At 59.2% G+C, this 115,343-nt stretch carries 95 protein-coding genes (1 of these 95 cut by a window edge); 42 read left to right on the top strand and 53 right to left on the bottom strand.

Annotated elements, in window-relative coordinates; translation table 11 throughout:
- Window positions 1-67 precede the first annotated feature (67 nt).
- Window positions 68-559 carry a DinB family protein gene (locus IEW09_RS02020; protein ID WP_188552480.1) on the top strand — a complete coding sequence of 164 codons (492 nt, stop codon included), beginning with the start codon at window positions 68-70 and terminating at the stop codon, window positions 557-559.
- 90 nt (window positions 560-649) lie between these two features.
- A complete protein-coding gene (locus IEW09_RS02015; RefSeq protein WP_188552479.1) occupies window positions 650-1,528 on the top strand; it encodes a VOC family protein in 879 nt (292 codons plus the stop codon).
- An 82-nt stretch (window positions 1,529-1,610) separates the two neighbouring features.
- On the opposite strand, the gene purF is transcribed toward IEW09_RS02015, so the two are convergent.
- The 4 genes from purF to dut form a co-directional block, all read right to left on the bottom strand.
- Window positions 1,611-3,098, bottom strand: coding sequence for an amidophosphoribosyltransferase (gene purF / locus IEW09_RS02010; RefSeq protein WP_373282783.1), 1,488 nt, complete (start codon window positions 3,096-3,098; stop codon window positions 1,611-1,613).
- Window positions 3,098-5,419: a phosphoribosylformylglycinamidine synthase subunit PurL gene (gene purL / locus IEW09_RS02005; protein ID WP_188552478.1), complete on the bottom strand. Its 2,322-nt coding sequence runs from the start codon at window positions 5,417-5,419 to the stop codon at window positions 3,098-3,100. The genes purF and purL overlap by 1 nt, the downstream gene beginning before the upstream one ends.
- 77 nt (window positions 5,420-5,496) lie before the next feature.
- Window positions 5,497-6,399: a DUF5996 family protein gene (locus tag IEW09_RS02000; protein ID WP_188552477.1), complete on the bottom strand. Its 903-nt coding sequence runs from the start codon at window positions 6,397-6,399 to the stop codon at window positions 5,497-5,499.
- 57 nt (window positions 6,400-6,456) lie between these two features.
- Window positions 6,457-6,942, bottom strand: coding sequence for a dUTP diphosphatase (dut, locus tag IEW09_RS01995; protein WP_188552476.1), 486 nt, complete (start codon window positions 6,940-6,942; stop codon window positions 6,457-6,459).
- 85 nt (window positions 6,943-7,027) lie between these two features.
- Here dut and IEW09_RS01990 point away from each other — a divergent pair, with 85 nt between their 5' ends.
- A complete protein-coding gene (locus IEW09_RS01990) occupies window positions 7,028-7,993 on the top strand; it encodes a glycosyltransferase (protein ID WP_188552475.1) in 966 nt (321 codons plus the stop codon).
- Here IEW09_RS01990 and IEW09_RS01985 read toward each other — a convergent pair.
- Window positions 7,990-8,820 carry a class I SAM-dependent methyltransferase gene (locus tag IEW09_RS01985; protein WP_188552474.1) on the bottom strand — a complete coding sequence of 277 codons (831 nt, stop codon included), beginning with the start codon at window positions 8,818-8,820 and terminating at the stop codon, window positions 7,990-7,992. The two genes, IEW09_RS01990 and IEW09_RS01985, sit on opposite strands and share 4 nt — an antisense overlap.
- A gap of 112 nt (window positions 8,821-8,932) precedes the next feature.
- Between IEW09_RS01985 and IEW09_RS01980 the strand changes: the two genes are divergently transcribed.
- A complete protein-coding gene (locus IEW09_RS01980; RefSeq protein WP_188552473.1) occupies window positions 8,933-9,109 on the top strand; it encodes a hypothetical protein in 177 nt (58 codons plus the stop codon).
- A gap of 207 nt (window positions 9,110-9,316) precedes the next feature.
- On the top strand, window positions 9,317-9,715 hold the full coding sequence (locus tag IEW09_RS01975) for a hypothetical protein (protein ID WP_188552472.1): 399 nt from the start codon (window positions 9,317-9,319) through the stop codon (window positions 9,713-9,715).
- 111 nt (window positions 9,716-9,826) lie between these two features.
- Here the strand turns inward: IEW09_RS01975 and IEW09_RS01970 are convergent, their stop codons facing one another.
- Together IEW09_RS01970 and IEW09_RS01965 are read right to left on the bottom strand one after the other, a co-directional pair.
- Complete coding sequence (locus IEW09_RS01970; RefSeq protein WP_229739020.1) at window positions 9,827-11,500, bottom strand: M28 family peptidase; 1,674 nt, start codon at window positions 11,498-11,500, stop codon at window positions 9,827-9,829.
- Between the two features lie 7 nt (window positions 11,501-11,507).
- Entirely contained in the window at window positions 11,508-12,674 is a 1,167-nt protein-coding gene (locus IEW09_RS01965) for an A/G-specific adenine glycosylase (RefSeq protein ID WP_188552471.1), read from the bottom strand.
- A 59-nt stretch (window positions 12,675-12,733) separates the two neighbouring features.
- Here IEW09_RS01965 and IEW09_RS01960 point away from each other — a divergent pair, with 59 nt between their 5' ends.
- The 3 genes from IEW09_RS01960 (at window position 12,734) to IEW09_RS01950 (ending at window position 18,194) form a co-directional block, all read left to right on the top strand.
- Window positions 12,734-14,104 carry an MGH1-like glycoside hydrolase domain-containing protein gene (locus IEW09_RS01960; protein WP_229739019.1) on the top strand — a complete coding sequence of 457 codons (1,371 nt, stop codon included), beginning with the start codon at window positions 12,734-12,736 and terminating at the stop codon, window positions 14,102-14,104.
- A gap of 28 nt (window positions 14,105-14,132) precedes the next feature.
- On the top strand, window positions 14,133-14,558 hold the full coding sequence (locus tag IEW09_RS01955; RefSeq protein ID WP_229739018.1) for a helix-turn-helix transcriptional regulator: 426 nt from the start codon (window positions 14,133-14,135) through the stop codon (window positions 14,556-14,558).
- 297 nt (window positions 14,559-14,855) lie between these two features.
- Window positions 14,856-18,194, top strand: a complete 3,339-nt coding sequence (locus IEW09_RS01950; protein ID WP_188552470.1) for a TonB-dependent receptor — start codon at window positions 14,856-14,858, stop codon at window positions 18,192-18,194.
- Between the two features lie 12 nt (window positions 18,195-18,206).
- Here IEW09_RS01950 and IEW09_RS01945 read toward each other — a convergent pair whose 3' ends face one another.
- Window positions 18,207-20,000: a L,D-transpeptidase family protein gene (locus IEW09_RS01945; RefSeq protein ID WP_188552469.1), complete on the bottom strand. Its 1,794-nt coding sequence runs from the start codon at window positions 19,998-20,000 to the stop codon at window positions 18,207-18,209.
- A gap of 116 nt (window positions 20,001-20,116) precedes the next feature.
- Window positions 20,117-21,319, bottom strand: a complete 1,203-nt coding sequence (locus IEW09_RS01940) for a hypothetical protein (protein WP_188552468.1) — start codon at window positions 21,317-21,319, stop codon at window positions 20,117-20,119.
- Window positions 21,320-21,419: 100 nt separating this feature from the next.
- Here IEW09_RS01940 and IEW09_RS01935 point away from each other — a divergent pair, with 100 nt between their 5' ends.
- Window positions 21,420-21,857 carry a DUF2251 domain-containing protein gene (locus tag IEW09_RS01935; protein WP_188552467.1) on the top strand — a complete coding sequence of 146 codons (438 nt, stop codon included), beginning with the start codon at window positions 21,420-21,422 and terminating at the stop codon, window positions 21,855-21,857.
- 201 nt (window positions 21,858-22,058) lie between these two features.
- Here the strand turns inward: IEW09_RS01935 and IEW09_RS01930 are convergent, their stop codons facing one another.
- Window positions 22,059-22,601 carry a GNAT family N-acetyltransferase gene (locus tag IEW09_RS01930; protein WP_229739017.1) on the bottom strand — a complete coding sequence of 181 codons (543 nt, stop codon included), beginning with the start codon at window positions 22,599-22,601 and terminating at the stop codon, window positions 22,059-22,061.
- A gap of 106 nt (window positions 22,602-22,707) precedes the next feature.
- Here IEW09_RS01930 and IEW09_RS01925 point away from each other — a divergent pair, with 106 nt between their 5' ends.
- The gene (locus tag IEW09_RS01925) at window positions 22,708-23,661 is read left to right on the top strand and encodes a LysR substrate-binding domain-containing protein (RefSeq protein ID WP_188552466.1); all 954 of its coding nucleotides are present in this window, start codon (window positions 22,708-22,710) and stop codon (window positions 23,659-23,661) included.
- Between the two features lie 54 nt (window positions 23,662-23,715).
- On the opposite strand, the gene IEW09_RS01920 is transcribed toward IEW09_RS01925, so the two are convergent.
- The gene (locus tag IEW09_RS01920) at window positions 23,716-24,243 is read right to left on the bottom strand and encodes a 5' nucleotidase, NT5C type (RefSeq protein WP_308420520.1); all 528 of its coding nucleotides are present in this window, start codon (window positions 24,241-24,243) and stop codon (window positions 23,716-23,718) included.
- 29 nt (window positions 24,244-24,272) lie between these two features.
- Window positions 24,273-25,052: a zinc ribbon domain-containing protein gene (locus tag IEW09_RS01915; protein WP_188552465.1), complete on the bottom strand. Its 780-nt coding sequence runs from the start codon at window positions 25,050-25,052 to the stop codon at window positions 24,273-24,275.
- Between the two features lie 318 nt (window positions 25,053-25,370).
- Between IEW09_RS01915 and IEW09_RS01910 the strand changes: the two genes are divergently transcribed.
- Together IEW09_RS01910 and IEW09_RS01905 are read left to right on the top strand one after the other, a co-directional pair.
- Window positions 25,371-26,681 carry a protein kinase family protein gene (locus tag IEW09_RS01910; protein WP_188552464.1) on the top strand — a complete coding sequence of 437 codons (1,311 nt, stop codon included), beginning with the start codon at window positions 25,371-25,373 and terminating at the stop codon, window positions 26,679-26,681.
- A gap of 185 nt (window positions 26,682-26,866) precedes the next feature.
- Window positions 26,867-28,510, top strand: a complete 1,644-nt coding sequence (locus IEW09_RS01905; protein ID WP_188552463.1) for a DHA2 family efflux MFS transporter permease subunit — start codon at window positions 26,867-26,869, stop codon at window positions 28,508-28,510.
- 80 nt (window positions 28,511-28,590) lie between these two features.
- Here IEW09_RS01905 and IEW09_RS01900 read toward each other — a convergent pair whose 3' ends face one another.
- The 7 genes from IEW09_RS01900 to prfA form a co-directional block, all read right to left on the bottom strand.
- Window positions 28,591-30,447: a glycoside hydrolase family 35 protein gene (locus IEW09_RS01900; protein ID WP_229739016.1), complete on the bottom strand. Its 1,857-nt coding sequence runs from the start codon at window positions 30,445-30,447 to the stop codon at window positions 28,591-28,593.
- Between the two features lie 210 nt (window positions 30,448-30,657).
- Complete coding sequence (locus tag IEW09_RS01895; protein WP_229739015.1) at window positions 30,658-34,041, bottom strand: TonB-dependent receptor; 3,384 nt, start codon at window positions 34,039-34,041, stop codon at window positions 30,658-30,660.
- A 224-nt stretch (window positions 34,042-34,265) separates the two neighbouring features.
- Window positions 34,266-35,120: a peptide chain release factor N(5)-glutamine methyltransferase gene (prmC, locus tag IEW09_RS01890; RefSeq protein WP_188552461.1), complete on the bottom strand. Its 855-nt coding sequence runs from the start codon at window positions 35,118-35,120 to the stop codon at window positions 34,266-34,268.
- 57 nt (window positions 35,121-35,177) lie between these two features.
- Window positions 35,178-35,387, bottom strand: coding sequence for a hypothetical protein (locus IEW09_RS01885; protein ID WP_188552460.1), 210 nt, complete (start codon window positions 35,385-35,387; stop codon window positions 35,178-35,180).
- A 75-nt stretch (window positions 35,388-35,462) separates the two neighbouring features.
- Window positions 35,463-36,329 carry a VOC family protein gene (locus tag IEW09_RS01880; protein WP_188552459.1) on the bottom strand — a complete coding sequence of 289 codons (867 nt, stop codon included), beginning with the start codon at window positions 36,327-36,329 and terminating at the stop codon, window positions 35,463-35,465.
- Window positions 36,330-36,458: 129 nt separating this feature from the next.
- Window positions 36,459-37,607 carry an alpha/beta hydrolase gene (locus IEW09_RS01875; protein ID WP_229739014.1) on the bottom strand — a complete coding sequence of 383 codons (1,149 nt, stop codon included), beginning with the start codon at window positions 37,605-37,607 and terminating at the stop codon, window positions 36,459-36,461.
- Between the two features lie 96 nt (window positions 37,608-37,703).
- Window positions 37,704-38,780, bottom strand: coding sequence for a peptide chain release factor 1 (gene prfA / locus IEW09_RS01870; RefSeq protein ID WP_188552458.1), 1,077 nt, complete (start codon window positions 38,778-38,780; stop codon window positions 37,704-37,706).
- Between the two features lie 250 nt (window positions 38,781-39,030).
- Here prfA and IEW09_RS01865 point away from each other — a divergent pair, with 250 nt between their 5' ends.
- Window positions 39,031-40,833 (top strand): ATP-dependent DNA ligase, encoded by a 1,803-nt coding sequence (locus tag IEW09_RS01865; protein ID WP_188552457.1) that lies wholly within the window; start codon window positions 39,031-39,033, stop codon window positions 40,831-40,833.
- A 91-nt stretch (window positions 40,834-40,924) separates the two neighbouring features.
- Here the strand turns inward: IEW09_RS01865 and IEW09_RS01860 are convergent, their stop codons facing one another.
- Window positions 40,925-41,446: a PEP-CTERM sorting domain-containing protein gene (locus tag IEW09_RS01860; RefSeq protein WP_188552456.1), complete on the bottom strand. Its 522-nt coding sequence runs from the start codon at window positions 41,444-41,446 to the stop codon at window positions 40,925-40,927.
- 219 nt (window positions 41,447-41,665) lie between these two features.
- Between IEW09_RS01860 and IEW09_RS01855 the strand changes: the two genes are divergently transcribed.
- Entirely contained in the window at window positions 41,666-42,700 is a 1,035-nt protein-coding gene (locus IEW09_RS01855; protein WP_188552455.1) for an aldo/keto reductase, read from the top strand.
- A 231-nt stretch (window positions 42,701-42,931) separates the two neighbouring features.
- Window positions 42,932-43,282: a nuclear transport factor 2 family protein gene (locus tag IEW09_RS01850; protein ID WP_188552454.1), complete on the top strand. Its 351-nt coding sequence runs from the start codon at window positions 42,932-42,934 to the stop codon at window positions 43,280-43,282.
- Here IEW09_RS01850 and IEW09_RS01845 read toward each other — a convergent pair.
- From IEW09_RS01845 to IEW09_RS01820, 6 genes are all read right to left on the bottom strand, one after another.
- Window positions 43,261-44,961, bottom strand: coding sequence for an NAD(P)/FAD-dependent oxidoreductase (locus tag IEW09_RS01845; protein WP_188552453.1), 1,701 nt, complete (start codon window positions 44,959-44,961; stop codon window positions 43,261-43,263). The two genes, IEW09_RS01850 and IEW09_RS01845, sit on opposite strands and share 22 nt — an antisense overlap.
- 180 nt (window positions 44,962-45,141) lie before the next feature.
- Window positions 45,142-47,763 carry an ATP-dependent chaperone ClpB gene (gene clpB / locus IEW09_RS01840; RefSeq protein WP_188552452.1) on the bottom strand — a complete coding sequence of 874 codons (2,622 nt, stop codon included), beginning with the start codon at window positions 47,761-47,763 and terminating at the stop codon, window positions 45,142-45,144.
- 356 nt (window positions 47,764-48,119) lie between these two features.
- Entirely contained in the window at window positions 48,120-51,443 is a 3,324-nt protein-coding gene (locus tag IEW09_RS01835) for a TonB-dependent receptor (RefSeq protein WP_188552451.1), read from the bottom strand.
- Window positions 51,444-51,944: 501 nt separating this feature from the next.
- Entirely contained in the window at window positions 51,945-52,937 is a 993-nt protein-coding gene (locus IEW09_RS01830) for a transaldolase (RefSeq protein ID WP_188552450.1), read from the bottom strand.
- Between the two features lie 130 nt (window positions 52,938-53,067).
- The gene (locus IEW09_RS01825; protein WP_188552449.1) at window positions 53,068-53,871 is read right to left on the bottom strand and encodes a fumarylacetoacetate hydrolase family protein; all 804 of its coding nucleotides are present in this window, start codon (window positions 53,869-53,871) and stop codon (window positions 53,068-53,070) included.
- A 3-nt stretch (window positions 53,872-53,874) separates the two neighbouring features.
- Window positions 53,875-55,035 carry a fibronectin type III domain-containing protein gene (locus tag IEW09_RS01820; RefSeq protein ID WP_188552448.1) on the bottom strand — a complete coding sequence of 387 codons (1,161 nt, stop codon included), beginning with the start codon at window positions 55,033-55,035 and terminating at the stop codon, window positions 53,875-53,877.
- Window positions 55,036-55,257: 222 nt separating this feature from the next.
- On the opposite strand from IEW09_RS01820, the gene IEW09_RS01815 reads away from it, so the two are divergent.
- From IEW09_RS01815 to ruvB, 3 genes are all read left to right on the top strand, one after another.
- Window positions 55,258-56,058, top strand: coding sequence for a helix-turn-helix domain-containing protein (locus IEW09_RS01815; protein ID WP_373282781.1), 801 nt, complete (start codon window positions 55,258-55,260; stop codon window positions 56,056-56,058).
- A gap of 218 nt (window positions 56,059-56,276) precedes the next feature.
- Window positions 56,277-57,623, top strand: coding sequence for a glycoside hydrolase family 27 protein (locus IEW09_RS01810; protein WP_229739013.1), 1,347 nt, complete (start codon window positions 56,277-56,279; stop codon window positions 57,621-57,623).
- 53 nt (window positions 57,624-57,676) lie between these two features.
- A complete protein-coding gene (ruvB, locus tag IEW09_RS01805) occupies window positions 57,677-58,744 on the top strand; it encodes a Holliday junction branch migration DNA helicase RuvB (RefSeq protein ID WP_229739112.1) in 1,068 nt (355 codons plus the stop codon).
- A 205-nt stretch (window positions 58,745-58,949) separates the two neighbouring features.
- On the opposite strand, the gene IEW09_RS01800 is transcribed toward ruvB, so the two are convergent.
- From IEW09_RS01800 to murQ, 4 genes are all read right to left on the bottom strand, one after another.
- Window positions 58,950-59,852: a DNA adenine methylase gene (locus tag IEW09_RS01800; RefSeq protein WP_188552447.1), complete on the bottom strand. Its 903-nt coding sequence runs from the start codon at window positions 59,850-59,852 to the stop codon at window positions 58,950-58,952.
- 14 nt (window positions 59,853-59,866) lie between these two features.
- Window positions 59,867-60,790, bottom strand: coding sequence for a NotI family restriction endonuclease (locus IEW09_RS01795; protein WP_188552446.1), 924 nt, complete (start codon window positions 60,788-60,790; stop codon window positions 59,867-59,869).
- 133 nt (window positions 60,791-60,923) lie between these two features.
- Entirely contained in the window at window positions 60,924-62,111 is a 1,188-nt protein-coding gene (locus IEW09_RS01790; RefSeq protein WP_188552445.1) for a glycerophosphodiester phosphodiesterase family protein, read from the bottom strand.
- 47 nt (window positions 62,112-62,158) lie between these two features.
- The gene (gene murQ / locus IEW09_RS01785; protein ID WP_188552444.1) at window positions 62,159-63,046 is read right to left on the bottom strand and encodes an N-acetylmuramic acid 6-phosphate etherase; all 888 of its coding nucleotides are present in this window, start codon (window positions 63,044-63,046) and stop codon (window positions 62,159-62,161) included.
- Between the two features lie 182 nt (window positions 63,047-63,228).
- Between murQ and bamA the strand changes: the two genes are divergently transcribed.
- Both bamA and IEW09_RS01775 read left to right on the top strand, forming a co-directional pair.
- Window positions 63,229-66,189 (top strand): outer membrane protein assembly factor BamA, encoded by a 2,961-nt coding sequence (bamA, locus tag IEW09_RS01780; RefSeq protein ID WP_188552443.1) that lies wholly within the window; start codon window positions 63,229-63,231, stop codon window positions 66,187-66,189.
- 175 nt (window positions 66,190-66,364) lie between these two features.
- Window positions 66,365-66,790 carry an OsmC family protein gene (locus IEW09_RS01775; protein WP_188552442.1) on the top strand — a complete coding sequence of 142 codons (426 nt, stop codon included), beginning with the start codon at window positions 66,365-66,367 and terminating at the stop codon, window positions 66,788-66,790.
- A gap of 74 nt (window positions 66,791-66,864) precedes the next feature.
- On the opposite strand, the gene IEW09_RS01770 is transcribed toward IEW09_RS01775, so the two are convergent.
- The 3 genes from IEW09_RS01770 to IEW09_RS01760 form a co-directional block, all read right to left on the bottom strand.
- On the bottom strand, window positions 66,865-67,821 hold the full coding sequence (locus IEW09_RS01770; RefSeq protein ID WP_188552441.1) for a cation diffusion facilitator family transporter: 957 nt from the start codon (window positions 67,819-67,821) through the stop codon (window positions 66,865-66,867).
- 55 nt (window positions 67,822-67,876) lie between these two features.
- On the bottom strand, window positions 67,877-70,417 hold the full coding sequence (locus tag IEW09_RS01765) for an ABC transporter permease (protein ID WP_188552440.1): 2,541 nt from the start codon (window positions 70,415-70,417) through the stop codon (window positions 67,877-67,879).
- Between the two features lie 210 nt (window positions 70,418-70,627).
- Window positions 70,628-71,089, bottom strand: a complete 462-nt coding sequence (locus tag IEW09_RS01760) for a DUF3592 domain-containing protein (RefSeq protein ID WP_188552439.1) — start codon at window positions 71,087-71,089, stop codon at window positions 70,628-70,630.
- Between the two features lie 280 nt (window positions 71,090-71,369).
- Here IEW09_RS01760 and frr point away from each other — a divergent pair, with 280 nt between their 5' ends.
- Window positions 71,370-71,954, top strand: a complete 585-nt coding sequence (gene frr, locus IEW09_RS01755) for a ribosome recycling factor (RefSeq protein WP_188552438.1) — start codon at window positions 71,370-71,372, stop codon at window positions 71,952-71,954.
- A 59-nt stretch (window positions 71,955-72,013) separates the two neighbouring features.
- Here frr and IEW09_RS01750 read toward each other — a convergent pair whose 3' ends face one another.
- Entirely contained in the window at window positions 72,014-72,925 is a 912-nt protein-coding gene (locus IEW09_RS01750) for a LysR family transcriptional regulator (RefSeq protein ID WP_188552437.1), read from the bottom strand.
- Between the two features lie 118 nt (window positions 72,926-73,043).
- Between IEW09_RS01750 and IEW09_RS01745 the strand changes: the two genes are divergently transcribed.
- Both IEW09_RS01745 and IEW09_RS01740 read left to right on the top strand, forming a co-directional pair.
- Window positions 73,044-73,886 carry an NmrA family NAD(P)-binding protein gene (locus IEW09_RS01745; RefSeq protein ID WP_188552436.1) on the top strand — a complete coding sequence of 281 codons (843 nt, stop codon included), beginning with the start codon at window positions 73,044-73,046 and terminating at the stop codon, window positions 73,884-73,886.
- A gap of 196 nt (window positions 73,887-74,082) precedes the next feature.
- Complete coding sequence (locus IEW09_RS01740) at window positions 74,083-75,111, top strand: cytochrome D1 domain-containing protein (RefSeq protein WP_229739012.1); 1,029 nt, start codon at window positions 74,083-74,085, stop codon at window positions 75,109-75,111.
- Window positions 75,112-75,117: 6 nt separating this feature from the next.
- Here the strand turns inward: IEW09_RS01740 and IEW09_RS01735 are convergent, their stop codons facing one another.
- The 3 genes from IEW09_RS01735 to IEW09_RS01725 form a co-directional block, all read right to left on the bottom strand.
- Window positions 75,118-75,456: a YciI family protein gene (locus IEW09_RS01735; protein ID WP_188552435.1), complete on the bottom strand. Its 339-nt coding sequence runs from the start codon at window positions 75,454-75,456 to the stop codon at window positions 75,118-75,120.
- 33 nt (window positions 75,457-75,489) lie between these two features.
- On the bottom strand, window positions 75,490-75,960 hold the full coding sequence (locus tag IEW09_RS01730; RefSeq protein ID WP_188552434.1) for a YybH family protein: 471 nt from the start codon (window positions 75,958-75,960) through the stop codon (window positions 75,490-75,492).
- A gap of 110 nt (window positions 75,961-76,070) precedes the next feature.
- Window positions 76,071-76,670 (bottom strand): TMEM175 family protein, encoded by a 600-nt coding sequence (locus tag IEW09_RS01725; protein ID WP_188552433.1) that lies wholly within the window; start codon window positions 76,668-76,670, stop codon window positions 76,071-76,073.
- 394 nt (window positions 76,671-77,064) lie between these two features.
- On the opposite strand from IEW09_RS01725, the gene IEW09_RS01720 reads away from it, so the two are divergent.
- Window positions 77,065-77,997 carry a hypothetical protein gene (locus tag IEW09_RS01720; RefSeq protein WP_188552432.1) on the top strand — a complete coding sequence of 311 codons (933 nt, stop codon included), beginning with the start codon at window positions 77,065-77,067 and terminating at the stop codon, window positions 77,995-77,997.
- A 109-nt stretch (window positions 77,998-78,106) separates the two neighbouring features.
- On the opposite strand, the gene IEW09_RS01715 is transcribed toward IEW09_RS01720, so the two are convergent.
- The 6 genes from IEW09_RS01715 to dnaG form a co-directional block, all read right to left on the bottom strand.
- Window positions 78,107-78,529, bottom strand: a complete 423-nt coding sequence (locus IEW09_RS01715) for an NINE protein (RefSeq protein WP_229739011.1) — start codon at window positions 78,527-78,529, stop codon at window positions 78,107-78,109.
- A gap of 112 nt (window positions 78,530-78,641) precedes the next feature.
- Complete coding sequence (locus IEW09_RS01710) at window positions 78,642-79,700, bottom strand: acyltransferase family protein (protein WP_263369071.1); 1,059 nt, start codon at window positions 79,698-79,700, stop codon at window positions 78,642-78,644.
- A 395-nt stretch (window positions 79,701-80,095) separates the two neighbouring features.
- The gene (rpoD, locus tag IEW09_RS01705; RefSeq protein ID WP_188552430.1) at window positions 80,096-81,808 is read right to left on the bottom strand and encodes an RNA polymerase sigma factor RpoD; all 1,713 of its coding nucleotides are present in this window, start codon (window positions 81,806-81,808) and stop codon (window positions 80,096-80,098) included.
- Between the two features lie 224 nt (window positions 81,809-82,032).
- Window positions 82,033-82,287 (bottom strand): hypothetical protein, encoded by a 255-nt coding sequence (locus tag IEW09_RS01700; protein ID WP_188552429.1) that lies wholly within the window; start codon window positions 82,285-82,287, stop codon window positions 82,033-82,035.
- Window positions 82,288-82,337: 50 nt separating this feature from the next.
- Complete coding sequence (locus IEW09_RS01695; protein WP_188552428.1) at window positions 82,338-83,732, bottom strand: lipopolysaccharide biosynthesis protein; 1,395 nt, start codon at window positions 83,730-83,732, stop codon at window positions 82,338-82,340.
- 118 nt (window positions 83,733-83,850) lie between these two features.
- The gene (gene dnaG, locus IEW09_RS01690; protein ID WP_188552427.1) at window positions 83,851-85,647 is read right to left on the bottom strand and encodes a DNA primase; all 1,797 of its coding nucleotides are present in this window, start codon (window positions 85,645-85,647) and stop codon (window positions 83,851-83,853) included.
- Between the two features lie 95 nt (window positions 85,648-85,742).
- On the opposite strand from dnaG, the gene IEW09_RS01685 reads away from it, so the two are divergent.
- The 5 genes from IEW09_RS01685 (at window position 85,743) to IEW09_RS01665 (ending at window position 92,733) form a co-directional block, all read left to right on the top strand.
- The gene (locus IEW09_RS01685) at window positions 85,743-86,582 is read left to right on the top strand and encodes an FG-GAP repeat domain-containing protein (RefSeq protein WP_188552426.1); all 840 of its coding nucleotides are present in this window, start codon (window positions 85,743-85,745) and stop codon (window positions 86,580-86,582) included.
- Between the two features lie 139 nt (window positions 86,583-86,721).
- Window positions 86,722-88,137 (top strand): DUF2252 domain-containing protein, encoded by a 1,416-nt coding sequence (locus tag IEW09_RS01680; protein ID WP_188552425.1) that lies wholly within the window; start codon window positions 86,722-86,724, stop codon window positions 88,135-88,137.
- Between the two features lie 377 nt (window positions 88,138-88,514).
- Complete coding sequence (locus tag IEW09_RS01675) at window positions 88,515-89,468, top strand: YXWGXW repeat-containing protein (RefSeq protein WP_229739010.1); 954 nt, start codon at window positions 88,515-88,517, stop codon at window positions 89,466-89,468.
- Window positions 89,469-89,570: 102 nt separating this feature from the next.
- The gene (locus tag IEW09_RS01670) at window positions 89,571-90,329 is read left to right on the top strand and encodes an RNA methyltransferase (protein ID WP_229739009.1); all 759 of its coding nucleotides are present in this window, start codon (window positions 89,571-89,573) and stop codon (window positions 90,327-90,329) included.
- 16 nt (window positions 90,330-90,345) lie between these two features.
- Window positions 90,346-92,733: a S9 family peptidase gene (locus tag IEW09_RS01665; protein WP_373282779.1), complete on the top strand. Its 2,388-nt coding sequence runs from the start codon at window positions 90,346-90,348 to the stop codon at window positions 92,731-92,733.
- 92 nt (window positions 92,734-92,825) lie between these two features.
- Here IEW09_RS01665 and IEW09_RS01660 read toward each other — a convergent pair whose 3' ends face one another.
- Window positions 92,826-93,479, bottom strand: coding sequence for an SEN1982 family lipoprotein (locus tag IEW09_RS01660; RefSeq protein ID WP_229739008.1), 654 nt, complete (start codon window positions 93,477-93,479; stop codon window positions 92,826-92,828).
- A gap of 115 nt (window positions 93,480-93,594) precedes the next feature.
- Entirely contained in the window at window positions 93,595-94,914 is a 1,320-nt protein-coding gene (locus IEW09_RS01655) for a Y-family DNA polymerase (protein WP_188552422.1), read from the bottom strand.
- Between the two features lie 140 nt (window positions 94,915-95,054).
- Here IEW09_RS01655 and IEW09_RS01650 point away from each other — a divergent pair, with 140 nt between their 5' ends.
- Both IEW09_RS01650 and IEW09_RS01645 read left to right on the top strand, forming a co-directional pair.
- Entirely contained in the window at window positions 95,055-96,710 is a 1,656-nt protein-coding gene (locus IEW09_RS01650) for an acyl-CoA carboxylase subunit beta (protein ID WP_188552421.1), read from the top strand.
- A complete protein-coding gene (locus IEW09_RS01645) occupies window positions 96,707-97,054 on the top strand; it encodes a cupin domain-containing protein (protein WP_229739007.1) in 348 nt (115 codons plus the stop codon). Before IEW09_RS01650 ends, IEW09_RS01645 begins: the two co-directional genes overlap by 4 nt.
- A gap of 74 nt (window positions 97,055-97,128) precedes the next feature.
- Here the strand turns inward: IEW09_RS01645 and IEW09_RS01640 are convergent, their stop codons facing one another.
- Together IEW09_RS01640 and IEW09_RS01635 are read right to left on the bottom strand one after the other, a co-directional pair.
- A complete protein-coding gene (locus tag IEW09_RS01640) occupies window positions 97,129-97,509 on the bottom strand; it encodes a carboxypeptidase-like regulatory domain-containing protein (protein WP_188552420.1) in 381 nt (126 codons plus the stop codon).
- 39 nt (window positions 97,510-97,548) lie between these two features.
- Window positions 97,549-97,749 carry a hypothetical protein gene (locus IEW09_RS01635; protein WP_188552419.1) on the bottom strand — a complete coding sequence of 67 codons (201 nt, stop codon included), beginning with the start codon at window positions 97,747-97,749 and terminating at the stop codon, window positions 97,549-97,551.
- 247 nt (window positions 97,750-97,996) lie between these two features.
- On the opposite strand from IEW09_RS01635, the gene IEW09_RS01630 reads away from it, so the two are divergent.
- The gene (locus tag IEW09_RS01630) at window positions 97,997-98,824 is read left to right on the top strand and encodes a rhomboid family intramembrane serine protease (protein WP_188552418.1); all 828 of its coding nucleotides are present in this window, start codon (window positions 97,997-97,999) and stop codon (window positions 98,822-98,824) included.
- Window positions 98,825-98,886: 62 nt separating this feature from the next.
- Here the strand turns inward: IEW09_RS01630 and aspS are convergent, their stop codons facing one another.
- Together aspS and hisS are read right to left on the bottom strand one after the other, a co-directional pair.
- A complete protein-coding gene (gene aspS, locus IEW09_RS01625; protein WP_188552417.1) occupies window positions 98,887-100,707 on the bottom strand; it encodes an aspartate--tRNA ligase in 1,821 nt (606 codons plus the stop codon).
- A gap of 82 nt (window positions 100,708-100,789) precedes the next feature.
- Entirely contained in the window at window positions 100,790-102,082 is a 1,293-nt protein-coding gene (gene hisS / locus IEW09_RS01620) for a histidine--tRNA ligase (protein WP_188552416.1), read from the bottom strand.
- Window positions 102,083-102,381: 299 nt separating this feature from the next.
- On the opposite strand from hisS, the gene IEW09_RS01615 reads away from it, so the two are divergent.
- The gene (locus IEW09_RS01615; protein WP_188552415.1) at window positions 102,382-103,134 is read left to right on the top strand and encodes a DUF899 domain-containing protein; all 753 of its coding nucleotides are present in this window, start codon (window positions 102,382-102,384) and stop codon (window positions 103,132-103,134) included.
- A 72-nt stretch (window positions 103,135-103,206) separates the two neighbouring features.
- On the opposite strand, the gene IEW09_RS01610 is transcribed toward IEW09_RS01615, so the two are convergent.
- From IEW09_RS01610 to IEW09_RS01600, 3 genes are read right to left on the bottom strand one after another with little or no spacing between them, the layout of a single operon-like run.
- Window positions 103,207-103,719, bottom strand: coding sequence for a gamma carbonic anhydrase family protein (locus tag IEW09_RS01610; RefSeq protein WP_188552414.1), 513 nt, complete (start codon window positions 103,717-103,719; stop codon window positions 103,207-103,209).
- A 16-nt stretch (window positions 103,720-103,735) separates the two neighbouring features.
- On the bottom strand, window positions 103,736-104,515 hold the full coding sequence (locus tag IEW09_RS01605) for an SGNH/GDSL hydrolase family protein (RefSeq protein ID WP_188552413.1): 780 nt from the start codon (window positions 104,513-104,515) through the stop codon (window positions 103,736-103,738).
- A 56-nt stretch (window positions 104,516-104,571) separates the two neighbouring features.
- Window positions 104,572-105,327 carry a GDSL-type esterase/lipase family protein gene (locus IEW09_RS01600; protein ID WP_188552412.1) on the bottom strand — a complete coding sequence of 252 codons (756 nt, stop codon included), beginning with the start codon at window positions 105,325-105,327 and terminating at the stop codon, window positions 104,572-104,574.
- A gap of 327 nt (window positions 105,328-105,654) precedes the next feature.
- Between IEW09_RS01600 and IEW09_RS01595 the strand changes: the two genes are divergently transcribed.
- The 9 genes from IEW09_RS01595 (at window position 105,655) to IEW09_RS01555 (ending at window position 115,032) form a co-directional block, all read left to right on the top strand.
- Complete coding sequence (locus IEW09_RS01595) at window positions 105,655-106,347, top strand: PEP-CTERM sorting domain-containing protein (protein ID WP_188552411.1); 693 nt, start codon at window positions 105,655-105,657, stop codon at window positions 106,345-106,347.
- Between the two features lie 181 nt (window positions 106,348-106,528).
- Window positions 106,529-107,350, top strand: coding sequence for a sugar phosphate isomerase/epimerase family protein (locus IEW09_RS01590; RefSeq protein WP_188552410.1), 822 nt, complete (start codon window positions 106,529-106,531; stop codon window positions 107,348-107,350).
- A gap of 77 nt (window positions 107,351-107,427) precedes the next feature.
- A complete protein-coding gene (locus IEW09_RS01585; RefSeq protein WP_188552409.1) occupies window positions 107,428-108,315 on the top strand; it encodes a TIM barrel protein in 888 nt (295 codons plus the stop codon).
- Window position 108,316: 1 nt separating this feature from the next.
- Entirely contained in the window at window positions 108,317-109,363 is a 1,047-nt protein-coding gene (locus IEW09_RS01580) for a dipeptidase (protein ID WP_188552408.1), read from the top strand.
- A gap of 39 nt (window positions 109,364-109,402) precedes the next feature.
- Window positions 109,403-110,818, top strand: coding sequence for an asparagine--tRNA ligase (gene asnS, locus IEW09_RS01575; protein WP_188552407.1), 1,416 nt, complete (start codon window positions 109,403-109,405; stop codon window positions 110,816-110,818).
- Window positions 110,819-111,180: 362 nt separating this feature from the next.
- Window positions 111,181-111,501 (top strand): hypothetical protein, encoded by a 321-nt coding sequence (locus IEW09_RS01570; protein WP_188552406.1) that lies wholly within the window; start codon window positions 111,181-111,183, stop codon window positions 111,499-111,501.
- Between the two features lie 155 nt (window positions 111,502-111,656).
- Window positions 111,657-112,328, top strand: a complete 672-nt coding sequence (locus tag IEW09_RS01565) for a Bax inhibitor-1/YccA family protein (RefSeq protein ID WP_188552405.1) — start codon at window positions 111,657-111,659, stop codon at window positions 112,326-112,328.
- 143 nt (window positions 112,329-112,471) lie between these two features.
- The gene (locus tag IEW09_RS01560) at window positions 112,472-113,740 is read left to right on the top strand and encodes a metallophosphoesterase family protein (protein ID WP_188552404.1); all 1,269 of its coding nucleotides are present in this window, start codon (window positions 112,472-112,474) and stop codon (window positions 113,738-113,740) included.
- A gap of 149 nt (window positions 113,741-113,889) precedes the next feature.
- Complete coding sequence (locus IEW09_RS01555) at window positions 113,890-115,032, top strand: TIGR03435 family protein (RefSeq protein ID WP_229739006.1); 1,143 nt, start codon at window positions 113,890-113,892, stop codon at window positions 115,030-115,032.
- 64 nt (window positions 115,033-115,096) lie between these two features.
- Here IEW09_RS01555 and IEW09_RS01550 read toward each other — a convergent pair whose 3' ends face one another.
- Window positions 115,097-115,343, bottom strand: the 3' end of a protein-coding gene (locus IEW09_RS01550; protein WP_188552403.1) for a YbhB/YbcL family Raf kinase inhibitor-like protein. 320 nt of this gene lie beyond the right edge of the window; 247 of the gene's 567 nt are visible here — the last part of the coding sequence; its start codon lies beyond the right edge, outside the window; its stop codon occupies window positions 115,097-115,099.

Raw genomic sequence — 115,343 nt, 5'->3', positions numbered from 1 at the left:
AGAGCAAAAGCTAAAACCCGGAATCAAAAGATCAAGCCAGACGAAAGATCAAAGCCGAGGTACGAAGATGGTTGCGCTGACAGGCGAAGAACTGGTGGCATGGAACGATAAGACCGCCGAGCAGTGGCGAAATCTATTGGAGACGCATCCCCACCTGCTGGCGCTGCCCTGCGATGTGGCTGGGGTCAAGACCGTTGGCGAGTTGATGCAGCATATCGTCGCGGCGCAGCTTCGCTATGCGGAGCGACTCTGCGGATTGCCCGCCACGCCATACGAAGAGATTCGGTATGGCACCGCAGCCGAGGTGTTTGCAACGCATGTACAGGGAATGGATCTCTTCCGAAGACTCATCGCGGACTCTGCTTATAACTGGGAAGAGGAGGTGGAGTTTGTCACTCGTCGCGCAGGCTCGCTGATGGCCACGCGCAAGACCTTCTTCATCCACGCCATGACGCATGGCATCCGCCACTATGCACAGTTGGCAACGTTGGTGCGGCAGCATGGAGTCGCGCCTGACTGGCCCATGGACTATCTGTTCATGGGTGCGCGTTGGGCTTAGCTCCTGCCCCGTCCCCGAAGATTCACGTTCAGTGAAAAGGTACAACCTTTCATTGACTTTCCTTCGGGGCGCCAATAAAGTGGCGCTGACATGAAAAAAGCCGCCGCCCTGCTCTGCTTTCTCGCCTCCTTCGCCTATGCGCAAAAGCGTCCCGCCATCACCGGCATTGCGTTTGTTCGCATATACACGGCAGACCCGGCGGCCTCTACCGCCTTCTACAAGGACAAACTGGGCTTCGACCGAAGCGAAAAAGACGGCCTCGCCCGCTACGCCGTCAGCGATTCTCAGTGGCTCGAGGTCACAGCGTTGCCCACGCCCGCGCCGCAGTCGAGGATCGCTGCCATCGCTTTTACGACTCGCAACGCCACCGGACTGGCGCAGTATCTCAAGGCTCATAATGTTGCCATTGACCAGCCACTCCGCAACGGCAGCTTCGGCGTCCACGACCCGGAGGGTCACCTGGTCATCTTCGTCCAACAGCGTCCTGCATCGTCCAAGACGATCTCGCCACGTGCGACCTCCCACCGGATTATCCACACCGGCTTCTGGGTTCATGACCGCGCCAGGGAAGACCAATTTTGGCACGATATTCTCGGCTTCCGCCCGCTCTGGTTCGGCGGCCAGCACGACGGCGAGATCAACTACGTCAGCAGCCAGGTCCCCGAAGGTACCGACTGGATCGAGTACATGCTCAACCGCGGCGAGTCGCCGAACGCTCACTCGCTGGGCAGTATGAACCACTTTTCGCTGGGGGTCGCCCATATGAGCGATGCTGTCGCGGCGCTCGCCCGCAACGGCTGCACCGGCCCGGAGTGCCGCAAGACCCAGATGGGCCGCGACGGAAAGATACAGCTTAACCTCTTCGATCCTGACCTGACGCGGGTGGAGTTCATGGAGTTCAAGCCCTCCGGCACCACCTGCTGCTCGCCCTTTACCGGACCGCCGCCTAGTGAGACAGAGAACCGCTAAAAACTTGGAGCCACATACTCGTAACGAATATGTGGCCCAACGGTAGATCCTTCAACACTTAATCGACTGGTCGTTAGCTAAATCAGACACTCACCGTTGCCGGAAGAATCTCCGAGACATCCACCCACTGCGTCGGGTAGTTGCCTGTGTAGCAGGCCGTGCAGTAGCTGTTCGGATGCTCGTCGCCCTCGGTGCAGCAGTGAATCAGCCCCTCAAGCGAGAGATAGGCGAGCGAATCCGCCTCGATGAACTTGCAGATCTCTTCGATCGATTGATTAGCCGCGATCAGGTCCTTCTTGCTGGGCGTGTCTACTCCATAGAAGCAGGGCGAGATCGTCGGCGGGCAGGAGATGCGAAGGTGTACTTCCTTTGCACCTGCAGCACGGACCATGCGCACGATCTTTCGCGAGGTCGTTCCCCGAATGATCGAATCATCAATCAAAATAACCCGTTTGCCTTCCAGCAGCGAGCGCACCGGGTTCAGCTTCATCCTTACACCGAAGTCTCGCGTGCGCTGTTCAGGCTGAATGAAGGTGCGGCCCACGTAATGGTTGCGGATCAAGCCAAGGTTGAAGGGAATCCCCGACTCCTCCGCGTAGCCGATCGCCGCGGTTACACCGGAGTCCGGTACGGGAACGATCAGGTCGGCGGGAACACCGGACTCACGCGACAACTGCCGCCCCATCTCCGCTCGCGATTGCTGTACCCAGCGACCAAAGATCTTCGAGTCGGGTCGCGCAAAGTAAACATGCTCGAAGACGCAGCTTGCTTGCTTCGTCGTCGTGTCGAAGTAGCGGCTGGTCACGCCATCCTCGGACACCATTACCAGCTCACCCGGCTGTACATCGCGCTCATACTTGGCATGCAGCAGATCGAAGGCGCACGTCTCTGAGGCAAAGACAAATGTATCGGGAGCGCCGTTCTCGCCCGGGATTCTTCCCATCGATAGCGGCCGGAAGCCATGCGGATCGCGGGCCGCAAAGATGCGGTTACGCGTCATCATCACAATCGAAAACGCGCCCTCAACCTGCGACAGCGAATCGGCGATGCAGTCCACCAGCGTCGAATGCTTCGAGTGCGCGATCAACTGGATGATGATCTCTGAGTCCGAGGTCGTCTGGAAGAGCGCGCCATCGCGCTCCAGCCGCTCCCGCGCCGTGCCCAGGTTCACCAGATTGCCGTTGTGCGCAATCGCGATCAAGCCCTTCGTGCTCTCAACCGAGATGGGCTGCGCGTTCAGCAGCGCCGAATCACCGGTGGTGGAGTAGCGAGTGTGTCCGATGGCGATGTGGCCGGGTAGTTTGGCCAGCACATCATCGGTAAAGATCTCCGACACCAGGCCCATGCCCTTGATGTCGTTCACATTCTGCCCGTCGGCGGAGGCGATGCCGCCAGACTCCTGTCCGCGATGCTGCAGCGAGTAGAGGCCCCAGTAGGTCATGCGCGCCGCGTCGGGATGGTTGTAGATCGCCATCACGCCGCACTCTTCGCGCAGCTTATCGAACGGGGTAGCGTCCTCTTCATCCATCTCTTCTATCGGATTGTTCTGGAGTGCAAGCAAGGTATCCATTATGCCGTCACCACCTCATCTGCAAGCTGCGCATCCAGCGCGCCAGCCCACTCGGCCTTCAATGCAGAGACAGAACTCGAAACAGCAGAGCCTTTGGCCGTAAAGATATCCAGCATAGGGCCGCCGGTAGTGCCGATATCGCGGACTGTGACCGACCCGAACTGTCCACAGACCTCGGTCAACCGCGCAAAAGCTGCATCCGTGCAAGTTACGATGATCGCACTGGCCTCTTCGCCGAAGAGGTTTGCCGCCACGTCATCTCCAGCAACGTCATCGAGGCTGACCGCCGCGCCAACTCCCTTGACGAAACTGGCCTTGGCCAGAGTAACCGCAATACCGCCGTCAGAGATATCGCTGGCCGACGTGATCAGGCGTTCATCTGCCAGAGCGGCGAGGCATTTATGAAGCTCAGCCTCCTTCGCGACCTCAAGTTGAGGAGGCGTGCCCCAGAAAGAATTCAGAACAGTTTTCGCATAATCAGAGGAGCCAAACGCCTGAAGCCTATTCTGTGATCCTTTGGCCGAAAGCAGAATAATCCGCTCGCCACCCTTGCGAAATCCGCTCGGTACGCTCTTCGTCACATCCTCAATAATTCCGACGATCCCAAGCACCGGCGTCGGATAAATTCCCTCGCCCTTGGTCTCGTTGTAGAGCGAAACGTTACCACCCGTAATCGGTGTGCCCAGTGCAACACAAGCCTCGGCGATGCCATCAATCGCGTTTGAAAGCTGCGCCATAATCTCCGGCTTCTCCGGATTGCCGAAGTTCAAACAGTTCGTCGCCGCTACCGGAGTAGCGCCGGTACAAGCCACCTTGCGCGCGGCCTCAGCCACGGCATGCATCGCGCCTACCTTCGGATCGAGATACGTCCAGCGACCGTTACCAGCCAGCGCCATCGCCAGCCCGCGCTCGGTGCCCTTAATGCGCATTACGCCAGCCTCGCCGCCCGGTCCCTGCACGGTGTTGGTCTGCACCATCGAGTCATACTGCTCATAGACCCAGCGCTTGTCGCAGATGTTCGCGCTCGCCAGCAACTTCTTCAGATCGGCGGTATAGTCGCGGGGCTTTTTCAACTCTTCCAACGCGGCAGCCGGAGGATCGACCGGTACCGGTGCCTTCCACGTGCCTACCGGGCGGTGATACAGCGGAGCGTCATCGGTGAGGCTCTTATTGGGAATATCGGCCATCAGCTCGCCGTGCTGCGTGATGACCATGTTCGGCTTTGCGGTCACGGTGCCGACGATCGAGGCATCGAGCCCCCACTTCTTGAAGACGTCAAGAACCTCTTGCGCGCGCGGCTTGTCGGCCACCAGAAGCATCCGCTCCTGCGACTCCGACAACATGATCTCGTAGCTGGTCATGCCCGTCTCGCGCTGCGGCACCAGGTCAAGCTCGACTGTCAGCCCCAACTCGCCACGACCACCCATCTCGCAGGTTGAGCAGGTCAGACCCGCTGCGCCCATGTCCTGAATGCCAAGCACCGCGCCCGTCGCCATCGCCTCGAGGCAGGCCTCGAGCAGCAGCTTCTCCATAAACGGATCGCCCATCTGCACGTTGGGACGCTTCTGCTCGCTACCTTCGGTGAACTCTTCGGACGCCATCGTGGCCCCGTGAATACCGTCGCGGCCAGTCTTCGCGCCGACATAGATCACCGGATTACCGACGCCGGTCGCCTTGGCGTAGAAGATCTCGTCGCGCTTCACCAGTCCCAGCGCAAAGGCATTCAGCAGCGGATTGCCCGAGTAGCAGGTCTCAAACCGGGTCTCACCGCCAAGGTTCGGAACGCCGAAACAGTTGCCGTACCCGGCCACGCCATGCACAATGCCGGTAGCAACCTGATGATTTTTGCGTCGCAGCGCTTCGTCCGGCTCGGCTTCGTCGAGAGGCCCAAAGCGTAGCGAATCCATCACCGCCAGTGGCCTTGCATTCATGGTGAAGATGTCGCGCAGAATGCCGCCCACACCGGTGGCCGCGCCCTGATAGGGCTCGATGTAGCTGGGGTGGTTGTGCGACTCAATCTTGAAGGCGCAGGCCCATCCATCGCCCACGTCGATGATGCCAGCGTTCTCGCCCGGCCCCTGCACCACAAGCTTGCTCTCCGTCGGCAGCCGTCTCAGGTGTACCCGCGACGATTTGTAGGAGCAATGCTCCGACCACATCACGGAAAATATCCCCAGCTCGGTCAGGCTGGGCGTGCGTCCAAGCGCGGCTTCGATGCGCGTGTACTCGTCCGGCGTAATACTGTGCTGCTTGAGCAGCTCAGGGGTAATGGTGGCTGGGGTGGGAGGCTGAACTGGGTGCTGAACTTGCGTATTGGGCATGGCTCGCTATTAAGATTGTCGCACGTACGGCAATCTACCGTTGCCCAGCAGTTCTCGTTCAGGTCCCAGACTTGTCTTTATTGCCGTTCCAGCGCCTCCCGGTCCCACTTCGCCGCATTCGCTCCGGCCTCGTAGGAGCTCGCTAAAAACTCCAGCAGCGACGCTTCCGGCGAAGCCTCTGCTCGTACGTCCTCATACCGGAAGATGAACTCCCCTAAGGTCTTATCCCATCCTGCTGCCGTCGGCCGAATCTTCGCTTCTGCCAGTCCCTCCGGTACCGGAGCAGCATAACAATAGAACGCCGCCGCTCCATAGCCGCCATTTCCCGGCCAGAATCCGGCAGAGATCACTTCGTGTGAGTAGGCCTCCCGCTGAATCGCATCCGCTCCCGGACGAGGAGGCGCAAGCCGCCCGGAGAACCGTGTCACCGCAAGATCGAAGCTCCCCCAGAAGAAATGAATTGGGCTGACCTTACCGAGAAAATCAGTCCCAAACTGCCGGAAGACTTTTTCCGTTTCGACCAGCACCTGCCAGAACCGCTGCACGTATTCCTTGTCATAGGATTGGTGTTCCGTATCCAGATCGAACCGGATCGGATGCGCCAACTCGCACGGCATCGGGTCGATCTTCACGGTCACGCCAAGCGAAGCCAGACAGCCGAGATATTCCTTATAGAAATCAGCCACCGTCTGGGCTCGCAGTTTCATAGCCAGCGCCTGCCCCGACCCAAGCCGAAGGTGCAGCTCGTGCGCCACAAAATCGAACTCGATATCGAGCACATCATCGCCGTACGGCATCGCCGATGTGCCCAGCCCTCGTGCCGTCACGTACAACGGCACATTCCACCAGTGGTTCTGCAGCGGAGTCAGCGCCAGCCGCGTCTTGCCGACGATCTGTGTCCATATATGCAGCGTGTCCGCCGTCGCTGCCCACTCATCCCACACCAGCGACGGCCACGCCGTCTTGATCGCCTCAGCCATGGCACCCTCCGTGAAAATTCAATGGGCACAGCATACTCCGGAATCATGCCAGCGGTACTAAGCGCCCGTACTACCAAACCCCGCAGCTCCTCTTGCGGCCTCGGCCAGCTCTGCTACCTCTTCAAACTGTGCTTCGATCCGTTGCACAATTCTGAGTTGGGCAATGCGCTCTCCGGCCTTCACCTCTACCGTCGCCGTGCTCAGATTGGTGACGATTATTTTCAACTCTCCGCGATAGCCCGGATCGATCACACCGGCCAGCGTCGTCACGCCGCGCACCGCCAGGCCCGAACGATCTTCGACCAGCGCTCCATGCGTCGAAGGAAACTCCATCGCAATCCCTGTCGGTACAGGGACGGTCGCTCCAGCAGCAATCGCCACGCCTTCGACGGCATAGACGTCGGCGGCGAGATCGCCATAGGCCCCGGTATGCGCATACTTCGGCAGCTGCGCCGCCGGATGCAGCTTCAAGACCTTGATCTTCGGAGAGACGCTCTCACCGTGCTGCAAACCCTCAACCTCAACTACCGCGATAGAACCCATTCAGAAAAGCCCTCTCAAAAACGAAGATGTTATGTATCTTCCCATTCTCCCGCAACCCGCGGCCTGTGTGCGTTAATAGTGAAATATGGCAGTCAGCGTCATCGCAACCGTCCTCAACGAAGTGGACGAGATTCCCAACCTCGTGGCGAGCCTCACCGACCAGACCCTCATCGCGGCCGAGATCGTTATCGTCGATGGGGGCTCCACTGACGGCACATGGGAGTGGCTGCAGAACGCCAAATCGCAATACCCCGCGCTGATCGCTATTCGCGATGAGAGTTGCAACCTCAAGCAGTCGCCAGGGCCCATCGCTCGCGGTCGCAACGTCGCTATCGCCTCGGCGAGCTCCGACATCATCGCCTGCGCCGATGCGGGCTGCACCTATCGGCCCGATTGGCTCGCCAATCTCACTGCGGCCATCCGCTCCGGCGCGGCAGAGTACGCTCTCGGCGGCTCCTGCATCGATCCCGCTTCGCCCACCGTATGGGACATCGCCTCGGCTCCGTTCTTCGGCGTCAAGCTCAACCCCAACGAGTTCACCAAGTCCTGCACCGCCCGCTCCATGGCCTTCCGCAAATCTCTGTGGCAGAGCGTCGGCGGCTTTCCCGAGACGGTCCTTCTCGGCGAAGACACGCTCTTCGACGCAAAGGTGCGCAAGCGCGTCACGCCCAACTTTGCCGAGTGTGCCAAGGCGTTCTACCGTCCTCGCCACGCGCTCCGGTCGGCTCTGCAGCAGCTTGCCAGTTATGCACTCGCCGATGGAGCTCTGGGCATTCGGCCTGCGCGGCTTTTCCGCAATGTGGCCCGCTGCGTGGTCGAGGTGCTGGCGCTGATCGCGCTACACTGGAGTCCTATCCCGCTGTTCGTTATTCTCGCGCTTGAAAACTACTTCGCCTTCCACTTCGACTGGCGCAGCCTGCAACGAGCCAGCTTCCGTACCCTGGCAGCACGGCTTGTTTTCTCGATACTCGTTCCATGGGTCGTTGCCTGGAACCAGGTCAAAGGCAGCATTACCAAAGCCAACCTTCCCAACCGCCAGAACGCTGTCTAAGAAGTCAGCGGTTTGCGCAGCGTAAAGATCACAAAGGTGTAGTCCAGGTCGAACTTATCCCACCGCACCGGACGCTCGCTGCACTCGAGGTCTACCTCACCTGTGCTCTCGAATCCCACTGACTGTGCCAGCCGCAGAATCTCCTGGATCTCCGCCTTAGTAAAGATCTTGATTGCAGCACCATGCGCCATCCTGCCCGTGGTGTCGATCGCCGTCGGGTAGTAGTCGGTTGAGGTGATCAACAATCCTCCCGGCTTCAGCACACGGTACATCTCGCGCAGGTAACCCTCCAGCGGAACGCCATGCTCGATCACGCTCATGCACGCGACGGCGTCGAAGTAGCCGTCAGGAAAGATAGTGCGGGTAATATCGCCCGGCAGGTATCGAATCGGTCCTCTGCGCGCTTCTTCGGTAAACGAGAGGTTGATGCCATAAAGATTGCGATACCCGTAAGCAAACAGGGCTGGCAGCACGTTGCTGTAAAACTCCGCACCGGCGTCCAGCACCCGTGCCGAGTCGGTTGTCGAGCGGAGAATGGCAAAGACCGCAGCAAGATGGTCCCAATTTTTTTCTGCGCCGCGGTGTAGTGGAAGCCGTGCTGCCTTCGCCGCATTAAGCATCTGTTGCCACTCTGCGCGGTTCTTCAATACACCGTTCGGCAGTGGCGGCTTCGGTGCTGCCGCAGGACGCCCGGTTCCAAACTTCAACCTGAGATAGAGCCGATAGGCCGGTTCGGGCCGCAGGGCGCTGCTCTTAATTCGTCGAAATAATCTCCGCGACCATGGCGTTCGCGAGACCGGCTGGGATGAAGAAATCGGCTCGGGCATCAACTCTTACTATAAGTGGAACGAGCTGCACCCATTCCAGATACAGTATGCGATTGGTTCGCTCTGCACAGCGATAGTGGAGAGAATGGAGCATCTGCGCTAATCTCTCTTCATGCAGAACCCTTCTTCTTTGCAGGCGGCGAATGAACAACCCTCCGAGGTGTGCCCGCTCGAAACCGAGCATCACAGCCGGTTCTGTCCTAACTGCAGCTCACGCCTCGAAGACAGCCGCTGCAAGCTCGTCTGCCGGACCTGCGGCTTCTTTCTGAGCTGCGCCGACTTCTACTAGCTCCTTGGAATTCGAGGCCCAATCGGGAAGAAAAAGCCTGTTTTGAAGAAGTTTTTACCCGGTCGAGATGGCCATGCGTGCCATGCCGAGTGCAGGGACGCAGCAGCTCAAACTAATCCGTGTTTTGCCCCCCAGCATGGGATATCTCGGCGTCGCGTTTGCACATCCTACGCAGCCAGCAGTTGCTTTAAAAGGAGAACACCCCCCATGAATCGTAAACAAGCACTCGCAACCCAACTGGCTCTGCTCGCCATGCTTTCACCGGGAGCCATCCTGGCGCAGGAACCGGCAACGGCTCCTCCCGCCGCGCAGGAGCCAGCACAGCCTACGGCTCCAACACCGCCAACAGCACCAGCGACCCCAGCTGAACCAGCTACACCAACTGAACCGGCTACCGCACCGACACCACCGGCCATGCCGCCTGAGACCGCACCTGAGACTCCGGCTACAACCGCACCTGAGACGCCAAAGACAACAGACCCGGCAAGCTCAACCACACCAAGCGACAGCACGACCACCACAACCACGAAGAAGACCCACAAGCACCACAAGAGCTCCACACAGCCGAGCCAGACGACGCCTGATCAAACGGCCCCCCAGCAATAATGCAGCCTTGTAGGTCGATCTGCCAAAGTTCTTAAAGAGAAGACGCTGTGCGCGTGAATGTCCGCGCACAGCGTCTTTGTTTCTGGCAGCTTTCTTCGGCGATCATTTCCATTACTTCGCTGAGAGGCTGGCCTTTCGTGCGGCTTCGAACTCGTCGCCAGCATTCCAGTGAATCGTCGAAGGAGCAGATACGGCCTCCCAGCCCAGCTCCATACCGAATCGCGCGAGCTTCGCGTTGCCGCGGAAGTCCATACTCGGCGAGTAGTTGTCGCTGAAGTTGTGATAGCGATTCTCGTTATAGTCCTTCTCCTGGGCCTCTCCCCAAGCGCGGTCGTGGCCTTCGTACAGGCTTCCCGTATCGACTGAGAATGCCGGAATGCCAACGCGCGAAAGACTGAAGTGGTCGGAGCGATAATAGCTGCCGGCTTCGGGCCGCGGATCAGGAACAATCGTCAGACCAAAGCGTTTCGCCGTCGCTTGTACTACAGGATAGAAGCTCGTCCGCTGCGCTCCGTTTACGTCGATCTCTTGCGGAATGCCGACCGGAAGAATCATGTCGTAGTTCAAGTCCAGTGCAATCTGTCCTGAGGGAATCGGTGGGTGCTGCCCCAGATATTCGCTGCCGAGCAGGCCCTGTTCTTCCGCCGTCACCGCCGCAAAGATGACATCGTGCGGCGGATGCATCGGCATCGAAGACCACGCACGCGCCATCTCCAACAGAATGCCGCAGCCGGTGCCGTTATCTGCTGCGCCGTTGTAGATATTGTCGCCCTTCATTCCCGGCACAAAGCCCAAATGATCGTAATGAGCGGTGTACAGCACCGCCTGATCTGGCTTCGTCTTCGTCCCCGGCAGAATACCGACAACATTCGGTGACTGGAAGCGCCGCACCGTGCTCTCGATATGCGCCTTGAGTCGTATCGGCAACTCCACCGCTTTGAAGCCGCGCTTACCTGCTGCCGTCATTTCCGTGTCCAGATTCAGACCGCTGGCGGCGAAGAGCTTTCGTGCCACATCAAGCTGAATCCAACTCGCTGCTTCAAGCTGCGGCATCTTGTCGTCGCGCAGATATGTCTTCTCGCTGGCGTTCGAGTTGCGCACGACATCCCAGCCGTAACTGGCAAGATCGGTGCGATGAATAATCAGTGCGCCCACAGCGCCCATTCGCGCTGCCTGCTCGAACTTGTATGTCCAGCGGCCATAATAGGTAAGTGCCCTTCCGCCGAAGAACTTCGGATCATTCGAGGGAGGATCGCCCACGATGCAAAGGATCACCTTTCCTTTTACATCGATGCCTGCATAGTCATTCCAGTTAAACTCCGGTGCGGTCACGCCATAGCCGACAAAGACAATCGGAGCATCGACGTCAACGCTTGGCGTCAGCTTTCCATTTTGCACGGTGTAATCATCGGCAAATTTCAGGTCAATCGCACTGCCCTTCTGCGGAACCAGTGCAAACTTCGTCTGCTCGGGAATCACCTTCATGCCGACGAAGTTAATCCACTGCAGATAGGTGCCGTTATCGCCGCCCGGCTTCAGCCCATCGAGGGCGAACTCGGTCGCAATATACTTTGCTGCGAGATCGCCGCCGCGAAGCCCGGGGTAGCGTCCCTCCAGCAGATCGTCGGACAAAAACTTTACATGCGCGCGAATCTTCTCTGCATCGATGGATGCCTCGGCCTTTTTTACGGCTGGTGGAACAGCCTGCGCGAAAGCTCCCGCCGATAGAACGAGCAAAAATAAACCGACCGCCAAACTTCTATCGATCTTCCCAGCCTTCATCATGGCCTCCTTAAAATCTTGCCTGCGAGCTCTCCGCAATCGACTCGTCCGGCATCTGCAGCGGCTGCACCGCCATCACATCCAGCCGTTGTAGCACCTTACGTGCTAGACCGGTCAGCGGCACAGAATTTAATTTACTTGTCCTGGTCCAATGCAGGTCGGCTTTTGCCGCTGGAACCGCCTTGCGCAGACCACGGTCCTGCGGACCGCGCGCGGCAAACACCTGGACATAGTAGTTCGTATTCGTAATCGAGTGACGCAGGCGCAATATAGGCTCGCGTCCTTCCAGCGCGTCCTGCGGCAGCGGAGGCAGTTCGTACATTCCTGCCATCAGGCTCGCCTTTGCGTCACGCTGTTCCAGAAGAACCTCAGTTGCCGTGCCGCTCTTTCGCAGGCTCAACAGATAAGCCGCCGGTTGGCTGCGCTGCACGACACGCGGCTGGGTCAGATGTTCGCCGCGAGTCTTGCACATCGAATAGACGGGGCAGTGCAGGCAAAGCGGCGACCGTGGCAGGCATATCGTCGCGCCAAGCTCCATCATGGCTTGGTTGTGATCTCCCGCTGCATTGTGCTGCGGAGCGACACGACGCCGGGGCACCAGCATCGCGGCCTGCTCGCGCACAAACGCTCGCGCCGTGGCGGAGTTTTCCTCGGGCAATCCGGTCAGACGCAACAGTACGCGCTCTACATTACCGTCGACGACGGCGATGCTCTCGCCAAACGCGATGCTCGCAATCGCCGCGGCGGTATATTCGCCGATGCCGGGCAGCGTGCGCAGCGCGGTCGAAGTATCAGGCAATACACCGCCCAGCTCCGAGGTCACAAACTTTGCCGCCCGATGCAGCATACGTGCACGGCGATAGTAGCCCAACCCCGACCACGCAGCCAGCACCTCCGGCTCCGGCGCCAGCGCCAGCGCCAGCATGGAGGGAAACCGCTGCAGAAATCTCTCGTAGTGTTCGATTACCGCAGCGACTCGTGTCTGTTGCAGCATCACCTCCGACACCCAAGTGCGATACGGATCGTTGACGCCGCGCCAGGGCAGCTCACGAGCGTGGCTGCGATACCACGTCATCAACTTGCGCCGAAAGAGGGAAGCATCCAGCTCCGGCTCTTCGATGATCTTCGGTGCCGGCACGGGATCGTTCGCGTGCTCGGCCTTTCCATGTTCACGCATGGCTGTCAGTCTATCGTCTGTGGTGACCAATCGACACACTTAGGCTCTACACTTAAGTCATGATGCAGCCGACCAAGCGCTCACTCCCTCGCAGAGACTTTCTTAAACTGACCGCGCTTACCACCGGGGCAAGCCTTGTTCCGTCTCTCGCTCTTGCCGAAGCTGCCAAACCTGCAGCTTCTCCCGCGCCTCCAGCCTTCCCCAGTAACGATCCACGTTGGCAACGCACCTGGGACGCCGCAATCGCCGCGCTTACCGGCAATATTCACACCATGCCTCGCTATCCGCACCCCGTGCTCGTTGAAGGCAGCGTCTATCCCGGCATCTGGCAGGAGTGCGCTCCGCAGGAGGGTCTTGTCTACGGCACGCTGAGTCAATACATCACTCCGGCCTCCAAAGACGAAGAGCCGCTGAAGGTGGCCCGCAACAACCATATGGCCTTCTTCGCGCTGCAGCGTCCCGACGGCCAACTGCCTGCCTCGGTCAAGTTGGCCGATCCCATTCAGAACCCAGGTGGCTACGGTCAGCTTCAGATGGTCGTCCCTATCGCCGCGACTGCGTGGGAACTGTCGCAACTCACCGGCGACGACGAGCTGCTAGTCGCCGCCTACATGGCGTGCAGCCGCTGGGATGCATGGCTGCGTCAGTATCGCGACACCCGCAAGACCGGCCTGGTCGAAGGCTTCTGCACCTACGACACCGGCCATGACAACAGCCCGCGTTGGAAGGGCATTCCCAATCGTTGTCCCGATGCTGATGCGCGCAAGTGCCCCGATCTGCCGACGATGCCGCGGCTATGCCCAGACCTTTCGGCTACCGTTTACGGTGGGCGCGTTGCACTCGCGCAGATGGCCAAAGCCCTTGCCAAACACAATGAAGCCGACCGTTGGGAGCAAGACGCGGAGACGATCCGCCGCCTCATCATCGACAAGCTCTACGATCCCAAGGATGCAGCCTTCTATGACCTCGACGCGCAGAATAACTTTGTCCGCGTACGCGGCGACGTCATCACCCGCGTGCTCGGCGAGCATGTGCTCAAGCCCTCCGATCCCAAAGACGCCGCTATCTTCGAAGCCGTCTGGACGCGCCAGATCCACAACCCCAAGGCCTTCTGGGCGCCGTATCCGCTGCCGTCCATCGCGATGGACGATCCCAGCTTCGTCCGTCCTATTCCGCGCAACAGTTGGGGAGGAGCAACGCAGGCGCTCACCGCTCTGCGTGCGCCGCGCTGGATGACTTACTACGGCAAGCAGGCCGAGCTGAATCACCTGATGATGCAGTGGTGCGAGGCCATCAGCTGCCACACAGAGTTTCGTCAGCAGATGGACCCGCTCACCGGAGACTTCACTCAAGCCGATCCCAGCGGCTACTCGCCCGCAGCGCTCGCCTACCTCGACTTCATCCATCGGCTCAGCAAATCTGCCGTATGACGAAATAAAAGTGGTAGAACTATAGGCCATGGCAACGACGAGCCACATGTTGACCCCGCGCGAGGCCGCACGGCTGCTGGGCATCAGCTATCCGACGATCAAGCAATGGATCCTCGGTGGCAAGCTGAAGACCGTCCAGACTCCGGGCGGCCATCATCGTATCGCCGAGGCCACGCTACGACCCTTCCTTGCTAAAGACAGCGCAAAGCCGGAGCTGAAGTCGCGCGAGCGCTACCGGCGCGTCAGTGGAAGAAACCAGCTTCCGGGCAAGGTCGTCAGTATCCGCATCGAGGGCCTGCTTGCCGAGGTCGTCCTTGCCGTGGGCGACTCGCACGTAACGGCCATCATTACGGCAAACGCCGTGCGGGAGCTTCAATTGAAAAAGGGCGACACCGCAGCGGCTCTCATCAAGTCCACCGACGTAATGATCGAGCGGCTCGACGAACTTCCATAGAATCTGAGCTCTTGCCACCAAAGCACGTCATCTCGACCGGAGCCGCGCAGTTTTACCGCGCGGCGTAGTGGAGAGATCCCTGTATTTTTCTGTCGTTTCCTCGCAGCTGTGCAAGTTCCTCAAGCCCACAACGCAGGCACGCAGACGAATCGTTTGACGATACGTTTTTATTTGAATAAATTCATTACAGCGCCATGATGCGTTTATGGCTGAACGCCCGTTCCTTCGGCCGCCCTGCTCCTATAACTCCCTGATCTCTATTCGCTTCCATACAACCTTCCTTCAGGAGTGGCTTTCATGAAGCTTCATCGTGCTTTTTCTTTTTTTGCCATCTTGGTTCTATTCAGCGCATCGGCGTTCGCTCAGATTGCCGCCGATCTTCGCGGCCGTGTACTCGACTCTTCGGGCGCGGCCGTGGCCCATGCACAGGTCGAGTTAACCGAGTCCTCGACCAATCTGCACCAGACCGCCGTTAGCTCCAACGAAGGCGATTACGTCTTTACCCACCTCAACCCCGGCTCCTATCGCCTCGAGGTCACTGCCCCCGGCTTCAAGCATCTCAGCCGAACTGGCGTCACCATGATCGTGGGCCAGACTGTAAGCGTCGATCTCGCCTTGACTCCTGGCGGCGATCAGCAGACCGTGACCGTCAATAGCGACGCTCCCGTGCTGCAGGCCGAGACAAGCAATATTCAGACCAATATCGCGGGCAAGACCGTCGTTGCCATGCCTCTGAACACACGTAACTTTGTCCAACTTTCGACGCTCGCCCCCGGCGTCGAGCTGCCGCCGGGCACGCTGCTGCCGCGCATCAACGGCGGACGCCCCCGTACCAATGAGTATCTCTTCGACGGCATCTCCGCGTTGCAGCCCGAGCCCGGCCAGGTCGCCTTCTTTCCTATCCTCGACGATATTCAGGAATTCACGGTCGAGACCGACAATGTCCCGGCAGAGTTCGGCCGCTTCAATGGCGGCGTCGTCAACGTAGCCACGCGAGCCGGCTCCAATGCCTTTCACGGCAGCCTCTTCGAGTTCTTCCGCAACGAGAACCTGAACGCGCGCAACTATTTTGCATCAACGTCGGCACGCAAGCCGGAGTACCGGCGCAACCTCTTCGGCGCGACCCTCGGCGGCCCGATACTGCATGACCGCCTCTTCTTCTTCACCGACTATCAGGGTGTCAAGCAGCTTATCGGCGTCACGCGCATCTCCACGATCCCAACCCTCGCCGAGCGGCAAGGCATCTTCACCGGCGTCTCGAAGATCTATGATCCATCCTCGACGACCGTGGTAGGTGGAAAGTATGTTCGGCAGGAGTTTCCCAACGACGTCATCAATACTCCGCTCGATCCGGCAGCGAAGGCCCTACTCGCTCGTTTTCCCACGCCTACCAATCTCACCGCAGCAGCGAATAACTACACCCGCACCGCAAACGATGCCGACCATCAGAACCAGTTCGATATCCGCATCGACGGCGCCCTCGGCACCAAGGATCGCGCCTTTGGCCGCTACTCTTACTACAACGAAGTCGAGCAGCCGGTAACGCCTTTGCCTGACGGCAGCGGCCTCATCAGCGGATCGGTGCTCGGCACCGGCGGAGTTCCGGGACTCTCCAATGTGTTGGGCCAGCAGGCCGTCTTCAACGAGACCCATACTTTTTCTCCGCGCCTGCTAAACGACTTCAGGCTGGGATATACGCGCCGCGGCAACACCATTGTCGGAACAAGTCTCGAAAATACGGCATCCGCTGCGCTCGGCATCCCCGGCATTCCCACCAACGCAGCCTTCAACAACGCTCTGCCGCTGTTCACCTTTACCGGCTTTCAGCAGCTTGGTCCATCGGCCAGCACCTTCGCTCAATACCAAACAGCGGTGTGGCAGCCGCTGGAGACAGTCGTCTTTACTAAGGGCCGCCATGCGTTCAAAGCTGGCTTCGACTTCCGCTGGTATCAACTCAACGCCATCTCCCCACCCAACCCCACCGGCTCGTTTGCCTTCACCACAACAGGTACCAATCAACAGGGGCTGACCAATAGCGGCAACGCTGTCGCCAGCTTTCTTCTCGGTCAGGTCGATACCTTCCAGATCGATCTGCAGCAGAACAAGATTCGCCCCCGCGATCATATCGAGGAGTACTTCGTTCAGGACGACTGGAAGGCATCTGACCGTCTGACCCTCAACATCGGCGCGCGCTGGACGCTTCACTTCCCGTCAACCGAGAAGACCAATCAGGGTGCCGTCTTCAATCTGCAAACCCAGCAACTCGATTACCTCGGCCAGAATGGAAACTCGCGCAGCGCCCGTGAGCTTCACTACACCAACGTCGCTCCGCGCATCGGCTTCACCTATCTGGCAACGCCCAAGACCGTAGTTCGCTCCGGGTTCGGCATCGTCTTCATCGATCAGTCCGGAATCACCACGCCCTTCACCACTCCGCAGTTTCCCTTTATCCAGAACGTGCAGCAGAAGACGCAGGACAGCGTGAATGCCGCCTTCGCGCTCTCCAACGGGCCTTCCGTCGAGCCCATTCCATTCACGCCTGATGCAGGGCTGGGTCAGAGTGTTTATACCGTCAACAAAACCGCGGGCTCAGGCTATGTGCAGCAATGGAACCTCGCTGTGCAGCGCGAGATTACTAGCAACCTCTCGGCCGAGATCGCCTACGTCGGCTCGCACATCGTCCACGTCGGCATTCCCGACTCGAACCTCAACCAGCTCACAGCATCGCAGCTCTCGCAGGGATCGTCGCTGCTGACTCAGGTTGCCAATCCTTACTACGGACAGTTGCCGTCATCCAGTTCGATCGGTGGCAAGACCGTAAGCGAGGCCCAGCTCCTCAAGCCGTATCCACGCTTCCTGAACATTGCAACCTATCGCAACAACAGCGGCACAACCAACTACAACGCCATCGAAGGCAAGGTCGAGCAGCGCTTCTCGCACGGCGTCTCTCTGCTGTTCGCCTATACGCACTCCAAGTTGATTGACGATGCTTCGTCCGTCTTCTCTTCCACTGTGCTCTCTTCACCCAACAGCAGCAGCCTCGTCGCTGCCGATACCTTCCGGCCATATCTCGAACGCGACTCGTCCAACGGTGACATGCCCAACGTCACCTCGTTCAGCGGCATCTACGATCTTCCGGTTGGTCGTGGTCACAGTTTCGCTTCCTCAGGAGTGGGCAACGCGCTGCTCGGTGGCTGGACACTCAACACCATCTTGTCGCTGCAATCAGGAATGCCCGTGACCGTGACTCAGGCGACCAACAACAACGCCTTTGCAGGCTTCGCGCTGCAACGGCCCAACCTCGTCGGCAAACCGAATCTACCAGCCGCCCAGCGGACTCCGGCGAAGTTCTTCAACACCAAAGCCTTTGCCACTGTACCTCAGTTCGTCATCGGCGACGCATCACGCAATCCTGTACGCGGGCCAGCCTACCGTGATCTCGATATCGCGCTCATCAAGCACACCACACTGCCCGGCGAGACTGATATGGAGTTCCGTGGCGAGATCTTCAACATCACCAACACGCCGGAGTTTTCACAGCCGAACGGAAGCTTCGGTTCAGCCGCCTTCGGCAGCATCACCAGCACAACTACCGATCCGCGCGTCGTGCAATTCGCGATTCGCCTCAGCCGGTAGCGCGGCGCAGTTCTAAGCCGTATCTCCATCGTTGGTCTTGGGGACCACCGGCTCCGGCTTCACCGGATACGGTGGTCCCTTTGCCAGCACGGTCTGCAGATCGGCGTCATAGCCATAGATGTCGTCGAAGAAGTGCACCTCGCCGTCGTCTTCCACCTCAGCCGTCACATAAAAGATCACAATCGGAATCGGCGTCTTCAACAATACTGTCCGATTATTCTGCGTCTGGTCATTAAACGCGGCTTGAACCTTGTCCATGTCCCACGGCTGCTTGTCCTTGTCCGGCTGGCCGTTCAGCACCCACACCGCCAGATCAGCCGGCTTCTGCACGCGAATGCAGCCATGGCTGAAGTCGCGCCGCGAGCGGTCGAACAAGTACGGCGCAGGCGTCGAGTGCAGATAGATATCGTACTGATTGGGGAACATGAACTTCACAAGCCCAAGCGAGTTCTTCGGCCCCGGCTTCTCCCGCACCAGCACGCCACCCTGGCCTACCTGTTTGGCCGTATAGTGCGTCAGCACCTGGTGCTTGCCGTTGGTCACCTCGAAGTTATGCTTCTCCAGATAGCCGGGGTCCACCGCTACATGCGGAGCCAGCTCCTTCTTCGCGATATCAACCGGAACATTCCAGTAAGGCCGAAACACCAGATACCGCATCATGTGCGCAAACACTGGCGTCTGGTGCTCGCCGACCACCTTGCCCACCACCACCTTCATCTTGAAGTCGAGCTGATGATCGGGCGTATATCCGCGCAGCACAAACTCCGGCAGATTCACGATCAACGGAGCATTCACATACTGGTCCGGCAGCCACCGCCAGCGCTCCAGCGCATCCTGCAACTGCGTCACACGCTGGCTCAGCGGAACGTTCAACGACGTAATCGTCTGTGGTCCGAGCTTGCCGTTCTCTTCAATTCCATGCCGATGCTGATAGTGCTTCACCGCCTCTGAAAGCTTTTTGGTAAAGACATGCGGTACCGGCCTGTTGTCCTGGTCATCGGAACTCTTATCGGAATCTCCGTCGCTGTCAGAATCGTCAGCGGTAACGACATCGCACTCCAGTTGCAGTCGCTTCAGCAACTCCGGAGCTGCCGAGTAGTGCTCCCCAACGGTCACTGCCTTCTCGACCATCGGCAGCGGCTGCGCATCATCGTCCTGTTGCTGCTTTGCCAGATCGAGATAATGTGCCAGCGCAGCCTCTGTCTGCCGATACTGCTCCGAATCCGGCTCGACTCCGGCAATCAGCTTCGGCACATCGGTCGCATCCACAACATGGTCGGAGACAAACTCCGCCAGGTTGTACTTCTTCGACTGCACATTGATGTCAAAGTTGAAGTGCGATGGATTCACCCGCCCGATCCGCAGGTCGGAGATGTAGCGCATCACGTTCACTGTCATCGCAACATCAAACTCCGAGATCGCATCCGCCGACTTCCCCGAAAGCTTCTGCACCCGTCCTGCCCATAGCGAAGCGTCGTAGTCCTCCGGATTCAGCCCCTTCGTCGCGGCATCCTTGAACTGCTCGATAAAGGCCAGCGCAGTCGCCGTCGGCCTGCCGTCGCGCGTCCACGCCAGTTCATAGTTGCGATCGTCATAGAACGTAGTGATCGCTGTCTGATAGTCGGAGAAGTTCGGCCAGCGCAGGCTGGGCAGCTTCTTCGTCGCCACCAGCGCCTGCAGATTGCCCGCATAGTCCGTCGTATTTTCAGCCGAGGTCGACTTGCGATGCCGGCGGCATCCACTCGCTAATAGCAAAGCCCCAAGAACACACGCAGTACCCACCCGGCGAAACGAAACTCTCATCATTGCTGCGGAACCACCCCTCCAGGCAGCCAATTTGGGTGCCGACTTATTATGCAGGACTTTTCTCGAAACTTAGATGCAAAGTCCGTAATAATGTCAGGCCACCTGTTCTCTCCCCGTTACTGAGCGATTCCAGGCAGCGCCGTCAGGCAGATTACGGCCTGCGTTAGCAGCACCATCCCTGTCAGCCCAAGAAAAATCTTCCGCTGCCGCATCTCAAAGACATCCGAGAAGACGCCGCCCAGAAAGGTGAACAGGAATGGCAGCGCCCACAGCCATGGAGTCGTCACCACCTGCGTCGTCACCAAGAGAAACAGCAATGCTGCCATCACCAGCGGAACCGTGTTGCCAAAGTAGCGGCAGCGCCGAATCCCGGCATACAGCACCAAAGCTACGCCCGTCGCGACTACGATGGGCCCGTTGGCTATGCTGCCAAAGAACCGGCGCACTCCGTCGAGCGAGAACCAGAACCGTCCCGCGCCCCCGGTAAACACATAGCTGAACGGCGCCGGGCGAAACGCATAAAACCCAAACAGGATCACCAGCGCGCCTACCGCAGCAAAGATCAATATCTGCATCACGTAGCTGCGCCGCCGCTCGGCCAGATACAGCATCAGCACCAGCGAAGCCACAAAGCCGAACATCGCCGCCAGCAGATGCGCCGCTGCTACAAGACCCATCGCCGCGGTCAACAACGCAATCCTCGGTTTCCACTTCCGTTGCGGCCCCTGCATGGCATGAGCAACACCCATCGCCGTATACACCAGTCCGTACAGCCCCCACATGGCCAACACGTCGTTATTCGGAGTCACCGAAAACCGCACCACCTCCGGGCAACAGCAGTACATTCCCAGCGCAAAAAAGGCACCTTCGTTGCCAAACAACCGCCGCGTCACCCACCACAGTCCAGCGCCCAGCCACATCGCAAAGAAGATGAACGGCAGATGCAGCAGATACTTCACGCTGCCGATCTCGTGCCGCGCCTCCCACGTCGAGCCGTTCAGCGAGCCGCCCGCATACAGCCGATTCTCCGGGCTGCGCAGCTTGTCCACGCCCAGCAACACCAGCCGCTGCGTCGTCAGCGGAAGTCCCGCCACCCGGTAAGCAAACGTGCCATCTCCACCCAGGTTCCCGCACGTTGTGAAGTATCCAGCCAGCGGCGAAGGCCGCTCCCACATCTCGCGTCCGCATCGGGCATAGCGATAGTCGTGCTCCGACAGCTCCTGATGGTGCACCACCCAAAGGCACTGCGCCAGAAAAAACAGCAGCAACAGCGCAGCGAGCCGCTGTGGCCGGCCAATCTGAATCTTCAAAAGCCTCATCTGCCGCGCACCAACCAGATTCCTCCGAGCGCGATCCCTAGTTTGAGATCGCTGTCTTCAGCCTTGCATTAAACCGCTTTCTTTATCGTATCGTGAGAGTATGCAGTCGCTTTCCTTTACCCCCGGTCTGGCCTTTCTCTCCGTCAACTCGCCCATCGTTCCCTGGACGGTCGTATTCGAGGACGAGGGCATCGCCGGCTACTTCTACGCCTGCGACCGCTCGCAGGAAAAACACGAGCACAGCATCCTCGATGCCATGCTCATCTACAACGTCGCCGCCTTAGCCAAGAGCGATGCGCAGCTCCAGCGGCCCGAGCCCGAGCGTATCGCCACCGTCGATTGGTCACGCGACGGCCTCCAGGCGGTCCTCTACCTCGACGGAACCGCCCAGGCGCTCTATGACTTTCAGGCTCGCTGCGGCTACTGCCGCATGGATTTTCCCAACTTCATGGCAGAGCAGGGCGACACTTGGCGCAAGTCCACCCACGCCTGGTCCGAAGAGGCGCTGCAACGCTTCGAGTCCGCGCTCTACGTCTAAGAATCTGCTTGGGCGCTTGAAAAACGCACGTTATCTCGACCAAAACAAACAGGCGCAGCAATAACGCACGTCATCTCGACCGAAGCGCAGCGCAGTGGAGAGACCCCTGTATTTTGCTTTTGTTCTTGCAGGCAGCTCTGACAGACAAAAAAAGAGCGCCGACGTCTCCGTTGGCGCTCTCCCAGTGGATCTATTCCGGCATCAATCGCGCTTCTGCGTGAGCGAAAGTTCCATGAATACATTCGCTCTCGCAAACGGCGACGGCCTTGGCGGCAAATGCCGGAATCCTAATGATTCGTAGAGATGTACGGCGCTGGTCAGCTTATTGCTGCTCTCGAGCGTCAACAGTGTCGCTCCGGCTGCGCGTGCGTGTTCAATGACGTGGGTCAGCAGCTTGCGGCCGATTCCACGCCCGCGATGCTGCTCGTCGACGGCCATCTTGGCCACCTGGTAGACACCTGCTTCCTCCGGAATCAGCGCGCAACAGCCCACAGCACGCCCATCGATGCAGGCCATATAGATGAATCCACCCGGTTCGATGATGTGGCCGATCGGATTCCCCAGCAGTTCGCGATCCGGCTCTTCCAGCCCAAAGTATTTATCGATCCATGCCTCGTTCAACGCACGAAATGCCGCTGCATCCGATAGCTTGAACGGGCGCATCTGAATGGTCCCGGCAGGCATGGAAGCATTCTCTCTCAAAGCGTTGTCAGGTATGTCGGCGAGGTCGAAGGCGAGCGGCATAGTGAAGGTCCCCTTTTATCCATCAAGCTATGTCAGCCCAACTCATATGTCCAATATCTTGTTTATCCGGATTATGATATAGAAAATATCAATAAGGTTTCTTTTTATGGATACCGACATCGAGCTGCGCCACCTCCGCTACTTCGTTGCTGTTGCCGAGGAGCTTCATTTCGGTCGCGCCGCCGCGCGGCTGCATCTTGCCCAGCCGCCGCTGTCGCAACAGATCCGCAAGCTCGAAGAGATCCTCGGTTATGCCCTCTTCGTACGCACCTCGCGCACAGTCAAGCTCACCGCCGCCGGCGAGGCTTTTCTCAACAGCGCCCGGCGCACCCTGCGCAACGTCAGAGATGACATGGAAGAGGCCCGCAGCATTGGCCGCGGCGATGTCGGCTCTCTGCGTGTCGGCTTCATCGGCTCCGGCATGTTGACGCCGCTGCCTGCCATGCTGGGCCAGTACCGCAGGCAATATCCGCGCGTGCAGTTGCAGTTGCGCGAGACCTACACCTCAGGCGTCGTGCAGTCTCTCAGCAAAGGCACGCTGGACGCAGGCTTCCTGCGCGACGGCGACCCCACCGAAGGCATCGTCACTGAGACCCTCTTCTCCGAGCCCTTCGTCGCTGTTGTTCCGCACACGCATCCACTGGCCTCGCGGACCGGCATCTCAGCTGCCCAGCTGCGCGACGAGCCCTTCGTCTACTTCTCGCCCACCGCGGGCACGCTCGCCTACGAAAAATCGATCTCGCTCTGCGAAGAGCACGGCTTCCGTCCGCGCATCGTGCAGGAGGCGCCGCAGTGGCTTACCATCCTGCGACTGGTCGGCGCTGGCCTTGGGGTCACCATCGCACCGGCCTGTGTCCGGCAGATCGTTGCGCCTAACATCGTCTGCCTCAACCTGCACGGCGCAAAGGTAAACAGCGATATCGAGCTCGCATACCAGGCCACCGAAAGCCGCGCCATCGTCAAGGCATTCGCAGAGATCGCCCGCGCCAGCTTCCGCGCCGCCGTCCGCGACTCAAAGGACAAGGCACGCAACAAAGCCGGGAATAATTCTCTGCTTTAGGTGCGAATTAGCTTTTCTTCTAGGTACGCCGGGGCTTTAGCCCTGAAGTATGTTCTATCCAAGAAAAAATTCTTCCACCTCGAGCCAGTTGTTCACCCGTTTATAACCGGTCACGTTTGCGTTATGAGGCGAACTGTACAAAATTCCCGTTCCCTTAAATCGCCGCAGTTGCCGAGGATTGTCGTCGATCAAATAATCCGCCCGCAGAATCCCCTTATCGCCGCAATAGACGATCTGCGCAGGTGAGATAAAAGGGAAGTGCCGCTCCAGCCAGCGAAACTTCTGCGCAAACGAGGTAGGAATCTCCATCGCCGCCGTGGCGATAAACACCTCGAAGTTCTGTTGCAGCCTCCTCAGCACCCGCTGTGCATCCGGCATCACGGCAAGGTTCTCGAAGAAGTCCTCCGACCGCAGATACGCTTCGAGCGCATTGTGCCGGTCGCTCGACACCACTTGCCAGAGCCACTTGCCCTCAAGATCGGCAACCGTAAGCTGCTCTTCGTAGTCGCGGTTATAACGCAGCAGATGCTCTGCTACCGCATCCGCCATTACCTCATCCATGTCTACACAAATCCGCTTCAAAACGCCACACCCTTTATCTCTGGCCCTTATTAAAGCGACCGCACAATCGAAGCCGCAATACTCTCCACCGGCACTGTCTTTCGCTGCGGAGAGTCCCTCGCCGGATCGTAATACAACAGCCGTCCGCAGCTCTCACACGTCATCATGTCGTCTTCATTGCTGCGGTCGCGCAGATCGTTCCAGCGTTGCGGCCGCAACATCATCTGGCAGGCCATGCACTTCTGGTTCAGCGCCTCGGCCAGCCCGGTCCCTTTGCCCTTCGCGATCCGATCATAGATCGAGAGCGATGACTCGCCGATCTGCGGCCGCAGCGCCTGGCGTCTCTGGTCGACCTCGACCAGTGCAGTCTTATCTTTGGCGATCGTCTCCGTCGCCCGCACCTGTTCGCGCTCCAGCGTCTTCGCCGCATCTTCCACGGCCTCGTCGGCGACGGTCTTCTGTGCCTCCAGAGTCTCGCTGCGCTCCATGCTCGCGAGTTCAGCGTCCTCCAACCGGCTCACTTCTGCTTCAGCAAAGCCGATCTCGTGCTCAAACGCCGTCACCTGCGCCGTCGTGGTCGCCATATCCATCTGCTTGCGAACGCGGGTAATCTTCGCCTGGTGGTCCTTCACATCGGACTCCTGTCGCCGCCGCAACACCTCTTCCTTGGCGATCAGATCCAGCACCACCGCTCGCTGTCCTTCAATCGCCTTGGCCTTCGCCTCCAGCTCCGCGACCCGCTTCGGCAAAGCCGTCATCTCATCGCGCAGCCGCTTGGCCTCGACATCGAGCCCTTGCAGCACAATCAACTTCTCAAGATCCGGATGCATGCGCACTCCCTTTTCCACATTAGAGCAGGTATGGCAGGCGAAGGAACAGGCGATCGCTAAGACAGCAGCCACCAGGCATCATCTCGACCGGAGCGCAGCGGAGTGGAGAGATCCTGTATTCGCCTTTCTCATTCCACACCCAACAATTCCCCCACGAAAAATACCTGTGCCATCTTTGGCACCATCTCTGTCAATTGAGAGACACAACTCCGATGGAGGATAATAAATCCTAATGAGCAGGCGCAACGCCCGCTCTTCGGCGTATCTTGCGCTACTTGCCCTACTTGCCTGCCACAAATCCCCAGGACTGGAAGACAGATGCAACTTTGGAACGAATATGAAGGACGAATCGTCGCGGACCAATTTCCGCTGAAGAAGCTGCTTGAGCCGGAAGGCAGAAGCGCTTTCTTTGCAACGACAAATGGCTCGGGGGCCCCCGCCGTCATCCGCCTCATCGAAGCCCACTTCGACGAACCCGAAATCCTCGCCCGGTGGAGCGAAGTCGCCAAAGTCGACCAGCCAAATCTCATCAAGCTTAAGAAGTTCGGACAAACCACCCTCGACGAGACCGCCCTTCTCTACGCTGTGATGGAACCGTCCGACGCCAGCCTCGCCGACATCCTTAAAGAACGCCCGCTCACCACGCAGGAGACCACCCAGCTCGCCACCAGCCTCGTGCCCGCGATCGAGGCTCTGCACGCTGGTAATCTTGTCCACGAACACATCGAGCCAGCCCATGTGCTCGCCGTCGGTGAGATCATCAAGCTCCGCAGCGACTGCGTTCGCGAGGCCCCCGAAGGTGCCGAGGCCGTCGAAGCCAGGGCTCGCGACGTGCGGGACCTCTCGACCCTTCTGCTCCGTGCGCTCACCCTTCAGAACCGACTCTCCCCAGGAACGACTCTGCCCGCGCCCTTCCAGGAGATCGTCACCAACGGTCTGAGCGGTGCCTGGGGACTTCCGCAGATCGCCGCCGTGCTAGCCCCCGTTGCACTACCCAAGCAGCCCGTAGCCTCTATCTCGGCTCCTGCCAGTCCTAAGACAACAATCATATCGGAATCAATAGCTTACAAACCGTTGTCAACGATCCCCGCATCGGAGCCGACTCTCCGCATCACTACTCCCCTCGCTGTGTCCGACGAAGATCAGCCGCGCCGTGTTCTTCCCTGGACGACCATTGCCGCAGCCTTAATCCTTGCCCTGTTCATCGGCTGGCACTTCCTGCATAAAGCTCCCGCGCCGATTCCCAACCTGGCCACTATGCCGGCAGGGTCCTCGCAATCTGCCTCGACCGTCGCCGCCGCAACTGCGCCAACTCCTTCCAATGCAACAACTTCAACAGAGCCCAACGCTGTTGCAGCCACCCAGGCCTCCGGTCCGCGCACCCAGTGGAGGGTCGTTGCCTACACCTACAACCACCAGAATCAGGCGCAGGACAAGGTCGCGCAGATCCTGAGCAAGCACCCTGCGCTCAATCCGGAAGTCTTTGCACCGAAAGGACATGCACCCTACCTGGTCACTGTCGGCGGGTCGATGGACCACGAAGCCGCAATGGCCTTTCGGCGCAAAGCCCGCTCCGAAGGTCTCCCCCGCGATACCTACGCGCAAAACTTCCCGGCAGACGCACGATAGCCTCTTTGTCCTAATTACTGGGAAATTGCGTCACAACCGTACGTCATCTCGACCGAAGCGTAGCGAAGTGGAGAGAACCCTGCATTTGCCGTTCGTTTCACTGTCACAATCTTCCAACCTGAATACTGAAAACAGGTGCGAATTCTCTGAATCGCGCCTGTTTTTCCATAATCCAATCTTCATTCATGGCTACGACCACACTCGATTTACCCAGCGCAAAATCTAAAGCGCACCACGCCGACAGTCACTCAGAAGAGCGACCGTGGCGGCCTAGCATCAATCCATGGATCGTCGCCATGACGGTCACGCTTGCCACCTTCATGGAGGTGCTCGACTCCTCCATCGCCAACGTGGCGCTGCCGCACATCGCCGGCGGTCTCGGCTCTACTCAGGATGAAGCGACCTGGGTGCTGACGGCCTACCTGGTCGCCAACGCCATCATTTTGCCCGCTGGTGCATACATGACCACCTTCATCGGCCGCAAGAAGTTCTATATGATCTGCGTCGCGCTCTTCGGCGTCAGCTCGATGCTCTGCGGTCTCGCCCCCTCGCTCCCCATCCTTGTCTTTTGCCGCATTCTGCAGGGAGCAGGCGGCGGTGGCCTGGCTCCGTCGGAACAGGCGATTCTGGCAGATACCTTCCCACCCGAAAAGCGCGGACAGGCCTTCGCCATGTACGGCCTTGCCGTCGTCGTCGCCCCGGCCATTGGCCCTACACTGGGCGGCTATATTACCGACCGCTTCGACTGGCGCTGGATCTTCTTCCTCAACATCCCCATCTGTCTGCTATCGCTGTTTTTGACCTCGCGCATCGTTGAAGACCCGCCCTACGTCAAAAAGCAAGTGGAAGAGACGCAACGCGGCGGCATGAAGCTGGACTTTACTGGCTTCGCTCTGCTCGGCCTCACCTTCGGCTCGCTGGAGTTCCTGCTCGACAAGGGACAGGAAGATGATTGGTTCTCCTCGCACATTATCACCTTCTTCGCCATCGTCTGCGTGGTCGCCTTCGTCTTCATGATCTATTGGGAGCTGCGCCAGCTTCGCATCGGCCACCGCCCCATCATCAACCTGACGCTCTTCAAGCGGCGAAACTTCGCCATCAGTTTCCTGCTGATGTTCGTGCTCGGCTTCGCGCTCTACGGCACCACCGTGCTGATACCGCAGTTTGTACAAACGCTGCTGGGCTATACCGCAGAGCTTGCCGGCCTCGTGCTCTCTCCCGCGGGCTTCATCATGATGGCCATGATGCCGGTCGTCGGCTTCCTCTCCGGCAAGGTCGACGCGCGCAAGCTGATCGGCTTCGGCTTCTTCATGCTTACCTCGGCACTGATCGAGATGCACACGCTGAATCTCGGCGTCAGCTACGGATACCTGGCCTTCCTGCGCATCTTCCAGGCCTCGGGACTGGCGTTCCTCTTCATTCCGATCAACACCATCGCCTACATCGGGGTGAAGCAGTCGGAGAACAACGATGTCTCCGGCCTGACCAACCTTGCACGTAACGTCGGCGGCTCCTGCGGAACGGCGTTTATGGCGACCATGCTGTTACGCCGCACCGCCGCGCACGAGAACAATATGGTGCGCAACCTCACCACCGCTAACCCGGCCTTCAACTCGCAGGTCGATGCCCTCAAGGGAGCATTCGGCAAGGGTTTTCAGGCGGTCCACTCGGCGCAGGCTTACATCTACAACCAGCTTCATCGTCAGGCGTCGATGCTGGCTTACCTCGACATCATCCAGTACCTTGCTGTCTTCTGCGCCTGCATGATCCCGCTGTTGTTCCTCATCCCCCGGCCGCCAAAGCATGCAAGCCGCTCAGCCGGTCACTAAGTTCATCGTTCATGTTGATAAAAGACCAGAGGCCCGGCATCTACGCCGGGCCTCTTTGTCTCTCCATTCATCATTCGAGCCTAGTTCTTTGCTGGAGCCGCATCATTAGCAGCATCGAGGATAGATTTATCCAGTCCACGCACCGCATGGCCCGGCTTGCCCTCAAGATCGAAGACGACGATCTCATTCTTCCCCTTCACCAACCATGACTCCGGCGTATAAAGCGTGCGCTGCGGCCCGACGTTCCAGATGCGTCCCAGCGCCTGACCATTTAGCCAAAGCTCGCCCTTAGTGAACTCGCCGGTATCGAGGAAGGTATCTCCAGTGCCAGCCAGATCAAAGCTTCCCCGATAGAAGCACGCTCCCGAACAAGGCTTAGAGGAGTACGAGAGCTTGTCCACCGCCGTCATCGGCAGTGGATAAATATCCCATCCTGACAGCACCGTCCCATTCAACGTCACCTGCTTGGTGATCCCCGCGCGCTCTCCCGTGATCGCATGGCCAAAGTTCACGCGCCCCGTATTTTCGACAAGGATATCGAGCCGCGCATTCCGCTTCACCGCGGGAAGAGCCAGCGTGTTCTGCTTCAACCTGCGATCGATCGTGCCAACCTGTTTGCCGTCGAGATAGACCACAGCGTAGTCATGCAGCTCATCGAGCGTAAGCGTACCGGCAGCAGTCTTCTTCAGGTGCGTGCGGTAAAGGATGTAGCCGTAAGCCTGGTCCACATCTTCCATGCTCAACACATTCTGCGAGTGAATCGGAGCAGGCAGGTTGTCCCATAAAGACGCTGACTCAGCCAGCGTCACCGCCGGCGTCGTAATTGCCGCAGGAACATCGGGGATGGCAGGCGGCGTGACGCCAGTAGCCTTGGCGATCACATCGCGGAAGGCAAGGTACTTCGCCGTGGGTCTCCCGCTCTCGTCCAGCGGCGAGTCGTAGTCGTAGCTGGTCACGTCGGGCTCGTAGCTGCCGTGGCCATCGCTGTTGGCACCATTCATCCAGCCGAAGCTGGTGCCGCCATGGAACATGTAAATGCTGACCGAATATCCCTGGCGCAGCATCCAGTCGAGATTCGCAGCCTCATTCGCCGCATTGGTGTGGGCATGCTTGCTGCCCCAGTGATCGAACCATCCTGCCCAATACTCGCTGTTGATGAAGGGGCCGTTAGGACGATACTTCTTCAACTCCGTAAAGGCGCGTTGTGCTGCGCCAGCTTCGGCCCCGCCGAAGTTGATGCCGACCGGAAGCTCAGGCAGCGAGCCGTTCGGCACCTGCTCCGGGCCGTCCGCCGTATAGAGCTGCGACTTGGTAAACCCCGCGTCCACCAGCATCTTGTAGATCTGTTCCATGTAGGCATGGTCGCTGCCATAAGAACCGTACTCGTTTTCCACCTGGGTGAGGATAATCGGGCCGCCGTTGCCGATCTGCAACGGAGCCAACTCTTTGCCGAGGCGGTCGATCCATTCCTTTGACGCGGCGATAAACTTCGGGTCGCTGCTGCGCACAACCATGCTGTGGTCCTTCAGCAGCCACGAGGGATAGCCTCCCCACTCCCACTCAGCACAGACGTAGGGGCCGGGACGAAGAATGACATAGAGGCCCTCCTGCTGGGCTTCGCGGATGAACTCTGCCACGTCGTTGTTGCCGGAGAAATCGAAGACGCCGGGCTTCGGCTCGTTCTCATTCCAGAAGACGTAGGCGGTGATGGTGTTCAGGCCCATCGCTTTGGCCATCTTGAAACGCGCTCGCCAGTCTGCCCGCGGAATACGCGGATAGTGCATCTCGCCGGAGATGACTTGGAAGGGCTTGCCGTCGAGCGCGAAGTGATCGCCCTGCACGGTAAAGGTATGCGGCGTGTGGTCAACCGTGGACTGCGCGTGAACCATCGTCAGAGAACAGAGCAGCAGCAAAAGAAGAGAAAGTTTAAAGCGCACAGACGCACCTCGATGTACGAATATTCGGCTCGCAGACACCATGCGATGTAGAACCAGGAAGCCATCGCCATTCTATACACCCGAGGCCAGACGACCGTTCTCGCTTCACGGAGATTGATGCTTCGCATTAGCCATAATCCCAGTCGACTTCCAGGCAATACAAAAGGCGGCCATCGCTGGCCGCCTTTATGGTTGATTGAAGCGCTAAGGTTAGAAGGTGAGCTTGCCCGCAATCTGGAAGATGCGCGGATCGTTCGCCGCTGTCGCGTTGCCGAAGGTCCCCGAGTTCAGCCCAGTGGTGAAGCTGGACAGGTTCGGGTGGTTCATCACGTTGAAGGCTTCCATGCGCAGATTGAAGTTCAGACGCTCCATCAGCGGGAAGTTGCGGCTGAGCGCAGCATCCACGTCGTAGTAGTTTGGGCCGCGGAAGGCATTGCGTCCCAGATCGCCGTAGGTGCCCGCAGTGTTTTGGGTGAAGGCCGACTTGTTAAGGTAGGCAAGATTACCCGCTGCCTTCTGCGTGATCTTGCGGTGCGTATAGACAGCGGCTCCCGGAACCAGGTTGGGACGATCGAGGCCGATACCGGTAAGCGAGTTATCGACGCCCGAGGTCACATTGAGCGGGGTTCCGCTGGTGATGCGGACGATGGGAGCAAGCTCCCAGTTGTTGGCCAGTGCCGCCGCCCAGCCGTGCAGGCTGGAGAAGTGACTGGACGCCACAAAGGTCGTATTGAAGATGTGGCGAACGTCAAAGCCGCAGTTGGCACGGTCCATGTTCTTGTTGGCGGAATTTTCATAAGTAGGCGCCGCGATATCGCCGGGGGAGTCTCCGACCGAGATGCAGTGCGACCAGGTGTAGTTGGCGAGAAAGCTGAAGTTCTTCGACATACGGTCCTGAATGACGGCAAGCAGGCCGTTGTAGCTCGAGTTTCCACCGTCATCGATCTGGGTCATGGTCGGGCTGTAACCCTGTCCTTGAGCGGGATTGATGAGCGACAGCACGGTGCGGTTGTTGGAGTTAGAGGTCGAAGAGCACGGTTTGCCGGCAGCGGGCAGACCGGTAGACGGCGTTAGCGGACCGCAGGAGCCGGTCAGACCGTTGGAGGCACCCGGAATGTAGACCGCCGGATTAAGTGCGCGGCCCAGCCACAGGTGGCTGTTCTTGTTGCCGAGATAGCTGATGGACATGTTCCAGCCATGACCCAGATCTTGTTCGATGCTGGCCGTCCACTGCTGAACGACCGGCGTTTGAATATGACGTGGGACGACGACATAGAGCGTATTGGTGGGGAATGGTGAGGTAGAGAGAGGAGGATTGGCAATCGGGAACGGATTGCCGCCGGGATACGTCGACCACGGCGTGGCCAGCAGCGTCGTTCCCGTAACGTCGATCTCGTTGGTATAGGGCGGATTGGCGGCGTTGCGCTGCATCGTATACAGCGCCGGGTTGTCATACATCAACGCTCCGCCCGCGCGGAAGACGGTCTTGCCGTTGCCGAATGGGTCGAGGGTGATGGAGCCGCGAGGCGAGATGTTGGCGAGGCGGTTGTCCGTCATGCCCGGAGGGATTCCAGGGTCGCCATAGTAGAACGAGCCAGCCGGGGCGTTGACGTAGACCGTGCTGTGCTGTCCGGCGATGAAGGCCGCCTGATTGAAGCTGCTGCCGCGATGATAGTTGTCGATGGGAATGAACTCAGGCTCCCAGCGAACGCCGAAGTTGGCGGTCAGGCGCGGGCTGAAGTGGTAGGTGTCCTGTGCATAGACGCCGAACGTCGTCTGACGATAGGCGGTCTGCTGTGCCTTCGACTGGCTGAAGCCTGTCGAGGCTCCGATGGAGGTCATTCTGCCGGTAAGGAAGTCCAGCATCGGCTCGCCCTGTGCGCCGTTGACGCCGCTTGCGAAGCCGCCGAAGTTGAAGCTGCCGTTCTGAAGGTAGCCTGCCTGCGTATTCTGGCCGGTGCGAAGAATCTCCCCGCCGAAGGCAAACTGGTGCTTGCCGTGGACGTAGTCGATGTCATCGGAGAAGTCTTCCGTATTGGTGTTGAAGAAGCCCGGCGAGCACGTTCCGCAGCCAATGGAGAAGCCATTGGTGATGCTGAGGCGGAAGTCGTTCGGCACATAGTCGTACATGTCGACGCCGACATTGGTGGCGTTGATGCCGCCTGCTGTGGGACCGCGATTGTTACGGCGACGAGCGTAGGTGCCGTGGAAGGTGTTCACGAGATGAGGAGTGACGATGTATGTATCGCCAAGGGTGAAGCTCTGTACACGCTCGCCGTTACCGGCGATTGTCGTCAACAGAAGATTGGTGGGCGAGAAATAAGCAGGAGCCGTGTAGTTGGTCAGGAAGTAGCGGCCGAAGAGATTGTGCTTTTGGTTGAAGGTATAGTCGATGCGGCCAATGAACTGATCTTCGGTGCTGTTGGCGGGCAATGAAACATTGACGCGACCATACTGATCGGCCTGCGACAAGGGCAGCATGCTGGCGAGTTTGAGCGCCTGCGGGCTCAGCTCGGCAGGACTGATCTTACGTGTGCTGGAGATATTCGCTCCCGTCACCGGATCGATGATGTTGGAGGCGTTCTGGGCGCAGTTGCCACCCATCTGGCTGAAGTCGCCCGAGAGTTCCGCTGCGGTAGGAACGCAGTAGCCGGTCGCGCTCGAAGTCTGGCGGTTGCGGGTGCCCTGATAGCCGCCGAAGAAGAACATCTTGTCCGTCAGGATCTTCCCGCCCAGCGTTCCACCGAACTGGCTGCGCTTCAGCGTGTCCTTCGAGGTAGAAAAGAAGTTATTGGCGTTGATGATGTTGTTGCGCAGGAACTCGAAGACCGTACCATGCAACTGATTGGTGCCGGAGTTGGTGACGACGTTGACGAGCGATCCGGGGTGGAGGCCGTTGCGTGCAGGCAGAGAGTTCGACTCGACCGAGAACTCGCGCAGCGCATCCGGGAAGGGATAGGGCAGGTTGGTGTTGGTGAAGGTGTCGACGTGGCTGCCGCCATCGAGGACGTAGTTGTTATAGATGCCTTGCGAACCGGCGACAGCGATGACCGGGGTATTCGCATAGGTCTTGCTTCCGTTGATGTCGTTGGCCGGAGCGTTGACTGCACCGCCCGAGACCAGGATGAGCTGCGTAGCCTGACGGCCGTTCAAAGGAAGCTCCGTGATGCGCTTCTGGTCGATGACCTGTTTGAAGGTACTGGTCTCGGTGTCGAGCGCTGCGCCCGTGGCCTGCACCTCGACGTGCTCGCTGGAACTGCCGATCGTCAGGGCAGGGTTGATCTGAACGTTGTTACCGACTTCGAGAAGGCCGGTCCGGGTGTACCCCTGAAAGCCCTGGGCCGCGACGGTCAGGCTATAGGCTCCTACCGGAATGTTGGGGAGGCTGTAGATACCGGCGCCGTCGGTCGCTGTAGAGCGCGAGGCATGGGTGGCGGTGTTGGTAAAGGTGACCTGGGCATTCGCGATGGCGGCCCCGGTCGGGTCAGTGACAGTACCCTGAATGCTGGCCGTGCCTGCCGTCTGCGCATGCGCAAAGAAGGACGTGCTGAGCAGGAGGGCGGTAAAGACGAGAAACGAACACAGACGCCTCACGAAAAGGCCGTGTGATTTTAGAGATTGCATTTGGTAGGACCTCAGAAGGGGAGAGTGCGTGATACCCTTTTGTCTATCGGTAGATGGACAAAGCTCGTTTGGGTGTTTTGAGGAATATAGGTGGCGCGTTAAACGACTGTCAACCCTGAATGGTCCATATCCGAAATTATTCCTTAATAAGAACCTACTTCGTACCCTAACGTCCGTCTAGTAGTTAGAGAAGGCTATCTCCGCGCCAGGGCGACGCGGGCAATCTGCTGAAGATCGTCGACGAAGGCCACATTTTCCCAGCTTTCCAGAAGAGCTGCCAGCGAATCTCTCTGTCCATGCCCGATTTCTAACGCCAGCAGGCCGCCCGGCTTCAGAGCCCTGTACGCCTGCGGGATCAGGCGACGATAGATGTCGAGGCCAAGATCACCCGCAAACAGCGCCTGCGCAGGCTCATAGTCGCGGACCTGGGGATGAAGCTCAGCGCGCTCGCTCTCCGGAATATAAGGAGGGTTACTGACGATGGCATCGAAAGCCACGGTCTGGTCTTTTTGCAGGAGGCCGGTCAGGAGGTCGGACAGAAAAAATCCTACGCGGGCCTCCAGATGGTGATTTGCGGCATTTTCGCGGGCCACTTCCAGGGCTTCGGCGGAGATATCGACGGCGATGACTTCGGCTAGGGGAAGGTTAGCGGCTAGCGCCAGCGCGATGGCTCCGGTTCCGGTGCCAATGTCGAGGATGCGGACAGGCCGGTCGGCAGGCAGACGGTCCAGAACGGCTTCGACGAGGTGTTCCGTCTCAGGCCGGGGGATCAGCGTAGCTGGCGTGACTTTAAGCGGAAGGCCGAAGAACTCCTGTTGCCCCGTGATGTACTGGACAGGCTCGCAGCGCAGGCGCCGCGCGATTGCGTCCTGATACAAGACAAGCTGCTGTTCCGTAAGAGCACGCGTGGGATAGGCCAGCAGTGTAGCGCGATCTAGTTCAAGCACATGCAGCAACAACAACTCGGCGTCGCGATGGGCGTGGTCTCCGAGCGCTGGGTTCGTTGCGAGTTGTTCGGTGGCGAGAGTCAGGGCCTGACGTAAGGTCATTTTGCTGGATGCAGCTATTGTCTCGCGTCAGGCCATAAAGCGATACTCACCTCAGAATCAGGCTCTTGCCGCTTCGTGGAAGCCGTCACATCCGCTGATGGGGGAGACCTTTAGGTGGAGTCCGGCGAGTTTCGGATGGCCGCAGGTGTCGAGCATCGACTCATCGGCCTTTTTGCTGGACATGATGGTCACCAGAACTTTGTTAGGAGCGTGGGTCTCGCCGAAGTGGCTGCAAAGGCCGCACTGGCCCGCGTGAACTGCCTGCATAAGACACCTCCGTAGTACTTGCTCCATTAGGAGTGGAGGTGCCTTACGCCGGGTTGCTTTGGAAACTCAGCGTATCTATTTGCGCGGAGAGACACTCTGCTCGGGAATGATGTCGATAAGGTTCCCGTCCGGATCAGTCACTGTTAGGGAATTTCCGTCGCTGAAGGGAATTCCCGCAGCCTTGAGCAATTCGCCGGAGCGATGAATATCGGGTGACGTAAGCAGAATGCTCGATTTTGGGCCAAGCTTGGTAACGGGAACAATCTTGACCATCTCACCGGAGTCGCCCGGCAGATCGAGGAAGTTGTGCCACCGTGGGTCGGGAGTGAACTTCAGCTTATCGATATAGAAGGCGCTGGCAGCGGCCGGGTCCTGCATCGCCAGCGTGACCGAGACGAGCTTGGTGCCCACGCGGTCTGCGCCAAGGTGCTGGCCGCGGTCGTTATAGTGGCGCGAGCCCGGCATGTACTGCGTGTACTCGATGTTCTGCGGCCCGCTCGCCTGCATCGGCCCTTTCATCGTAAACAGCAGATTGCCCGCTCCGGCCTTGCGAATCTTGAAGTTGGGGGTGACGTCACGGGCGATATAGTCGTCATAGACCGCCTGCAGGTTGTCGCTCTCGAAGCACAGGTGCAGAAAGCCGATCTCGGTGTCCTTCGCCGTGGTGGGATACAGCTCGATGAACTGGCGGTCGTCCAGCTTGATGAACGACTGGTAGACAGCGCCGTTCTTGCTCAAAGCAAAAGCCTCATCGAAGCCCAGCTTCTTGTAGAAGTCGCGCGCCGCATCGAGGTCATGGACGCGAATCGCGATGTGGGCGATTCCATTGAGCGGCGGTGGCTGTTGTGCCTTGGCAGAGCTAACAAAAAAAAGGCTGGCGACGGAGAGGGAGACAATCGATGCGATAGAGCGAACGCGGCTGCGGAGAGATGGCCTGATCATGTGTCGATTTTATTACCGGACTTATTTCCAAATGCTATCTATTGCGTGAGCCCTTCAAAGTGATGACAAAAAAGCACGTCATCTCGACCGAAGCCCGAAGGGCGGAGCGGAGAGATCCCTGTATTTTCCTCATTTCCCACCCGCAACGGAATACCCCTGCCACAGATACTCAAGCGCCTCCGGCAAAGTCTGCTGCTTCACCGCCCGGTCGGTATGCCCTGCGCTGCGGGCAAAGACAAACTGATAGTGATAGCCCTTAGCGGCCAATACCTTAGCCATATGCTCATTGGCGACGACCCAGTCGTGCATATTGTCGCGCATGGCATTAGGGTTCAGCAGGTCGCGGTCGCCAACCTCCATCCATAGGCGAATCGGCTTTCTCGCAGAGCCGGGGATGAGGTGCTCGTGGAACTCCCACGCCCCATGCGGCACCTTCGCGTTATACGGCCACTGCTGGTTGACGTAGGTGCCGGAGTAAGTCAGCACCCGGTGGTACCACTCCGGGTGATACCACGCCATAATCAACGCACACGATCCGCCAGAGCTGCCGCCCATCGTCGCGCGGCCATCGGGATCGCGGGTTAGTTCCACGTGGAACTTTTTTTCGACCAGCGGAAGTACCTCTTTCTGGATGAACTCCGCATAGCGGCCCGACATGGTGTCGTATTCCAGTCCGCGCTCGCTGCCCTGCGCATCGCCGCTGCCGTTGCTCACGGAGATGGCGATCATCACCGGCACCTTATGTTCGGCAATCAGGTTGTCGAGCGCGGTGAACAGCGCGTGGTCGGGGCCGTCCGTCCCGATGATGAACGGAGCAGCAGTACCCGGAACATATTGCTTCGGCACGTAGACCGCCACGCGCCGCGTGTAGGGAGCGGGATGGCTGGTAGTTACGATCAGCTTCGCCGGGTCTTTGGGGTCAGGCGTGCCGAAGGTGCCCGGCTCCCGCGCAATGCCAGGGTAGAGCTTACTGTCAGTCGACTCCATAACGAACTCGGACACCATTCCCTGCGGCACGCCCGGCTGTACCGACATCTCCGGTGCAGGCGTGTGCGTGGGTCCGATGATGAAGTTTCCATCGGCATCAGCCGGAGCGTTGGCACCGTCGGGCAGCTCTTTGGCTTCAACATAGCCCGGCGTATGAGGATCGCGGGTAGGCGGCGTAGGTCGTGCAGGATGTGTCGTTGCGGGTGCAGCCGGAGCCGCAGACTGCGCAGGTGCGGAAGTTGCCGCAGCCATCAGGCCGCTCAAAAACGCAATGCTCAAAGTACGGAGCATGAAAACTCCTTTTATGCCTCAGCGATGTTCAGAACTACGATCTTCGACATCGTACATCTGGACAACCACTTTGAGCTTTACGCAGGAGTTCCCGGTTCAGGCCGCTTCAGCCTGGGCTTTCAGCTTCTCGGCGGTATAGTGCGCAATTAGCGCATCGACCGTCGGCTGCAGCATGCCTTCCATCACCATGTTGAGCTGGTGGTTTGTCAGACCGATGCGGTGATCCGTGAGCCGGTTCTGCGGGAAGTTGTAGGTGCGAATCTTCTCGCTGCGGTCGCCGGTGCCCACCTGCTGCTTGCGGTCCTTGGCCTGCTCCTGATGGATACGTTCTTCTTCGACCTCATACAGTCGGGCGCGCAGAACGCGCATGGCCTTCTCGCGGTTCTTGATCTGCGATTTTTCATCCTGGCAGCTCACAACAGTATTGGTCGGGATATGCGTGATGCGCACCGCCGAGTAGGTCGTATTGACCGACTGACCGCCGGGGCCGGAGGAACAGAAGGTATCGACGCGCAAGTCCTTGGCCTCGATCTTGATGTCGACCTCTTCGGCCTCGGGCAGCACGGCCACGGTAATGGCCGAGGTGTGGACGCGGCCCTGCGTCTCCGTCGCCGGAACGCGCTGTACGCGATGCACGCCCGACTCGTACTTCATCTGCGAGTAGACTTTGTCGCCCTCGAAGATGGCGGTGACTTCCTTCATGCCGCCGCCGATGCCGGTCTCCGAAGAGGAGAGCACTTCGACCTTCCACCGGTGCTGCTCAGCAAAACGCAGATACATGCGGAACATCTCCGAGACGAAGATGGCGGCTTCATCGCCGCCGGTTCCGGCGCGCAGCTCGATGATGATGTTCTTGTCATCGTTGGGGTCCTTCGGCAGCAGAAGAACCTTCAATTCCTCTTCGATCTCGGCGACGCGCGGCTCAAGCGTCACCAGCTCCTCCTGCGCCATGGCGCGGAGGTCGGCATCCGATTCGGCGAGCATGGCCTTGGCCTCGGCGACACCGTTCTTGACGCTGCGATATTCACGAAACTTTTCGACGGTCGGCTCAAGGTCGCGATGCGCCTTGGCAACGGCCTGAAACTTCTTCTGGTCCTGCACCAGTGTAGGGTCGGACATCTGCTGGCCGAGGTCTTCATAACGAGCTTCTAGTTGGTCGAGGCGGTCGAACATATAAAAAAATCCTTATAACAAAGTCTTTTGTAGTTGTTTTGCCGGTGCAGTTGCTTCAGAGGAATTTCAGTCAGGCTGGCGCAGCTAGGCAAAGTCGTGACGGTCGGGCGACTCGGTCACGCGGGAGAAGAACACCGGATTTGCGGCTGCGTTCATATCGATAGAACAACTACATCTGTATCTATATTAGATGTTACTCCTGCCGCGCCGGGTTCGGAGTGCATCTTTTAGCTGAGAGGCTTTGAGCCGAATGGCTTTATTTCACGTTATTGCCGAGCTTGCCGAGGCACTGGCTGGCGAGCCGGGCCGGTTGAAGAAGCGCGCGGCCATTGCCGAGGCGATTGCGGCTGCCCATGCCGCCGCGCCCAAGACCGAAGACGCCGGGCTGTTTGCGCTGTACCTGGCCGGAACTCCCTTTGCCGAGGCCGACCCGCGCAGGCTGAACGCCGGGGGCGCGCTGCTTTCGAAGGCACTCTTATCGGTGAGCGGGGCCACCAGCACCGCACTGACGGCGGCGTACAAACGCCACGGCGATTTGGGTGCCGCAGCCTTCGATCTTTTGCAGGGAAACTCGTCACAAAAAGCCTCTCTAACCTTGCAGGATGTAGCCGAGGCCTTTGCCGCGATGGCCGCCGCAAAGACGACGGCGATTCGGGCAGCGCTAGTGGAGGGTTTGCTGCAACGTTCTACGGCGCTCGAGGCAAAGTATCTGCTGAAGCTGATGAGTGGCGACATGCGCATCGGCGTGAAGCAGAGTCTGGTCGAAGAGGCAATCGCAGTCGCAGCCTCCGCACCTGTGGCTGAGGTTCGACATGCAGTGATGCTCGAGGCCGATCTCGCTGCCGCAGTGCGACGGGCATTCGCGGGAACGCTGGGCGAAGCGCGCATGCGGCTGTTCCATCCGCTGGGCTTCATGCTGGCCAGCCCGGTCGATTCGCCGGAAGAGGCGGTCGAACGATTCGCCGGAAAGCAGGACGCGGAGACCGCTTCCATCGAAGCCTTTCTCGAAGACAAATACGATGGCATGCGCGCGCAGATTCACTGCGGCGATGCCGGGCAGCCCGGTCGTGTCGTCATCTACTCGCGCAACCGCGACGACGTAACCGCAAGCTTTCCCGATCTCGAAGAGGCCTTCGCCTCGGTGCGCGAGCCGTTGATCTTCGACGGAGAGATCCTCGGTTGGGACCTCAAGGCGGCGCGTGCGCTGCCGTTCGCCGTGCTGGGACAGCGTATCGGAAGGAAGCGCGTCTCCAACGAGTGGCGACAGCAGGTTCCGGTCGTCTTCATGGCCTTCGATCTAATGTACGCCAATGGCGAGCTGACACTGAACCAGCCCTTGACCGAGAGGCGAAACCGCCTTGAAGTTGCCGTCGAACGGCTGGTCGAAAAAGTGCGCTCTCCGCTCGTTGTCGACGAACGCAAAAACACTGCGCAGATCGCTATGTTTATGCAGCCCGATAGCGACGGCAATAACGATGAGGTAGAGCGGCTGATGCTCTCGCCTGCGCGCCTCGTCCAATCGGCTGAGGATATCGAGCGTGCCTACGCCGATGCCCGCGCGAGGGCAAACGAGGGAGTGATGCTTAAGGCTGCTGCGTCGGAGTATCAGCCCGGACGTCGCGGTCTGGCATGGGTGAAGCTGAAGCGCGAGCTGGCCACGCTCGATGTCGTGGTGACGGGCGCGGAGCTGGGTCACGGCAAGCGTGCCGGAATTCTCAGCGACTACACTTTCGCCGTGCGCGGGCCTGGCGGCGAGCTGCGGAACGTGGGCAAGGCCTACTCCGGCCTGACCGACGCCGAGATCGCCAAGATGAGCGCGTGGATGATGGAGCACACGCTCGAAGACCAGGGCTACTTCCGCACCGTCGAGCCGCTGATGGTGCTCGAAGTCGCCTTCAACAACATCATGCGTAGCGACCGCCATGCCAGCGGGTTCGCGCTACGTTTTCCGCGAATTATCCGCATCCGCACCGACAAGCCGGTCAGCGAGATCGACACGGTCGAGCGAGTCGAAGAGATCTACCAGAGCCAGGTGGATAAACCGGAAGAATAGCGCGCCGGCATTTGCGTGTCATTCTTTCAGAGAGCAATAAAAAAGCCGCTTCGCTGGCGGCTTTTTTATTGCTGCGTGTTGCTCGAACGTTCTAGACCAGGAACTTTCTGCGTACTGCGCCGACTGCAGCCAACATGCCGCTGCCCAGCAGAACGATGCTCGACGGCTCGGGAACCGGGCTGGGATCGCCGCAGCCACTGCCATCCGTGGGGCCTTCGACCTGTCCCATCGAGAGACCGTTGCTATCCAGAATGGCGAAGTTGACATCCCCAGGTGCGGCGTCGGAGGTGATCGTCAAGGTGCCTACAGAGAAGGGAATCGTCTTACCGTATTCATAGGAGTAGATGGTTCCTACCGTGACCGACGAGGAATCGAAGTTGGCAATGCCAAAATCATTCGCGAGTGCGCCGCTCAGTTCGGCATCGGTTACACCGGAGAGACCCGTAATCTGAAAGCCATCCAGAAAAAAGGTGGTGGAGTGCTCGTCAAAGGTGAGCTGATAGTTATAGGTATCCCCGACGTGGCTTTCGAGGGTGACGGAATCGGCTTTTGCAAATGGAGTGAACGCAAAGGCAGAGGCGAGAAGTGCAACAAGAAACAGTTTGGTCTTCAAGGTAAAAACTCCCAGATTTAAATGGATTACGTCCAACCATTTGCATCTCGGGTTCCAAAGTTTTAACTCTTCTTTTTGTTATAGATAGAGTTGACTTGTGTTAACATTTCGCAAAATTTTGCAATGACGCAATTGCGAAATAGGCTAATCTTTTTCCAATCGCCGATGAATTAACCTGCATTCCATATCGCAATCTTGCCTGCTACCATCCAATCCATCATGGAATACAGATCGCTAGGCAAATCAGGACTGAAGGTGCCGGAGCTTTGCTTCGGGGCAGGAACATTTGGTGCGAGCAACGAGTTTTTCAAGGCATGGTCGGAGACGACGCAGGCTGAGGCCGACCGTATCGTCGGCATCTGTATGGATGCGGGTTTGAACTTCTTCGACACGGCGGACATCTACTCCGACGGCGACAGCGAGAAGGCGCTGGGCAAGGCCCTGTCGCATCATCATCGCGAAGATGTGCTGATCTCGACCAAGGCGACGTTTCGTTTGGGCAACGGGCCTAACGATGTCGGGTCTAGCCGCTATCACTTGATTCAGTCGCTGGAGCGCAGCCTTAAACGGCTCGGCACCGACTACGTGGACGTCTATCATCTGCACGGCTTCGATGCGACGACTCCGGTGGAAGAGACGCTGAATACGCTGGACAAGTTTGTGCGCGAGGGCAAGGTTCGCTACATCGCCTGCTCGAACTTCTCCGGCTGGCACCTGATGAAGTCGCTGAGCGTTAGCGAGCGGTATGGCTGGGCGCGCTACGTTGGCCAGCAGTGCTACTACTCTCTGGTGGGACGCGACTACGAGTGGGAGCTGATGCCGTTGGCGCTCGACCAGGGCGTAGGCGCGTTGGTATGGTCGCCGCTCGGCTGGGGTCGGCTTACCGGAAAGATCCGCCGCGAGACCGGCATTCCCAAGGACAGCCGCCTGAACTCGAAGCTCGTGGTCGATAACGGCCCGCAGGTTCCCGAGGAATATCTGTACAAGGTCGTCGATGCCCTCGACGAGGTCGCCAAGGAGACTGGAAAGACGATTCCGCAGATCGCCCTGAACTGGGTGCTGGGCCGCCCGACCGTTTCTACCATCATCATCGGCGCACGCAACGAGGAGCAGCTGCGGGCAAACCTGGGCTCCATCGGCTGGAAGCTGACCCCGGAGCAGGTACAGAAACTCGACGCTGCCAGCGAGGTTCCGCTGGCGTACCCCTACTGGCACCAGCGCCAGTTCGAAGAGCGCAACCCTCGACCAATCTAGAACTTAGATGGGCGATTTGCTTGATGGGAGCCGCAAAAAAAGAACGTGTCTTTACCTCTGCCTGTTCCTGATTTAAATCGATCAGGAGCAGGCAGTTAGCTTTTTAAAAACAGACTTTTGGGGAGTAAGCCACGTAGGGTCTTAGTTTTCCCGGAATTGCACTCGCTTAGACGTTTAAGTTTCAGCGGACTAGCTGAAACTTACTTTTCGCGGTAACGTCATACTACTCACATGAAAGCGTCAGAACTACAGGATCACCTCTATACGCTCGAAGAGCGGCTGCTCCATCCCAGCCGCGTAAAAGATCGCACCACGCTGATTCCTTTGCTCGCCTCAGACTTCCAGGAGTACTGCAGCTCCGGCCGCATCTACAACCGGCAGCAGACCATCGACGACTTGCTGGCGAGCACGCCGCGCAATGCGACCATCAGCCACTTCTACGTCACGGTGCTTGCACCCGACGCTGCGCTAGCTACTTATCACGCGACCACGGCGCTGCACACCTCGCATCGCTCGTCGTTGTGGGTCTTCCGCGATAACCGCTGGCAACTGCTCTTTCATCAGGGAACCATCGCTTCCTGAGGCAGCTCCTGTTCCGCGGCCTCTTCGTGGTACTCCTGCTCGGTGTTGATCTCCCACAGAGCCGCCTTGTCGATCTTTCCTGAGACGATGCCGTCGACCGCGGTCATCGCAGTCAGCATGCTGTGGTCCTGATTGTTGTACTTGTGCATGCCGTTGCGTCCGATCAGCAGGAGATTTTCAAAGCCATCGGTGAAGGTACGCAGCTCGTCGAAGCGGTTGTAGGTGCCGAAGTAGGCAGGATAAGTCTTGAGTACGCGAACGACATGACCGTCGCAGACATCTTCGGCGTTGAGGATGCCGATCTTGGCGACCTCAGCGATGGCGAACTGCTTCAACTCCTCGTCCGGCATCTTCCATAGATCGTCCGTCTCGTAGCAGAAGTATTCCAGCCCAATCCAAACCTTATCGGGATCGGCCACCAGATGCGGACTCCAGTTGTTGAAGATTTGTAACCGTCCCAGGAGCACATCCGGCTCTTGAATGTAGATCCACGTATCCTGCAACAGACCGCCGTCGATCTCGCGCACCTTCAACCGGTCCACCAGCAAGCCGACGGTGATGAAGTCGCGATACTGTAAGCCCTCGCTCACGGCGCGCACATTCTCCGGTACCGGCGCGTCGATCGCCCGCACCAACTCCTGCATAGGCATGGTCGAGAAGAAATAATCTCCGGCAAAGGTTCGCTGTTCACCAACATCATTGGAAGCATCGACAGAGACCACGCGGTTGCCCTCGCAATGAATCCCGTTCACGCGCCATCCCATGTGAATCTCTCCGCCTCCTTCGCGAACAAGATCGGCCACATGCTCCCATAACTGCCCCGGTCCTAGCTTGGGATAGAGAAATCGCTCAATCAAACTGGTGTCGGTCTTCTTTTGCGCGACGTCCTCGCACTCTTTTCTGCCCAGCGCCTTGCTGATGAAGTGCTTTACCGCTGTGGTCAGGCTCAGTCCTTTAATCCGCTGCGCTCCCCAATCCGCCGAGATCGCATCGCACGGCGTTCCCCATACTTTTTCGGTGTAGCTCTTGAAGAACGTGAGGTAGAGCTGCCGACCGAAGCGGTTGATGAGAAAGTCCCTGAGGCTCGTCTCCGGCTTGATCTGGCGCACACGCGAGAAGAGATAGCTCACGCCGATCCTCACCGTGCGCACCGCGCCAAGGTTGCCCAGGGTCGCCGCCGTTACCGTGATGGGGTAGTCGAAGAACCTTCGCAGGTAGTAGATGCGGCTCTTTCGTGGACGGATAAGCATCACGAGATCAGGGTCAACAGGAGCAGCTACCGTCACCACCGCCTCGCTGTCGTCGCACTCCCCAGACAGAACAACTTCGGTTTCTCCAACCAAAGGGCCCGCGCCACGAAGCACAGGTTCTTCGGCCAGGCGCGCCGGCACGGTCACTTGGCGTCGCTTCCCACGATAGCTCACCGTCGCTCCGTTGGTATCGTCGCTCTCGACGGGCATCAGGTCGAGCCACCACTGCATCACCCGGTCGCTCTTCGAGAAGAAGCGGTGGCCGCCGATGTCCATGCGATTGCCCTTGTAGCGGACGGTGCGCGAGAGGCCGCCGATCTCGTGGCTGGCCTCGAGCACAATCGGCGTCGCATCGCTGCGCCGCAGCAGTTCAAGCGCCGCCGTAAGCCCGGCAGGTCCAGCGCCAATAATGATTGCCCGTTTCGCCATCCAATTCCTAGCTGCCCGTCTCCGGCCCTGAGTATATGAGCTTGGACTACATCTCCCTAGAGATTGTCATGGCATTGTCTTTTGAATGACTAAAAGCTGCCGAAAGAAGCCTCCAAACAAAAAGGTCTCTTCCGAATAAATCGAAAGAGACCCTGAATCGAGACGCTATTTCGAAGCAGCTTACACCGCCTCTGCCTTGCGGCCCTTGACCTTGAAGGTAAGGCCATATTTCCCGGCGTCGATGACGACATGGTCGCCATGCAGAACGCTGCCGTCGAGAATCTTGACTGCCAGCTTGTCCTGCACCATGCGCTGAATGGCGCGCTTCAGCGGACGTGCACCGTAGGCGCGATCGTATCCCGCCTTGAAGATCGCCTGACGAGCCTTGTCCGTCAGTTCCAGCGTGATCTTGCGATCTGCCACCAGTGCCTGCAGGTCCTTCAGCCGCAGATCGACGATGTGCGTTAACTGATCGTCGCCCAGCGGACGGAAGATGACGATATCGTCCACGCGATTGAGGAACTCGGGACGGAAGTGCTGCCGCAGCGCATCCATCACGCGGCCCTTCGCCTCCTCAAAGCCCTCTTCGCCCGAGGCCCACGCCGTCGATAACTGCGCTGCGCCGACGTTCGAGGTCATGATGAGCACGGTGTTCTTGAAGTCGACCGTGCGCCCCTTCGAGTCCGTCAGCCGCCCGTCGTCAAGCACCTGCAACAGCACGTTGAAGACATCAGGATGCGCCTTTTCGATCTCGTCGAAGAGGATGACGGCGTAAGGGCGCCGCCGCACAGCCTCGGTCAACTGGCCGCCCTCGTCGTAGCCGACATAGCCCGGAGGCGCGCCGATCAGACGAGCCACCGCATGCTTCTCCATGTACTCGCTCATGTCGATGCGCACCATCGCCGACTCGTCATCGAACAAGAACTCCGCCAGAGCACGCGCCGTCTCAGTCTTTCCAACGCCCGTAGGCCCAAGAAAGATGAACGAGCCGATAGGCCGCTTGGGATCGCTCAATCCCGCGCGCGAACGCCGAATTGCGTTGGCGACAGCAGACAGCGCCTCATCCTGTCCCACGACGCGCTCGCGCAGGCGGTCCTCCATCTGCACCAGCTTCTGCGTCTCGCCTTCGAGCATCTTGTTGATTGGGATGCCCGTCCACTTGGAGACGATGGCGGCAACATCCTCTTCGTCCACCTCTTCCTTCAGCAACTGCGAAGCGTGTCCTGCGACTTCGTCCTGCGCAGCGGTCAGCGTCTTCAGCTCGGCTTCCATCTTGGGAATCTCACCATACTGCAGTTCGGCTGCACGCTGAAGATTGCCCTTGCGTGTCTCCTCACCAGCCTGAAATCGCAACGATTCCAGCTTCTCTTTCAGCTCGGCGATGCGGCCAATGGCGCCGCGCTCGGTCTGCCAGCGGGCACGCAACCCCGCGGCCTTCTCTTTCACCTCGGCCAGCTCGCGCTCCACAACTTCAAGCCGCTCCTTCGAGTTGGGGTCGGTCTCACGCTTCAGCGCCGCCCGCTCGATCTCGAGCGAGGTTCCGCGCCGTTCCAGGTCATCGATCTCGACCGGCACCGAGCCGATCTGAATGGCAAGAGCCGCCGCCGCTTCGTCGACAAGATCGATGGCCTTGTCCGGCAGAAAGCGGTCAGAGATGTAGCGATGCGACAGCGTCGCCGCGGCCACAATGGCCGAGTCCTTGATGCGCACCTTATGATGCGCCTCATACTTCTCCTTCAGACCGCGCAGAATGGCGATGGTGTCCTCGACGTTGGGTTCGCCGACATAGACCACCTGAAAACGCCGCTCCAGCGCCGCATCCTTCTCGATGTACTTGCGATATTCATTGAGCGTGGTCGCACCGATAGCACGCAGTCCGCCGCGAGCCAGCGCAGGCTTCAGCATGTTCGAGGCGTCCATTGCACCTTCGGCCGCGCCCGCACCGACAAGAGTATGCAGCTCGTCGATGAAGAGGATGATCTCGCCGTTCGATTCTTCGATCTCCTTGAGCACAGCCTTGAGACGGTCTTCGAACTCACCGCGGAACTTCGCCCCGGCGATCATTGCGCCCAGATCAAGCGCACAGACGCGCTTATTCTTCAGAATCTCGGGCACGTCGCCAAGAAATATTCTGCGTGCCAGACCTTCGACAATCGCAGTCTTACCCACGCCGGGTTCGCCGATCAGCACAGGATTATTTTTCGTGCGGCGCGAAAGCACCTGCACCACGCGACGAATCTCTTCATCGCGGCCAATCACTGGATCGAGCTTGCCCCGCCGCGCCAGATCGGTAAGGTCCTTCGCATATTTCTCCAGCGCTTGGAACTTGCCCTCGGGGTTCTGGTCGGTGACCCGCTGCGAACCGCGCACGGCGCTCAACGCCTTCAGGATCGCCTCATGCGTTCCTCCCAGCGCCGCCAACGCAGACTGCACCGCATCACCCTTTTGCTGCGAGAGCGCCAGCAGAAGATGTTCGGTCGAGACGTAGTCGTCCTTGAAGTTCTCAGCTTCCTTGAAGGCCTGCTCGAGCACCTTTTGCAGCGCACCGCTCATGCCAGGCTGCGCTCCGCCCTGTACCTTGGGCAGCTTATTGATAGCGGAGTTGACGCCCGAGAGCAGTTGCTCGATCGGTACGCCCACCTTCTCCAGCACAGGAATCACTACGCCTTCGCGGTCTTCGAGAAGGGCAGCCATCAGGTGGAGGGGGAGAACCTCCGGGTTGCCATTCTCGGCAGCGTGGCCACTGGCGGCCTGCACGGCCTCCTGCGATTTGACAGTCAAACGATCCCACTTGATCGCCATAAATTCTCCTTGATTTTTATGATTCAGCCCGTCTGCCCGAAGTGTGCTGGTTGCCGCAGTTTATCGCTTTGTCGCTCATCACATCGCCGTTTTGCGGAAGGGATGGGGGCAGGAAACTCTCTCACACTTTGGGTATCGGCATGAAGCTATGTTGTTAAGACGCTTTAAGGTGACAACAGGGTGCATATTATTTGATAATAATGCACTCATATTTTGATCAAGACAAGCCCAGCGAAGATTTCGGATTAAAGCATTTATAAACAATTACATAGATTGTCTGGATCAGATCAGAGGATAAAACGAAGACCGCGCCAGCATAGGCTGGCGCGGTCGGGTAAAGCGAGACGCAAGGTGGGTTAGAAGATCAGCTTCGCTCCAAACTGCATCTGCCGGTTGGGATAGGCTCCGTTGAGACGGCCGAAGGCGGCGCCTGCGGTTGCCGTCGTATTCAGGGAGCTGTAGTTGGTGTGGTTCAGGACGTTGAAGACGTCGGCGTTGAGCTTGAAGTTCACATGCTCGCCAATGCCGAAGATCTTCGACAGGGTAGTATCAGCCTGCTGCAGGCTGGGCAGAACGACGCTGCCTACGCCCGCCGAACCAAAGGCTCCGTTGGGGGCCGCGCTGAAGGCAGCCGGGTTGAGGTACTGTGCCTGGTGGCCGCTGAGGACGAAGCGGTTGCCCTTGGCGTACTGGCTGCCCCCGAGATACTGCGCCCGGCGACTGCCGGTCGAGGTATTGCCGGTGACGGTATAGAAGGCGCCGCTCTGAACACGAACGACGGCGCTGACCTGAATGCCACCAAGTCCCTCGCGGAGGAAGGCGTTGTGGCCACTAAAGGTCGGGAGCGCCCAGACGACCGTGGAGATGAAGGCATGCTTGCGGTCGATGTTGGTCTCGCCGTAGTTGTAGTTCAGGTTCTGCCAGTTCTCCAGCGTCGAGCCGTTGCTCTGCGAATCACCCAGCGCCTTGGCGAAGGTGTAGCCGATGGTGAAGGTGACCTGACCGGTGCGCTTGGAGAGGTAAGCCTGCAGCGCGTTATAGTTGGAGTTGGAGTCGCTGCGCGCCTGGGTGATCGCGCCGAATCCCTTATAGGGGTTGAAGTAGTTTGTGCTGTAGCTTGGGTTGGCAGCGACGGTGGCGAGGTTGGTGGGGAAGTTGATGTTAGGCTGCCGCACCTGGTGATGGCCTACATTGCCGACGTAGGTCGTCTCCAGCAGCATGCCCTTCGGCAACTGCCGCTGCACGCCGAGGCTGAACTGCTCGATGTAGGGGTTCTTGAAGCCGGGGTCGATGGCGTTGATACCACCCTGCAGGCTGGTGTTGTTCGCTGCACCCGTGCCCAGCGTGCCGAGGTTGCCGTTGTCGAACTCCGAGATGGACAGGAAGGGCTGGATGTTGACCTGGCTGAAGGTGATATTTCCCTCAGGCCGGTAGTAGAAGATGCCGAAGCCGCCGCGTACGACGGTCTTATCGTTTGCAGCATAGGCAAAGCCGAGACGCGGCCCAAAGGCGCCGTGAATCGTGTAGAGTCCGCGAGGCGCGCCTGCGGGAATTAGCGGGAACGCAGCAGTGTTGATGTTCGGAACGCGCTTGAGCTGATCGGCAGGAACACCGTCGCCGGCGCGAACCAGACCGTTATAGGGGTTGCCCGAACCGGGAACGACGGTTCCGTTGGTGTTGACGGTGATGGCCTTGGTCGGATCGTAGACCGACGGAACGAAGTTCGCCATGTTGTTGCCCTGGGTGTAGAGCGGAAGGATACCCTGCCAACGGATACCGTACTCAAGGCTCAGTTGGCGAGTGGCCTTCCAGGTGTCCTGCGCGAAGGCCTCGGGTTGGGTAAAGCGGAAGTGACCAGTGGGGTCGGCGCTGGCCTCCTGGTAGCTGGCGAAGTTACCGAGCAGGGCATCGGCAAAGGCGTTGCCGGTGGTGTTGGGATTACTGGTCGCGTTGAAGTTGATGTTGCCGGTGTAGTAGGGGCGGCCGTTCTGGTCGACACGGTCGCGAGCGACCATGGCTCCGAACTTGATGAGGTGGTTGCCCTTGACGATGGAAACGGTGTCAGAGACCTGAATATCGGTCGTGGGCGAGTTGAGAGCGAAGTTCGGACCCTGAACGCCTGCGTACGGCGTACCCGAGAAGGTCATCGCCGGAATGCCGTTGGGGTAGGTTCCGCCATTGGGATAGAGACGCTGATACTGGAAGCCGAAGGTGGAGCGCTCCCAGTTCACACCGACCGGAGGAATGTGCTGCGAGGCATAGCTGAAGTTCGCCTGCGACTGGTTGATGATGTTCGGCTTGATGGTCCAGGTCTCGGCGACGAGATAGCTCTGGCCGGGACGGCTGCGCTGTGTCGGCGTCGTCGGCAGAATGCCGGAGTTCGAGAAGGTGCCGAAGGGATCGATCAGCACGTTGTGGTCGCTGATCCAGCGGCCATAGATGCTGTTGTTCTGGTTGATGCGGAAGTCGAGGCGAACGATATCTTCGCGGAAGTTAAGCGGGTTGGAGGGAGCGACGATCAGGTTGCCTGATGCGCCGGTGACATCATTGTATTGGCCGAGCTTGTTCTCGACGGTAAAGACATCGGCGATGGCGCGGCCATCCGGTGTAATCATGCCCGAGATGTTGTTGCCGGGGATGGGAGTCTTGGTGCCGGGATAGAAGAGCTGAGGCTGGCCGGCGAAGTTACCGGCAAGAATCGCGCTGCTCGGCGTCGTCAGCGAGGTGGGGGACTGCTGCTGGCGGAGCCGCTTCCACTCTTCGCCACCGAAGAAGAAGAGCCGGTCCTTGATGATGGGGCCGCCGACGCCGTAGCCGAAGTCGTTGAAGACCAGCTGAGTCTTGTTGGCCGAGAAGAAGGGACGCGCGTCGAAGAGGTTGTTGCGCACATACTCGAAGACGGAGCCGTGGAACTGGTCGGTGCCGCTCTTGGTGACAATGTTGAAGGCCGGGCCGGAGGTGCGTCCATACTCGGCGGAGAAGTTCGAGGTGTCGATCTTGACCTCTTGAATGAAGTCGGCGCCGACGTTGTTCATCAAGCTGCTGTTGCTGCCCGCGACCATGTTGAAGGCGCCGTCGACGGTGAGGTTGCCGGAGTCGGCGCGGTTGCCGTTGATGGACTGATTGTTGGCGGCGAGACTTGTCGTGACCGAGAAGATGTCAGGATTGGTGACGACCGCACCCGGAATCAGCGTCATGAGCTGGGTGTAGTTGCGACCGTTGAGGGCTAGGTTCTGCACCTGCTTGGAGTCGATGACGTGCGAGAGCTCGCCGCTGGTGGTGTTGAGGGTCTCACCCTGCACGGCGGAGACGGTGACGCTCTCGGTGGTTGAACCTACCTGGAGTTGGAAGTCAGCGGTAAGGTGCGAGTCGGCGCTGACGTTTAGGCCGGAACGACTCTCACCGCGGAAGCCGCTCTGCGCGATGGCAACGGTATAAGGCCCGATGGGAAGGTTGGTCACGATATAAAAGCCGCTGGCGTCGGAGTTGACCGTGCGAGCAGCGTGGGTGTTGACGTTGGTGATGGTGATGGTCGCGCCGGGAACGACGCTGCCGGTCGAGTCGGTAACGTTACCCGCGATCTGACCGAAGAAGTTCTGCGCGTGCAGCGATGCGGTGAGACTGAACATCAGCAAGAACGCGACACTGAGCGCAAGTGTTTTAAAAAATCTGCGAAACATGGTGCCTCCTGAAAATTGTTTGCGTTTGGGGAGTCGATCTTTAAACGGATTATTTTTCGATGAATTGTTCGAACTGCGAATTACTACCCACTGAACGATATAGACCGCCGATTTCGTTTGTCAATTTTGAAAGGGATCGCTTTGTGATGCCGAAGAAGGAACATCGGCATCAAAGTGAAACAATTCGTTTTGGATGAGAGAGCAAACAGACAAAAAACGAAATACAGGGCCTCTCCGCTGCGGCTGCAAAAAGCGCCGCCTCCGGTCGAGATGACGTGCATTTGAGATGGGGGAGAAGGAGGAAGAAGCGACAATTTCTGTTGTCGAAACCAGAAGCTCGCCACAAACTTACGTCATCTCGACCGAAGCGAAGCGCAGTGGAGAGACCCCTGTATTTTGTCTCTGTTTTGCACTTATGATCGGCGCTGATAGCTCAAACGAAAGGGCCTTCCAGCTTCTGCAAAGAGAAGCCGGAAGGCCCTTAGTTCAGATAAATGCTGTTTAGGCGTTAACTGTCTGCTTCATCTCGCTGACGTGCTTGGCGAGCAGCTCTTCGAGGCCCTCAAGAGCCTTGGAGAAGCCTTCGATGCCTTCGGAGAGTTTGTCGCTGGCCATGCGGTCGGCGGCGTGCATCTTGTCGAAGGTGGCCTTGTCGATCGTGATCTTCTCGATCTTCAGGTCCTTGGCCTTGGCTGCATCGAGCTTGCGAGGCAGCTCGCCCTGCGTGTTCTCGAGTTCGCCCAGCAGCTTGGGAGCGATGGTCAGCAGGTCGCATCCGGCCAGCTCGGTGATCTCGCCGATGTTGCGGAAGCTTGCGCCCATGACCACGGTCTTGTAGCCGAAGTGCTTGTAATAGTTATAGATGGTGGTAACGGACTGGACGCCGGGGTCGTCTGCGCCGGTGTAGTCCTTGCCCGTGTCCTTCTTGTACCAGTCGAGGATGCGACCGACGAAGGGCGAGATCAGGGTGACCTTGGCTTCGGCGCAGGCGATGGCCTGGTGCAGACCGAAGAGCAGGGTCATGTTGCAGTGGATGCCCTCTTTTTCGAGGATCTCGGCGGCCTTGATGCCCTCCCAGGTGGAGGCAAGCTTGATCAGGACGCGCTCGCGGGAGATACCGGCGGCTTCATACTGCTTGATGATGTCGCGGGCGGTCTCGATGGACTTCTCGGTGTCGTAGGAGAGGCGGGCGTCAACCTCGGTCGAGACGCGGCCAGGAACGATTTCGAGGATCTTGAGGCCGAAGGCCACGGCGAGGTTCTTGAAGGCGAGGGCGGCGACTTCCTTATCGCTCGCATTGGCGCCGGCATCCTTCTTCGCCTGCTGCAAAACGCTGTCCACGATGGACTGATATTCGGGCTTTTCTGCCGCTGCCGCGATCAGTGAGGGATTCGTTGTTGCATCCTGCGGCTTGTACTGCTGGATCGAGTTGATGTCGCCGGTGTCGGAGACGACTGTGGTCATGCCACGTAGCTGTTCAAGTAGAGAGGCCATTTTTATTGCTCCTTCGCTGTCTTAATTAGATTTTATCAAGGTTGAAAGGGTTACGCGCCGTTTTCGGGATTCACGGAAGTTTAAAGGGATTCGTGGAGATTCAATGAGATGCGTGGGCCGTGTCAGGACTTCAGCCGGGCTGAAAGGTGTTTTCGAGGACTCCGAGGCCGTCTATCTCTACTTGGATGCGGTCTCCGGCATTGACGGGGCCTACCCCGGCCGGAGTTCCGGTGGGGATCAGGTCGCCCGGTTCAAGCGTCATGGCAGCCGTGATGTAGCGCAGCAGGTGCGCGATGGGAAAGATCAGGTCGCTGGTATTGCCTTGCTGTTTGATCTCTCCGTTCAGCCGGGTGGTCAAAGTGACAGGAGCGCCTCCTACCGGATCGATCTCGTCCGAGACAACGGGGCCGACCGGGCAGAAGGTGTCGAATCCCTTACCGCGTGTCCACTGGCCGTCGCTCTTTTGCAGGTCGCGGGCAGTAACGTCATTCACGATGGTGTAGCCGCGAATATAGGGGCGAACATCTTCATCAGGCCCGAGGTTACGGCAGCGGCGTCCGATTACGATGCCCAACTCGCCCTCGTAATCGACACGCTTAGAGAGCGCAGGCATGCGGACGATGCCGTTGGGAGCCAGCAGCGACGAGGGCGGCTTCAGAAACAGCAGCGGCTCTTTGGGAACCTCATTGCCAAGCTCTGTCGCGTGGTCGCGGTAGTTGCGGCCGATACAAAGAATCTTGGAAGGATTGACCGGAGGCAGCAACTCAAGTTCTTTGAGCGGCCTCGGCTTAAATTCGATCTGCGCGGAAGAATGTGCGGCGCGGTCTTCCTCTGGAGCAGCCATGGAACGGACGGCCCAGAGTTCTCCGTCACGCTCTTCGACGATGGCGTAGACAGGGCCGAACTCAGGGGAAAGAAATTTGCAATAGCGCATGGGTTATTGGTTCCTTCGGGATTCGCGAGCTTCGCCGCTGGTGGGGCTCTGGTTTCCGGCGCTGTCGACCGCAGCGACGCGGTAGGAGTAGGTCTGGCCGGGCTGGGCAGTGACGTCGCTGAAGGCGGGCGCGGAGATCAGGCTGGGAGTCAGGCGCGTGGGCGCTCCGGCCAGGGTGCCGTCGGCGGCGACTGCCTGGCGGTAGACGATGTATCCGGCGAGGTCAGGCTCGGTGTTGGGCTCCCAAGAGAGATCGATGGAGGCCGTGCCGGGAACAGCGGCGAGGCCCGCAGGAGTCGCCGGGGGGAAGGTATCGCGCATTGCCGTGGTGATGGCCGGGGAGAGCACGCTGCGTATCTCCAGCGCATGGCCGCCGAGCGTAAGCGAGCGTACGCGCTGTGCGGTGTAGCGATAGGTCATGTTGCGTTGCGCGATGGGATCGATCGTGCCGCCGGGGTCTGCAGTAGGCTGTTCGGCTGATTTGCTGGTGCCTGCTTGAGATGCCTGCCTGCCCGCCTGCAGATGAATCTCGGCCGGGCTCGATGGAGCGGCCAGCTGGGACGGCTGTTTGCCGGAGCGCTTCTGCGGGGCGGCGGTTTGGATCTGGGTGCGGTCGAGGTCGATGAAGGCCGACGTTGGCTGCGGCTGCCACTCGATCATGGCGCCGTTGCGAACCGGGGTGACGCTCAGGTGCTCGATCGGCGGCGGCGCAGCACCGGAGGCCGCGAAGGCCGCGGTGGAGAGGCCCGCAGAGTGGCCGGTTGCGTTGAGAATCCTGACACGGTAGATCAGCAGAGCGGGAGGATCGGAGGTCAGGCTACTGGGGAGCTGGTCAGTTGCCTCGCTGGCGCCGGGATGGACGGTGACGTGTTCGATCGGCGTGCATGTGCTGCCGTGGCCATCCGGTTGGCGACAGATCTCGGCGGTAAGAGGAGGCTTAACCTTGAGGCCGTCGGTGGTCTTCTCCGGTGTCGTCCAGTGCAGCGTTACGCTGTCGCCCGTGCGTACGGCGGCAAGATCGGTGACGGTGCGGGGCAAAAAAAGCGACGGTGGCCGGGCCGGGCCGGGGCTGGCGCAGCCTGAGACTGCAAGCACGGCAGAGGACAGCACAAGGAGGGGGCCGATGGAGCGGCGGCGTGTGGCTGATGGGCCAGAGGACTTCATTGGTCTCAGGCTAGCATCTCGGCCGCGAGGCAAAAAGAGAGCGAGAGCGCAGAGGAGATTTCGATTAAAAAGACCGCACGATTAAATAAAACCCCGGGTGATATCGCCGGCCACATCTTAAAAGGTGACAGGGAATGATTAAGACAGCGACGGTCAGACATCTTTTGATGCAATTTCAACATCTGGTTACCTGACGAAACTTTCCAGGATGGGGTGAACGTTATGGCGAATGCAGCGATGGCGGTCAGTGGAGATGCGCCAGCTTTGAGTGCCTCCTTTGGCGGCAAGGGCAAGATGTCGGAACCGGAGATCGATGAGGTACAGGTAGATGGCGGAGTAGCGGAGTCGTTTATCGCAGAGAAGAAGATCGGCGAACGCATCAAGCACCTGCGGCTCAAGAAGTCGATGGGGCTGGTGGAGTTGGGACGCCACACCGGGCTTTCGGCGAGCTTTCTGTCGCAACTCGAGACTGGCCGCGTAGTACCGACGCTGCGCAATCTGGCGCGCATCGCCATGGTCTTCTCAAAAGACCTGAGCTACTTCTTCGAGTCGGAGCCGCAGACGCTGTTTCGCGTGCATCGCCGCAAGGAGCGGGTGCGGATGCCGCAGACCGGCGCCGACGATCCGGCATACTTCTTCGAGAGCCTGGGATACCTGGTTCCCGACCGCCAGCTCGATCCCTACTTCGCGGAGTTCCTTCCGCTGAAGTCGGCCGTCACGCCGCGCGCGCACCAGCACGATGGCTGTGAGTTTCTTTACCTGGTGTCGGGCGCGCTCGAGGTGCGGCACGGAGAGGCGACGCACCGGATCGAGGCGGGAGATGCCATCTACTTCGACGCCAATACCCGGCACAGCTACGTGTGCCTCGGGAGCGTACCTGCGCAGGCGGTGATCGTCTCGCTGCAACATCCGTTGGCGATGCCGTTAGCGGCGGCGCAGCGTCTGGCCAACAATGCAGCGAACGGACGCATTCGTACCAGCGGGCCGGTGTCGATGCAGCGTAAGGTTGCGCGCACCGGCTGAGAGCTTCCCTGAAATTGATTTATTTTTTATTCCTATCACCCCACGTCATCTCGACCGAAGGTGTGCAGCCTCATCGCACGCCGCAGTGGAGAGACCCCTGTATTTCGTTGTTACTCGCCACGGCAGATGTTTCGGTATAGTGGGCGCATCCATAAATATAGAAATCGAGCAAATTGAAATAGCAGTGATAAAAGCTCGCAAAACGGAGGCGCGGCGATATGCGGAAGAACCTGTGCTGGGGATTGGCTACAGTAGTGCTCGCTGTAGGAATACAGGCAGCAGCGCAACAGAAGATGCTGGCGTCCACGCCGCCGATGGGATGGAACAGTTGGGACTCCTACGGTCTGACCGTCAATGAATCGCAGTTTCGCGCTAACGTCGATGCGCTGGTAAAGCGTCTGAAGCCCGCGGGCTATCAGTACGCTGTGGTCGATGAGGGATGGTACCTCGCCAATCCGCAAAGTGCGTCGAAGCCTGAGACGCTGCAGTACCGCATCGACGTCAATGGACGATACGAGCCAGCGCTCAACCGTTTTGCCACCGCCAAAGGCGATGCCGGCTTCAAGCCTGTTGCCGACTACGTGCACGCGCAAGGACTCAAGTTCGGCATCCACATCATTCGAGGCATCACGAAGAAAGCCGTCGCCGGAAATATGCCGATCGCTGGCAGCGCATTTCATGCCGCCGATGCCGCCGATACGACCGACAAGTGCCCGTGGAACCCCGACAACTTCGGCGTAAAGGACAACGCCGCAGGGCAAGCCTGGTACGACGCGCTGATGAAGCAGTACGCAAGCTGGGGCATCGACTACATCAAGGTCGATTGCATCGCCTCGCATCCCTACAAGGGCGATGAGATCCGCATGATTCACCGCGCCATCGCGAAGACAGGCCGCCCGATTGTGCTGAGTCTTTCGCCCGGACCTGCGCCGCTATCTGAAGCCGTGGAGCTGGGACAGAACGCGCAGCTCTGGCGCATCTCCAACGACGTGTGGGATCACTGGGAGAAGAACAAAGAGTGGTCGCAGAATGTGAAGGACCAGTTCAACGTCATCGCTAGCTGGGCAAAGTATGTGAAACCCGGCAACTGGCCCGACGCCGACATGCTTCCGCTGGGCAGGCTCGAACCGGTTCCGGGCGACGGCAAGCCGCGCGCCACGCGGCTGACGCAGGACGAGCAGCGGACGCTGGTGACGTTGTGGTCGATTGCGCGCTCGCCGCTGTTCTTTGGCGGCAATGTGACCGAACTGGATGATTGGACTCAGGCGCTGGTGACGAATCCCGCAATCGTGGCGATGGATCAGCGTGGACAAAGCCAGCGTCTCATTGGACAGGACGGCGCTATCGTTGCGTGGACCACGCAGGTTGGCAGCAGGAGATATTTGGCGCTGTTCAACGTCGGAGATTCGGCTGCTCCAGTGAAGGCAGACTTTACGAAGTATGGGCTGGCGAGCGGGAAGTATTCAGTGCGCGATGTCTGGGGAAAGAAAGAGATGGGCACGATCGCGTCAGTTGAAAATACAGTAGCTGCGCACGGCGTTTTGCTGCTGGAGCTGCGGCGGTAGCATTTGGTGTTTGCTTCGCGGCAGTGTTCGCCTTACCATCGCCTTTAGTGGATATTGCGGCGAACAAGGCGGATCTCAAGAAGATCAATTTGAACCGGGCCTCGTCTGAGGCGGAGCGGCTGGTCTCGGCTGGGCGCGTCGACGAGGACGCAGCCTTCGAGCTGAAGCTGCGGCCAACGCGACTGCGCGAGTTCGTCGGGCAGGAGAAGGCCAAGGAGCAGTTGGCCATCGCGCTCGAAGCAGCGAAGTCACGCGGCGAGGCGCTCGACCATGTGCTGCTCTTCGGGCCGCCGGGACTGGGCAAAACCACGCTCGCCACCATCATTGCCAACGAGCTTGAGGTCGGCTACCAACAAACTTCCGGCCCCGCGTTGCAGATTCAGGGAGACCTCACCGCGATCCTGACCAACCTGCGCGAGCGGCAGGTGCTCTTTCTCGATGAGATCCATCGCCTGCAACCGGTGCTCGAAGAAAAACTCTACACAGCGCTCGAAGACTACAAGCTCGACATCATGATCGGTCAGGGCCCGGCGGCGCGCACGCACGTCATGGACATCAAGCCGTTTACGTTTGTGGCGGCAACGACGCGTCCGGGGCTGCTTTCGTCGCCGCTGCGGTCGCGCTTCGGCATTCTGCTGCGGCTGGAGTTCTACACCGACGACGAGTTGCGGTTCGTGGTCGAGCGCAGCGCCGAGGTGATGGGCGTTCCTATCGACCGCGACGGCGCGGCTGAGATCGCCATGCGCTCGCGGGGAACACCGCGCATCGCCAACCGGCTGCTGCGGCGCGTCCGCGACTACGCGCAGGTACGAGCGCAGGGAGTGATCGACAGGCCAACGGCGCAAGCCGCGCTGACGCTGCTTGAGGTGGACGCGCACGGCTTCGACGAGCTGGACCGGCGGCTGCTCAGAACCATCATCGAAAAATACGACGGCGGCCCGGTCGGCCTGAACACTCTCGCCGCTGCGCTGGCCGAGGAGCAGGACGCCCTCGAAGAGGTCTACGAGCCGTTCCTGATCCAGATCGGTTTTCTCGACCGCACCCCGCGCGGGCGGGTAGCGACGCGGCTGGCCTACGAGCATCTGGGCATCGAGATGCCGCGCAAGCTGAGCCTGTTCTAGCCTAGGCATCCCCTTCCGCCGTTGGACTTGCGAGGGGGTATACCCCCTCTGTACTTAAGTCCCAAAGTCTTCGAAATAAAGTACTTAAGTCCAGACTTCGGTCTGGACCTGTTAAAGGAAAAGACCCGGCGGTGTGCCGGGTCTTTTCCTTTCTCTCTGATTTAATTTTAACCGGGGTGTCAAGGGCTTTTGGAGGGTAGATGCACTAGCTAGCTATTTGCCGGGGACTGTTGCGGCGCACCCAATCAAGATCGCGTCCGATCAAAAGCTCTGTCATCTCGGCATGATGGGTGTTTTTCATGCTGACAGGCTCCAAATCGAAATTATGTTTTCGAGCCAACTCTTGGACGCCACCGGCGTTGTCGTATGTCATTAGAAAGTCTCCCGCGACTCCCGCTGCGATTTGAAAGAGATGCTCATGGTCGAGTTCACTGTGCGTGTAGAGTCGCGAACCCGCTTTTTTCCCAGCCGCAGTGTAGGGAGGATCAATGAAATAAACTGTATCCGTCTTTTCGCGGTTGTCCTGCATAACCTTCATACCATCGCCGTGGACAAAAGAGACACGGTTTCTGATGTGGTTGATGTTCGTGATTCGTCTATAGAGAGTGTCAGCATACCAACGCGACTTGAGTCCCTTTCCGTTTTCGCCGTGTTTCAGCAAACCGCTTCCAGGGGCCAGAATTCCTCCGTGGTTCACTCGATTGCGCAGAATTGTTTGAAATGCCAGGTCTTCTCTCGACATGTCGGTTTTTGACAGCACTGACTGGACGTTATCGAGCGTCATCGAGAAATTCACAATATGCTCGGCAAGCTTTTGGGCACCGCCACTAAAGATCGTTTCCCAAACGGCAGCCACTTGATCGTCGCATTCAACCATCGTTACACGATTGGTCAATTCCTCGAATGCAACGGTGAGGCTGATTATTCCCCCGCCGGCGAACGGCTCAATCAATTCGTTTGCTTTTCTGGTTTTCAACCACTTGCGGACAATGGGGACAAGCCATGTCTTACCACCTGGATAACGAAATGGACTTCGTTGTGGAACCGATGCCACATTTACGATCTTTTCGGATTGGGGCTCGATTTCAATATCTACGAAAAGATTCATTTACGCCTTAACTCCTAAAGGTTTTCGAGCTGGTCCAATAAATCCGGTTCGTCTGCTGGAATGTCGGCTGACGTGTCTGCTAGTTGGGCCAACGTGGCACCTTCCAGCTTTGCATCAAGTTTAATCTGAAGCGCAGCTACAAAGTCCTCCATAGGACCCGGTTCCGAGATGGTGATTTTGTCCAACGCTGTCTTAAATTCCGTGTAGACAGTCCGCGTATGTTTCAAATTGTATTTCTTGTCGTGTCCATCCCAAACAAGATCGTAGATCAACCATGCGAGGTCAGCCTTTTCTTGTGCCACTTCGGGAAGTTTGGGTAGCGTATCGTAAAACGCACTGTGGACCGCAACAGCCTGTTTTCTCTTCCATGCTTTCAGAATTCCACCCTTGAAAATGAGCTGCGGAGCAAGGCGTTTGCGCGACGAGGAAAGATAATCGGGGCCAGGATTTTTCTTTCGGCTTTTGGCCCAATCCGTCGCGAAATATGCCGTACGGTCATCCATCAGGGGCTTGAAGAAGGTCTTTCGTAGCGTGCCGCTGATATAAACCGTCTGGACTTCTAAAGAGCCGAAATCCGTAATTCTGCCTTCATCGTCATAAGCAACCAGAACAACATCAATATTGCCAGCCGATTTGCCCTGTTTGTCTTTCAGTCGAACTTCGACGAGTGTCGTCCAATTCGCCTTTGGCGGGAAGAAGAACGCCGCTGCCTGTTCCGCGATAATCCAATCTTGCCGAAGCCGGACTGGACAAATGACGGCCAACTTTTCGCCGTGAAAAATTGTGCATACGCCTAGAGGATCTGTGACGCTATCCTTGGTGCAACTGGGAACTTTGTTGTTGTAAGGACAAAGCCGATTTGTTCTATATCGAGTGGCACGCTCAGTTTCGCTATCTGGCGGAAACCCGAAAAGTTCAGCAATAGGTTGATTCGCCAATTAGTTCTTGCTCCCTTGTGTGCGATCAGAAATGACAACTTCACGGCTTAGGATACCGCTTACGTCAACAAGACAAAACGCTCATTAAAAATAATCTATAGATGCGTGGCCTTGCCTACACTTACCACACGAATTAGGGCTGGCGCAGCGCAGTTGGTACGAACTCTGTACTCAGTATCTTGGGGCTGGCGGTTAGGTAGTAGGTGGGGATTTTGGGGAATTGCTCTTCGACCAGTTGCAGGGTGCGGAAGTCGAAGCTCTGGACTTCGGAGCGGCTCTCCATGTGGTTGCGCGTGATGATTCCGCAGAGCGTTGTGACGAAGGTTTGCGGGTCGACGGTGTGGTTGGTGGTGGGTTCTGCGTTGGCTTTCGGCACGGGCAGGTTGGCGACCGAGCGGCCCGCAGGGTCGTTGGGCAACGGCAGAATCTTGGTCTCGATGTTGAAGCGCACCCTGGCTGCGTTGGAGGCGCGGGTGGCGGCGTTGGGGTTCGATTTGCCGGGGCCGGTGGTGTAGTACTTCACGTAGAAGGCGACGAAGTGGAAGAGCTGCTCGACGTTGGTGGGGACGTAGGGGCTGATGAGGTGCTCGTGTTTGGCGAAGGCGACCGCGACGGGCGAGAGGCTGAGGTCGTTGGTCTGCGTGTTCGGCGGGTAGGGGCCGGTGCGGAGCTTGTCGCAGATGAAGGTGCGCTGCGCCTCGGTGCTCGAGATGTCGCGGGTATAGACGCGGTTGGCCAGCGTGTAGGGCGTGCCGTCGGCGTGGCGGCAGGACTGTGGGTTGAGGAACTGATCGTGCCAGATCATGGAGACGTGGTCGGTGGTGACGCCGGTGTCGGTCTCGAGCGTGGTGGCGAGGTGGTCGAGGCCGTCTTCGAATGACGGCAGGGTGTTTTCGGGGCGGAGTCCGCGGCCTCCGCGATGCGCGGCTACGTCGAAGCGGGCGAAGTAGGCGTCGTCGGCGGGGTGGTCGGCGGCCTCTTGCTTGAGGATGGTCTGCAGGATGTCGGGGCGATCGGTGATGATGCCGTCGACGCGGAGGTTGATCAGGGCCCGCATCTTGACCGGGTCGTTGGTGGTCCAGGGAACGACGCGGAAGCCGGCCTGGTGGAGCTGCGTGACATCGACGGGAGGATTGGCGCCGAGCAGTGTGGCATCGACGGGCGAGAGAACGGGGACGGGTGCGCCGTGAGCTTTGGCATGGGCGCGGGCGGCGGTCATAAGGCCGAGAAAGGGATTGGTGGGCATGGTGGGGGCCTGCTGGGCAACGAGTGAAGCGGATGCGAGGACGAGAGGGCCGACGGCAAAAGGGAGAAATTTCATGAGAGGGCTGATGATAGCGGATAGAGATTATTTTTTAGCAAAGTTGCTTATTGCAATGCTGCAGCGAGGCTTCCTCGGGATGCCTTTAGTTTTTCTTCCGCGGCGCTCCGGTCGAGCGAGCGCTTCTGCATGAGGATGGCGGTCTTGACGCTTCCGGCTTCGGAGAGAAGTTTTGCGGCGGCGGGCTGATCGACGCCGGTGGCCGCGCTGATGATGCGCTGGGCGCGGTCGACTAATTTGGCGTTCGTCGGCTGGACGTTGACCATGAGGTTGCCGTAGACTGCCCCGGCGCGGATCATGACTCCGGTGCTCAGCATGTTGAGCACTAATTTTGTGGCGGTGCCGGCTTTGAGGCGGGTGCTTCCGGTGAGGACCTCGGGGCCGGTGGCCGGGGCGATGGCGATGTCGGCGATGGCCGCCATCTGCGAGTCGGGAACGCAGGTGAGCGAGATCGTCAGTGCGCCGAGTTTGCGGGCGTGGGTGAGAGCACCGAGGACATACGGTGTCCGTCCGCTGGCGGCGATGCCGATCAGGGCGTCCTGGGCGGTGAAGGCGTGGGAGACGAGGTCGGCTGCGCCCTGCTCGGGAGAGTCTTCGGAGGCCTCGCTGGAGTTGCGCAGTGCGCCGTCGCCGCCGGCGATGATGCCCTGAAAGAGCGTTGCAGGGACGGAGAAGGTGGGCGGGCACTCGGAGGCGTCGAGGACGCCGAGGCGGCCGCTGGTGCCTGCTCCTATATAGAAGAGGCGGCCACCCTGCTCGAAGCGGGCGGCGATGGCGTCGACGGCGTTGGCAATGTGGGGAAGCTCGGCGGCGACGGCGGCGGCAACCTTGGCGTCCTCGTCGTTGATGACGCGCAGCATATCGAGGGTGGGGAGCTGGTCGATGTGTTCGCTAGCTGGATTACGGGCTTCGGTGGGCAGGGCGGCGAGATTCATGGTGCTTCCATGATGGGGCTGCACGGGGAATGAGGCAATGATTACGTTTCGAGGTTGTAGGATGGGTGGTGGCGATTTTAGCTGGAACCTTGCGGTGAACTCGCTAACAATCTGGCTGTCCCATATAATCAAGGCTTCGCTGTCATGTGCTGGCGGAGCGTTATTTCTAGAGCAGTGAGGGTGTGCGTATCTTTACCGTGAATCGAGAGAGCGGAAGCTCCCTGAAAAGCAAGACCAAGCCTGTGTGCACGCGCTCCAGCCGCTCCCGCATTGCCCAAGCCGTGCTCTTTTTCTCCCTTGCCGCCTTCTCCGGCCCGGCCCTGATGGCGCAGAATAATGCCGCCACGACCCCCACCGCAGAGCAGGGAGTGCAGACCTTATGCCAGCCGGAGGTGATCGGCAACCGGCGTATCCCCAAGGAATCGGTGCTGGCGCGCTTGTTCAGCCACCAGAACGACCTGTACGATCCATCGGTCGTCGAGCGGGACTTCAACTCCCTGTGGAACACGGGCTACTTTGACAACATTCGTATTGAGCGGTTGGACACGTCGAAGTGCGTTCAGCTCATCATCTACGTCAAGGAAAAGCCGACCATCAAGGAGCTTCTGTACAAGGGGCTCAGTTCGGTCTCGCAGTCCGATGTGCTCGAAGCCTTCAAGAAGGCCAAGGTCGGCCTCTCGGTTGAGAGCCAGTACGACCCCACCAAGATCAAGCGGGCCGAGGTCGTCATCAAGGAGATGCTGGCGGCGCACGGCCATCAATTTGCCAGCGTCACCGAGACCATCAAGACCATTCCTCCGGCAGGCGTCTCCGTCACCTTCAATGTGAAGGAAGGCCCGACCGTTAAGGTGGGCAAGATCGAGTTCACCGGCAACAGCGCCCTGAGCGACCGTACCCTGCGCCGGGCGATGAAGAACCTGAAGCCGATCGGCATACCGCACTCGATTCTTCTTGAGAACCTCTTTGCCCGGACCTTCGACGCGACCAAGCTCGACGAAGACACCGAGCGCGTCCGTCAGGCGTACCGCGACCGCGGCTACTTCAAGGCGCTGACCACCGAACCAACCACCCACGTCCGCGATGCAGGCGGCCTGAATCCGTTCACGCTGCGTCCCTCCAAGGGCAAGCGCGTCGATATCCTGATGCCGGTCGAAGAGGGTGAGCGTTACCGTCTGGGCGGCATTACCTTCTCCGGCAATAAAGCCGTGACGAATATTAAGGTTCTGCGCGCACAGTTCACGCAGAAGGACGGCGAGTGGTTTGACGCCACCAAGTTCCAGAAGGGCCTTGACCAGTTGCGCAAGTCCTACGGCGAGCTGGGCTACATCAACTTCGTCGGATCGCCCACCCCGCGCATCGACGAAGCCAAGAAGCTGATCTATCTGAACATCGACATCGACGAGGGCAAGCCCTTCTATGTGTCGCGCATCGAGTTCACCGGCAATACCATTACCCGCGACAAGGTCATCCGCCGCGAGCTGCTGCTCGAAGAGGGCCAGGTCTACAACTCCCGTCTCTGGGACCTCTCGATCCTGCGCCTGAACCAGTTGAACTACTTCGACACGCTGAAGGCCGATCAGGACTCCGAGAGCCGTCAGAATGCGGACGACGGAACCGTCGATCTGCTGCTGAAGCTCAAGGAAAAGGGCAAGAACTCCATCGGCCTGAACGGCGGTATCAGCGGCCTGTCGGGAACTTTTATCGGGTTGAACTACTCGACCAACAACTTCCTGGGTCTGGGCGAGACGCTCTCGGTGCAGGCGAACATCGGCGACCTGTCGCGCCAGTTGAGCTTCGGATTTACCGAGCCTTACCTGCACAACAAGCCGATCTCGCTGGGCATGCAGGTGTTCACGCAAAAGTACGACTACAACCCGGCCAAGAGCTACGGCATCGCCAACAACCAGAGCCAGAACCTGACCAATGCACAACAGTCGCTGCTGACCAACTACAACACGGCGACTACCGGTCTGACGATCACCACGAGCGAGCCGCTGCGTCATCTGTGGACGCGCACCGGTGTCGCCCGCATCGGTTTGGCCTACGCGCTGTCGCGCTCCTCGGTATCGACGTTCAACGACAACACGCGCAACGTCTTCCAGTCGCTGGCCTTCCGTTCCGGAGTCCAGGGCCCGAACCAGTTGAACGGTATCGTGACCTCGGTGCTGACGCCGAGCTTTACCTTCTCGAGCCTCGACCGCGCGGTCGGGCCGCATAACGGTAAGGACTTCAACTTCGACATCCAGGTTGCAGGCATCGGCGGCAACGTTAAGTACTACTCGCCGCAACTGAGCTACCGTCAGTTCTTCCCGATGAAGGGCCTGAAGGTTAATCGCGAAGGCCATAACGTGCTCGGCTACCGTATCCAGTTCGCGCATACGGCTGGCTTCGGCGGCGATGTCGCTCCGCCCACCAACCGCTTCTACAGCGGCGGCGATCAGGACATCCGCGGCTTCGACGTCCGTTCGGCCGGGCCGTATACCTTCATCCCGACGCGGGTGATGTTCAACCTGACCAACCCCGATGGCAACACAGTTCCTATCGATCCGACCAACCCGACGCTTGGCTCGATCAAGATCCCGATACCGGTGTACCGCATGGTCTCGATCGGCGGCGACACCAGCTTCACGAGCAACGTGGAGTACCGTATCCCGATCGTCAGCCAGGTGACGTTTGCGTTCTTCACCGACTTCAACCTGACCTTCGACGCGCAGGCTAGCCAGTTGCGGCAGAGCGTCGCCGGACAGGCGGTCATCGCCGGTGCATCGTACGGCTGCCCCACCTTCGTCAACGGCTCCTGCTTCGGCGGCCAGTCGGTGTCGTTCCCGCAACAGCTGCATGTGGTGCCGGGAACCAACTTTGTGCCGCGTATGTCGAACGGTGCCGAGCTGCAGGTGATCCTGCCGATCGTCAACGCTCCCTTCCGGCTCTACTACGCCTACAACCCGCTGCGTCTCTACAAGACCATCCCGCAGGAGCTTGCGGTACCGAACTCCGGTGTCGGCAACACCTTCCAGAGCTTCTTCCCGAACTCGGACGCGGGCTTGTACAGCTACCAGCAGGCGGTGCAGTACTACGGCGCAAACTACCTGCTGCGCGAACCGCGTAAAACCTTCCGCCTGACGGTCAGCACGACCTTCTAGGCATCGAACCCTGTACCAACTGCGAGGCCCGGCGTTTTTATGCGGGCCTCTTTCCTTTTGACATCAAGAGGAACAGGAAAATCCACAAGCGCGGAACTTTTCCCCGTCATCTAAAGCTCTGTTGAAGAAAATCGGCAACGATTGATGTTCTACTCTTGGCATAAGGAGAAACGCGATGGAACGCAGCGCAAGCGCAGTCTGGCATGGCAGTTTGAAAGAGGGCAAAGGCACCATCTCCACCCAGAGCGGCACCCTGAAGGAGACGCAGTATAGCTTCGCCACCCGGTTTGCCGAGGGCGTCGGAACCAATCCCGAAGAGTTGATTGCAGCAGCCCACGCCGGCTGCTTCAGCATGGCGCTGAGCGCCCAGTTGACCGAAGCCGGTCTCGTCCCCGACTCCATCGAGACGACGGCTCGGCTCACGCTCGACCTGCACGGGGAAGGCCCCACCATCACCAAGATCCATCTGACCACCAAGGCCAAGGTTCCCGGTGCGGACAAGGCGAAGTTCGACGAGCTTGCCGCCAAAGCCAAGGTCGGCTGCCCGGTGTCGAAGGTGCTGAAGGCTGCGGAGATCACGCTGGACGCGACATTAGTCTAGGGTTTGATGAGCGCTAAAGGAGAAGCCCGGCTCTTAGAGTCGGGCTTTTTGTTGCAAGGACTGAGAAAAGGTTTTTAGTGTGAGTGCGAGTGGCCGTGGTGGTGATGGTGGTCGTGTGCGCCGACGGCCTCCAGCTCCGGCGGAGCGCTGCAACCGTGGGTGGTCTCGCAGCCCCGGGTCTCAAACTGAATGGTGGTGTGGTGGATGTGGAAGCGGTCGCGCAAGGCGCAGTTGATGGCCTCGAGGATGCTGCTGCACTCCGACATCGGCATCTCCGGAATCGTCACATGGCTGGCCAGCGCGCGCGACTGCGAGCCGAGCGACCAGACGTGCAGATCGTGGACGTTGACCACTCCCGGAACCGCCTCCATGGCGTCGCGCACCGCGCCCAACTGGACGTTGCGTGGCGTACCTTCGAGCAGGATGTTCAGCGTCTCGCGGACGATGCCGAACGAACTCCACAGAATCATGGCGGCGATGATGATCGACAGTACAGGGTCGATCCACGTCATGCCGGTAAACAGGATCGCTGCGCCGCCTGCGATGACTGCTGCGGTCGAGAGCGTATCGCCCAGCATGTGGAGAAAGACGCTACGGATGTTGACGTCGCCCGAGAAGCGCCAGAGCAGCGTGGCGACGGTGCCGTTCATCAGCACGCCGGCTGCGGCGACGTACATCATCAGCTTCGGCTGTACTGCAACCGGGGCGCTCAGACGATGGATGGCGGCGATTGCGATCCACGCGGAGAGCACGATCAGCGTAAGCGCATTGACAAAGGCGGCGAGCACGCCAGCGCGCTGGTAGCCGAACGTCTTCTCTTCGGTGGCGGGTCGCGCCTGAAAGTAGACGGCGACGAAGGAGAGCAGGATGGCCAGCAGGTCGGAGACGTTATGCCCGGCCTCGGAGATAAGGGCCAGCGAGTGGGCGCGCAGGCCGAAGAAGAAGGTCGCGACGACATAAGCGAGCGTAAGCCCCATGGAAAACTGCAGGACGCGTTGCATCTTGCGGTTAGGGGTGGCGACCATGTGCATGATCTAAGTGTAGTCCTGCCTCAGTCGCGGTTCAATCCGTTGAGTTAATGGCGTGTTATTCCGCTCGGAGAGCCTCGGACGGCTCAATCGATGCGGCACGGTGCGCGGGCAGGAGTCCGGCGGCCAGAGCGCAAACGCATAAGGTAGCGGCTGCTCCGCCTAATATCAGCGGATCGAAGAGACCGACGCCATAGAGTTGATGGGCCAGATAGCGGCTGCAGAGGATGGCCACAGGAATACCGATACCGAGTCCCAGAGCGATCTGTGAGAATGTTCCGCGCAGAATCATGCCGAGGACGTTGCCGCGATTGGCCCCCAGCGCCATGCGGACACCGATCTCGTTGGTGCGTCGCGTGACGTTGTAGGCCGTCACGCCGTACAGCCCCACCGAGGCCAGCAGAAGTGCAAGTAGGCTGAACAGGCCGGTGAGCCGTGCCATCAGGCGTTGCTGGTTGAACTGAACGGCCACCTGCTCGCTGTAGGTCATGACGTTGGTCGGAGCCAGGTCGGGATTGATGCTGGCGAGCGCTTGGCGTAACGGGCTCTCGTAGTTCTCGGGCGAGCCATTGACACTGAGCTGGATCGAACGGAAGTACAACGTGCCCGTCTCCATCCGCGCATAGCCCGTCTGCGGATATTGAATCATTTGCGCAAACGGCACAAAGTACATCGGCATCTGCGTCGAGGCGGGACTTTGATACATCGTGTTCTTCACCACGCCAACGATCTCATAGTCGTAGCCGTGGCCCGGCAGAGAGAGGCCAAAGTGCTTTCCAATCGCATCGCTTCCGGCGAAGAACTTTCGCGCGAAGGCGTCGTCGACGACGGCTACATGCTGCGAGGTGGCGGTGTCCTGATCGGTAATGGGGCGGCCACGCAGCACGGGCGTGCCAATCGTCTCGAAGTAGTGCGGGCTCACCCGCAGAGCGATGACGTCGGTGTCTCCGATCCAGCTCTCCGAACGGCCGCCAATGGAGATATCCATCGTCATGCAGCAGCCGTTCTGCGGGCTGAACCGCGAAAAGCTGGCGCTGCGAACTCCGGGGATAGCGTTAAGACGATCCTGTACCTGTTGATAGAGCGCGGGCAGTTGCTCCGGCTTATAGCCCGCTCCCATCGGGTCGATCGAGGCGATCAGCCGCCCATGCGTCTCAAATCCCATGTCGACCTTTTCGAGATTGCGCAGGCTCTGCGTCACCAGACCGGCGACGGCCAGCAGCACCAGCGAGAGCGCAGCCTGCACAACAATCAGAGCCTTCTGCGGACGCACTGCCTTGCCTCCGATATTGCGTGTGCCGCCGCGCAGACCCTCCGACGGATCGGCATGCGTCCCGATCCACGCCGGGGCAACGCCGAAGACGACTCCCGTGATCAGCGAGATCAACAACGCAAAGGCCAGAATCGGCAGCGAAGGCGAGGCGCTGATGGGCACGTAGGTTGCGCCGCGAAAGGCCATCATCAATAGCGCCTTCGCTCCTCCATAGGCGAGCAGAGTCCCGGCGGCGCCGCCGATGAGCGAGAGCAGAACGCTCTCCGTCAGCACAGCGCGAATCAGCCGCAGGCGTGTGGCCCCAAGCGACAGGCGAAGCGCGGTCTGCTGCTGCCGCGCCGCGCTGCGAGCCATCAGCAGGTTTGCCAGGTTCGCACAGGCAATCAACAACACAAGCATTGAGGCAATGGAGAGCAGATAAAGGCCATCCCTCGATCTGCTTCTGAACTGCGAGATGCCGCCACCGCCCGGAGTAAGGAGAATCTTCTGATTGGGAAGCTTGGCAAGATCGGTTTTATCGAGATGACCGTCGGCGATGAGCTTCTGCTGCAACTGCGCGGTGAGCTGGGCCTGAACCGTGGCCGGGTTCGTGCCCGGCTTGAGCCGTCCAAAGAGATAGAGCCAGGACATGCCGGGCGTCTCAAAGTTTGAGAGATCGCCCCGCTCCTCGAAGACCGGCTCCTGATGCAGCGGAATCCATAGATTGGCAGGGTCGCTCTCCAGACGGTCGCCAAAGAACTGCGGAGCGGCGATGCCTACGACCGTTACCGGCAGGCCGTTAAAGGTGAAGGTCGAGCCGATGACCGAAGGATCGGATGCGTAGGTCTGCTGCCACATGCGATAGCTCATCACGGCCACGGCAGGCGCCTCGGGTCGATCGTCGGAAGCAGTGAGCATCCTCCCTGCGCTCGGCTGCACTCCGAAGGTCGAGAAGTAGTTGCCCGCGACGAACTCGCTCTTTGTACTTTGCGCTGCTGCATTCGAACCGGCGCGGCGGATGCTCATGGCATACCTGCTGCCGGAGAATGCTGTGATCTGTTCAAACGCCGGGGAGGTTTCAGTCAGGTGCTTGTAGAAGGGATAGTCGAAGATGCTCCACGAGTCCTGCAGGCCGCCCCACTCGCAGCAGAGATTGCCGTCGCCGATGCGGTAGATCTGCTGCGGATTTTTGATAGGCAGCGGCTTGAGCAGCACCGCGTGAACGAGCGTGAAGATGGCGATGTTGGCTCCAATGCCCAGCGCCAGCGTCAACACCGCCGTCAAGGTAAAGCCGGGCGTCCGGCGCAGCTGGCGGAATGCGTAACGCAGATCCTGCGAGAATGTCATCGTTCACCTCGGAAGAGCCATCTTGTCGCGAATGGAACGGCACGTGAAGCGCCAAAACCGGCACCGGCGAAGTGATTCAAAACATGGGTTGTCGATGCGATATCTCAATCGAACTTGACAGGCCCGGTGTCCGGGTTCGCAAAAGTATGTCCGAAATCGAACAGAGGAAAGCAGGCCAGGGTATTTAGTGCATCCGTCTGCCAAGGCCGATCAAGTGGTCTCGTGGTCGTGTGGATGCGGGCTGAGGCGCAGCCCGCTCCACGACTCGGAGACGACGATGCTGTTGCCGGGATTGTGCATGTCGTAGCGCACCTGGATGGGCAGGTCGGCGCGAACGTCGCGGACGTGCTCGGCGAGGCTGCTTACATCCTGCGCGCACTCGTAGCTCACGCCTGCGATGCGGTAGTTGTAGACGATAATCAGCGACCCGGCGCTCGTGCCGGCTTGCCCATCCTGCCGGATGGGCGCGTCCGTGATGCTGCCGTCGGTGATGCGGCCGATGCTGGCGAGCAGCTCGCGGCGCTCGTGTTCAATCTCCTCCGCACTTCGTCGCGGACGGCGGAGGGTGTACCACGCAATACCGGCGATGGCGGCGGTCCCAATCGCAACAGCGGCGGCGTTGCGCGGAGAACGGAGGTGGAGCGGCAGATGCAATGAAATCAAGGAAAGCACAGAGAGTCTCTGCCCAAAAGCATAGCCTATCGCCGATGAGCGGACGATGATTCCGGGGCACGAATCATGTCTGGCAATATTCTTCTGCGTCAAAAGGGAACAGCCAATCTTTGCTACCGGATTTCGCTACAGGAGATTGCCCGGTTTCGGATCTCCGAAAAGTAAGGAAAAAATATGGAATCAGCCAATTTCGCTCCAAAAAGCGACCCCCGCTGCGCCGGGAGGCGGTCGATTTCCAGTAGAATTTGCTTTGGCGCATCCGCGCATGAGGACAAGGTTTATGGCATCTGCGATGGCGAATATCGAGGCATTGAAGGGAACACACCAGGAGTTGAAGACGCGCATGGAGAAGTCGGTCGAAGACTTCCGAGCGAACCTTCTCTCCGCGCGTACCGGACGGGCGAATGTACACATGCTCGACCAGATTCGGGTGGACTACTACGGCACCGATACCCCGATCGCCCAGATGGGCCAGGTCAGCACCCCCGAGCCGACGCTCATTCTGGTCTCGCCCTACGACCTGGGCATGGTCTCGGCCATCGAGAAGGCGATCCGCACCTCGGGAACCGGCCTGAACCCCATGTCCGATGGCAAGGTGATCCGCGTTCCCGTGCCTCCCATGACCGAGGAGCGGCGCAGAGATGTGGTCAAGCAGTTGAACAAGACGCTCGAAGACCACAAGACCGCCATCCGCAGCATCCGCCGCGACGGCAACGACCAGATCAAGAAGGCCGCCAAGGACAAGCTGATCTCCGCCGACGACGAGAAGCGCGCCAGTGAAGAGGTTCAGCAGTTGACCGACGCCGAGATCAAGCGCATCGAGGAGTTGTTCAAGGCCAAAGAAAAAGAAGTGATGACCGTCTGATCATTCGCGTCATGAGTTAAAGAGACAGGGCCGGGCAGAGTTGCTCGGCCCTTATCTTTTTAGAACGAGCTGCCCGTACCGAACCGTTCCCGCAGAAAGCCAAGAAACGCCCGCACCTTCGGAGACGAATCGAGCCGCGAAGGATAGAGAGCGTGAAGCTCGACGGGCGCAGGCTCCCACTCCGGCAGGATGCGAATCAGTCGGCCTTGTTCCACATCTATTTGCACGACGGACTGTGCCAGCAGTGCGATGCCTGCTCCTGCAAGGGCGAGCTGGTGATTGATCGTCGGATCGGGCACCGACACCCGCGAATTCACCTTCACCTCCTTCAGCTCCGTCCCTTTGCGTAGTCTCCAGGTGGTGAACTCTCCCGGCTCGCCGAACGTGTCGCAGGTGGTGGTAATGCAGCTCAATGGAAGAAGGTCTGCGGGCGTTTCAGGCAGCTTCTGGTTGAGCAGGTAAGTGGGGCTGGCATACGCTCCAAGCCGAATCTGCATCAGCGGCTTCACCAGAAGCCCGGAGTCCTCCAACGTTCCGGCCCGCACTACAACATCGAAGGTGCCCTCGCGTGGAGGTTCGTCTCCGTTCAGCAGTTGCAGATGCAGGCGCAGCTCAGGATAGAGCCTAACGAACTCTCCCATGGTTGGCCCAAGAATCGAGCGAGCGAAGGCGACCGGAGCCCCCACGCGCAATGTTCCTCGCGGCTTGCCTTGAAGGGCTCCTACGGCAAGGTCGGCCTGCTCGGCCTCTTCCATCATGCGCTGGCAGCGGCTCAGGTAGACCTCTCCCACCTCAGTAAGCGTCACCCTGCGCGTAGTCCTCTCCACCAGACGCACTCCCAGGCGGTCCTCCAGCCGTTGAATGGCGCGGCTGATGCTCGATTTGGGAACACCGAGCCGTTTTGCCGCGCGGGTGAAGCTTTGTGTTTGAGAGACATGGACGAAGCATTGCAGATCGTTCAAGTCGATCATGATTGTCCCTTTAGTGAAACAGTCTGTTGCATGTAAATGTGATTGTTTCATAGATCGATGCGTACTCTGTCTGAATCTCTTGTCATGAAAGTCAGCAAGAAGAAAGAGAGGCAGGAAGATGTATCTCGTTATTGGAGCAACAGGAAATGTGGGAAGTCAGGTGGTAGAGCAGCTTTTAGCCAGCGGCCGCAAGGTGCGCGTCTTTACCCGCGACGCCTCCAAGGTCGCGCATTGGGGCAATCGGGTAGAGGTCGCGGTTGGCGACCTTACTTCGCCGGAGACCTTCGCGAAGGCGGCGAGCGGAGTCGAAGGGATCTTTTTGATGAATGGTGCTCTCGACGGAGAGGTCTTCCGCCAGCTCATCGCGTCTGCGAAGGCAGAGGGCAATCCGCGAGTCGTCTTTCTCTCGACGCTCTTTGCAGGCTTCGAAAATTCTCCAATCGGACGGCTGCATAAGGACAAGGAGGACGTTATCCGCGCGTCGGGACTGTCGGGGAGATTCATCCGCGCAGGAGCGTTTATGACCAACGCCTTCCAGTGGATCGGTAGCGTTTGCGCAGAGGGAGTCGTCTATAACGCTACGGGAGCCGGCAAGGTCGCCCCTGTAGCGCCGGAAGATCTGGCGGCCGTTGCGGTTCATGCGCTCACCGATGCGAGCCTTACCTCGGAGGTCTTCGAAGTCACCGGCGGCGAGCTGCTCACCGTACCGGAGCAGGTCGAGATTCTGGCGAAGGCGACGGGCAAGCCAATTCGGTCGGTCGATGTCCCTACGGAGGCTGCGGTGCAGGGGATGATTGACGCTGGCACACCGGCTCCGGTGGCGGCGGCGGTGGGGCAGTCGTTCGAACTGGTTCGCGAAGGAAAGACGGCGGTCGTCAAAGACACCATCAGGCAGGTGACGGGAAGGCCGCCCAAAACCTTCCAGTCATGGGCTAAGGAACATGCAGCCCGGTTTGCCTGATCGAAGACATGCAGCAGAGGTCATCGAAATAGCCCATAACGAGCAAGATGGTCAGTTATGGGCTATTTCGTTTTTACAGGGAGAGACGGTTTCTCTGCGTGCGGAGGGCAGGACGCCGCCTGCGCTGCCAGCTCAGCAACCTGTTGCGCCGGGCCAGTAGAGCAGTTGCCGTGCTTTTGCGTATACTCGTCAGCCTATGCTGAAGACAATATTTTCCTGTACTGTAGCGGGCAGTGTCTGCCTTGGCTTGTTCTCCGTTGCCGGTCTGGCGCAGAACCGTCCCGGCGCCCCAGGCCACGCCGCGCTGATCGTGGTGAACCAGGGCGAGGCCAACGTCAGCGTCGTCAACCCTGCTACCGATGCGCAGGAGGGCACCGTCGCCGAGAACACACCCGGCGTTCACGGACACGAGGCAGCCACCTCTCCCGACGGCCGTCTGGCTTATGTGCCTATCTACGGCAGCACCGGCGTAGGCAAGCCGGGACTCAACGGCCACTCCATGCTGGTGATCGATATCGCCAGCCGCAAGATCGTCAACAAGCTCGACTTCGGCCACGAGGTCAGGCCGCACTGCGCTGTCTACGATCCCAACACCGGCATGCTCTACGTCACGACCGAGTTAGACAAAGCCGTCACCATCATCGACCCGAACACGCTCAAGATCGTCGGCAAGATTCCCACCGGGCAGGAGCAGTCGCACATGCTGGCGCTGTCGAGCGATGGCAGCCGTGGCTACACCGCCAACGTCGGCCCCGGAACCGTCTCGGTGCTCGACATGAAGGCACGCAAGACGCTGGCGATCATCCCCATCTCCAAAGACACGCAGCGCATCTCGGTCTCGCGCGACGACTCGATGGTATTTACCGCGGACCAGACCCAGCCGCGGCTGGCCGTCATCGATACGGCATCGAACAAGGTTAAGAGCTGGATCGCCATTCCCGCGGTTGGTTACGGCACCGCCTCGACGATGGACGGACGCTGGCTGCTGGTCGCGATGCCTTCGGCGAGCAAGGTGGCTGTGGTCGATCTCAAGAGCCTCAAGGTCGTGCGAACACTTGACGTTCCCAGCGCGCCGCAGGAGATCCTGATGCGCCCCGACGGCAAGATGGCCTACGTCTCCTGCAATACCACCGGCCGCGTCGCTGTCATCGATCTGATCGGCTGGAAGGTTAAGGACATTATCGCCACCGGCAAGGGCGCGGACGGTTTGGCCTGGGCGAAATAACCTTGTTTAGTTAAACCGTCGCACCTGAACCGATGTCCGGCAGGCGGCGGCAGCTTTGCGTCCCCACGCCAGGGCTTCGTCCATATCAGCAGCTTCCAGCACCCAAAAACCGCCTATGTGTTCCCTGGTCTCCAGGTATGGCCCATCGGTGACCAGTACTTTGCCATCGGGCTGCTTCCGCAGCGATCTTGCGCTGCTGGCCGGGGAGAGACCGCCAACGAAAACTCTTACCCCCGCAGCCACCATCTCATCGTTGAGATCGTCGATGTCGCGCGACATCGCTTCGGTCTCAACGGAAGAGTCGTAGTTGTCGGGGTGGTAGATCGCAACCAGATACTGCGCCATGATTCCTCCTGTGCTTCGGCTTCTTCAGCCTGTTTAGGTGGTGTGGTCAAGAACGATCTTCCATCCCTTGTCCGTCTTTTCGAGCACAACGCTGAAGACCCCTTGAGCGTTGCCGCCATCCTTCTTGCCGCGCTCCAGATGATACTTGCCCACCACGATGGCGAAGTTGGCATCGAGCGTCTTCGCCTCCAGCTCTGAGAAGGTAAGCGTGCCCATGGCTGCCTTGGTGGGGTAGTCGTGCTTGTACTCATCCACCAGCCCGGCAAAGCCGTGCGAGATCTGGTGCGTCACCATCAGGGTGTCGGGCGCGTCCTTATACGTCTGCACAAAGGCGTCGATGTCGCCGTTGTTCCACGCCGCCTGTTGGGTCAGCAGCACTTTAACCACGTCAAGCTGTTCCCGCGACGCGGTGGTAAGTGCCTGCAAATCTTGTGGGTGCGCGACAGGAGCCGCGAACAGAGCGGCAGCGATCAGGGCAAGGACGGCAACACGAGAGCGAAGCATAAAAGCACCTCAAAATTGTTACGGCCAATGTAGCAAATCCGGATCAAAGAAAAGTCATCCAATTATTTTTTCTAAACCAGCGGGGTTCTCTCTTCGACCTGAGCCGCAATCTAGCGGTTATCGTCGTCGCAGGGCTTCGTTCCCGCGGTAGGGACGATCCAGACCACGGTGACCAGGGCGATATCAGCGAGCGCCACCGAAGGATGATAGTAGGCCAGCGGTATCGCCAGCCCGTAGAGACCCAGACTCAGCAGATGTTTGCGCTGAATGGCAGCATCCCCCGGATGAAATGTGCCGGCCACGCGCATCCTGCGCTCAATGGCCAACCGCAGCAGAAGAAAGCTGAACCCGGTGATCACCATGGAGGCGGCATAGAGCGCGATCGAGAACGAGTCGTTCTCCTTTTCCAACACATATGACGTAAAGAACGGCAGCAGCGACAGGCAGAACAGGAAGCCAAGGTTGGCGTAGAGCACGCGCTGGTCCGACTGCTCGATCCGATGGACCAGATGGTGATGATTAACCCAGTAGATCGCGGTAAAGCTGAACGAGATGAAGTAGACCACCAGCGTCGGCACAACGGAGAGCAGACCGGCGACGCCGCGCTGTGCTGGAACCTTCAGCTCCAGCACCATGATGGTGATGATGACCGCAATGACGCCGTCGGAGAAGGCTTCGAGCCGGGATGTGGAGGAGAGTTGATCGTCCATGGCCAATTGGAGCCTTTTATCGGCTCCCCTAAAATTCCTGTCAAGTGCCCCTGAATGGGGGTCGTTTCGTAACTATAACTATATAAATAAGTTGCAGAAGAAAATAAATCCCGCAAACCTGCAAATTAGTTTCTCGCCATTCATTACAATTAAGGCATAAGACAGCAGAAGAAAAGATTTCAAGGCCGCGGTCGGTCAGCGCCGCTAACTCTTTTCAATGCAATATCTTGACTATAACTCTCTTGAATGCAATATTTTGCGATGGATATTCCACGCATCTGTATGCAATCAGGAGATTTACGGCAAAAGTACCCCAAGGGGTGCCCTCCATCGCAGTTCTGCGGGAGTCGTAAAATAGTCAGGATCGCCGAAAAATAAAGGATGATACGGGCAGATGAGTATTGAAGCACAGACGGTATTGGCAGGACAGGTGGTAGCGGCGGCACAGGCAGCCGGTCTGGCAGTGGTTTCGAGCGTCGAAGGCAAGGACTTTAGCGGCGGCCCCACGACGCGGTTTACGCTCGGGCTCGCCTCCGACCCATCGAAGACGCAGGTGCTTGAGCTGAGCGCCGCATTCGACTTCAGCAGTGCGGCGTTGGCCGGTGTCGTGAAGGAATATCTTGCCGAGGCTGCGAAGCGCCTCAAGAGCGCGCGCCCCGACTGTTACCTCACCCTCGGCGGCCTGCCGTTGAGCTTCGGTAAGTTCGAGTGGCCCTTTCACGCCTCGACCTCGGGCGCGGACACCTCGCTCGTCCACGGCGAAGTCTGGCTCGAAGATGGAAATGAGCGCCTGCTGCACTCCAAGATTGCCGCGTCTATGACGGTGACCTTTCGCGAGGTCGTCGCCGCTCCCGAGCAGCCCTTTGCCGAGAGCTTTATCTACAACGCTGTGCGCAAGACCATGGACCAGGGCCAACTGGAGCTGGTTAAGAGCGGCAACCGCCAGCCGGTGCCGGTCACGACGCGCTACTACAGTTCCAAGCGCAAGGTGTTCGTCTTCAACGACACCACCGAAGCGCAGCAGAAGGAGTTCCTCGCCGCCAAGACCTACTGGCTTTCGGGCGTGCTCGGTGGCGGAGCCCCGGTGTGGTTGGTCGATCCGCGCGATGCGCAGTACCTCGACACCACGCTCGACCAGCTGAAGAAGCTTGCGAAGGCACTGGCTGCAGAAGGCCTCATCCAGTTGGCAGCCGATGGCGAATACGCCACGTCCACTGCAACCCTGCTGGCCCGCAACGAGCAGTATGCAAAGGAGCTGGCGGACGCGCTCGCCTTCACCAAGCCCACCTTTAACGAAGAGATGCGCGGCGGCCACACCAACATGTAACGCTGCGATTTACTGCTTTCGAGAAATAAAAAAGAAGTCCGCATGGCGATCATGCGGGCTTCTTTTTTATGCGAGAGATCCGGTCACACAGGATGCACTGGTTGAAAACTCAGGCCGTTGCAGGCGGAACGACGGCGGTTCCGCAGTGCGTGCAGAAGGCCGCACCCGGTTCGGAGGCCACGCCACAGACGGGGCAGCGCGGAACGGCTGCGCTGTAACCGACGGGAGTAGCGAGGATATTACTGGCGATATAAGTAGCCTGGGCCGCGTTGTAGTCGCGGACGCGGCCTGGCATCAGGAAGCACTCGATGAAGCCGAGGATCGCGGTGAGGCCGGTCCAGAAGAACAGGAGGTAGAGCACGCCAAGCCCGTTACGGCGAAGGTAGAAGTGATGGAGTCCGAAGCATCCGAGGAAGAGTGCTAAGAGAACGCCGATGGCCTCGTCCTTACGGGCTTGCTCGTACTCGGCATAGAACCAGGCGCGCTGCTGCGGGTTCATGTTGGCGGTGTAGATAGGATCGGTGATCAGCATGGCTGCATTCTCCCAGACTTAGAGAGAATACGCGCAAAGAATTGCTGCGGTTCCATTGCCTTTTTGTGCGGCGCTGAACCGCCTGAACTAGCGGCGGTTCATGCCGGGCATGTTATGGCTTCGAGGGAGCGAGAACGTACTTCCGCAATGAGATGGCAGGCTTCTCGATTAAGTAATAGGTCATCACTGCCAGCAGGACGCTGATGGCAAGCACGGTGAAGAAGCGAACGGCATAGGCGGTAAGGTCTCCGGCAGGCAGAGGCCCGCGCAGATGGTCGTACGCCATCAGCACGTACATATGGATCATGTAGACGGCATAGCTGATTAGTCCGAAGAAGGTAAAAAGGCGCCACCGGAAGATGGCGAGATAGCGTGTGCCGCTATGCACGATGACAAAGGCAATCAGAGAGCCGGCCAGAAGCGAGACGCCGGTTTGATAGGCCGCTGAGATAAATGCCAGTTGCCGCTGCGTGTGCCAGGGCAGAAAGTTGGCCGCGAACAGAATGGCTCCAAGAACAAAACCCGCTGTGATCCAGCCTTTGGCGCTCTCCGCCAGCTGTGCGCCCTGATCGTTCTTGAGCGCGTACTGGCAGGCGATGAAGGCACCGATAGCCAGGCCATCGCAACGCAGAAAGGTAAGGTCGTAGTTGTGATGGCCGATCGAAGCAGCGAGCAGGCGAAGAATGACTGCGCTGAGGCCGATGCCGATGCTCCAGCGAATGAGCTGAGGAATGGAGCGGCGGCGGACGACGGTGGGCCAGAGCAGATAAAACTGCTCTTCGATGGCCAGGGTCCAGAAGGGCCCGGTCGAAATGACGTGGAAGACCTCTGCGAAGTTCACGACGAACAACGCCGCCAACAGAACGTAGCCGTGCGAGTTGGGGACGAAGAGATAGACGCCGATCAGGCAAAGAACATAGAGAGGAAGGATGCGAAGAACGCGCTTCCAATAGAAGTTGCGGTAGTAGGTAGTGCTGGCGCGGTCCTGGATGAGCAGCGAGGTGATGAGAAATCCGGAGAGAACAAAGAAGAGATCGACCCCGTTGTTTCCATAGGCGGACAGATGATAAAGCCCGCGGATGCCCGGACCCCAGTCCTGCAAGCGGATGGAGGTATAGCAGACGTGATGAAAATAGACGGCGAGAGCAGCCATTCCGCGGATGCCATCCAGCTCGCGGATGTGAGTGAGGCGGAGCTTGGGCCGCTGACGGGTTTCCTCGATCGTGCGACCAGGTTCAGAGGAATGGCTGATGGAAGAAGCTAATGTGGGCTGAATGGCTTCCTCCCTTTGCTTTTAGCAAGATTAGATTAATTGTAAAGGCAGGAGGCGTGCAGAAAGTAAATGCAGTGATAACGAGAACGTCAATTTAAGTTGCTTGAAAATATTTGATCGTTGAGAGTGCGCCTACACGGCATCGTCTCTTCTTGATTATATCGAAGCTGATCGCTCAATCTGTCTGCATGGTGCAGGTCACGAACGCTGAGCAGTGAGTCAAAACGATCGAAGCGCCTCAGGATGCAGGCGCTTCGATCGTTGCTCATTGTTTTGATAACTCCTGATGCAGGTTACATATCCTTGACGCCGTCGACGAAGGCCTTCAGCTTGCGGCTGCGGCTGGGATGACGGAGCTTGCGCAGCGCCTTGGCCTCTATCTGGCGAATGCGCTCGCGTGTGACCTGGAACGACTGGCCAACCTCTTCGAGCGTGTGCTCGGAGCCGTCTTCGAGGCCGAAGCGCATCTTGATGACGCGCTCTTCACGCGGCGTCAGGGTACGCAACACCTGCGAGGTGTACTCCTTCAGGTTGACCGAGATCACAGCGTCAGACGGCGAGACGGCCATGCGGTCTTCGATGAAGTCGCCAAGGTGCGAGTCTTCTTCTTCGCCGATCGGCGTTTCGAGCGAGATAGGCTCCTGCGCGATCTTGAGGACTTTGCGGACCTTTGCGACCGGGATGTCCATGCGGCGGGCGATCTCTTCTGAAGACGCTTCGCGGCCAAGCTCCTGCACTAGTTGACGCGAGGTGCGGATGAGCTTGTTGATGGTCTCGATCATGTGCACCGGGATGCGGATGGTGCGTGCCTGGTCGGCGATGGCGCGGGTGATGGCCTGACGAATCCACCACGTCGCGTAGGTCGAGAATTTGTAACCGCGACGGTACTCGAATTTATCAACGGCTTTCATCAGGCCGATGTTGCCTTCCTGAATCAGGTCGAGGAACTGGAGACCGCGGTTGGTGTACTTCTTGGCGATGGAGACGACAAGGCGAAGGTTGGCCTCGATCAGCTCGCGCTTGGCGCGCTCGGCGTCCATGTCGCCCTGAATCATCTCGCGCTGAGTGCGCTTGAGGTCGGCGATGCTGATACCGGCATCGAGCTCGACGCGCTCGAGGTCGACACGGCAGTTCTTCTGCTGGCGCTTGTACTCTTTGCGCAGTTCTTCGGACTTCGATGCTTCGTACTTGTTCTCGAGGGTCTTGATCTGGCGCTCGAGCGTACGCATGGCGTCGACGGTCTTGTTGACCTTGTCGAGCAGGCGCTTCTTCTCGCCGTTGGTGTACTTCAGCTCGCGGACGATGCGGTTGATGTAGACGTGCTCGCGGCCAATCAGCCAGCGGGTCTTGCGCGTCTCCTTCGCCTTGGCCTTGGAGTCTTTGCCGGTGGGCGAGGCCAGCTTTTCTTCGAGGGTGTGAATCTTCTTCTGGTGTTTGGTGATGACGTCGATGCGGCTGGCGGTGGCGCGCACGCGGGCGGCAAGGATCTCTTCGGTCAGCTCTTCTTCGTCGAAGGTGACGACTTCTTTAATATTGCGGACGCCGCGCTTCAGGTCTTCGCCGAGGGCGACGATCTCGCGAATGACGATGGGCGAGCGCGAGATGGCCTTCATGACGCGAAGCTGGCCGCGCTCGATGCGCTTGGCAATTTCGACTTCGCCCTCGCGGGTGAGCAGCGGGACGGTGCCCATCTCGCGCAGATACATGCGGACGGGATCGTTGGTCTTCTCGAGTGTGCCGGGAGTCAGGTCAAGCTCTACGTCGTCGGATTCTTCACCGGCCTCGGGCTCATACTTGTCGCGGTCGCTGCCAAACTTCGACTCGCCGGAGAGCACATCGATGCCCTGGGTATTAATGGTGGTGAGAAGATCATCAAGGTCGTCGGGGGTGGTGATGTCACCGGGCAAAAGGTCATTGACCTCGCCATAGGTGAGATATCCCTTCTCCTTACCTGTATCGATCATCTTGTCTATATCTTCTTCGTACTTATCAAGTTCTTCGGCCACGGCTATGCGCACTCCTGCAAGAGATTCTGTAGATTGGGATGCCGTTCTGAGCCAGTCGATGTCTCAAAATAGACTCTCGGACTTCAGACGGAGTATTCCCTTGGTTGTAACTAGTGAGCAGGGAGTTGGTTGCGGTTTAGACCGCGTTGGCAAGCCCGGCGACCTCAGAGGGTCAGGGCATTCGAAGGCACACGTCCCCAGCGAATCACAGGATACCACATCTTTTAGACGCTCCCGGAGGGAAAAAGACTCGGGGCAGGCTCGCGCAGAGGTTCGCCCTTGGTCCCGTCCTGATGGCGAGGGCAGCGGCGGAGGTGGATGTCTTTGCCGGCAGAGCCGTATTCGTGGCCGCAATGGCCGCAGCGGAGATGGTAGATCGTCTGGCCGGGGAAGGATTCCGAGGGAAATCCGGTGCGGGAGATGACGATTTGGCCGTGTTTGTTCTTGTATCCGGGGTCGGTAGTCTGAAATCTGGGCATAGTTTAGAGAGATATACGAACAGCGTGTTTGGTGAGCCAGCTACAGGATTTCAGCTTTCCAATCCCGGGCTTGACCTGCGGACACGGGCGAGAAGGGCGGCCGGGCGCAGGAAGTTGGGATAGTGCAGCATGCTGGTGAGGAACGCCGGTAGGGTGTCCTGGGAGATACGCAGTGCCGCCGGGACGACGTACAGGTTCATCACGATCTCCGACACCAGCAGCGAAGCAGCCGCGCCGTAAAGCCCGAAGGCGCGGGCGAGGAAGTAGCAGAGGGTGCAGGCGAGGCTGGTTCCGATGACGTAATAGGTGGCCAGCCGCTGATGCTGGTTGGTCGAGGTCATCAGCACGGAGCTGGTGGACCAGAGCGCGTAAAGAACGACGACCAGCAGGAGGATGTCGAGCAGGACGCGGCTGGGAGGAACGTGGCCTCCGGTCCAATGGTGGAGGAACCACGGGCCGACCGTCATCATGCCGATCACGATGACCAGGGCGACGATCAGCGCAAGCTGGCAGGCGCGGCGCAGCAGCGAGCGGACGAGCGAATAGTTTCGTGCGCCGTAAGCGATCGACATCTCGGGTTCAAAGGTGGTGTTGACCATCTGCACCATCTGCAGGGCGACGCGGGAGACAGTGCGCGCGGTGCCGAAGACGACGACGGCGGTGGGGCCGAGAGCGTATCCGACAGCCAGCAGAGTTCCTTGAAGATTCAACGCGTTGCCGATGGGGAAGCCCATGAAGGCAATGGCCGGGCGGGCGAGGGCGCGGATCTCGGCGAAGCTGGCGTGCTTCCATCCGTACTCGATCCAGGGGATGTCGCGCTGGACGAGTATGCAAAGAATGCATGTGCCGGTAACGTTCGCGCAGGCAAAGACAAGGGCAGTGATGCGCGGATCTGCATGGAAGACTACGGCGAGAATCATGCAGGTGAAGGCAGAGAGCGAGAAGATGCTTTTGATGAACGAGCCGTAGGGATAGCGGCCGATGCAGCGATACGCCGACTGAAGTAGCTGCTCGAACTGGCCCAGCATGACCGAGACGCCCAGGTAAAAGATGATCCACTTGGCGTCGGACGGGTTGATGTTGTGGATCTTCAGCAGGCGGGCGGCGGGAATGTAGTAGAGCACGATGCTCAGCAGGGCGATCACCGCGCTGCAGATCATGGCGATGAACCACCAGCAGCTTTGAAAGACCCGAAGTGCGCCCTGGCGGTCTTCGCGGGCGACCATCATGGTCATCTCGTTGCCGGCGACGCTGCCGAAGCCTATGTTGCTGAAACTAAGGTATGAAGGGATGGAATTCAGGATCATCCATTCGCCATAGACGGGTACGGCCCAGAAGTGGAGAAAGACCGGGACCTGGACGAGTTGAATGATGGTTGATGCTAACTTGCTGATCCAATTGGAGATGAACCCAAGGGTCAAGCGGCGTTTTACGGAACTATCCATGCGTCGTCGTTGGCCTCAGTTGTCAGTTTACCGGGTGCGATATTTTCGGTTGAGGGTGGGGAGGAGGAAGTTGCAATATCGAATGATTTTAAAGGATTCGTGTGAATCCGGGGTAATTTCAGCGCTGGCGGAGTGCGCGGTCGATCTGGAGCTTTTCGGCGGTGAGCTGGGCGAGGATGGCGTGGTCGCCGCGGCGGTCGGCCTCGGCGATGAGGCTGCGGACCTCGCGCTGACGGCGTTCGAGGCGGCGGGTCTCGAGCGCATGCAGGGCGTGCTCGACCTGCTCGGTCATGGTCTGAGCGTCGTGTGGGGCTTCGGCGGGATCTTCGTGGTGCTGGAGGGCGAGTGCCAGCAGGGTGTGGCTCTGTGGGTCGGTCGCCGCGTCGAGCGGATTGGGCGGGACGGGAGCATTGGCCAGCGTCTCCATAACGGCGGCGGCGGGCAGGTTCTCGTACCACTCGGGATGCTGGCTTAACTGGTCGGCGGCGAGGACGCGGGCGGGATCGCTTTCAGGAAGTACAAGAGCGCGGAGGAGAATGCGCTCGTTCTCGCTGGCGGGGTCTGCGGTGTGCGAGCGGACGCTTTCGACGCGCTGGGCGGCGGCCTGCTTGATCTCCTGCCGGAAAATCTGCGAGTCGATGCCTAATTTTTGCGCGGCGTCGGCGGCGAACTCGTCGCGGTGGATGCGGTTGGGCATCCGGCGGATGTGAGGTAGCAGAAAGTTGAGCGCCTTGACCTTAGCGTCCGCTGTGCGTGCGGGAAAGAGCTGGCGGGCGCGGTCGATGAGGTAGTCGGAGTGGCGCTTGGCTCCGCGTAGTGCAGCGAGGTAGGCCTGAATGCCCTGTTCGCGGACGAAGCGGTCGGGGTCGAGGCCGCCTTCGAGCGCGACTACTTTTACTTCGAAGTCCTCTTCGGTGAGCAGCGCGATGGATTTTTCGGCGGCATTGGCTCCGGCGGTGTCGGGGTCGAAGTTGACGACGACGCGCTTGGTGAAGCGGCTGAGCAGGCGCACCTGCATCTCGGTAAACGCCGTGCCCGAGGTGGCGAGGACGTTGTGGACCCCGGCCATGTAGACGGAGATGCAGTCCATCTGGCCTTCGACGAGAAGCGCGAAGTCGTGGTTGCGCATGTCGGCCTTGGCCTTGTCGAGATTGAAGAGGACCTGTCCCTTGGTGTAGAGCGGCGTCTCCGGCGAGTTCATGTACTTGGCGATGTCGCGGCCCTTTTCGTCCTGGCTATCGAGGGCGCGTGCGGTGAAGGCGATGGTCTTGCCCTGCTCGTTGGCGATGGGGAAGGTGATGCGCTTGCGAAAGCGGGCGTAGAGCTGGCCGTGGGTTCCGTCGGCCTGCTCCTTCGCGCTGAAGAGGCCGCTGGCGCGCATGGCCTCTTCGTTGAAGTGCGGCTTGAGGCGGTCGCGCATGTCGTTGAAGTCGTCGGGCGCGTAGCCGATGCGGAACTTGGTGATGGTCTCAGGCGTGACGCCGCGGCCGGAGAGGTACTCGCGTGCACGGGCGGCCTCGGGCGATTTGAGCTGCGCCTCGAAGTATTGAGTAGCGGCCTCGTGGATGTCGATTAATTGACGCCTAAGCCCGGCTTCGCGTGCCTCTTCGGGAGAGCTGAACTCGCGCTTGGGTAGAGGGATGCCGCACTTTGCTGCAACGGTGCGGATGGCCTCGGGGAAGCTGACGTTTTCGAGCTTCATGACGAAGGTGAAGACGTCGCCTTTTTCGTGGCAGCCGAAGCAGTAGAAGTAGCCGTGGTTGGCATTGACGGAGAAGGAGCCGGTCTTCTCTTTATGAAACGGACATAGCCCGGTGTAGTTCTGTGCGCCGGTTTTGCGCAGCTTCACGTAGTCGCCAATGATCTTGACGATGTCGGCCTGCTGCTTGACGGTCTGGGCGAAGTTGTCGGACATGCTGGCTGGAAGTATCAGTTTAGATGAGCAGGCGAGAAAGACTAAATGGCGGAGTTTGGGCTTGAGAGTTTAGTCTTACTTCAGGAGGGAGCACGATGTTCCGTACCGTCATCAGGCATAGCTCAGGCGTCTTTTTGCTTGCGGCTATTGCTGCGGTTGCCGGGCTTGTGCCGACTCCTGCGTGGGCGGTTAAGCCGGGCGCTTTGGCTGCTGTCGCGCCGGGTGCCAGTGCTTCGGGTGCCAGTGCTGCGCCGCCGGCGGCCGCGGACTCCGACGATGATGATAACGTGACTTCACGGCTGACGGTGATCGGGGACTTCAATCACGACGGCATCGCCGATATGGCGCAGGCTGTGCCTGCTGCCGGAGAGCACTCAGGACCGGCGGTGTTGACGGTATCGCTGGGGCAGGCGGACGGTACCTTTAAACCGTTAGCGTCGATTCCCTTGCCGGGCCGCAATCCTACGGATGTCGCGATTGGCGATTTTAATCAGGACGGTATTCCCGATCTGCTGGTGGGAGACGATGACGGTACGTTGACGCTGCTGCTTAACGACGGCACGGGCAAGATGGCTTCTGCCGGTGTGGTGGCGCATCTGAGCTCGGTGGTCTCGATCGCGGTGGGTGACTTCAACCACGACGGCGTTCTGGATGTGGCGGTCTCGGACTGGCGCGCGAGCTCGGTGGCGATTCTGCTGGGCACAGGAAAGGGATCGTTCCGGAGCGCAGGGTCGTTCCCGATGCGGATGCCGGGGAAGACGCCTCACATTACAGTGGCGGACTTTAATGGCGACGGCATTCTCGACCTGGCGGTGGTTTATGACGACGATGACGGCGACACCTACGACGTGATGCTGGGTGACGGCAAGGGCTCCTTCATATTTGCGCCCAGCCTGAGCCTGTCCCGAGATCCAAACTCTCACTGCGTTACCTAGTTGTGTTGAAGACAGAGTTCGCATCGATGTGGAGCGCACATTGGTTGTAACTTCTGTTTGTCATTCCGGCCCACTTATTTTGATGGAGTATGAAGCGCACAAGCGATAGGCTTGTGTGGCCCTCAGGAGCGGTGTTTTTATGACGAAGACGCTTGGTGTGAAGGAACGGTTTGTTTTGGGGCAGGAGCGGCGCAAGCAGATTCGCCGGACTGTCCATGCGGAGTGGAAGGCTGGCGAGCGCAGGGAAGATCCCCTGAAGCTGATGGCGGCGTCGATGCGCGGCCGGGTTCCGGCGCTGGTGACGCTGAAGTATGAGCGCATGGCGCTCTCTCCGTTTGGATACTTTCGCGGTGCGGTTCCGGTGATGGCCTATGACCTGTCGCTGGTGGGCAATACGGGGATACTGAGCCAGTTGTGCGGCGATGCGCATGTGCGCAATCTGGGTGCGTATGCCGGGCCGGATGGACGGCTGGTCTTCGACATCAACGACTTTGACGAGACGATTGTGGGGCCGTTTGAGTGGGACGTAAAACGGATGGCGACGAGCCTGATCTTGGCGGGACGCGAGGCAGGCGTAAAGAGTGCGCATTGCAACGATGCGGCGGCGGTCTTTCTGGAGCGCTACCGGTACTGCATTACGGCGTTTGCGCGGATGCCGCTGCTCGAGATGGCACGCTACCAGGTACACCGACTTAAGAATGTATCGCCGGTAGAGGGGATTCTGCGGATGGCAGAGCGGGCGACGCCGATGCATACGCTGTCGGAGCTGACGGAGGTGGAGAAGGCCGCACACCAGCAGCAGGAGGGCCGCATCTTCAAGACGATGCCTCCGGTATTGACGCGAGTGAAGGGACAGGAGGCTGAGCGCGTGGTGGCCTCGCTGGAGCTGTATGCGGAGAGCCTGCTGCGCGAGCGGCGGCATCTCTTCTCGCAGTACAGGCCGGTGGATGTGGCGTTCAAGGTGGTGGGAACGGGATCGGTGGGGCTGCGCGACTACTGCGTCTACATGGAAGGCAATGGAGTGAAGGACCCGCTGTTTATTCAAATTAAGGAAGAGGTGGCCTCGGCCTATGCTCCTTATATTGGGCATGTGAATGGGGGCAAAGGGCTATCGAACCACAGAGGCAAATATCACCAGGGACGACGCGCGGTGGAGGGTGAGCGGGCGATGCAGATGCAGTCCGATCCCTTTCTGGGTTGGACGACGATCGATGGGCGCGAGTATATGGTGAGGCAGCTCAATGACCACAAAGCGTCGATTCAGTTGACGGACCTGAAGGCGGGGCTGCTGGAGTATGCGAGCGTGTGCGGTGAGCTGTTGGCGCGAGGCCATGGGCGGTCGGGCGATTGCCTGATGCTGGGAGGATATCTCGGCAAGTCGGCGCGGTTTGATGAGGCCGTCGTAAAGTTTGCGGAGGCCTATGCGAACCAGACGGAGAAGGATTGGCATGAGCTGGTGCAGTCGATGAAGAAAACAGGGAAGCATCCTGCGAAGAAGTCCGAGACGAAGACGACGAAGAAGAAGGCTGCGAGCAGAAGAGCGACTCATCAATAGATATCGACAAAGATGCATCTGCCGATCGCATCGCTTTTAAAGCGTAGCTCGATGCCCGCGAGCACAAGCAGAGCGAACCTGCGTTGCTGTTGCATTCGTTAGATGATGTGGCTCTCTGACAAAAGTACAAACAAGAAGGAAGATTTTTCCTTTATGGGCAACCTTATTGCGCTATGTATTCCACGTTCGTTGTAGTTGATCAAGTTTTTATGCGAATGTGGAAACTTTGCGGCAGAGCGTGTGTTCCAGTAGAGGCAGGTTAGAGGTTGTGGCCAGCACGGCACGGCTCTAAAGATTTGAGGCGGCGGCAAAGATGCCGTAACGCTATTTCCGAGGTTAAGTAGATGCGATCTTTCAGCTCAATTCGTAAGTTGGTTATGGCAGCGGCCCTGATTCTGGTTCCTGCTTCTTCTTTTGCCGGAGTGTTCATCTCTGTGAACATTGCTCCGCCGGTGTTGCCTGTTTATACGCAACCGCTTTGCCCGGGGGATGGCTACATCTGGACGCCGGGTTACTGGGCTTACGGGCCGGATGGCTACTACTGGGTTCCTGGCGTGTGGGTGCAGCCGCCGATGGTTGGCTACCTGTGGACGCCGGGCTATTGGGGCTGGGGCGGCAGCGCATTTATCTTCCACGCCGGATACTGGGGCCCGCACATCGGTTTCTACGGCGGCGTGAACTATGGCTTCGGATACACGGGACACGGATATGAAGGCGGCTACTGGAACCATGGAGTCTTCGCCTACAACCGTTCCGTAAACAACATCAACGTGACGAACGTTCACAACGTGTACAACCGCACGGTGGTCGTGAATAACTACAACCGCGTAAGCTACAACGGCGGTCACGGTGGTATCGATGCGCGGGCCACACCGCAGGAAGAGGCCGCGATGCGCGATCACCGGCTCTCGCCGACGGCCAGCCAGATTAGCCATCGCGATGCCGCGGCGCAGGATCGTGGACAGCTCGCCTCGGTCAATCACGGACGTCCGCAGGTTACGGCGATGCGCAGCGTCAACCAGCGCGCCTTCAACCAGCAGCAGCGCGTTGCCAACGGCGTACGCTCTGGCCAGATGACGGCAGGCGAGACTCGGAACATCGAGAGCCGCGAGGCCAGCATCAATCGGCAGGCTGCGAATGATCGTGCCGCGAACAACGGCCGCCTGACGCAGCAGGAGCATCAGCAGATCAACCAGCGGCAGAACAATGTCAGCCGGTCGATCAACAACGACACGCACAATGCGGCGCGGCAGCCACAGGCCCGTCCTCAAGCTCGCCCGCAGGCCCGTCCCGCGGCACATGCGGCACCGGCACGTGAGGAGCGTCGCTAAGCAAGTAGTCTGATGATGAAGTGAAGCCGCCGGCGCTGCAATGCGCCGGCGGTTTTGCGTTCGGACTCCCTATAGGGTGGGGTTGCACCTAGAATGATGGGAGTGCTGAGTCAACAACAACTCGACCAGGTGTGCGTGGTGCTGGTGCGCGCGCGCAATCCAAATAACATTGGCGCGGTGGCGAGGGCGATGCACGACTTCGGATTTCGCCATCTGCGCGTCGTAAACGAGTATGCGGTGCCCTTTGCCACGGCGCGATCTGCGGTGGACGCTTCCGACGTTGTGGCTGGCGCGATGGAGTTCGATAGCGTAGCCGCAGCGGTTGCCGATTGCACATTAGTTGTGGGCACGACTGCTGTGGGCGAGCGAGCGTTGCTGCATCCGCTGCACGCGTTGCCGGAGGCTGCGGCGGAGATCAGGGGAGCGCTGGAGCTAAAGGGGCGAGTGGCGCTGCTGTTCGGTTCGGAGAAGACGGGGCTGAGCAACGACGAGCTGAGCCATTGCCACTGGCTGCTGACGATTCCCATGAAAGAGCATGAGGATGTGCGGCACCCCTCGATGAACCTTGGCCAGGCTGCGGCGGTGTGCTTGTATGAGCTGGTGCGCGAGACGGGAGTGCATGCCGGAGTGGGCGTTGCGGCTGCGGCTGCGGCCGGTGAGGTGGAGCGGCTTAAGACGCTGCTGACCGAGGTGCTCGAAGAGACTGGCTACACGCGAAGGCATCCGGCGAACAGCGATGAGGCGCAGATAAGGCGGCTGGTCTTGCGCATGGGAGTGTCGGCGAGCGATGTGCCGGTGTGGATGGGGATTCTGCGGCAGGTGTTGTGGAAGGCGCGCGGCGCTGAGGCAGGCAAGGAATAGGTTGGGAGGGTGCTGGATGTTGGCTGGCAAGGGTTGGCTGGGAGTCGCAGTCGGATGCTGTTTGTTGGCGGGCGCAAGAGCGCAGGGAAGACAGCTTACGACGGAAGATTATGCGCGCGCAGAGAAGTTCATGGACTATAACGTCAATCCGCTGGTGCTGCACACGGTGGAAAATGTGAAGTTTATGGCGGATGGCCGCTTTTGGTATCGCGACCGTGGCGCAGATGGCGCGGAGTTTGTGGTGGTCGATCCGGTGCGTGGAACGAAGGTGACAGCGTTCGATCGCGAAAAGCTTGCAGCGGCGATGTCGGATGCGACGCAGGGAAAGATGGTGCTCGATGCGCACCATCTGGCGATCACGGATCTTGCGCTTGAGAACGATGGAAGCGTTGCGATCGTGAACATCGACAGCGAGACGATGCGCTGCGAGTTGCATGATGCCATCAAGTGCCAGGTCGTGACGGTGCCGGTGAAGGATGCGGTGGCTGCGAGATTGTTTTCTGAGAGCCACGGCGTGGCTGAGGCTGACATCTCTCCTGATGGAAAGAAGATTGCGTTCATTCGCGACTACAACCTGTGGGTTCGCGATATGACGACAGGCAAAGAGACGCAGCTGACTAAGGACGGCGTGAAGGACTTTGGCTATGCGACGGACAATGCGGGCTGGCAGCAGAGCGACAGCGCAGTGTTGGTGTGGTCGCCGGACTCGAAGAAGATCGCGACCTTTCAGCAGGACCAGCGCAAGGACGGCGAGATGTACCTGGTACCGGTGACCAACGGGCATCCGGTGTTGAGGGCTTGGAAGTATCCGCTGGTGGGTGATGCCGACGTGACGATGATCGAGCGCATGATTATCGATGTGGACAAGCGCAAGGTGATCCGGTTGAAGATGCCGCCGGACCAGCATCGGTCTACCCTGTGCGATGACGTGAGCTGCGAGCCTACGAAGACCTGGGATGACGTGCAGTGGAGCGAGGATGGAAAGCATCTCGCGTTTGTTTCGACCTCGCGCGACCATAAGCAGGAGTGGCTGCGCGTGGCCGATGCGGAGAATGGCGATGTGCGTGATGTGATGCAGGAGACGGTGGCGACGTACTTCGAGAGCGGCAACGGCAAGGTCAACTGGAAGTATCTGCCGCAGTCGAATGAGGTGTTGTGGTTCAGTGAACGCGACAACTGGGGCCAGATGTATCTATATGATCTGACGACCGGCAAGCTGAAAAATCAGATCACGCATGGCGATGGAGACGTGACGCAGGTGCTGCACGTCGATGAGAAGGCGCGGAAGATTTATTTTCTTGCCGTGGGAAAAGAGACCGGGGTCGATCCTTATTTTTCGAGCTACTACAGCGTCAACTTCGACGGTACGGGACAACAGCGGTTGACGCCGGAAGATGCAGACCATGCGGTGACCTCGTCGCCTGATGGCCGCTACTTTGTCGATGTTTACTCAACGCCGACCGCGCCGCAGGTGTCAGTGGTGCGAGACAGCGACGGCAAGCTGATCAGCAACGTAGCGAAGCAGGATATTACGCGGCTGCTGGCGGCAGGCTGGGTTGCGCCGACGCCGATTACGGTGAAGGCTCGCGATGGCAAGACTGATCTCTATGGCTTGATGTTCAAGCCGACGAACTTTGATGCGTCGAAAAAATATCCGATTGTGAACCATGTCTATCCTGGGCCGCAGACGGGTTCGTGCGGCAGCCGGGCCTTTGCCGCGGCGCACCGTGACGATCAATCGCTGGCAGAGCTTGGGTTTGTAGTGGTGTGCATTGATGGCATGGGAACGCCGTCGCGGTCGAAGGCGTTTCACGATTTCTACTATGGCAATCTTGGCGACGACACGATTCCCGATCAGATGGCGGGGATGAAGGAGCTTGCGGCTAAGTATTCGTTCATCGACATCGACCGCGCTGGAATCTATGGTCACTCAGGCGGCGGCAATGCGACGGTGTCGGCAATGTTTCACTATCCCGACTTCTTCAAGGTGGGCATCGCGGAGAGTGGCAATCATGACAATCGTGACTACGAGGACGACTGGGCGGAGAAGTGGGCGGGGCTTGAAGTGAAGCACGCCGATGGAACCAGCAACTACGACAGCCAGGCCAATCAGAACTATGCGAAGAATCTGAAGGGGCATCTGTTGCTGGTGCATGGAACGATGGACAACAATGTGCCGATGAATAACACGCTGCTAGTTGTTGATGCGCTGATCAAGGCGAACAAGGACTTCGATCTGCTGTTGATTCCGAATGTGGCGCACGCCTATGGCGAGGCCGATCTCTACATGACGCGGCGACGGTGGGATTACTTTGTGCGCTATCTTGCAGGCGATGTGCCGCCGCATGAGTATCAGATGAAGTCGTATGCCGCGGCGCAGGCTGCGCTTGCTTTGGGGAAATAGCAGCACGTAGAGAGATGAGTGACACAAGGCCCATGTTCCAGAAGCGGGACATGGGCCTTGTGCGGCTTTGTGATGGTATTTGCTGCTACTTGCTATTCGACGATCTTGCCGTCAGCAGAAGTGGCGGGTTTGTTATCAGGATCGGTACCAGTGACCTGCCATCCGTTGTCGGTATTGGTCAGGGTGGTATGGCCGACCTGCGGGCCGCTCACGTCAGCGTGGAGTTGGGGATAGGCATTCTGGGTTTCGGCGGCGGTGGCCCAGGCGGGTGCATCAGCCAAGGTGTAGTGATAGGTGATCTGCGTGGTGGCGCCGACCGCAGAGCTTGCAGGCGTAGAGCTGTCGATGCTGGTCACCTTGCGATGGCCATAGCAGAAGTTGCCGTAGCCGGGCTGCTGCACGTCGACGGTCCAAAGCGAGCGGCCTTTGCCGGAGAGGTCGTAGTTGTTGACCGGTTTGCTGGAGATGATCAGCTTGGTCTTTTCGACGGTGGTGCGCTCGAGCATTCCCTGATCGACGAGGGCGTCGTAGGGTGTGGTCTTGCTGGTGTCGGAGACGTCAGCTTGGACGGGAAACTTCATTGAATCGGGCCAAAGGCAGGCAGGATGCGCACTGTAGTAAGTGTCGATGGCGTTTTTGAAGTTCATGTTGTTGTCGACCTTCTTATTGCAGCCGGTGGCCATCAGCACAACTGCGCCGCACAAGGCCGCTGCATGCATGGTGGAACGAATGGTGCGCAGATTCATTAAGCAGTCTCCTCTTTCCCAAGTTCTTATGTGGGATGCAGAAGAATGGTCGTGCGTCTTATGGTGATGGGGTTGCCTCAGGGCCGGGCTTTTCTATGTGTGCTGTCTAATTTTTTTACATGTAGTCGACGCCGTACTGCACGGGGATCTGCGTGAAGGCAATGCGCGTCGGTGCGGATTCGCGTGCGGGCAGCATCCCGGCGAAGTGCAGCGTGGTGTGGCCGTACTTGAGGTTGAGCTTGTCCATGGTGGCGGAGAGCTCGGCGCGGTTGTTGGGATCGACGAAGAGCTCTGTCTGATATTCATTCTCAGGAATGAGATTGCGCAGCGTGACGCCGACGAAGAAAGGCCGCTGAAACTCCGCACCTTGTGGGCGCTGGCTCCATATGCCGCGCAGCACTTCGAGCAGCGTCAGGGTGTCGCGGCAGTCGCGGAAGCGTGCCTCCATGCCCCAGCCGGAGTGAGTGAGGCCGCTGAAGTGGCGCTTGGCCTTGATGCGCGCAGCCTGCTCTTTGGTGAGGGAGAAGCGTATCGTCACCGCCATGGAGCCGGTGTAGAAGTTTTCCATGCGAAGACGCATCGCTGCTTTGTGCAGCAATTTATGTGCGACGGCCCATGCGCCTTCCGGCGTGCGGAACTCGGGCGCCATCACGTGGGAGTGGCCCAGCGATTTTTGTATGCCGCTGCTGACGGGTGCGCCGTCGTCGCCGCTCTCTGCGCCGCGCAGCCAATGGTAGAGGCGGTCGCCCCAGACGCTGTCCCAGAGCTTGTGCATGCCATTGCGATCGAGCGCGAGAAGCTGCTCCATCGTGGTGATGCCCTTCGCGTTGAGGCGTGCTTCGGTTCGTGCGCCTACGCCGGGCAGGTCGCGCAGTTCGAGGTGAGCGATGGCGCGAGGCAGTTGCGATGGCAGCAGACCGATGAGGCCGTCGGGCTTCTGCATATCGCTGGCAATCTTGGCGAGGTAGCGGTTGGGAGCCATCCCAATAGAGCAGCGCAGCGCCTCGCCGACATTCTTGTAGATCGACTGCTTGATCTCGAGCGCGATCTTTCTCGCTCGAGGCGGCTCCTGCTCGCGGCCCATTAGCTCGCAGGACATCTCATCGATGGAAGGTGTGTGAGCGACCGGGCAGACCAGTTCTACCGCCTTGGCAATGCGTGCGGAGTAGTCGGAGTAGACTGCATGATCTCCTTCGATCAGCACAATGTCCGGGCAGATGCGTTTGGCTTCGCCTACCTGCGTGCCGGTCTTGATCTTCAGTCTCTTTGCCTCGTAGCTTGCAGCGATGCAGCAGGTCGTGTCCGCCATTGTGGGGACGACGGCGAGCGGGCGACCGCGATACTCCGGGTGCAACTGCTGCTCGACCGACGCGAAGAAGCTGTTCAGATCGACGTGCAGGAAGGTGAAGCGATCGGGTTGGGGTGGAAAAGCCATCGACCAGTTATGTCTATTATATTCGCTTTATATTCGCTTCTCGCGGCTAGCGTCTCGGTTTAGAGAGATGCGGAAATACGTCTTGGAGCTATCTGTAAGGACTGCTGATTGAGAGGTGCCGCTGCTAGAATCGCTCTTCTATGGGCCATTCCGATCAATCTGTCGCATCGCCTGCTGCTAAATCAGGATTGCATCAATCCAAACTCGCCGAGCTTGCCGTGCGCCACGCAATTGCCGAGGAGGGCGGAGGCGTGGAGCGGCGCGAGCGTGAGCGCAAGGCGGGCAAACTCTCTGCGCGAGAGCGCGTCGAGTTTTTGTTGGACGAAGGCACGTTTGAAGAGACCGATAAGTTTGTTACGCATCGCGCGACCGATTTTGGCATGGACGCGCAGCGCGTTCCCGGCGATGGATTTATCACCGGCTATGGGCGCGTGCAGGGGCGTGTGGTCTTTGTCTTCGCGCAGGACTTCACCGTCTTTGGCGGTTCGCTGTCGGAGGCGAACGCCGCGAAGATCGTCAAGATCATGGACATGGCGATGAAGGTAGGAGCACCGATTGTTGGGTTAAACGATTCGGGCGGCGCGCGCATTCAGGAAGGCGTCGTCTCGTTGGCTGGTTATACGGACATCTTTCTGCGCAATACGCTCGCTAGCGGAGTGGTGCCGCAGATCTCGGCCATACTGGGACCGTGCGCAGGCGGGGCGGTGTATTCGCCTGCGATTACAGACTTCACTTTGATGACGGAGAAGACGAGCTACATGTTTGTCACCGGGCCGGATGTCATCAAGACCGTAACGCATGAAGACGTGACCAAGGACGCTCTGGGCGGCGCAGTGACGCACAACGAGATCTCCGGCGTGGCGCACTTTATGGCGCACGACGATCAGGAGTGCCTTGCGATGGTGCGTGAGCTGTTGGGTTTTCTACCGTCGAACAACCTCGATGACCCTCCGCGCAAGATGACGCAGGACGATGCTGCGCGCGCCGATGTTGCGCTCGACAGTATCGTTCCCGAAGAGAGCAATCAGCCGTATGACATGGTCGATGTCATCTCGCGTGTGGTCGATGATGGCTATTTCTTTCAGGTGCAGGAGCACTTTGCACGGAATATCGTCGTCGGTTTTGCACGAATGGCGGGACGGTCTGTGGGAATTGTGGCTAATCAACCGGCGTACCTTGCCGGTGTGCTCGACATTGACGCCAGCGTGAAGGGTGCGCGGTTTGTGCGGTTCTGCGATGCCTTCAACATTCCGCTGATTACGTTTGAGGATGTGCCTGGCTTTTTGCCGGGCATTCAGCAGGAGCATGGCGGCATCATTCGTCATGGCGCAAAGCTGTTGTATGCGTTTGCCGAGGCGACGGTGCCGAAGCTGACGGTGATTACGCGCAAGGCCTATGGCGGAGCGTATTGCGTGATGAGCTCGAAGCATCTTCGCACCGATGTAAATCTTGCGTGGCCGACGGCGGAGATTGCCGTGATGGGGCCGGAGGGCGCGGTCAATATCGTCTACAAGCGCGAGCTGGACGCTACGCTGCGCCGTGCTGAAGCGGTCATGCCGCAGGGCGTCTCTCTCAGCGAGGAGCAGAAGCTCGAGGTTCTGGCCGAGGCGCGTAAAGAGAAGGTGGAGGACTTTCGCGAGCGGTTTGCCAATCCTTATGTCGCGGCGGAGCGCGGATATATCGATGCTGTGATTCGGCCCAGCGAGACGCGACGGCGTCTGAACTCCGCGCTTGATATGCTGGCGACGAAACGAGATAAAAACCCCGCCAAAAAACACGGGAACATACCGCTGTGAAGTCGGTCAGAGCGGTCGATGCCGAGCACTATCGTTGGGGCGATGGCTGCGACGGCTGGTATCTCGTTCGCACGGATGAGCTGAACATTATTGAAGAGAAGATGCCGCCGGGTGCGAGCGAGCGGCGTCATTTTCATATGCGAGCGCGCCAGTTTTTCTATGTGCTTGAAGGAGAGCTGACGATGGAGGTCGAGCGCGAAGAGTTTGTGCTGCGTGTGGGGGAGGGAGTCGAGGTTGCTCCAGGAAGGGTGCACCAGGTGTTCAACCGGAGCGGGAGGAGCGCACGTTTTCTGGTGACGAGCCAGCCGCCGAGCCACGGTGATCGCGTGGAACGGGCCGATTGAGCCCTGCTCCAGCGCGATAAAAGATGGGATGAAAAAGAGCGTTGATAAGTTCAGCGCTCTTCTTCAACTGACTTTCAGTCCACCTTGAGGTTGAAGTGAAAGGCATTTCGGCTCTCGAAGGAGCTAATGTTCTTGGTTTTGCTCTTCTTGCCGTTGCTCTCGGCCCACAGCTCGTAGTCGGTGTTTTGCGAGAGCTGGCCGAAGCGATAGGTGCCGTCGGCGCCTGTGATCTTGCTCATCACCGAAAGGGTATGGTCATCCTTGAGATAGACGACGGCTCCTTTGAGAGGAGCGTCCGACTTGTCAACAACCTTGCCGTCGATGGTGCGCTGCACGGGGCCGCGGTTCTGCGCAACGGAGATCTGAGGCAGCACCAGACAGCATGACGCAGCCAGACAAGTAGCCAGGGTCATTCTGCCGGTAAGGGAACGGAGCGAAAGACGAGTACGCTTCATAGGCATCAGTATACGGCTTACTCTTTGACGGAGCAGACGTTACTCATCTTCCTCATCCAGCATCGGGGCCGAATCTTCGTCGTCGTAGCCGGAGTCATCGATAGGGGCAAGCTCCAGCGGATCGACCGATACGACTTCGAGATCGAGACCGCACTCGTCGCATTGCAACGTCTCGCCTTCTTCTACCTCATCGGTATCGATGACAATCGGGTTATCGCATTCGGGACATACAACAGCCATGGTCGGAGCCTCCGGGGGTTTGGGCCTGCTGCTCGCCTATACGATGTAGGAGCGGTGCACGCAGACGCATCAATCTTCTATTTAGCGGTCATCCGGCGCGTTCGTCAAGCACGTGTTTTTGCCACGGTTTCCGATTGAGCATTTGATCGCCAATCGTACAGGTTTCCATTGCGGGAAGCCTGACGCAATCGGTTAGACGATGGAAACGCTCGCACGGTATTCGTGTTGAAATAGAGATATAGATTCGATGGCTCGTCCCGGCCCCATGTCGTTAGCGCTACCGCCCTTTGCAGGGGCGACACGCCGTCTCGTCTTTGCCAACCTCATCGCCTTCTTTGGCTTTGCGGTATTCGGATGGGCGGCGCCTCGGCCCATCGGCATCCTGCTCGGGCATCTCGCGCTGGTTCCCGCTGCCGTCTTTCGCGGCGAGGTCTGGCAGCTGTTTACCTATGGCTTTCTGCCGATGGGAATTCTGGGCACGCTCTTCGCCATGCTGACGCTGTGGTTTATCGGCGCGTACCTCGAAGACCTGCGTGGCTCTCGCTGGCTGATGGAGCTTTATCTCTTCTCGACCGCTGCCGGAGGGCTGCTGGCAGCGCTGCTTACGCTGGTACATCTGTTTGGGCTTCGGCCGGAGCTGATTACGCTGGGTGCCTGGTCACCGATCTTCGCGCTGATGGTGGCCTTCTCGGTCATCGCCGGCGATCAAGAGATACTGTTCTTCTTCTTTGTCCGCATGAAGGCGAAGTACCTGGTCTGGATTTATATCGTTCTCTGCATCGCCATTCTGCTGAAAGGCGACGACCGCTTCGGAGCCCTCACCGAGCTTTCGGGTGCGTTGATGGGCTACGTGTACACAAAGTTTGCGCCGCGCCGGGGAATGGCGCTGGGCATGAGTGAGCGCTACTTCGGCGTGAGAAACGACTACTACCGCTGGAAGCGTCGCCGTGCTGCAAAGAAGTTCGAGGTTTATATGCGCAAGCAGAACCGCGAGGTTCACTTCGACAAGGATGGCCGCTATATCGATCCCGATGAGCTGCGCAAAGATCCCAACGACAAGCGCTGGATGAACTAATCGCAGCAACAGAGAGGCCACTCCATTGCGGAGTGGCCTCTCTTGTTTAAATGCATCTCCGGTTAGGTGCGTGTGACGGTTCGCAGGTGCAGCTCGCGCATCTGCTGGTCGCTCACGGGAGTCGGCGCATCGACCATCAGGTCAATCGCCTTTGCCGTCTTCGGGAAGGCGATGACTTCGCGCAGGCTGCTTGCTCCGGCAAGGATCATCACGATGCGGTCGAGGCCCAGCGCAATGCCGCCGTGTGGAGGCGTGCCGTACTCCAGCGCGTCGAGGAAGAAGCCGAAACGCTCCTTTGCCTCGGCATCGGTCATGCCGAGCGAGCGGAAGATCTCTGCCTGTACATCCTGCCGGTGGATACGGATCGAACCCGAGCCAAGCTCCGTGCCGTTCAGAACGATGTCGTAAGCCAGCGCACGAACCGCGCCCTTGTCGTTGGTCAGGCGGCCCGCCTTGATGTCCTCTTCATGCGGCGACGTGAAGGGATGGTGCGCTGCGTTCCACACTTTCGCCTCTTCGTCCCACTCGTACATCGGGAAGTCTGTGACCCAGGCAAATTTGTAGTCGGCCTCGGTACCGGTCTTGGCAAAGCGGCCATGCTTGTCCGCAAACTTCTGCGCCAGTTGCAGACGCAGCGCGCCGACGCGCTTGTAGATCCACTGCGGATCGTGGTTCCACTTCGCCGGTGTTCCCAGCTTTGGCGTCACCACGACGAGCAGGTCATCGGGCGCAGCAGACAGCTTCGTCTCAACCGCCTCGGCCAGCGGAGCGAACGTCGCGTTCGTCTTCAGCCGGACGACATCCAGCAGATCAAGCCCGCTGTCGCCGAAGCCGCCGCGAACCTCTTCCTGCAAGCCCTTTCGTGCGGTGCCGCTCAACGTGCCAACGTTGGGGATGACAAACCCAAGCACGGGCAGGCCCTGCTCAATCTTCAGCGTCTCGCGCAGCTCTGGCGTCAGCTCATCGCTCAGCGAGACCATCGCTGGCAGGCGCATGTCCGGCTTGTCGATGCCGTAGTTCTTGATCGCTTCGTCATACGTCATCTGCACAAACGGAGTCGTCAGCGCGATGCCAGCGGCCTTGAAGGCGGCGGTCAGAAATCCTTCGACGACATGGAAGATCGTCTCCTGCTGCGGGAACGTCATCTCGAGGTCGATCTGCGTGAACTCCGGCTGGCGATCTGCGCGAAGATCTTCGTCGCGGAAGCAGCGCGCGACCTGGAAGTAGCGGTCGAAGCCAGAGATCATCAGGATCTGCTTGAAGATCTGCGGCGACTGCGGCAGCGCGTAAAAGCTGCCCGCATGAACGCGGCTGGGAACGAGATAATCGCGTGCGCCCTCGGGCGTCGAGCGCGTCATAAACGGCGTCTCGATCTCGAGAAATCCCTGCTCGACAAGATAGTTGCGAATGGCCATCGCTACCTTGCTGCGCAGCTCGAAGTTGTGCTGCATCTCCGTGCGCCGCAGGTCGAGATAGCGATACTTCAGCCGCACCTCTTCGTTGCCGATCGCATCTTCCGCAGGAGAGAACGGAGGCGTCTTCGACTCGTTCAGCAGCAGCAGCTCGTGCGCGACGACCTCAATGCCGCCGGTCGCCATGTTCGGATTCTCGAGGCCAGCCTCGCGCCGCCGTACCTTGCCCTTCACCGCGACAACGTACTCCGACCGCGCTGCCTCAGCCTTGGCATGGGCCTCGCCCGAGATCTCTTTGTCCAGCACCACCTGCGTGATGCCGGTGCGGTCGCGCACATCGAGAAAGATCAGGTTGCCGTGGTCGCGCCGACGGTTCACCCATCCCATCAGGACAACGTCCTGGCCATCCTGCTCTACACGAAGCTCTCCGCACTTGTGCGTGCGCTGCAAATTCCCTAGAAAATCAAGCACTGTAATTCCCTTGCTAGTGATATCGGTGGCGGAACGCAGCTCACCGGATTTTTTGTTATCTGCTCATCAAATCTGCCGCAATCTACCGGCGCAAAGCCTCGGCCAGCTCACTGCGCGGAACCTTCGTCTGCTCGCCAGCCGCAAAGTCCTTCACTGTCAGAATACCGGACGCAAGCTCGTCCTCGCCGAGAATGACCATCCGCCGCGCCAGTTTGTCCGCCGCCTCGAACGACTTCTTCAGGCGAAAGGCTCCATCGCCGACCTCGACCGAAAGCCCAGCCCGCCGCAGCTCCTGCGCCAGCCGCAGCGCCTCGGCATTGCGCTCCACGCCCATTGGCGCGATGAATATGTCCATTTTCTGGACTGCCGCTTCTTCCGCCTGCGCCTGCAACGTCAAAATCAGACGGTCCTCGCCGATGGCAAAGCCAATTCCCGGAGCCTTCGGCCCGCCCAGCATCTCGCTCAGACCGTCGTAGCGTCCGCCGCCCAGCAGGGCGTTCTGCGTGCCCAGCCCGCTGCCATCGGGCACGGTGAACTCAAAGGTCGTGCGCGTGTAGTAGTCCAGCCCGCGCACCAGCCTCGGCTCGACGGTGTACGCCACGCCGCAGGCATCGAGCGCCGCCTTTACCTGCTCAAAGTGCTCCCGTGAAGCGTCGTCGAGATAATCGGCAATCTTCGGCAGCCCGTTGATGATCTCCTGATCGTTCGGGTCCTTCGAGTCCAGCACTCGCAGCGGATTGGTCTCCGCCCGCCGCTGATTGTCCTCGCACATCAGGTGCTTCACCGGAGCCAGCGCCTCACGCAGCGCGGCAACATATCGCGGCCTGTCCTTCGAAGAACCGACCGAGTTCAAAGCCAGCCGCCAGCCCTTGATGCCAAGCTCATCCAGAAGGGTAGCCAGCATCTCCAGCACCTCGGCGTCGCGCAACGCGCTGTCGGAGCCAGACCACGCCGGTCCCAGCACCTCCGCGCCGATCTGCCAGAACTGCCGGTACCGTCCCCGCTGCGGCCGCTCGCGGCGAAACTGCGGTCCTATATAGAAGAGCTTCTGCAGCATCCCCGTATCGGCCATCTTGTGCTCGATATAGGCGCGAACCACACCAGCCGTATTCTCAGGCCGCAGGGTCAGGCTTTGGCCGCGATCACTGTCAGCCCGTCCGCGGTCCTCCCACGTGTACATCTCCTTGGAGACGATATCCGTCTCCTCGCCCACGCCCCGCGCAAACAGCTCCGTCGCCTCAAAGATCGGCGTCCGAATCTCACCAAAGCCATAACGAGCGAAGACCGCCCGTGCTGTAGCCTCCACCCGGTTCCACAACGCCGTCTCCGGCGGCAACAGGTCCCGTGTCCCGCGCACTGCTTTCAAAATTGCCATTGTTCTTTAAGTGTAACGAATCTGCCACTTCCGCGAGATAAGGAGCCAATCTCTCCCTGAGCTGGTTCTGGCACGTATTTTTTCCTCTTCCTGCGGCTTGACATATTCCTAAATGGGAATATATTGACCTCATGGCAACGATGGAACGGGCAGGGAGGTAGTCATGTGTCCCTTTTGCATAAGCACAGCGGTATGGATTGCGGCAGGTGTTGTCTCGACGGGCGGCGTTTCTGCGCTTACCGTAACGAAACTATGGAACAAAAAAGCGCGTGAGCGCCAACAAGGAGAGGGAGGAAGCAATGATCAGTAATGAGCAGACCGCAGCGATGAAGAAACCTCCGGTAGTGTCGGCGGAGCAATGGCAGAAGGCGTGGGAGGAGATGCTGGTCAAAGAGAAGGCGCACACTCGCTCACGCGACGCGCTGGCGGCAGAGCGGCGGCGGATGCCGTGGCTTGCGGTCGAGAAAGATTATGTCTTCGAAGGCGCGCAGGGGAAGGTCTCGCTGCTCGATCTCTTTGAAGGCCGACGGCAGCTTGTGCTCTATCGCGCCTTCTACGATTCAGACGTCTACGGCTGGCCCGACCATGCATGTGTCGGTTGCTCGCTGGGCGCGGACCAGGTCTCGCACCTCTCGCACCTGCACGCGCGAAACACCACGCTGGCCTATGCCTCGCGCGGATCGCAGGAAAACATTGCCCGTTTAAAACAGCGCATGGGCTGGGAGAGAATTCCCTGGTACACCATTACCGACGACTTCGATAAGGACTTCGGCGTGGACCAGTGGCACGGGCACAACGTCTTCTTCCGCGACGAAAACGACAAGATCTTCCGCACGTACTTCATCAACAACCGTGGCGATGAAGTCATGGGCAGCGTGTGGAATTACCTGGATGTCACGCCGCTGGGACGACAGGAGGATTGGGAGGATTCTCCGGAGGGCTATCCGCAGACGCCTCGCTACAAGTGGTGGCGGTGGCACGATGCTTATGGCAGCGAGGACGCCGGACTGACCAAAACGATTGAGAAGGGCATGGAGCTCCTAAACCTGTAATTTCGCCAGGTGCGTCGCATCTGTGGAAGAGTGCGGATTGCTCCCGGCAAGTTGTCGGGAGCAATTGATTCGCTATTTTTCAGCCAGATAAATCGCCGTGTAGTCGAGATAGTTCTGGGCATACTTCAGGATCAGCTTGCGATCTTCATCGCCAAGGGTGCGGCGAATTTTGCCCGGAACGCCTGCTACCAGTGAGTTCGGCGGAATCACCATCTGCTCCGGAATCACCGCTCCGGCGGCGATGATGCTGCCCTCGCCGATGCGGGCGTTATTCAGGATCGTTGCGCCAATGCCCACCAGCACTGCGTCTTCGAGCACGCATCCATGCACGGTAGCATTGTGGCCGATCGTCACCATCTCGCCCACAATGACCGGATACAGATTCCGCATCCCGTGCAGCACTGCGCAATCCTGCACGTTGCTCTTCGCGCCGATGCGGATGGAGTTCACGTCGCCGCGCACAACGGCGTTCATCCATATACTCGCCTGCTCGCCCAGAACGACATCGCCGATCACCTGTGCCGAGACGTCGACGTAGCAACTGCTCGGCACGGTGGGCGTAATTCCCTGATAACTGCGGATCATGCAGCGATTCTACCCGTCACTGGGCTCCCAAAGTTTTGTCGATTGCCGCCTGCGCCAGGGGAGCCATGATCGCGTAGCCCTTTTCGTTGGGGTGCACACCGTCGAAGCTGATGCCCGGCTTCATGCCGCCTTCCGAATCCGTCAGCGACGTGTAGTAGTCCAGATAGGTGTATCCGTGCTGCTCGCAATAGTCTTTCAGCCACGCGTTAATTGCGCGAATCTTCGGTGCAGGCTCCATCCCGCGCTTCCACGGATAATCGAACGCAGGCGTGATTGAGGCAAGGATCACCTTGATACCGTTCGCATGGGCCAGATCGGCCATGGAGCGGAAGTTGTCCTCTGTCATCTCCGGCGTCATCGGCCCGGTGTTTCCGGCAACGTCGTTCGTTCCCGCCAGAATCAGCACTGCTGCCGGATGCAGATCGATCACATCCTGACGAAAACGCACCACCATCTGCGGCGTGGTCTGTCCGCTGATGCCGCGGTTGATGTAAGGCTTGCCCGGAAAGAAGGTGCCTGTCCCTGGACGACGGCCCCAGCCGTCGGTAATCGAGTCGCCATAGAAGACCACGCGCTGCTCGCCCGCAGCGACCGGGGGCAGCGCGGCGTTCTCCGCGCGATAGCGATCCAGCGCCGGCCAGTCATTCAGCTTTGCTTTCATGCTGGCGATCTCTTTTGCTGTTGCAGCGTCGGTCGCCGGAGCTGCCGTCGAAGCTGGAGCCGCCGTCTGGCCATAGACGCCAGCCGTCAGCAAGGGGACACACGCGAGCAGAAAAGCACGGGCAAACATCTTCATTCCATCTCTCCACAGTTGTAAATTTTGCTTCTTGAAAAGCTTACCGCCGCGATCTGCTACCGCCGGCCAAGCGCCTGATCGATGCCCGCCTGTGCCAGAGGAGCCATCGCCGCATAGCCCTGCTTGTTCGGATGAACGCCGTCTACCGTAAGGTCGGCCTTCATGCCGCCGTCAGCGTTGGCCAGCGCAGGGTAGAAGTCCAGGTAGATCAGCGAATGGTTGGCGGCATAGTCCTTCAGCCACGCGTTCAACTGGCGAATCGTCTCTGCCGGGTGCATCTCGGGTTTCCAGGGAAAATGGGTTGAGGGTGTTATCGAGGTCAGGATCATCGGAATCCCATTTGCCTTCGCCAGCTCGATGATCGACTGCCAGTTGTTCTCCGACATCTCCGCCGTCATGTTCTGGGAGACATCATTCGTGCCCTCCAGGAACACGACCGCCGCCGGATGCAGGTTGATCACATCCTGTCGAAACCGCACCAGCATCTGCGCCGAGTTTTGTCCTCCGATGCCGCGATCGATATAAGGCTTGCCGGGAAAGAACGGCGCGCCCCGGGTGCTCCAGAACTCCGCTACCGATGCTCCGAAGAAGATCACGCGCTGCTCGCCCGCAGCGACGGGAGGCAGCGCGGCATTGGCTGTGCGATAGTGCTCTAACTGAGGCCAGTCCGCCAGTTTCGCCTGCATCGCGGCGATCGTTCTGGCCATGTCGGCTGTAGAGGGTGCAGGAGCGACAGTCGCTTGCCCCCAGACGACAACAGGCAAGAGAACCACACCAGAAAGCAGTTTGGCGAGAATACGCGTCACAGTCATCTACCGGCTCCTTCGTTCTGCAAAAAGATGCTCTGTAAAAAATTGTTCGTGAAGATTTCGTGAAGAGGAATGCGGCGGCGAGAGAGCGCAACGCTCTGCCGAACTCTCGTCATCTGTAATCGCAGATCTCCCAATGGGATAAGTATTTTCCTTGGAGGTTTGCTCATTTCACGCAAAACCCTGCATAGACTCCTGCCGGAGGATATCCGGTTCTTGCACTAAGTGTCATCCGGCCAGCAGTTAGAACGCGGCAAGAGTGGCCGTTAACGTGCGCCATTCATATTACCGGGCCATGCAAAAAAATCCTCCTGCTGGAGCCTTCCCTTTATGCGCCTCGTCTCTCTTCGCCTTCTCCTCAGCCTGTTTTTAATGGCTGCGCTTCCAACCGCCTTTGCAGATACAGTCACTTGGGCTACCTGGAATACGCCAACGGTGCTCAGCCCCATAGCTGGAATCGAAACCGGCACCATTGGCAGCGTTAACGTCACCTACGTTGGTGAACTTCAGTTCGTTAATGTTTCCAACGCCGGCAACTTCAATTACTTCCAACCCACCTCCACCTATGTCGGCGGAGTCGTGGGCAATGCTTCCACCAATGGCGGCATGATCGGTATCGACGGCCTTGCCGGAGTGACCGATACGTTTACCTTTTCCACTCCTGTCAGCGGCCTTGTCCTCTCTGAGGTCAGTCTCGGCCAAGCCGGGATTGGTACAAACTACACCTTCAATGACGGCTTCAGCATTGTGGCCTGCGGTCCAAACGTCGTCTACGGTGGCAGTTGCATCACCCAGAGTGGAGACACCATGATCGGCCATGAGGGAGACGGAACCATCGTCTTCTCCGGAGGGCCCATCACTTCACTCTCCTTTACCACTGCGAACCCCGAATACTGGAACGGCTTCACCATTGGCCTTCTTCCACAACAAACAAGCCCAACCCCCGAGCCTGGGACGATTACCCTGCTCGGTACCGGCCTTCTGGGTCTGGTCGGCGTAGCCCGTCGCAGATTCCTCGCTTGATGGATCAAGGGTGCACCAGGAGCGAACGGCTACAGCCGCAACGCTGTAGCCGCTAGTTCTTTTGCAAGGAGGGTACTCCACGGATGCAGCAACTCTGACTACTCTCCTCTGAGGGGTGGGGGGTTCGATCTTCGGTTCCCTCCATATCTTCAACGCCTGCACTCTTGTATTTTGGAGAGTGATGCAACCCGGAATCTCCACTCACGTCTTTCTTCAGCAGCGCCTGCACTCCGGTCTGCTCGACGCCATGCACCACAGCGGCGCTCAGGCCATCGAAGTCTTTGCCGTGCGTCACCACTTCGACTACGCCGACCGCTCCGTCGTCCGTGAGCTTGCTTCCTGGTTTCAATCCAACGACGTCGCTGCCACGCTGCACCAGCCGCTCTACGCCGATGCCGAGTGGAGCCGCCATGTCGCTCCCACGCTTAACCTTATCGATCCCGAAAAGTCGCGCCGCATCGACGCTATGGACGAGGTGAAGCGCGCCATCGAGTCAGCCGAGCAGATCCCCTTCCGCGCCATCACCCTCCATCTCGGCCTTAAGGACGAGCGCTGGAACACCCGCGCGCTTGAAAATTCGCTCACCGCCATCGAGCATCTCAAGGCCTTCGCTCATCCTCTCGGCGTAAAGATCCTGCTCGAAAATTTGCAGAATGAGGTCACCACTCCCGAGCACCTGTTAGAGATTCTCCGAGTAGGCCACTTCGACAACGTAGGCATCACGCTCGATGTCGGCCACGCACATCTAAGCGACGGCGGCATCGACGCAGCGTTCGAGCTGCTCAAGTCGCGTATCGCAGAGCTGCACCTGCACGACAACCAGGGCACGAGGGACGACCACCTCTGGCCTGGCAGCGGCAAGATCGACTGGAAGAACGTAGCCAAGCACATCGCCACGCTGCCGCCAACGACCTTAGGCATTCTCGAAATCGCCCATGATCTCGAAGAGACCGCTGAAAGCGTGGCGGCGAAAGCGGCGAACTCGTGGAAGCTCTTCGAGTAGCTCTTTCGTCCTGAGACGAGACGGCAGATCTCTGGCATCATCTCTGCGAGTGCCTTTGCCGGGTAATATGGAAGGTCATGAACCGTCGCCAGTTTAGCCAATTGATTGCCGCAGCAGGTGTTGCGCAGGCACTTCCGCGTTCGCAGGCCCAGGCCCCAGCCTCTTCTCATGGATTTCGCTTTTCCGTTCAGCTCTGGACCATCGAAAAGCAGGCGCCCTTCGATCGCTGTCTTGAGATCGTCTCTGCCGCCGGCTATGAAGGCGTCGAGCTGATTGGCGAATTTCGCAAGTGGTCCGTTGACGAAACTCGGCGCATCATGGCGAAGATGCGCTCGCTCAACCTCCACTTCGACATGATCAGCGGGGTCAAAGCAGGATTCGCCGATCCAAACGGAGCGGAGAACTTTCTTGCCGATTTGAAGGCGCAATTCGAATTTGCAAAAGCTCTTCAGAGCCCGCAGATTAATCTCAAGTCCGGCCCACGCATCGATGGCTTGTCCTCTGAGGCGCAACATACAGCGAGTGTCGAGAACCTGAAGCGAGTCGCCGATCTTGCCGCAGTCAACAACATTCAGATCGTCCTCGAACCTATCGACCCCATCGAAAATCCGACGATGTATATGAAAAGCGTCAGCCAGGGGTTTGCTATCGTTCGCGATGTGGCAAGTCCGCACGTCAAAGTGTTGTACGACTTCTACCACGAGCAACGCGCAGCCGGAAACCTCATCGAGAAACTCGAACAGAACTTCGATCTTGTCGGCCTCGTCCACATCGCCGACGTGCCCAACCGCAACCAACCTGGTACAGGCGAGATCGACTACGCCAACATCTATAAAAAACTCGCGCAGCTAAAGTACGACAAGTTCATCGCCATGGAGTTCTTTCCGGCGGGCGATCCCCTCACCATACTGAAGGCAGCGCGCTTGCAGGCATTGCATGAGCAAGCCCTTGTAAATCACATATAAGATGCCGATTAAAATCTTCGACGGACACAACGACGTTGTTCAGCATCTCCGCGAGTACCGCCCTGACGGTATCGACTTCCTCGAACATTCCGCCACTGGCCACCTCGATCTCCCCCGTGCTCAGGCTGGCGGAATGTTCGGCGGCTTCTTCGCGCTTGGCGTCTTCGGCAAATACAACGCAGCCGAAGACCTCACTATCACCGAGACCGGCTACGAAGTCCGCATGGCTGCACCACTCGATCCCGTAGCCACCTACAAAGAGATCACTCTCCAACTCGCCGCGCTGCGATCTGTCGAACATCGCTCCCTCGGCAAAATCCGCATCGCCACCACCGTCGACCAGATCGAGCAGGCCCACCGCGACGATGCCTTCGCGATCCTCCTCCACATGGAAGGAGCAGACCCCATCGGTCCCGAGCTTCATGAACTAGGCGAGCTTTATCGCTCCGGCCTGCGCTCGCTCGGCCTCGTCTGGAGCCGCCCCAACATCTTCGGTCACGGCGTTCCCTTCGCCTATCCGCGCACGCCCGACACCGGCCCCGGCCTCACGCCTGCCGGAAAAGATCTCGTCCGCGAGTGCAACCGCCTCGGCGTCATGATCGACCTCGCTCATCTCAACGAGCGCGGCTTCTGGGACGTCGCCGCCCTCACCAAATCGCCGCTCGTCGTCACCCACACCTGCGTCCACGCCATCTCTCCTACGGCCCGCAACCTCACCGACCGCCAACTCGACGCTATCCGCGAATCCAACGGCGTCGTCGGCATGAACTTCTCCGTCGGAGACGTCCGTCCTGACGGCCAACGCAACGCAGACACGCCACTCACCCTCGTCGCGCAGCACATCGCCTACCTCGTCGACCGTCTCGGCATCGACCGTGTCGCCATCGGCTCCGACTTCGACGGCGCCACTATCCCCGCGCCCATCGGCGACGCCAGCGGCCTCCCTCACCTCATCGAAGCGCTGCGCCAGCACGGCTTCGACGACGAAGACCTCGAAAAAATCGCCTACAAAAACTGGATGCGCGTCCTCCGTCTCTCCCTCCGCTAGTCATCGAGCCATTCGCAAACCGCGTAAACTGATAGCTCTATGGAACCGAATGCCACTACCCCGGCCGTAGCCACCATCGCCTCCCTCTCGCAGCACGAAGGCCAGACCGTCACGCTGCGCGGCTGGCTCTACAACCTGCGCGCATCGGGCAAGCTCCTCTTCCCCATCTTCCGCGACGGCACCGGCACCATTCAGGGCATCGTCCCCAAGGCCGCTGTTCCCGAAGCGGTCTTCGAGACGCTCAAGAGCCTCACGCTCGAATCCAGCCTCAGCGTCACCGGCAAGGTCCGTGCCGACAGCCGCGCCCCCTCGGGCTACGAGCTTGATGTTGAAGACGTCGAAGTCATCCAGCGCGTCCCCGACGAAACCCCCTTCCCCATCCAGCTCAAAGAAGCTGGCGTCGACTTCCTCATGGAGCACCGCCACCTCTGGCTCCGCACCCCGCGCCAGTCGGCCATCCTGCGCGTCCGCGCCACCATCATGCGCGCAGCGGCGGAGTATTTCGACACCAACGGCTTCATCCGCACCGACCCGCCCATCCTCACGCCCAACGCCTGCGAAGGCACGAGTGAGTTGTTCGAGATGGACTACTTCGACGACGACAAGGCCTACCTCACGCAGTCCGGCCAGCTCTACATCGAAGCCACCGCGCTCGCTCTCGGCAAGGTCTACAGCTTCGGCCCGACGTTCCGCGCCGAAAAATCGAAGACCCGCCGACACCTCACCGAGTTCTGGATGATCGAGCCCGAGGTAGCCTACGCCGGCCTCGACGACATCATGGACCTCGCCGAAGCCTTCATCACCCACATCGTTAGCCGTGTCTTAGAGTCGCACCGAGCCGACCTCAAAGTGATAGGCCGCGACGTAACCAAGCTAGAACCCATCCTCACCGCACAAGCAGCCCCAGAACCGGGTGCCCCAGGTCTCGCATCTGAGACCTGGGATAGAGGCGCCACCACAGCCAAATTTCCCAGACTGTCCTACGACGAAGCCCACGCCATGCTCGAAAAAGCCTTCGCCGAAGGCAAGCTCGAAAACCCGCACCAGTACGGCGACGACTTCGGCTCCCCCGACGAGACCTACATCTCCAGCCAGTTCGACCGCCCGGTCATGGTCCATCGCTACCCCGCCGCCATCAAGGCCTTCTACATGCAGCCCGACCCCACCGACCCATCAAAAGCCCTCTGCGTCGACGTCCTCGCCCCCGAGGGCTACGGCGAAATCATCGGCGGCTCGCAACGCGTCGATAGTTACGACTTACTCAAGTCCCGCATCGAAGAGCACAACCTCCCGCTCGCCGCCTTCCAGTGGTACCTCGATCTGCGCAAATACGGCAGCGTCCCCCACGCCGGCTTCGGAATGGGCATCGAGCGAGTCGTAGCCTGGCTCTGCGGCCTCGACCACGTCCGCGAAACCATCCCCTTCGCCAGAACCCTTAACAGAATTTATCCGTGATTTACCGAAGAAATCCCTTGCTTTTTCAATTCGTAACTGGCAAAGTAACAAAGCGTAGGAGAAGCCCGATGAATATCAAATCGCACAACACGATGCGTAGATCACCACAGAAGATGTTTGTCTGCGGCGATCGCCGGGCTTTGCCTCTCACCTGCCGCTAAGCCTCCGGCGGACGATCCCTACGCAATCACACCGAATTGAATCACTAGCGGAAAAAAGAGCAATCAGCATCTCTGTGTCGTCCCGCGAAGAAGACGCTTAGATCTGTCGCATAGTTTTCACAACAAAATGCGCCCCCGCGCAGCCGCAATGCTACGCCTCAAAACCACCAGCAATCGCCGGTTAGAAAGAGAAGGCCCGCCATGGGCAAGGCATACATCAAGGGCGGAACTCCGGTCGGTTCGGATTCGCTCTGTAGAACATGTACAAACGCGCACATCATGACCGGCTACCGTGAGTCGGAGATGGTAACGATGTGTAATGCAATCCACCCCAATATCGTTGTTCCGTTCCTTATCTATGAGTGTTCGAGCTACTACGACAAGAACAAGCCGAGTTGGAAGCAGATGGAGGATTTGGCCATCACCGTAACTCCCGGCCCGCTCAAGCCGGTTGGTTTCAAGGTAGGCGTCGGATTTAACGAAGCTGCAATCACTCGTACCGAAACTGATAACGATGACTAAACCAATTAAACCGGGCTTCTATCTGGGTGATAATGAGACCGTCGCTAAGATAGAAGCCAATCCTTATCCCGAGACATGACAAACTTCCCGGAAAGGCGTCTCATAGACTTGGAGCCGTAATCACTTTCACTTAACAACGCTCCGGAGCGAAACGCATGGCAATGAACGACTACAACCTCAGCAACAGCTACTACAACACCATCGACGTTCCCCGCGAGGAGACCGCCTCGCTCCTCGCCAAGGTGCTCGCCATCACCTCCGTCGGCTTCTTCATCACCTCCATCGGAGTCGCCACCGCGCCCGCCTGGGGAACCTTCGTCGGCTTCATCGTCGTCCTCGGACTCGTCTTCGCCATCAGCTTTGCGCGCAAGGCCAGCCCCGGCCTCGCACTCGGCATGTTTCTCGTCCTCACCTACTTCATGGGCTGGGAGATCGGCCCGCTCATCCAGCGCTACATCCATAACTTCGGCACTGCGCTCGTCTTCAACGCTGCCGTCACCACCGGATGCGGCATGGCCGTCATGGGCTGCATCGCCTATCTCTTCAACATCAACTACCGCCGCATTACCGGCATCGGACTTGCCGCGCTGCTGCTGTTGATCATCGCCGGCATCGCTAGCATGTTCTTCCACTTCCTCTCGCCGGACACCTATTCCTGGCTCACGCTCGGCATCTTCGCCCTGCTCACCGTAGGCGACTTCGCCCGCATCCGCGCAGGCGGCAACGGCGCATCGGCGGTCGTGCTGTCGCTCTCCATTTATCTCGACGCCATCAACATCTTCATGGCCGTCCTACAACTGATGGGTGGCCGCCGCAGCAGAAGCTAAGCACCGACACAACTTCGTCCCACAAGTCGCCCCTGCAATCGGGGGCGACTTTCATTTGCACGAAAGTAAGCACACGCAGCCTGTAACAAATTGCAGCTATTTGCAGGTGTAATATCTGTCCCAACCGCAGGAGGGGCAGACAGATGCCAAAGCGCCTACCCGAACATTCAACAAAAGCCAAAAAGAAGTCCACGACCCATCAGTCGCCTGCGAATCCAAAATCCGCCGCCAGCACGCAGCCGATCTTTGGCCAACCCCAACCCACACCCGATCCAACCGGCTTCCGAAACCCTGTCACCGATCAGAAAGATGTTGGGCTCAACACACTGGAAGCCGTTCCCCAGCCACGCGGCGGCGCGGTGGAACCAACCCTCACGCTCGCACAGGTATACGGTGCTCAAGGCGCAGCCAAAACAAAGGCCATTCAGCAAGCCGGACAGATCGTCTTTCACTCAGTAGGCGATACCGGCAGCGCAAAAGGTCCCGCCACGCAATCTCTGGTAGCCGACAAGATGGTCACCGACTTCACCGAGGCCAACTCCGCCGACGTCCCGTCCTTCCTCTTTCACTTAGGCGATGTCGTCTATTACTTCGGCGAAGCGACCTATTACTACGACCAGTTTTACGAGCCCTACCGCGACTATCCCGCGCCCATCATCGCCATTCCCGGCAACCACGACGGAGTCGTCTACACCGGCGATCCCGAGCCCACCCTCGATGCATTTCTGCGCAACTTCTGCACCTCCAGCCCGGTGCAGTCGCCAGACTCCGGCGGCCTTCTTCGCACTACGATGATCCAGCCCGGCGTCTACTTCACGCTCGAAGCGCCCTTTGTCCGCATTCTCGGCCTCTACAGCAACGTGCTCGAAGACCCTGGTGTCATCTCCGGCGAAAACGGCCAGAACAAGGTGCTCGACAACCGGCAGATCGCCTTCCTCACCGCTGCACTTCAGAGAATCAAGAGCGAGAAGTTTACCGGAGCGATCATCATCGCCATGCACCATCCACCCTTCACTGGAGGCTCGGTCCACGGAGGCAGCCCACTAATGCTCGCGGACATCGACTCCGCCTGCCAGGCCGCAGGCGTCTGGCCGCACGCCGTCTTCTCCGGCCATGCCCATAACTATCAACGCTTCACGCGCACGGTAAACAATCTTCAAATTCCTTTCCTCGTCGCCGGATGCGGCGGCCACTCTCCGCTCTCAACCATGCGTGGAACCTACCGCACGCCTTACAAGATCGACGACACCCTGACGCTCGAAAACTACAACACAACCGACTACGGATATCTCCGCGTCATCGTGAATGCCGAGACCATGCGCATCGAGTTTCACCCGGAGAGCGACGGCGGCACGGTCAAAACTCCGAACGATGTTGTAACCATCACTCTGGCGACCTATCAAGTAAGCTGACACCGCAACGAACGAACTGCTCTCCCAAATCTTTGCCGGAATCTAATCCGCCGTTGCGCTGTCAGTTGATAGAATTGCCCGACTTCGCTTCAGGCCGTCATCGCGGTCTCTGCGATGCACACATCTGTTCGCCCGATCGGAGAGCGCGCATGAAGAAGACACTGTTGTGGATGGTCGGTCTCACGTTAGCGTTGGCTTGTTTTGTCGGCGCCCCACGCGCCCACGCCCAGGCCAAAGAGACCGACGTCACTGGCAACTGGCAGGGCACTCTGCAGGCCGGACAGGGGCTGCGCATCGTCATGAAGATCACCAAGGTCGACGGCAAGCTGAGGGGCATCTCCTACAGCATCGACCAGGGCGGACAGTCGATCCCAATCAATTCGATCACGGTGGATGGCACGTCCTTCAAATTCGAGATCTCAGCCATCGACGTCACCTACGTCGGAACCCTGAGCGCCGACGGCAAGACCATCACCGGCAACCAGACCCAGGGCGGTCATACCGCCGTCATGAACTTTCAGCACGTCACCCCCGAGGCCACATGGCCGATTCCCGAGCCTCCCAAGGCGATGGCTGCGGACGCCGTACTCAAGTTTGAAGTGATCACCGTAAAGCCCAGCGATCCCAACCGTCCGGGCAAACTCTTCACCATTCGCGGCCGTCATCTGATGACGATCAACACCACCATGAATGATATGGTCACCTTTGCCTATGGGCTGCACGTCAAGCAGATCATAGGCGCGCCAGACTGGTTCGCTACCGAGAAATTCGATCTCGACGGTGTGCCCGAGGCCGAAGGCCGGCCAAACACTAAACAGATGAAGGAGCTGATCCAGTCCGCTCTCACAGATCGTTTCAAGCTCACCTTCCACCACGACCAGAAAGAGCTCTCCGTCTACGCCCTTACAGTCGCGAAGGGCGGTCCCAAGATGACCGAGACCATTCACCAGCCCAACGATCCGAAGAACTTTCTCTTCAGAGGACTCGGCCAGTTGATGGTGACGAACTCCACCATGAAGGACTTCTGCGATGGCATGCAGTCCGCGGTGATGGACCGGCCAGTCGTCGACCACACCGGGCTCACCGCGAGGTATGACTTCAATCTGAACTGGACGCCCGACGACTCGCAGTTTGCCGTATTCGGCCCCAGGCCCACACCGAAAGACGATCCCAATGCGCCGCCGAGTCTCTACACGGCGCTACCGGAGCAGCTTGGGCTAAAGCTCGAGCCAACCAAGGCCATGGCCGACGTCTTCGTCATCGACCACGTCGAGAAGCCCGCTGCGAATTAAAAAACTCACGGCCTGCGCGTAATAAACACCGCAGGCCGTTATATTCCACCGTCAGTTTTCTCGCCTACGGCCGATGGAACCGCCCCACCAGAACGCCCTTGCCCAGAATGTGACCATCCATCGCCTTCAGCACATCGGCCTGCGTTGCATCCGGCCCCAGGCTCAGCTTCGTATCGAGCGCGAACAGCTCAAACGTGTAGTGATGATAAGGCCCCGCCGCAGGCGCACCCATGCCGTAGTAGCCGATCTTCTTGCCGGTGTTTACCGCCTGAACCGATCCATCCGTCAGCGTCGCCGTGGTCGGCACATTC

This window comes from Edaphobacter dinghuensis (assembly GCF_014640335.1).
GTDB lineage: Bacteria > Acidobacteriota > Terriglobia > Terriglobales > Acidobacteriaceae > Edaphobacter > Edaphobacter dinghuensis.
This window is presented reverse-complemented; position numbering and strand designations above follow the sequence as displayed.

Excerpts from the sequence above, each read along its gene's own strand:
- IEW09_RS02020 (WP_188552480.1), top strand. The coding sequence starts at position 68 with ATGGTTGCGCTGACAGGCGAAGAACTGGTGGCATGGAACGATAAGACC.
- IEW09_RS02015 (WP_188552479.1), top strand. The coding sequence starts at position 650 with ATGAAAAAAGCCGCCGCCCTGCTCTGCTTTCTCGCCTCCTTCGCCTAT.
- purF (WP_373282783.1), bottom strand. The coding sequence starts at position 3,098 with ATGGATACCTTGCTTGCACTCCAGAACAATCCGATAGAAGAGATGGAT.
- purL (WP_188552478.1), bottom strand. The coding sequence starts at position 5,419 with ATGCCCAATACGCAAGTTCAGCACCCAGTTCAGCCTCCCACCCCAGCC.
- IEW09_RS02000 (WP_188552477.1), bottom strand. The coding sequence starts at position 6,399 with ATGGCTGAGGCGATCAAGACGGCGTGGCCGTCGCTGGTGTGGGATGAG.
- dut (WP_188552476.1), bottom strand. The coding sequence starts at position 6,942 with ATGGGTTCTATCGCGGTAGTTGAGGTTGAGGGTTTGCAGCACGGTGAG.
- IEW09_RS01990 (WP_188552475.1), top strand. The coding sequence starts at position 7,028 with ATGGCAGTCAGCGTCATCGCAACCGTCCTCAACGAAGTGGACGAGATT.
- IEW09_RS01985 (WP_188552474.1), bottom strand. The coding sequence starts at position 8,820 with ATGCCCGAGCCGATTTCTTCATCCCAGCCGGTCTCGCGAACGCCATGG.
- IEW09_RS01980 (WP_188552473.1), top strand. The coding sequence starts at position 8,933 with ATGCAGAACCCTTCTTCTTTGCAGGCGGCGAATGAACAACCCTCCGAG.
- IEW09_RS01975 (WP_188552472.1), top strand. The coding sequence starts at position 9,317 with ATGAATCGTAAACAAGCACTCGCAACCCAACTGGCTCTGCTCGCCATG.
- IEW09_RS01970 (WP_229739020.1), bottom strand. The coding sequence starts at position 11,500 with ATGATGAAGGCTGGGAAGATCGATAGAAGTTTGGCGGTCGGTTTATTT.
- IEW09_RS01965 (WP_188552471.1), bottom strand. The coding sequence starts at position 12,674 with ATGCGTGAACATGGAAAGGCCGAGCACGCGAACGATCCCGTGCCGGCA.
- IEW09_RS01960 (WP_229739019.1), top strand. The coding sequence starts at position 12,734 with ATGATGCAGCCGACCAAGCGCTCACTCCCTCGCAGAGACTTTCTTAAA.
- IEW09_RS01955 (WP_229739018.1), top strand. The coding sequence starts at position 14,133 with ATGGCAACGACGAGCCACATGTTGACCCCGCGCGAGGCCGCACGGCTG.
- IEW09_RS01950 (WP_188552470.1), top strand. The coding sequence starts at position 14,856 with ATGAAGCTTCATCGTGCTTTTTCTTTTTTTGCCATCTTGGTTCTATTC.
- IEW09_RS01945 (WP_188552469.1), bottom strand. The coding sequence starts at position 20,000 with ATGATGAGAGTTTCGTTTCGCCGGGTGGGTACTGCGTGTGTTCTTGGG.
- IEW09_RS01940 (WP_188552468.1), bottom strand. The coding sequence starts at position 21,319 with ATGAGGCTTTTGAAGATTCAGATTGGCCGGCCACAGCGGCTCGCTGCG.
- IEW09_RS01935 (WP_188552467.1), top strand. The coding sequence starts at position 21,420 with ATGCAGTCGCTTTCCTTTACCCCCGGTCTGGCCTTTCTCTCCGTCAAC.
- IEW09_RS01930 (WP_229739017.1), bottom strand. The coding sequence starts at position 22,601 with ATGCCGCTCGCCTTCGACCTCGCCGACATACCTGACAACGCTTTGAGA.
- IEW09_RS01925 (WP_188552466.1), top strand. The coding sequence starts at position 22,708 with ATGGATACCGACATCGAGCTGCGCCACCTCCGCTACTTCGTTGCTGTT.
- IEW09_RS01915 (WP_188552465.1), bottom strand. The coding sequence starts at position 25,052 with ATGCATCCGGATCTTGAGAAGTTGATTGTGCTGCAAGGGCTCGATGTC.
- IEW09_RS01910 (WP_188552464.1), top strand. The coding sequence starts at position 25,371 with ATGCAACTTTGGAACGAATATGAAGGACGAATCGTCGCGGACCAATTT.
- IEW09_RS01905 (WP_188552463.1), top strand. The coding sequence starts at position 26,867 with ATGGCTACGACCACACTCGATTTACCCAGCGCAAAATCTAAAGCGCAC.
- prmC (WP_188552461.1), bottom strand. The coding sequence starts at position 35,120 with ATGACCTTACGTCAGGCCCTGACTCTCGCCACCGAACAACTCGCAACG.
- IEW09_RS01885 (WP_188552460.1), bottom strand. The coding sequence starts at position 35,387 with ATGCAGGCAGTTCACGCGGGCCAGTGCGGCCTTTGCAGCCACTTCGGC.
- IEW09_RS01880 (WP_188552459.1), bottom strand. The coding sequence starts at position 36,329 with ATGATCAGGCCATCTCTCCGCAGCCGCGTTCGCTCTATCGCATCGATT.
- IEW09_RS01875 (WP_229739014.1), bottom strand. The coding sequence starts at position 37,607 with ATGCTCCGTACTTTGAGCATTGCGTTTTTGAGCGGCCTGATGGCTGCG.
- prfA (WP_188552458.1), bottom strand. The coding sequence starts at position 38,780 with ATGTTCGACCGCCTCGACCAACTAGAAGCTCGTTATGAAGACCTCGGC.
- IEW09_RS01865 (WP_188552457.1), top strand. The coding sequence starts at position 39,031 with ATGGCTTTATTTCACGTTATTGCCGAGCTTGCCGAGGCACTGGCTGGC.
- IEW09_RS01855 (WP_188552455.1), top strand. The coding sequence starts at position 41,666 with ATGGAATACAGATCGCTAGGCAAATCAGGACTGAAGGTGCCGGAGCTT.
- IEW09_RS01850 (WP_188552454.1), top strand. The coding sequence starts at position 42,932 with ATGAAAGCGTCAGAACTACAGGATCACCTCTATACGCTCGAAGAGCGG.
- IEW09_RS01845 (WP_188552453.1), bottom strand. The coding sequence starts at position 44,961 with ATGGCGAAACGGGCAATCATTATTGGCGCTGGACCTGCCGGGCTTACG.
- clpB (WP_188552452.1), bottom strand. The coding sequence starts at position 47,763 with ATGGCGATCAAGTGGGATCGTTTGACTGTCAAATCGCAGGAGGCCGTG.
- IEW09_RS01835 (WP_188552451.1), bottom strand. The coding sequence starts at position 51,443 with ATGTTTCGCAGATTTTTTAAAACACTTGCGCTCAGTGTCGCGTTCTTG.
- IEW09_RS01830 (WP_188552450.1), bottom strand. The coding sequence starts at position 52,937 with ATGGCCTCTCTACTTGAACAGCTACGTGGCATGACCACAGTCGTCTCC.
- IEW09_RS01825 (WP_188552449.1), bottom strand. The coding sequence starts at position 53,871 with ATGCGCTATTGCAAATTTCTTTCCCCTGAGTTCGGCCCTGTCTACGCC.
- IEW09_RS01820 (WP_188552448.1), bottom strand. The coding sequence starts at position 55,035 with ATGAAGTCCTCTGGCCCATCAGCCACACGCCGCCGCTCCATCGGCCCC.
- IEW09_RS01815 (WP_373282781.1), top strand. The coding sequence starts at position 55,258 with ATGGCGAATGCAGCGATGGCGGTCAGTGGAGATGCGCCAGCTTTGAGT.
- IEW09_RS01810 (WP_229739013.1), top strand. The coding sequence starts at position 56,277 with ATGCGGAAGAACCTGTGCTGGGGATTGGCTACAGTAGTGCTCGCTGTA.
- IEW09_RS01800 (WP_188552447.1), bottom strand. The coding sequence starts at position 59,852 with ATGAATCTTTTCGTAGATATTGAAATCGAGCCCCAATCCGAAAAGATC.
- IEW09_RS01790 (WP_188552445.1), bottom strand. The coding sequence starts at position 62,111 with ATGAAATTTCTCCCTTTTGCCGTCGGCCCTCTCGTCCTCGCATCCGCT.
- murQ (WP_188552444.1), bottom strand. The coding sequence starts at position 63,046 with ATGAATCTCGCCGCCCTGCCCACCGAAGCCCGTAATCCAGCTAGCGAA.
- IEW09_RS01775 (WP_188552442.1), top strand. The coding sequence starts at position 66,365 with ATGGAACGCAGCGCAAGCGCAGTCTGGCATGGCAGTTTGAAAGAGGGC.
- IEW09_RS01770 (WP_188552441.1), bottom strand. The coding sequence starts at position 67,821 with ATGCACATGGTCGCCACCCCTAACCGCAAGATGCAACGCGTCCTGCAG.
- IEW09_RS01765 (WP_188552440.1), bottom strand. The coding sequence starts at position 70,417 with ATGACATTCTCGCAGGATCTGCGTTACGCATTCCGCCAGCTGCGCCGG.
- frr (WP_188552438.1), top strand. The coding sequence starts at position 71,370 with ATGGCATCTGCGATGGCGAATATCGAGGCATTGAAGGGAACACACCAG.
- IEW09_RS01750 (WP_188552437.1), bottom strand. The coding sequence starts at position 72,925 with ATGATCGACTTGAACGATCTGCAATGCTTCGTCCATGTCTCTCAAACA.
- IEW09_RS01745 (WP_188552436.1), top strand. The coding sequence starts at position 73,044 with ATGTATCTCGTTATTGGAGCAACAGGAAATGTGGGAAGTCAGGTGGTA.
- IEW09_RS01740 (WP_229739012.1), top strand. The coding sequence starts at position 74,083 with ATGCTGAAGACAATATTTTCCTGTACTGTAGCGGGCAGTGTCTGCCTT.
- IEW09_RS01735 (WP_188552435.1), bottom strand. The coding sequence starts at position 75,456 with ATGGCGCAGTATCTGGTTGCGATCTACCACCCCGACAACTACGACTCT.
- IEW09_RS01730 (WP_188552434.1), bottom strand. The coding sequence starts at position 75,960 with ATGCTTCGCTCTCGTGTTGCCGTCCTTGCCCTGATCGCTGCCGCTCTG.
- IEW09_RS01725 (WP_188552433.1), bottom strand. The coding sequence starts at position 76,670 with ATGGACGATCAACTCTCCTCCACATCCCGGCTCGAAGCCTTCTCCGAC.
- IEW09_RS01720 (WP_188552432.1), top strand. The coding sequence starts at position 77,065 with ATGAGTATTGAAGCACAGACGGTATTGGCAGGACAGGTGGTAGCGGCG.
- IEW09_RS01715 (WP_229739011.1), bottom strand. The coding sequence starts at position 78,529 with ATGCTGATCACCGATCCTATCTACACCGCCAACATGAACCCGCAGCAG.
- IEW09_RS01700 (WP_188552429.1), bottom strand. The coding sequence starts at position 82,287 with ATGCCCAGATTTCAGACTACCGACCCCGGATACAAGAACAAACACGGC.
- IEW09_RS01695 (WP_188552428.1), bottom strand. The coding sequence starts at position 83,732 with ATGGATAGTTCCGTAAAACGCCGCTTGACCCTTGGGTTCATCTCCAAT.
- dnaG (WP_188552427.1), bottom strand. The coding sequence starts at position 85,647 with ATGTCCGACAACTTCGCCCAGACCGTCAAGCAGCAGGCCGACATCGTC.
- IEW09_RS01685 (WP_188552426.1), top strand. The coding sequence starts at position 85,743 with ATGTTCCGTACCGTCATCAGGCATAGCTCAGGCGTCTTTTTGCTTGCG.
- IEW09_RS01680 (WP_188552425.1), top strand. The coding sequence starts at position 86,722 with ATGACGAAGACGCTTGGTGTGAAGGAACGGTTTGTTTTGGGGCAGGAG.
- IEW09_RS01675 (WP_229739010.1), top strand. The coding sequence starts at position 88,515 with ATGGCAGCGGCCCTGATTCTGGTTCCTGCTTCTTCTTTTGCCGGAGTG.
- IEW09_RS01665 (WP_373282779.1), top strand. The coding sequence starts at position 90,346 with ATGTTGGCTGGCAAGGGTTGGCTGGGAGTCGCAGTCGGATGCTGTTTG.
- IEW09_RS01660 (WP_229739008.1), bottom strand. The coding sequence starts at position 93,479 with ATGAATCTGCGCACCATTCGTTCCACCATGCATGCAGCGGCCTTGTGC.
- IEW09_RS01655 (WP_188552422.1), bottom strand. The coding sequence starts at position 94,914 with ATGGCTTTTCCACCCCAACCCGATCGCTTCACCTTCCTGCACGTCGAT.
- IEW09_RS01650 (WP_188552421.1), top strand. The coding sequence starts at position 95,055 with ATGGGCCATTCCGATCAATCTGTCGCATCGCCTGCTGCTAAATCAGGA.
- IEW09_RS01640 (WP_188552420.1), bottom strand. The coding sequence starts at position 97,509 with ATGAAGCGTACTCGTCTTTCGCTCCGTTCCCTTACCGGCAGAATGACC.
- IEW09_RS01635 (WP_188552419.1), bottom strand. The coding sequence starts at position 97,749 with ATGGCTGTTGTATGTCCCGAATGCGATAACCCGATTGTCATCGATACC.
- IEW09_RS01630 (WP_188552418.1), top strand. The coding sequence starts at position 97,997 with ATGGCTCGTCCCGGCCCCATGTCGTTAGCGCTACCGCCCTTTGCAGGG.
- hisS (WP_188552416.1), bottom strand. The coding sequence starts at position 102,082 with ATGGCAATTTTGAAAGCAGTGCGCGGGACACGGGACCTGTTGCCGCCG.
- IEW09_RS01615 (WP_188552415.1), top strand. The coding sequence starts at position 102,382 with ATGATCAGTAATGAGCAGACCGCAGCGATGAAGAAACCTCCGGTAGTG.
- IEW09_RS01610 (WP_188552414.1), bottom strand. The coding sequence starts at position 103,719 with ATGATCCGCAGTTATCAGGGAATTACGCCCACCGTGCCGAGCAGTTGC.
- IEW09_RS01605 (WP_188552413.1), bottom strand. The coding sequence starts at position 104,515 with ATGAAGATGTTTGCCCGTGCTTTTCTGCTCGCGTGTGTCCCCTTGCTG.
- IEW09_RS01600 (WP_188552412.1), bottom strand. The coding sequence starts at position 105,327 with ATGACTGTGACGCGTATTCTCGCCAAACTGCTTTCTGGTGTGGTTCTC.
- IEW09_RS01595 (WP_188552411.1), top strand. The coding sequence starts at position 105,655 with ATGCGCCTCGTCTCTCTTCGCCTTCTCCTCAGCCTGTTTTTAATGGCT.
- IEW09_RS01590 (WP_188552410.1), top strand. The coding sequence starts at position 106,529 with ATGCAACCCGGAATCTCCACTCACGTCTTTCTTCAGCAGCGCCTGCAC.
- IEW09_RS01585 (WP_188552409.1), top strand. The coding sequence starts at position 107,428 with ATGAACCGTCGCCAGTTTAGCCAATTGATTGCCGCAGCAGGTGTTGCG.
- IEW09_RS01580 (WP_188552408.1), top strand. The coding sequence starts at position 108,317 with ATGCCGATTAAAATCTTCGACGGACACAACGACGTTGTTCAGCATCTC.
- asnS (WP_188552407.1), top strand. The coding sequence starts at position 109,403 with ATGGAACCGAATGCCACTACCCCGGCCGTAGCCACCATCGCCTCCCTC.
- IEW09_RS01570 (WP_188552406.1), top strand. The coding sequence starts at position 111,181 with ATGGGCAAGGCATACATCAAGGGCGGAACTCCGGTCGGTTCGGATTCG.
- IEW09_RS01565 (WP_188552405.1), top strand. The coding sequence starts at position 111,657 with ATGGCAATGAACGACTACAACCTCAGCAACAGCTACTACAACACCATC.
- IEW09_RS01560 (WP_188552404.1), top strand. The coding sequence starts at position 112,472 with ATGCCAAAGCGCCTACCCGAACATTCAACAAAAGCCAAAAAGAAGTCC.
- IEW09_RS01555 (WP_229739006.1), top strand. The coding sequence starts at position 113,890 with ATGAAGAAGACACTGTTGTGGATGGTCGGTCTCACGTTAGCGTTGGCT.